Here is a 115,343-nt window from a genome sequence, read left to right on the forward strand (position 1 = left end):
GAGCGGTAGTTCAGTTGGTTAGAATACCTGCCTGTCACGCAGGGGGTCGCGGGTTCGAGTCCCGTCCGTTCCGCCAACATTAAGAAACCTAAGTCTAACGACTTAGGTTTTTTTTTGCTTAAAATTTAGAATAAGAAATAAATTAATCAGATAATTTTAAGTAAATATGACTATTATGTATAAAAATAATTGTTTTTGTTGATTATAGCGTCCTTTTAAAGGGTGAGAGAGAAGCTTGCCTTTGGTATACTTTAGTTATAGCAAGATATCTTGCTGTTTATCTGAGGTTGCTAATGGCGAAAAAACCGACTTATTCAGTGCGTTTTGTGGCAGGTCAACCTGTTGAGAGGATTGAACCCAGCCCGCCTTTAAGTGAAAGAAGGGATACACTACCTATCGGAATGCCTCTCTACACAGAAGGCACTCTAAAAATTGCAGTTTGGAATATCTATAAACAGCAACGACTCAATTGGCGTAATATGTTGGAAACGCTCTCAACAGATACGCATTTGCTTTTGTTGCAAGAAGCACAAACCACACCAGAGCTTGTACGTTTTGCTGGAACTCATCATTTAATTGCAGATCAAGTTCCCGCATTAGCTTTTCAACAACACCCAGCGGGTGTGATGACATTATCCAGTTCCCATCCTATCTATTGTTGTCCTCTCCGAGAGAAAGAGCCGTTTTTACGACTGCCTAAATCAGCGTTAATTACAGTATATCCGTTAATTACGGGTGATCATTTAATGGTCATTAATGTACATGCTATTAATTTTAGTTTTGGTGTCGATGTTTATCAGCGTCAATTGAGCAATTTATCTGTTCATATCATGCATCATAAAGGGCCTGTTATTTTAGCGGGTGATTTTAATGCGTGGAGTCGCCCAAGAGTCAATGTATTAAAACGTTTTGCAAGAACGTTAAGACTTAAAGAAGTTATTTTTGATAACGATTGTCGTACAAAAGCCTTTGGTAAACCTTTGGATTATATTTTTTATCGAGGATTATCGTTGAATAAAGCTGAAGTTTTAATCACTGATGCATCCGATCATCATCCTTTAATTGCGACATTTTATTAGTAAGTGATTATATCATTTATCAATTAGATATATTATTTTATAGGTGATTTATCTATCTATTTAATCTATTTGTTATATTAATGCCTTTTACTATACTTTTTTTGTCTATCTAATATCACTAGATATAGGAAATAAAATGCCAACAAAAAATATAGTTATTATTGGCGGTGGTACCGGCGGAACTATTCTTGCTAATATCCTGGCTAAAAAATTAAATGAAGAAATCTTTTCAAATAAAATTAAAATCACGCTTATTTCAGATAATCCTAATCATTATTACAAACCTGCATTTATGTATATTGCATTTAATCTTTTTTTAAAAGAAGAGCTAATGCGATCAGAAAGAAGTTTATTAAGACCTGAAATTGAATTTGTTATTGATAAAGCAGAACGTTTTGACTTTAATAATAAAGTTATTTATTGCGAATCTAATAAAAAATACAACTATGACTTTTTAGTATTAGCAACAGGTTGTGTTCCTAGTCCTCATAGAATTGAAGGCTTAAAAGAAGCGGGAAATCATTTTTATCAATATGAAGCAGCTAGAACACTTGCTGATAAATTAGCTAAAATTGAAAAAGGTCGTGTATTTATTACGGTTAGTTTCCCTGAAACACCCAATGTACCTCATCAATGCGGGATCGCGCCAATGGAAACCACATTGATGCTGGATGAACTTCTTCGCCAGCGTCGGGTGAGAAGTAATATTGAAATTGTTTATACCTATCCTACGGTTGCTCAACTTCTAAGAAATTGTCTGTTTATGCAACAAGAGGTTTGTGAGGTTCTTCCTGCGGTATTCTCTGAGCGAAATATTAAAGCTAAGCGAGGCTTTACATTGAGCCATGTTGATCCTGATAAGAAAATCGCTTACTCAAAAGAAGGTGAGGCAGAGCCATTTGATATCCTTATGAGTACACCGCCTATTACTGCCGTTGAGGCGATCCGTAATACCGGTTTGAGTGAACATAATAATGGTGAAGGCTGGTTACCGACTGATCCTGAAACATTGCAAGTCTATGGATTAAATCAAGTGTATGTTCTTGGTGATACGGTTGATTTACCGATTAGTAAGGCCGGTGGTAGTTGTCATAACCAAGCTGGTGTGATTGCAAACAATATTTGTGGTGAGCTTCGTTACGGTTATCCTGCTGCAATTTATGATGGACGAGTACAAGCAGTTGCACAGATGGGGCTATCAGCAGGTATGCCATTACAGTATGACTATAAACATGACGTAATTCCTACTCCACCAACAAAACTGGGTGGGTTACTGCGTAATAGTTATAACCGAGGTTTATATTGGGCAACCGTTAGAGGATTATTATAGGGAATACAATAATGAGTGAAAATAATTTAAACCCAGCAGAGATCCAACTGTTGTCACAGGAAGATAAAATACACCTTCAACATTTATTAGAAAAAGCAAGACCATTATTAGCATTAAAGCGCTTTGATAATATCGTCGATTTATTATCTTTAATTTCAGACTCAATTGATATTATGGATAATGCTACCGTTGAAAAACTTTCTGTTGCTTTTGAAGAAACAATGATACCAGTGTGGGAATTAAGTACAGCGTTTAATATGGCAAAGAAAGAATCTATTTATCAAGATAAAAAATATACATTAGGTTCAACTTTTTCATTATTAAAAAATCCTGATACGTTAAAAGGATTAACCATTGTATTAAGAACACTGCAGATTATTGGAGAAAATAATCAAAGAATAGAAAGTGAACAGTGATATAGATAAAGAAAAGGCTGTGAATATTTCACAGCCTTCATTGTTTAACACAGAAACGTGATTTATTTCTGGTTCATTCTTGGTTTGATACCCACATAGTAGCCAACCGTTAAAATAGCCACCCATACCATACCGACAACCAATGCCATTCGTGTTGACTCAAAATAGCCTAAGATTGCAATAACAAACGCCATAAAGACGATAGTCAGTGCTGGTGCAACAGGCCATAGTGGTACTGGGAATTTAAGTGTTTTCACTTCATCTGCGCTCATCTTACGACGCATAGCAACTTGAGAAAGTAAAATCATTAACCACACCCAAACTGTTGCAAATGTCGCAATAGAGGCGATTAAAACGAAGATCTGCTCTGGGATGAGGTAGTTAAGTACCACTCCCAGTAACAGCACAACAGACATCACTAGCACGGTCATCCAAGGCACACCATTACGGGTGAGTTTCATAAAGGATTTTGGTGCTTGTCCTTCTTGCGCCATACCGTACATCATACGACCAGCACCGAAGATATCACTATTGATCGCAGAAATTGCGGCTGTGATAACCACAAGGTTTAAGATGTTTGCCGCTGAATTGATCCCTAGATTTGAGAAAATTTGTACAAATGGGCTGCCGTTATGGCCAATTTGCTGCCAAGGGAAAATGCACATCAGAATGAAAATCGTCAGTACATAGAATAATAAGATACGAAACGGTACGGCATTGATCGCTTTAGGAATGGTTTTTTCAGGATCTTTAGCTTCACTGGCGGTAATACCAATGACTTCAATCCCTCCAAACGCAAACATCACAATGGCAAGCGAGGCGATAACCCCTTCAATACCATTTGGCATAAAACCACCAAATTCCCATAAGTTAGAAATACCAATAGGATGTTCGGTTTGTTGGCCAAAGCCATACATCATAATGACAACACCACCAATTATCATGGCAATAATGGCAGTGACTTTAACGATAGAAAGCCAAAACTCCATTTCACCAAATATCTTCACATGGCAAAGGTTTAAGGCGCCGATAAAACAAACTATTCCTAATACCCATATCCATTGATCAACATCTGGGAACCAAAGTTTCATATAGAAACCAAATGCCGTGACGTCGGCTAAACAGACAATCAGCATTTCAAAAACGTAGTTCCAACCTGTTAAGAAGCCGGCTAAAGGCCCCATATAATGGCTTGCATATTGTGAAAAAGAGCCAGCAACTGGGTGATGAACTGCCATTTCACCTAATGCACGCATCACCATAAATACTGCAGCACCACCAATAAGGTAAGCAAGCAATACAGCTGGGCCCGCTTTCTCAATGGCAGCCGCAGAGCCATAAAATAAACCTGTACCGATTGCAGAGCCTAGCGCCATGAAACGAATGTGCCGCCCTGATAATCCTCGTGAAAGTTGATTCTCTTTTTGCATCTAAAGTATTCCCATCTCTGTCCAACGGAGGAACGCTATCCTCTTTTTCAGTGTCTTCTCGCACGTTAGCTATTCAAAACAAACCATGTACCTTATCATAAAGCCTCTTACGGTGAGATAGTTATCTGTAATAATCATCAGCATTCATTGGATATCAGAGTTTCTTATGCAATACCCCATTAATGAAGTGTTTCAAACCTTACAGGGTGAAGGTGTTTTTACTGGCGTTCCTGCACTTTTTGTTCGATTACAAGGTTGTCCTGTCGGTTGTAGTTGGTGTGATACCAAACATACTTGGGAAAAAGAAGACGAAAAAAAAGTGCCTCTTGGCGATATTCCTATTAAAACGCAAGAAAGCGATGCTTGGGGAGAAGCCAGCGTTGCTCAGATTTTATCACTTTTCCAACAGCAGGGTTATAGTGCAAAACATGTGGTTATCACAGGCGGTGAGCCTTGTTTATATGATTTACGTCCTTTAACAGAAGGACTTGAGCAAGCGGGTTTTGCCTGCCAGATAGAAACCAGTGGTACTCACGATATTTTATGTAGTGAGAAAACATGGGTGACACTTTCTCCAAAAGTAGGCATGAAAGGGGGATTTACAGTATTACCCAGTGCAATAAATCGAGCCAATGAGATAAAACATCCCGTTGGGCGTGAAAAAGATATTGAAGCGTTGGATGCCTTACTGACATTACGCACAGAACACCCAGCACCTGTTGTTGCTTTACAACCCATAAGTTGTAAGGAGCGTGCGACGGCATTATGTATTAAAACTTGTATTGAACGTAATTGGCGTTTCTCGATGCAAACGCATAAGTATTTAAATATTGCGTGATCGCATCTTTAATATAAAAAAATCAGCCAATAAAAGGCTGATTTTCTTTTAGGTGATCACGGTTTTATGTTAAAACCAATTTACTCACCGCGATAAATACATCCTGCTGTACACGTCTCTTTCACCATCACCGCAGATAATAATGGCAATGACGGTTTTACTTGTTGCCAAATCCATTTTGCCAGCACTTCGCTGGTCGGATTTTCTAGCCCTTCAATTTCATTAAGATAATAGTGATCTAGACGCTCAAGAGTAGGTTTAAATGCGGCTTTCACATCAGCAAAATCAATAAGCCAACCTGAATGTGCGTCAACTTCACCGGTTAGTTCTAATCTAACAAGGAAAGAGTGCCCATGAAGACGCCCACATTTGTGGCCTTCAGGAACATGTGGCAAATGGTGGGCGGCTTCAAACTGAAAATCTTTAAAGATGGTGGTTGTCATCAAAACTCTCTTGACTTAATTAGTAAAAAAGAAACAGATAGAACGAACGCTATCAGTGTAGCCGATTTAGCGTTCCACGCCTAATCTCCGTTAATCTTAATCACTTATTATCTTCATTATTGCTTATCTATTATATCGATAAAGGAAACCAATAAATAAATTTAGCATTTAAGGTTATTAGATAGAGCCAACAGGTCTTTAATTCACCTTCTAGTCGTGAGATACCCTCTCAATATTAGAAATATTATCAAAAAACAATAAAGCACAGATAAGTGCTTCGCTTTTTTAAGGCAGGATAAATGAGCAATCAACCTCCATTATTATCAATGCTTCCATTAACACCGGAGCAATTGAGTAAATTACAGGATGCAACAAAAGATCTCTCAACCGCGCAAATTGCATGGTTATCTGGCTATTTATGGGGGCAGCTTAATCCATCTGTCGTATCTACATCGGCAACGGTTACTTCAGTACAGGTACCAGAGCAGGAAACCATTACATTGATCTCAGCTTCTCAAACTGGTAATGCGCGTCACCTTGCAGAACAGTTACGAGACAAGCTCGTTGAAAATAAATTGAATGTAGGGCTGTATTCTGCAAGTGAATATAAATTTAAGCAGATCCATAAAGCCACAACCTTGATCATCATCGCATCAACGCAAGGTGAAGGAGAACCACCTGAAGAAGCGATAGCTTTTTATAAATATCTGAACTCTAAAAAAGCTGCTGAAATGAAAGAAACGGCTTATGCAGTATTTAGCTTAGGTGATGCTTCATATGAGCATTTCTGTAAGGCAGGAAAAGACTTTGATGAGCGAATAGCACAACTGGGTGCAACACGTTTATTACCAAGAGTTGATGCCGATGTTGAATATCAAGCCGTTGCAGATAAATGGATAAAACAGCTTACTGATATTTTAAAAAATAGAATACCCGAGCAATCCACTCAGGTATTACAACAAACACAATCAGGCACGACGGATACGATTGAGACCTCTATTTATCATCGCGATGCGCCTTTTACTGCCACATTACTGACTAATCAAAAAATCACAGGCAGGAATTCAGATAGAGATATTCGCCATCTTGAAATCAGCCTTGAAGGTTCTGATTTGCAATACCAACCGGGTGATGCGCTGGGCGTTTGGTTTAATAACTCACCCGAAAAGGTTGATGAACTTATTGCTTTATTGTGGCTAAAGGGGGATGAATCTGTCACGTTAAAATCTCAAACATTCACCTTAAAAGAAGCGTTACTGCACCATTGTGAACTCACTCAAAATAGCGCTCCTATCGTAAAAGCCTATGCTCAATTGACTCGCCATGAAGAGCTATTGTCATTGGTGGCTGATAAAACCCAGCTTCAGCAATATGCAGAAAAACACCCTATTAATGAGATGGTGCGCCAATATTGTGCTCAACCCAATGCACAAGATTTTGTTGATATTTTACGTCCACTTACTCCTCGTCTTTACTCTATTGCATCGTCACAACAAGAAGTTGAGGACGAAGTACACCTCACTTTAGGTGTCGTACGCTATGACGTTAACTCCCGTGCTTATACTGGTGGTGCCTCTGGTTTTTTAGCGGATAGCTTGAAAGAAGGCGATAGCGTTAATGTTTTTATCGAAAAGAATGTGCATTTTCGTCTCCCTGAAGATGACAGCGCACCTGTCATTATGATTGGCCCTGGTACAGGTATTGCTCCTTTCAGAGGTTTTATGCAACAGCGTGAAAATGACGCTGCAACAGGTAAAAACTGGTTATTTTTTGGTAATCCTCATTTTGTAGAAGATTTTCTCTATCAAGTGGAATGGCAACGTTATGTTAAAAGCGGTTTGTTAACTTATATCGATTTAGCATGGTCTCGGGATCAAGCACATAAAGTTTATGTACAAGATAAATTGCGTGAACGTGGTAATGAGGTTTGGCAATGGTTACAGCAAGGGGCTTATCTTTATGTTTGTGGTGATGCATCACGGATGGCAAAAGATGTTGAACAGGCGTTGTTAGATATTGTGATGGAGTATGGCAATAAAAATATTGAAGAAGCAGATGAATACTTAAGTGAGCTACGCCTAGCACGGCGTTATCAGAGGGATGTTTATTAAATGAAATCACACACTCAAGCGCCCTTAGTGGTTGAAGGGAAACTGGCTGATAGTGAACGCATGAAAAAAGAGAGTCACTTTTTACGCGGCACTATTACAGAAGACTTACAAAATGGTTTAACGGGTGGTTTTGAAGGCGATAACTTTCTATTGATCCGCTTTCATGGCATGTATCAACAAGATGACAGAGATATTCGTACCGAACGCGCAGAGCAAATGCTAGAACCTCGCCATGCCATGATGCTACGTTGCCGCTTGCCCGGTGGCATTATTTCGCCTAATCAGTGGCTTAGCATTGATAAGTTTGCGACTGAAAATACGCTTTATGGCAGTATTCGTATTACTAATCGTCAAACATTTCAATTTCATGGCATTTTAAAAGGCAATGTAAAACCTGCCCATCAAATGCTTGCAGCAACAGGATTGGATTCTCTAGCTACTGCGAATGATGTTAACCGTAATGTGTTATGTACTTCAAACCCAGTGCAATCTTCATTACACCAAGAAGCGTATGAGTGGGCGAAAAAAATATCAGAACACTTATTACCTCGTACTCATGCTTATGCGGAAATTTGGTTAGATAAAGAAAAAGTTGCAACCACAGACGAAGAACCTATTTTGGGGGAAACCTATTTACCGAGGAAATTTAAAACCGCAGTAGTGATCCCGCCTCATAATGATGTTGATCTTCATGCGAATGACATGAACTTTATTGCAATTGCTGAAAACGGGCGTCTAGTTGGCTTTAACGTGCTTGTGGGGGGCGGTCTTGCAATGACGCATGGTGATAAAAATACCTTTCCTCGCTTAGCCAGTGAGTTTGGTTATATCCCGATTGAAAATACATTGGCAATTGCAGAAGCGATTGTGACAACACAGCGTGACTGGGGAAATCGAACAGAACGCAAAAATGCAAAAACAAAATACACATTAGAACGCGTTGGCGTAGAGACGTTTAAACAAGAGGTTGAACGCCGCTCAGGTGTCACTTTTGAGGCTATTCGACCTTATGAATTTACCCATCGAGGCGATCAAATTGGTTGGTTAAAAGGTGTTGATGATAAATGGCACCTGACTTTGTTTATTGAAAGTGGACGGCTGATTGATACACCTGATGCCCCATTAAAAACAGGTGTTGCTGAAATCGCTAAAATTCATCAAGGTGATTTTCGCCTTACCGCAAATCAAAACTTAATTGTCGCAGGTGTACCCGAAAGCGAAAAAGCCAAGATTGAAGCTATTGCTCGTCGATATGGTTTGATAAATAGTCAAGTTACCCCACTGCGTGAACATGCGATGGCGTGTGTTTCTTTCCCAACGTGCCCATTAGCGATGGCAGAAGCTGAGCGCTTTTTACCCTCATTCACCGACACACTTGATAGCTTAATGACAAAACATGGCGTCAGTGATGAGCATATTGTTGTGCGCGTAACTGGGTGCCCAAATGGCTGTGGTCGAGCGATGTTGGCAGAAGTGGGGCTGGTGGGTAAAGCACCTGATCGCTACAACTTGCATTTAGGGGGGAATCGCATCGGGACACGTATCCCTAGAATGTATCGTGAAAATATTACCTCACAAGAAATCATAGTCATACTCGATTCATTGATTGGTGAATGGGCGGTTTCTCGTCATAACAATGAAGGTTTTGGTGATTTTCTTATTCGCACTGATGTGGTTAAACCTGTACTGAATTCAGCCATCGATTTTTATGAAGTACAGGAGGCGATATGAGTTTATTTCAGCTTGCTTCGCTAAAACAGCTACCTGTTGAAGAGCAGACACACGCTTTGTGCCAGATAAATCAACAGTTAGAGCAATTAAGCGCCATTGAACGAGTTACTTGGGCTTTAGATAATTTACCTAAAGCCTTTGTATTAAGCTCTAGTTTTGGTATTCAAGCGGCAGTATGTCTGCATTTAATGACAAGACAATACCCTGATATCCCTGTGATTTTGACCGATACAGGTTACTTATTTCCTGAAACTTACCAATTTATTGATACGCTGACTCAACAATTACAACTTAACTTGAAGGTCTATCGAGCTGAAATATCTTCATCTTGGCAAGAAGCGCGCTATGGTAAACTTTGGTTAGAAGGCATTGAGGGTATTGAGCGTTATAACCAAATAAACAAAGTAGAGCCGATGGAAAGGGCATTAAAAACGTTACAGGCTCAAACATGGTTTGCAGGTCTTCGCCGACAACAAGCTAAAAGCCGTGAACATTTACCTGTGCTTTCAATCGCAAAAGGGATCTTTAAGTTTTTACCTATAGTAGATTGGGATAATAAGGAAGTTTATCAATATCTTAAAGAAAACGACTTACCTTATCACCCTTTATGGGAGCAGGGTTATCTCTCTGTGGGAGATACGCATACAACCCGAAAATGGGAAGAGGGGATGAGTGAAGAAGAAACACGATTTTTTGGCTTAAAACGTGAGTGTGGATTACACGAATAACGTCATTATCGACCAATAAATAATTGGGGTAATAGAGCTTATCTATTGCCCTTTTTGTCATTTTTAAAACTATAACCATTTGAAAATATTTTATTTTTCCTTATTCCTTTCTGTTCCATCACATAGCTTTTTGTCATTTCATAACCCCTAAAGCACCTTTTATAGTCGTTAGTTATAAAGTGAACAACGAAGGTGGAATGCGCGTATGGATTACCTACCCTTATTTGTAGAATTAAAAGAACGCCCAGTGTTATTGGTTGGTGGTGGTCATATTGCTGCGCGTAAAGCTCTGCTGTTGTTAAGGGCTGGCGCTCGCTTAAGAGTGATTGCACCTCAGTTGTGTGATGAGTTATCTCTTGCTTATCAGCAAGAGAAAATTGAATGGGTATCAGCCAAATATCAATCTGAACATCTATTAGGAATGATGCTGGTGATTGTCGCAACGAATGACAGTGTGCTGAATCAGCAAGTTTATCTTGATGCACAAGCACGACATATTTTTGTCAATGTAGTGGATTCTCAGCCTCAATGCTCATTTATCTTTCCAGCCATTATCGATAGAAACCCTATTTTGATTGCGATTTCATCGGCAGGGAAAGCACCTGTTTTAGTGCGAATGATCCGCGAGAAATTAGAAGCATTATTGCCAACTTCATTAGGCACAATGGCGACACTCGCTGGAAAGTGGCGCAACAAAGTGAAACAGCATTTAGCAACTTTTCAAGCTCGTTGCCGTTTTTGGGAACAAGCCTTCAGTGGTCAATTTGCCTCTTTAGTGGCAAGCGATCAATTAGCGCAAGCTGAAGCCTTGCTTGAACAACAATTGAAACAAAAAGAGATCCAACAAGGCGAACTTGCATTAGTTGGGGCAGGTCCCGGTGATGCTGGATTATTAACACTACGCGGTTTGCAGGTTATTCAACAAGCCGAAGTTGTGCTCTATGACAGTTTAGTCAGCCCTGAAGTGCTAGAGCTTGTACGACGTGATGCTGACACTATTTGTGTGGGTAAAAGAGCGGGACACCATAGTGTTTCTCAAGAGGAAACCAATGCACTGATCGTGAAATATGCACAACTTGGTAAACGCGTTGTTCGATTAAAGGGCGGCGATCCCTTTATTTTTGGGCGTGGTGGCGAAGAAATTGAAATTGCCATTGAGCATGGGATCTCTTTTCAAGTTGTACCGGGGATCACGGCGGCAAGTGGCGCGAGTGCTTATGCGGGGATCCCTTTAACCCACCGACAATATGCCCAAAGTGTCACCTTTATGACTGGGCATTGTAAAGCCGATGGAATTGAGCCGGATTGGGGATCATTAGCGCAAGCTAATCACACACTCGCTATTTATATGGGGACAGCAAAAGCAGAGCTTATTAGCCAGCGTTTAATCAAGCTTGGGCGTTCTCCATTAACACCTATCGCGGTGATCAGTTGTGGTACACGTCGTGATCAGCAAGTTTTCACAGGAAATCTAACTCAATTAGCGCAGTTAGCCGAAAAAGCACCGACTCCTGCTTTATTAATAGTCGGAGAAGTCGCGGCACTACATCACCAACTTGCGTGGTTTGGTGACAGACATGTTTATCAATCCTTACCGTCACTCCATTCACCTTTGGTTCATTTTGCCTAAACGAGGTTGTTATGAATGAAACACAATTAACCCATCTTCAGCAATTAGAAGCAGAAAGCATTTATATTCTGCGCGAAGTTGTCGCTGAATTTGAAAATCCCGTCATGCTTTATTCAATAGGCAAAGATTCCTCGGTGATGTTGCATTTAGCTCGCAAAGCGTTTTATCCCGCAAAATTACCTTTTCCTTTGTTGCATGTTGATACTGGCTGGAAATTTCGAGAAATGTATGAGTTTCGAGATAAAACGGCTAAAGAATATGGTTTTGATCTTAAAGTGTATCGCAACCCACAAGGGGCTGAACTCGGTATTAATCCCTTTATTCATGGCAGTGCAAAACACACGGATATCATGAAAACCGAAGGGTTAAAGCAAGCCTTAGATAAATATGGTTTTGATGCGGCATTTGGTGGTGCGCGTCGTGATGAAGAAAAATCACGAGCCAAAGAGCGTATTTATTCATTTAGAGATAGAAAGCATCGCTGGGATCCGAAAAATCAACGACCTGAATTATGGAAAAACTATAACGGACAGATTAATAAAGGGGAAAGTATTCGTGTCTTTCCGCTCTCTAACTGGACGGAACTCGATATATGGCAATATATCTATCTAGAAAATATCGACATTGTTCCTCTCTATTTTGCCAAAAATAGACCGGTTATTGAGCGTGATGGCACCTTAATTATGGTAGATGACGACAGAATTGATCTAAAACCAGGGGAAGTGATCGCTCAGCAACAAGTGAGATTTAGAACGCTGGGATGTTGGCCATTAACGGGGGCGATCCCTTCACAAGCAGAAACGCTACCCGCCATTATTGAAGAAATGCTGATTTCCACCAGCAGCGAACGACAAGGGCGTTTAATTGATAGTGATCAGTCGGCCTCGATGGAACTGAAAAAGCGCCAAGGTTATTTTTAATCGGAGGAAATATGGGACTTTTAGCCGTAAAAACGAATCAACTTGTCGCAGGTGAAATCGCACAGCAGGGCGGAGTAGAACGTTATCTTAAGACTCAACAAAATAAAGGATTACTGCGGTTTTTAACTTGTGGGAATGTTGATGATGGAAAAAGTACATTAATAGGACGTTTACTTCATGATACAAGGCAGATCTATGAAGATCAGCTTTCTACATTACAAAATGAAAGTAAAAAGATCGGTACTCAAGGTGAAAAACTCGATCTTGCATTGCTGGTGGATGGATTAGCAGCAGAGAGAGAGCAAGGGATCACGATTGATGTTGCTTACCGTTATTTTTCAACTTCAAAGCGTAAGTTTATTATTGCTGATACCCCTGGACATGCTCAATATACCCGCAATATGGCGACAGGTGCATCAACAAGTTCACTTTCTATTCTGTTGATCGATGCTCGAAAAGGCGTACAAGAACAAACACGGCGACACAGTTTTATCAGCACACTCCTTGGGATACGCCACTTAATCGTTGCAATTAATAAAATGGATCTGGTGGATTATCAGCAAGCGATCTTTGATTCGATCCGACAAGATTATCTTCATTTTGCCGATCAACTCCCAGCGGATCTCACTATTGAATTTGTCCCTATTTCTGCTCTTGATGGTGACAATGTGGTTTCTCCTTCATTGAATATGCCTTGGTATCAAGGAAAAACGTTACTTTCATTATTAGAAGATGCGCCAGTTAAATTGGGCTCAGATGCGCAAGTATTGCGTTTCCCTGTGCAATATGTGAACCGTCCAGATTTAGATTTTAGAGGATACAGTGGTACTGTGTCTTCAGGCGAGCTTTATCAAGGGCAACAAATCAAAATATTACCTTCGGGAAAACAGACAACGATCAAACGTATTGTCACTTTTGATGGTGATTTAACGCGAGCTAAAGCAGGACAAGCAATCACACTGGTTCTGGCAGATGAAATTGATATTAGTCGTGGGGATATTATCGTTGATGATAACGACACAACCGCCAATATCAGCACTCATGCGTTAATTGACGTGGTGTGGATGTCAGAGCAACCTTTAGTGCAAGGCCATACTCTAGATATCAAAATTGCAGGTAAAAAAAGCCGCGCCAAAATAGAGAATATTCACTATCAAGTGGATGTAAATAAACTCACTCAACAAGTCACAGATAACTTAAGTTTAAATGCGATTGGTCGTGTCGATATCTCATTTGAAGAACCACTAGTGCTGGATAATTATCAAGTTAATGCTGATACTGGAGGATTCATTCTTATTGATCGACTAAGCAATGTCACTGTAGGTGCTGGTCTTATTCGAGAAACTAAAGATGGCTCGATACAAACTATGACGCAATATGATGCTTTTGAAGTCGAGTTAAATCAGCTTATCCGTCGTCACTTTCCCCATTGGGGCGCGAGAGATCTTCTTGGAGGAAAATAGTGGTGATAAGCAACGATATTGTTTGGCATCCTCATAAGATTGGATTAAATGAACGCGAATCACAACAAGCACACAAAGGATGTGTGCTTTGGTTTACGGGATTATCTGGCTCAGGCAAATCCACACTTGCTGATGCGCTAGAACAAGCGTTTTATCAGTATGCACAAAAGCATTCACCTATTCATAGCTATTTATTAGATGGGGATAACTTACGCTATGGATTGTGCAGTGATCTTGGATTTAGTGCCGAAGATAGGCACGAGAATATTCGCCGAGTGGGAGAAGTCGCTAAATTGATGGTCGATGCAGGGCTTATTGTCTTAACGGCGTTTATCTCGCCTTATCAAAAAGACAGACAACAAGTTAGAGGGAGCTTTGAGCAAGGAAGATTTATTGAAATCTTTGTTGATACTCCACTTTCTATTTGTGAGTCCCGTGATCCGAAAGGGCTTTATCAAAAAGCAAGACGTGGTGAGATAAAGCAATTTTCAGGTATCGATTCGCCTTATGAGCCGCCCATCGATCCTGAATTACATTTAGACGGCACACTTTCTATAAGTGAACTAACCCAACAAATCCTCACATATCTACGGCAAAACCAAATTTACCGTTAATTTGATGATGACATTAAATTATCTCTGCACGAACCGTCTATAAAAAGGGCGAATGTGGAGAGATAATGTATTCAATTAAAGTAAGAAATGCTTATTTCGGCATATCATTTAAAATACAACTCACGCTTTAATTGCGCATTCATTTATTTATAAATTAACCCCATAGCACCTCATCTAAATAAGAAAAAATCAAACCTTAGTCTGAATTTTGCAGAAGTTACCCATGTTTATAGTGAGGAGAATAGGAATAATAATGTAATATATTCCAGCACTTTTGTGGCGTCTGTGGTTGAGTTGTGGGATGATTAGCCCATTAATCTTGGGGGTGGTAATGGGGAAATTAACAGTCTTACTTCTAATTTTACTTGGTTGGCTACAATATTCATTGTGGTTAGGTAAAAATGGTATCCATGATTACAACAAAGTAACTCAAGAAGTTGAATCTGCATTGGCGCAAAATACGCAGTTAAAAGAGCGTAATGATCGTCTATTTGCAGAGATTGATGACCTCAATGGCGGGCAAGAAGCGTTAGAAGAACGTGCTCGTAGTGAATTAGGAATGATAAAGCCTAATGAGACATTTTTCCGTATTGTGAGCGATAAATCTCAACCACGTCGTTAATTTATTGAATTAATAGTGTGTCCTGATACAAATATCATAATGAATATAACAAACTCTACTCTTCCTATTGTTGCTGTTATTCCAGCAGCCGGTATTGGAAGTCGAATGCAATCAGTCTGCCCAAAACAATATTTGAAGATTGGCGGATTGACTATTCTTGAACATACCATTAATGCCTTATTAAAACACCCACGTATAATGCAAATTATCGTGGCGATCAGTCCTAATGACAGCTATTTTCACACTTTACCTTTAGCGCAAGATGAAAGAATAATTACAGTTAATGGTGGTGGTGAACGTGCTGACTCGGTATTGTCAGGTTTAGAGTATGTTACTCAACACTTTTCTGAAAATACATGGGCGTTAGTGCATGATGCAGCAAGACCTTGCCTGCATTTTGGCGATCTTGATCATCTTATAAAATTAATTGATGAAAATGTTATGGATCCACAATTTTGTGGAGGCATTCTTGCGACGCCTGTTCGCGATACAATGAAACGTAGTCATCAACAAGATAATCATATTGAACAAACAGTAGAAAGAACCACCCTATGGCATGCATTAACGCCACAATTCTTTCCTGCATTGTTATTAAAACAAAATATAGAAAATGCACTCTCACAAAAAGCGACTATCACTGATGAAGCCTCAGCGATGGAGTTTGCGGGATATGAACCTTTATTAGTTAAAGGGCGTGCAGATAATATCAAAGTTACTCAGCCAGAAGATTTAGCGCTTGCAGAGTTTTTCCTCTCACGCCAAATCACCAGTATAAGGAACACATAATAAAATGAGAATTGGACACGGTTACGACGTACATCAATTTGGCGGTGAAGGTCCTATTATTATTGGCGGCGTCAGAGTTCCTTATGAACAAGGGTTGTTAGCTCACTCTGACGGAGATGTCGTATTACATGCGGTTACAGATGCTATTTTAGGCGCGGTGGCGATGGGAGACATTGGCACATTATTTCCTGATACTGATCCGGCATATAAAGGCGCAGATAGCCGAGTGCTCCTTCGTGAAGCATTCTCACGCGTAAGAGCAAAAGGTTACCGAATTGGTAATTTAGATGTCACGATTATTGCTCAGGCACCCAAAATGCTACCTCATACACCGCAAATGCGCGTCAATATCGCTGAAGATCTTCATTGTCATGTTGATGATATCAATGTAAAAGCGACTACAACAGAAAAGCTTGGGTTTGTTGGTAGAAAAGAAGGTATTGCTTGTGAAGCCGTTGTTTTATTAATGAAAGAGTCATTACCTGAATGAGTGATTTACCCGAACTCCATTGGTTACATGGAAAACCACAAGCAACAGGCTTACTAAAGTCGATCCCTGAAGATTTTATTGTCTGTGAAGATCTTGGCTTCACCCTTGATGGTGAAGGCGAGCATGTCATGGTGAAAATCAGAAAAACAGGTTGTAACACGGCTTTTGTTGCTGAAAAATTGGCAAAATTTGTTGGGATCCATCCTCGTGATGCCAGTTATGCTGGACTAAAAGACAGAAATGCGGTTACTGAACAATGGTTTTGCCTGCGAATGCCGGGTAAAGAGATGCCTGATTTTAGTCAGCTTGTTTTAGAGGGTTGCGAAATTCTAGAAACGACTCGTCAACAACGTAAATTACGTATAGGAACGCTAAAAGGTAATCACTTTACATTGGTGTTACGAGACATTTCTGATCGCGATTTTGTTGATACTCGATTAGTGCAAATAAAAGCGAAAGGTATTCCTAACTACTTTGGTGCTCAACGATTTGGTCGTAATGGTGATAATTTACGACAAGCCCTACGTTGGGCAACAGACGAAATTCGCGTCAAAGAACGAGGAAAACGTAGTTTTTATCTTTCAGCTGCCCGTAGTGCGATGTTTAATCATATCGTCAGCAAAAGATTGGAATGTGATTTATATTCAAAAGTGATCCTCGGTGATGCAATGCAACTTCATGGAAGAGGTAGCTGGTTTGTTGTTGATGAAGCAGAACTGGCTCAAACACAAACTCGTTATGAAGAACATGATGTTCATATCACTGCTCCTTTGCCGGGTAAAGGTGATTTAGGTACACAATCACAAGCATTGGATTTTGAGACTAAAAATCTGGCAGAATATGAAGCCTTCTGGTCACTGGCTCGACAAGAACGCGTTGATAATACAAGACGTGCTATCAATGTATTACCCGAAGATATGTCATGGAATTGGGTAGACGACACCACTGTTTCTCTGTCATTCTTTTTACCCGCAGGAAGCTTTGCAACGAGTGTTGTACGTGAATTAATTTTATTAGGGAATGATGATGCTGAAAATATTGGTGAGTAATGACGATGGTGTGATGGCGAAGGGGATACAGACCCTCGCTAAAGCATTGCGCCAGCGTTATGATGTACAAATTGTTGCACCTGATCGTAATCGAAGTGCGGCATCTAATTCTTTAACAATTGACAGACCTCTACGTAAGCAAGAGCTTGAGAATGGGGATATTGCGATTGTTGAGGGAACACCAACAGATTGTGTTTATCTCGGTGTAAACCATTTAGTGCGTCCTCGTCCTGATATTGTGGTCTCGGGGATTAATCATGGCCCTAACTTGGGTGATGATGTTATTTATTCAGGAACTGTTGCGGCGGCAACAGAAGGGCGTTTTTTAGGTTTACCTGCTATTGCTGTTTCACTTGATGGTGAAACGCACTTTGAGACTGCGGCTCAAGTGACTTGTGAAGTTTTGGCAATGTTACAACAAGTCCCTTTAAGAGCAGGAAATATTCTCAATATTAACGTACCTGATATTCCTCTTGATGAAGTAAAAGGTTTTCGTATTACACGTTGTGGTAGCCGTCATGCTTCACAACATGTTTATACTCATACCGACCCTAGAGGAAATAGTCTTTATTGGATTGGGCCTCCAGGTGAAAAAAATGATGTAGGTCCTGATACAGATTTTGCTGCTGTTGACGAAGGGTATGTTTCGATAACCCCATTACATGTTGATTTAACAGCCTATAAAGCACTCGATTTACTACAAACTTGGTTAAATAAAGCAGAGGTCAAAAAAACATGTTAAGTCGGTCAATGAAAGACTTACTGACAATGTTAAAACAGCATGGCATCAAGGATGAGAGCCTGTTGGAAGCAATGAGTAAAGTACCAAGAGAGCTTTTTATTGATGAAGCGCTTTCGCATAAGGCTTATGAAAATACAGCTTTGCCTATTGGTAATGGGCAAACTATTTCACAGCCATATATTGTTGCCAAAATGACAACACTGCTGGAATTACAAAGTACAGATTCTGTATTAGAAATTGGTACAGGTTCGGGATATCAAACTGCAGTATTAGCAAATTTAGTCCATCATGTGAGTTCCGTTGAGCGTATAAAGATATTGCAATGGCAAGCTAAACGACGTTTTAAACATCTTGATTTACATAATATCTCGACACGTCATGGTGATGGTTGGGAAGGTTGGTCATCAAAAGCCCCTTTTAATGCCATAATAGTGACAGCATGTGCAACAGAAGTACCACAACAGTTATTAATGCAGTTAGCCGATGGTGGCAGGATGATAATACCCGTTGGAGAACAACAACAAATACTGAAGTTTATCCGACGTTTAGGTAATGATTTTCACTATCAATCAATAGAAACTGTTAGATTTGTTCCTTTAATTGCAGGCGAGTTAGCATAACTTCCAGATAAATCTGACCGTTTTTTATTACTGCTTTTTAATAGCTTGTCGTAATCTGCACTAATAAATGAAACATTTTCAAAAAATTGCAGTCTTTTTGTTTAACTCGACAAATTGCTAGATGCTAATGCCTTTTTAAAGGGAGAAGGAAGTATGAATTCAGAAAGCCCAATTAAGCATGTCCGCTGGGCAATCATGTGTTCGGTAATTGGATTTGCATTAACAGGTTGTGCAGATACACCTTATCGTCCTGCGCCAATTACCTCTGTAAATGATAGCTCTTCAAATAGTACGGTATCAACCGCGCCTGTGATGACTAACAGTAATGCGACACCTATTGAAAGAACTACCCCCTTACAATCATCACCTCCTCCTTCTATTAAGGTGAACTCCGCTTCGTCTGATGGTGGCATGGTTCAGCCTCAAAGCCAGCCTCGCCCTCAAACGTCAGTTGCAGCTCAAAATGTAAGCACTGATGGCTCTGGACGCATTGTGTATAACCGTAATTACGACAGTATTCCAAAAGGAAACTACAACGGTAATACGTACACGGTAAAACGCGGTGATACTATGTTCTATATCGCTTGGATAACAGATAGTGATGTAAAAGAACTGGCATCAATGAACAACATCCCAGAACCTTATAGCTTAAACGTAGGGCAGGTGTTGAATATTGGTAACCGTCAGGTCAACACGGGGACTAATACGAATGTCAATACATCGGTTATTAATCAATCAAGTAGCGCTGGTGTTCAAACGGCACAGACTAAACCAACAAACAATGGTGCTATGGGACCATTGATTACTAAACCGGCAACAACACAACCAAAGACAACGACTCCGCCACCAACAACAAATACAAACACGACAACGGCAGCAACTCCGGCACCAACGGCTGCTTCTGGTAAGTGGATTTGGCCTGCGCAAGGTAACATCATCGAAAGTTACTCAAGTGCACCTGGTGGTAATAAAGGGATCGACATTGGTGGTACAAAAGGTTCACCAATTGTTGCAACTGCTGCGGGTAAAGTGGTTTATGCAGGTAGCGCATTACGCGGTTATGGTAACCTCGTTATCATTAAGCATAATGACGAATACCTCAGTGCATATGCACATAACGACACCATTTTGGTACGTGAACAGCAAAATGTGAATGCAGGTCAGCAAATTGCCACAATGGGTAGTTCTGGAACCAGTTCTGTCCGACTACACTTTGAGATCCGCTATAAAGAAAAGTCACTCAACCCAATGAGTTATTTACCAAAGAAATAGATACGTAATTTTTTACACGTATAGTGAATAATCCTAAAGTTAAGCCCTCTCCTTTACAAAAAGGAGAGGGCTTTTTCTTATCGATTATTAATTAAAATATTGAAACAAAATAAATTTCACCTAAGTATAAATGCTTATTTTTAGATTATTAAAAATGAGAGGTCAATATAAAATTATAGATAACGTTTAATTAGACGGTTGATTCTCAACCAATGAATGCGTATGCTAAAAATTGTTATATAAAAAATGAATAAAGATTCGTTGTTATTAAAAGATGGACTATAAATCAACCCCTTGTTTAGGTGGGTGTTTTCTTTATTAGATTATCTTTTTAATAATAGTACGTAATATAAATTATTGGATATTATTTTATTATTATGGGTTTTTATTTGTTTTTTAGATGTAAATAGTCACAAATAGCGCATCAAATAGAGTGATTTTACGTATAGATAAATATACGTAAAATATAATAAAAAAACTGTTAATGACCTGCACTCAATAGTTAAGTTATATATTGAATAAAGAAAGAATAAAATTAACAGTAAAATAGATTATGTTATCTTTTATTTTGTAATTCGTTACAAGGGAAAATCAGTAAACCCGTTGTGTCGTGACACAGCGATAAACTGGTAAACAGACTTTAATCATGAGTCGTTTACCTAAATTATCAAGGGTAGGAGCAGCTGATGAGCCAAAGTACGCTAAGAGTAGACGAGTTATATACAGATGAAATTGAAGAGAACATGGAAGAGTTCGATGAAGTTGCTGCAAAAGAGGCAGAAAATGAGTCTGATGCTCAAGATGAAATTGAACTTATTGAAGGAGTCAACCAGCGTGCGCTCGATGCAACTCAGCTTTATTTAGGAGAAATTGGTTATTCTCCGTTGCTGACCGCTGAAGAAGAAGTTTTCTTTGCCCGCAGAGCATTGCGAGGCGATATTCCTTCAAGACAACGAATGATAGAAAGTAACCTACGTTTAGTTGTTAAGATCTCTCGTCGTTATACAAACCGAGGTCTTGCCCTGCTTGATTTAATTGAAGAAGGGAACTTAGGACTTATTCGTGCTGTTGAAAAATTCGATCCTGAAAAAGGTTTCCGTTTTTCAACTTATGCGACATGGTGGATACGTCAAACTATTGAACGTGCCATTATGAACCAGACTCGTACTATCCGTCTTCCCATTCATATCGTTAAAGAGCTGAATGTTTATTTAAGAACGGCAAGAGAATTAGCACATAAACTCGATCATGAGCCGAGTGTTGAGGAAATTGCACAAACACTTGATAAACCCGTTGAAGATGTGAGTAAGATGCTGCGTTTAAACGAACGAATTACTTCTGTTGATACCCCAATTGGTGGTGATTCAGATAAAGCATTACTCGATATTATCTCTGACGAAAATGAGGAAGGGCCGGAAGCAACAATTCAAAATAATAACCTCAAGGAAAACATCATAAAGTGGTTATTTGAATTGAATCCTAAGCAACGTGAAGTATTAGCACGTCGTTTTGGGTTATTAGGCTATGAAGCAGAAACTTTAGAAGATGTTGGTAGAGAGATTGGTCTAACAAGAGAAAGAGTTCGTCAAATTCAAGTTGAAGGACTACGTCGCTTAAAGGACATTCTACAAAGTCAGGGATTATGTATTGAAGCACTTTTCAAAGCATAGTTAGCCATTCATTTTCTATTTATAGCTCTAATTGACATATTGTTATTACTAAAGCCGATTAGTGGGTTTGCTAATCGGCTTTTCTTTATCTTGTATTATGCGATCCAACACGATAAAACAAGAGCGCAGTCTTGCACCTTGTTAGCCTGATGAAAGTGATAAAGGAAGATATGAAAGATTATTTTTTAAACGTTAAATTAGAGCGTTGTGATTTTAACCAAAGTAAAATCTCTCCGAAGGGAATGGTGAGACTAATCGCATCAGGTAAAAATTTTTATTTTAATGAAGAGGATTTTGCTAATTCTCAAGATTTTCTCAAACGATTAAAACAAGGTGATGAGCTTAAAATCTGTGCCGAGTCATTAAAAGATGGCAGTTTCTGGGTGCAATGGATTTATCATGATACAAAAGGAAGGCTTGAGCCTGAAAGAAAATTCACGCTAACAGCAAAACAACAAAAATGGCTATTGCTTGCATTTATTCTGACGTTTGTTGGCGGTTATTGGAGTTATTTTTCAATTCTCCATCTTGAAGTGAATTTCCTTATCGTTGTTTCCATGGTTATTGCATGTGGTGCCGTGATGATGGGTGTCAGTTATATTGGAGAAAAGACTTATCGCTATTTTCAGCGCACCAGACCCAAACATAGAAAGAGAATAAAGGCGTTGGATAACGTTATCACGAAGCAAGCGTTGATAGCTCCAGATGGCGAGCAACTCATTATTGCTGGAATAAGATCAGCACCATTACCTTCATTTATCTTGAGTAAAAAGTCGTTTCCTCAAATAAAGCAAAGTAAAGTACAACGAGTGAGAGGAATCATACAAATTCATAGCATTAATAGAGTTAAAATACATTCCCGCAATGCAGAAAGTGTGGTGATGCAAATATCCTGTCTGATTGATAAACATCCTTTTGTATTCAGTTATAGAGAGCGTTTATTTTATTCTGATCATAATTTGTTTCTTGCTGATGGTGATGATGTTGAAGTGTTCTTTTGGCAAGCTGAAGATAAGAATTCAGGGCCTGTAGTCTTGGGGATTTATAATCATACAGATAATGGCGCTTATTCAATTTCAGGACAAATGTATCTTGGACATCAACGAACTAAACGATTATCGCTGTTAATTACAGGATTAATCAGCGCCTTTATTTTCTCGTTGTTCGCCATTTTTTCTATTTCAGATGTTTACGATAATGGTAATTATTGGGATAAATGGGACTGGTTTTTTATTGGTGATACCTTTTTAGGAATGGGTATTATCTATGGTTTAATCATCAGTGGTTTTGCCTTTTTAATTGCCTTACTTTCAAATCTTTATATTTTATTTTCAGAAAAAGGTGACAGTAGTTATCAAACCTATTTTTTACTTCAACAACAATGCGTTGAAAATAAAAAGACGGTTTATGTTACGGAGTTAAGTCAATGAATCCTTTTTTCCGTAAGCCTTTTATCATCATCACAAGCTTATTTATTTTAAGTTTACTGCTTTTTTATGGTGTGCTTTTTCATGGTTTTGCCTCAAAGTGGCAATGGAAAAATGAAAATTCCGCTGAGTTATCATCATATCCTTATTCTCGTTATGATTGGCGTAAGGTTTTTTATGCTGCTAGTGGGATCTTAATTAAAACTGAATCTGATAGTGGGCGATATGACGTAGATATTTATGGCTGGCTTCAGCGCCAAGATAATCAAAGAAAATATACGCTGTACTTTTCTGATAAAGAAGGCACGCGCTTTGTATCACAAGGCCAAGGTAGCTTTTATAACGCTTATTGCGTTCTTGATAAATGTGTTTTATTTACAGAGCAGGGGCGGCAAGTGGTGAACTTAGCCAAGTTTATACTTGATGATTTAATTCCTTGGCAAGAGGCTAACTATGGTTATTATCGTTTCCCTTTAGCGCTTATCGGTGGAAAATTACTCTTTTCACAGACAACATCACAATTAGTATTAGTTGATAATAAGACGATACAGACAAGTTTAGACGAAGGCGAAAGCTGGGAATATTCAATAAATACAGAAGATCTGGTCAAGCAGTATTACGCCGAAGATTTCGGTGAGTTTACACAATTTCATTATGCCCTTTCAGGTGATTCTCTTGTTATTTTTTACAATCACCATTACACAACAAATACGTTAGAAATTACGCTAAATTTAGTGAATAAAGAAGTAACAAAAACACGTTGGTTGCCATTGCGTGTTAAAGAGGTTGTTCAAAATGATAAAGGTGATACCTATTTTATTGCTCAACATGCTTCTCGTGATCTCTATTCTATTGTTCAACGTCAATCGGATGGGAATTTAGTGACTTTCTATGAAAGTGGCTATAAATATTTGAATGATTTGATGATAAGTAATGATGATTTAATTTTAAATAAAGGCCGTAACGATGATCGGGTTACGCTGGTTTTTTCATTAAAAACAAAAGATTATACTTCATATGAGACAGTGAGTGACGATATGATGTTTAATCCTGCTTTATCTTCATTTATTCGCTTGTTTGATAATTACCGCGACGAAGATACTTTACTGCTATTGGGTGAACGACTGAAATATAGCCATGCTTTAATTAATTAAAGCAGTATTATCTTTTAATTAAAACGTTATAAAAATGGCGCTGTGGAATAAACATAGCGCCATTTTTCATATTTATCATTATGACTTATTTTGTCATCTCTTTTAAACGATAAAGTTGTTCTAATGCTTGTCGTGGTGTTAGGGCATCAGGATCGATTTTATCCAACGCTAATTCAATCTCTGAAGGCTCCGCTTCTGTTAATAACATCAATTGTGATGTTTCAACATGACCAGAGCCTGAGTTGCCTGACAGCATTTCAAGCTCTTTTAATTTTTGCTTAGCTCGGCGGATAACCTCTTTTGGGACACCTGCCAATGCCGCAACAGCTAAACCATAGCTTTTACTTGCCGCACCTTCTTGCACACTATGCATAAAGGCGATTGTGTCACCGTGCTCAACCGCATCTAAGTGAATATTTGCCGTACCTTCTAATTTTTCAGGTAGTGTGGTCAATTCAAAATAGTGGGTTGCAAAGAGTGTCATTGCTTTAATACGATTAGCTAAGTTTTCAGCACACGCCCAAGCCAGAGATAATCCATCATAAGTGGATGTACCTCGACCAATTTCATCCATTAAGACCAAGCTGTTTTCAGTCGCATTATGCAAAATATTGGCTGTTTCAGTCATTTCGACCATAAAGGTAGAGCGACCTGAAGCAAGATCATCAGAGGCACCTACACGCGTAAAGATACGATCAACAGGGCCAATTAAGGCTTTTTCTGCGGGCACAAAGCTGCCTATATAGGCAAGTAAAGTAATTAATGCCGCTTGGCGCATATAAGTACTTTTCCCGCCCATATTTGGGCCTGTAATTATCAGTAAACGTCGTTGAGGTGCTAATTGTAATGGATTAGAAATAAAGGGTTCGCTAAGAACTTGTTCAACAACAGGGTGACGTCCCCCAGTAATTTGAATTCCTGTTTTTTCACTTAACTCTGGACGAGTGTAATTTAATGATTCTGCACGCTCTGCGAGGTTCGAGAGAACATCGGTTTCAGCTAAAGCCTCAGCACTAATTTGTAATGCGGTAAGATGAGGTAATAGCTTTTCAAAAATCTCTTCATAGAGCATTTTTTCGATAGCTAATGCCTTACCTTTAGACGTTAATACCTTGTCTTCATACTCTTTTAATTCAGGAATGATGTAACGTTCAGCATTTTTTAATGTTTGACGGCGAACATAGTGCATAGGCACTAAATTGCTTTGTCCACGACTGACTTGAATGTAATAGCCATGTACGCCATTAAAACCCACTTTAAGTGTATCAATACCCCATTTTTCACGTTCACGAATTTCAAGTTTATCAAGGTAATCACTTGCGCCATCGGCTAAGGCTCGCCATTCGTCTAATTCGGCATTATAGCCAGTAGCGATAACACCTCCATCACGAACTAATACAGGCGGTGTTTCAACAATAGCATGTTCAAGTAATTCACATAATTCATCAAACTGACTAATACGCTTTTGTAATTCTTTAATGTAAGGCATATCGGCTTGTTCAAGCACTTGATGAATATCGTGATATTGCTGAAATGCATGGCGCATACGAGAGAGGTCACGAGGACGTGCTGATCGTAACGCTAAACGGGCTAATACGCGTTCTAAATCGCCGATTTGGCGTAAAAAAGGTTGCAATTCAAAATAGAGTGGTTGTAATGCACTAATTGCATCTTGGCGTTTAATGAGTTGTTCACGTTGGCGTAATGGCGAGTGTATCCAACGTTTTAGCATACGGCTTCCCATTGGGGTTACACAAAGGTCAAGTACAGATGCCAGTGTGTTATCAGTCCCTCCAGCAAGATTTTGTGTTAATTCGAGATTACGACGAGTGGCCGCATCTAAAATAATTGAATCTTGAGGGCGTTCCATCGTGATGCTACGGATATGAGGTAATGCAGTGCGTTGTGTATCTTTCACATATTGTAATAAGCACCCAGCAGCACAGAGTGCTAAATGTGCATTTTCAACACCAAAGCCTGTTAAATCACGGGTACCAAATTGCAGATTCAGTTGTTGCCTTGCTGTTTCTGGTTCAAATTCCCAAATAGGGCGACGACGTAGACCTTGTTGGCGCTCAATCAGTGCCATTGACTCAAAGGTTTCTGGGTAGAGTAATTCTGCTGGATGGGTGCGTTGTAATTCGGCAATCATGCTTTCACTATCTGGCATTTCAGTAACACGAAAACGTCCTGATGTGATATCTAATGTGGCATAGCCAAATGCGCCATTTTTATCTTGCCAAATAGCCGCTAAAAGGTTGTCTTGGCGTTCTTCAAGTAAAGCCTCATCAGTAACTGTCCCCGGCGTGACTATACGAATAACTTTGCGCTCAACAGGACCTTTACTGGTTGCAGGATCGCCAATTTGTTCACAAATAGCGACGGATTCCCCTAGTTGGACTAATTTAGCGAGATAGTTTTCAACAGCATGATGTGGAACACCTGCCATAGGAATAGGTTGACCTGCGGACTGACCTCGTTTTGTTAATGAAATATCTAATAAGCGGGAGGCTTTTTTAGCATCATCAAAAAACAGTTCATAAAAGTCACCCATACGATAAAACAGTAAGATTTCAGGATGCTCTGCTTTTATCTTAAGATATTGCTGCATCATTGGTGTGTGGGAGTCTAAGTGTTGAATGTCAGTCATGTTGTTGTCTGTCTTAACGTATTGAATTTTAAAGTTATTTATGAAAATTTGTTGTGACACTGCATTTCGTTCTATTTCACAAGCATCATTCGATCATATCACAAGGTTTCCGTCAGTTGTTTTAATGATCCAAATATCTTTTTAGTCTCAAAACTAAATACTTTTACACATTATAATATTGTTGATTAACCATTAATGATAATCTGCATTTTTTCTGAAAATTCTTTAGTTATCTGATACTCAGTGCTAAATAAGGTCATACTTATGAGCCAAAAATAGCCAGCGAAACCCTTATCAACGAAAGCTATTGAGGCGATGAAACCTAACAGCAAAGATAGGTCTGATATGGGGGAAATACCGGTTTATATATTTTGTGGCGCAACAGGCATTAAGACATTTTTCTGACGTTATACTCGCCAGTTACATAGAAACTTGTACAGCTAAAGATCGGTAATTTTCCTCAAATTTCACTGAGTAGAAGAAAATGCGTTGTGATGTTAAGCGACGTAAGTTACTTACTCACATGATCCAAGGATCCTGAGCCAAGAGCAGACGCTACTAGCTTCCTTTGTTGGAAAATTTCTCAAATGTAGGACATCGCGAAAGAACTTCGATGATCCGTGAGACACATTCGTCACTGGATAAACGGTATGAGTCTAAAACAAGGTGTTCTCTGTTCCATGGTTCATAAGTCAAATCTGTGACATATTTCCAGTCAGGCAAGGTTAATCCCTCAACTTCAGACACTCTGGTTTCAACTCGTTTACGATGCTCAATTATATCGGAACATATGATCTCAATTTCTAAAAAACCAGTTTTTGTGGATAAAGCGATTTCTCGATAGGCATCACGGGTTAATGCCAATGGATTCACTGAGTCTGCAATTACTGTTGCCCCTAATTGCAGATTCTCTCTGGCGAGTGAGTAAGCGACAAAATAACCAGCAGGCCCCATTTCACGATCATCTTCATCAGCTTTGCGTATGGCTTGCTCAATCGTGTCGATTCGTAAGTAAAGCGCGTTTAACTGCTTTGCCAAAGCCTGAGCGATAGTACTTTTCCCGCTCCCAGGCAAACCACTGAAGATGATTAGCATAACTTGTCCTTTAAATGATGAAATCTAATGGTATTGAAATACGTTGGATTCTGAATTGTTGGGTATCCTGAACCTATTATGACAAGCGATATGACAAGAGTCGAAGAGTATTACTGTTCGTGTTAATACTTAGCGTGTCCACGCTTCACTCAAATAAGACGGAGTTGAAACACTTATCCAGCAACATCAAGGTGATTATTATCGAGTATTGGGTGAAGCTGATAAACTGAGTAATAGTACCTGCTTTATTGATTTTATATTAAAGCTTATTGCTCTAGCGTTAAAAGAAGGAATTGAAAATAGCTAATATAGAATATCTATACATTCTTTAAAAAATAAATATAAATATATAACGTTATATTTAAGTAAATATACTTTATTAATCAATGCTCAATACTCTTATAAAGAGTATTGTTGCGACGCTTCAAATTAATTTAATAAATAATAGTCATTAATTATTAAACTCATTATAGTTTATAGCGAGTCGGTTACTTAATAATATAATGAGGGATTATGAAAAAGAGCATATTGGCATCGATAATAAGTTTTTTATTAATATCAGCAGTGGGTTGTGATAATTCAAATGAAAACTCGAATATAGGAACACCTTCGCAAGATAAAAACAAAACAGAGCAAACAACACAATCTAAGCCTGATTCAAAAAATACGCAATCTGATGAAGCTCAGTTTAGTCAGAAAATTGAAAAAGGTAATCTGTGGTTAGCGACGTTTAATGAAGATTTTGGCACTATTATACAGAAAAAAACGGGCAGAATTTCAGGCACAATTAACATTAATCTTTTAGATAACACCAAGAATATTCTAGAAAATTTAAGTTCTGACAAAGGTAAAACAATTGATATAACCCCTTTTAAAGTACTTGAGACTGAAACTGATCAAATAAAAAGAATGAAAGCAAGTAGCTCTGTTATGTCAGTAAGAAGTGCTTTCTCTATGCATTTGAGTGAATCAGGTGCGGAACGTGCCCAAGAATCTTTTCAATTTATGAAAACATTTTCTCCTACACTCCCAGAATTAGATGCCGTGGGTAATGCTTATGGTGAAAGCTATGTTGATTTATATAAGAAACTGCTGAAGCTGGGTGATTATCTGGTTGTAAAAGAAACTTATCGTTTAGATGATTTTGCACAAGCAAATACTTTGTATGAAGATGTGAAAAATGCTTATGCCAAACTCATCGATGAGAAAGAAAAAGCTGCTGAGGCATATGAAAATTATTATCAAGCAATGCATATTGAAGAGCTTGAATTAGTGAAAAAAGAAGGCTTGGTTGTTCGTTATCAAATTATGCAATCATTGGATACAGTAACTAATACACTTGACTCAATGAATCCAGATAAAGTTGATGTGTCTGTACTCTCTGCTGCAATTACCAAAATTGAAGCACAATCAATTGAATTAGAAAAAATATTTGGTGATGAAGCATTGCTGAATAAAGAAAATATGAAAGGTACTGATTATTCAGTTAAACAGTATTTAAAATTATACCAACAGCTTGTTATTGAGTTAAAAGTATTAGAGAAAAAACTCAATGAGAATAAAGATATATCAGGCAGTATTAATACGATTTCAAATGAATATAAATACTTAATAGAGAATTATAACGCTTTAATAGCGAAGTAATATTTACGCTATAAAAATGCAAATCGCACTTTAATAGTGCGATTTTTCTCGCAAAAATTATCTTTTTTACTGTGTTTTATTAAGCATTGAATGATTGTTTGAAAAAGATGATCCAAATTCATACGCAGAAGAGTCTTGAAATAGAGAGGCATGCTAGGAAAAAAGGTTAAGAATGTAACCTATCTTTATATAATAAAATTATAAATTAATGGTAAGTATTCATTCTTACTTTAGATCCCTGCTTTATTATAGTTGTGCTCTTTGGATTAATTTTACTGATAAAAAAATGTATTTTTATCAGTGCAATATAGGACTATCTATATGGACGTACTACGTTTTTTACTTTCCCTCCCTTTTAAATTGATCCCGCATAAATCGATTATGCAAATGATAATCCTCAATCACAGAAAATCATTTTATCTTTTTCACGGTCTGCAGCACCTATTACGCTGATTGATAAAGGAGTAACTGATGGCGTGACATTAACCCCTGCGATTGAAGGTTATTGGCAGTGGCAAGATGGACAGCAATATTATTTATTGGTTTGTTGATGATGCTTATTTAGGGAATAGTACAAAGCAGCGTTCAATAGAGTGGTATCCCAAAGAAAGCGGTCGCTATTGTATTCGTGCAGTAGACGATAAAGGAAGAGCAGATGCACGAAATATTCGTGTTGATATTATTGGTGTGATTAACAAACAAAAAATCGACGTACATTAATATTGGCGTTAAAGTTTGTAAGTTTTACTTAATGGTTATCTTAACGCCAAAATATTAACTTCTATCGTTATCTTATTCTGACTATTAACTTACTATATTGTTGCGAGATAATTATTAGGTAAAATATTGAAAAATTTATTTTATCTTGTGAGCAAGGAAGAAATAATCAACATGAAAACGAGAATTCTAAAATTAGCCTTATTAGGTGCCTTAGCATTACCTTTAGTGGGATGTGGTGGTGGAACACCGACTTGTGACAGTTCAGAAGCAAAAGGCTTAGTCATTGATATTACAAAAGATGAACTTCGTGATCAAAAAATGGCGGCCGTGATCGATCAAATCAAGATCAAAGTAGAAAGCGTGCGTACTCGAGAACATGATGAGAAAAGAGACACTTACTCGTGTGCTGCGGATCTTTCTTTTGAAGGGGCTGGCGGTAAAAACTCTATTCCTATTACTTATACCATCGAAAGTACAGATGATGGTAAACAGTTCTACGTTAACGTATTTGGTTTGTAATAAGCTCAATAAGAAATAGATATATAGGTTATATGCCTATATATCTATTTATGGTAAATATTAAGCTAAATCATCTAAAAACTCTGGTGATGGAACAAAGAATAATGTGCCCGTTATAGGGGTACTGAATTTAAGTAATTTATCCGTATGACCTTCAGGTGTACCTGCAAACATATTTTCTAACATACGGTTAGTGGTTGAAAAATAACGTGCATAACCAATAAAGTAAGTACCATATTCATTTTTGGATGGATTGGAAAAAGGCATATTGGCTCTGACAATTTTTAAATCTTCGCCGTTCTCATCTTGAATATTGGTGACAACATTATGTGAGCCAGGTTCTTTTTCTTCATCAGTTAATTCAACATCATTGAATTTATGTCTACCAATGACTTTTTCTTGTTCAATAAGAGGCTGTTTTTCCCATGCTTCCATATCGTGAATATATTTTTGTACAAAAGCGTAACTGCCACCTGTAAATTCAGGATCTTCATCGCCAATAACGGCATAAGAAGCACGCTCATCTTCATACTCAGGGTTTTCAGTTCCATCGACAAAACCAATAATAGAACGTCCGTCAAAATATCTAAACCCATGCACTTCATCAACGGGTGTAACAATATTCTTTAGCTTTTGGCTGATGATAGACGCTAATTCGTAACAGGCTGAAACTTTGAGAGCTCGAATATGGAAAAAAAGATCGCCCGGAGTAGAAACCGCAGTATAAGTGTCACCTTTAATTTCTTTAAAGGTATTTAGCTCTTTGGGCTTTGGCTGATTGGGAAATAATGTAGTCCATGCATTTGCACCGAATCCCATGACACAACTCGTTTCCAGTTCAGGAAAACGTGTTCTCATACTACGTATTAGGCCAGAAAAATTATTACAAAAATCGATCAGAATATCACGGTTTTCAGGTGAGTAAGTGAGGTTAAAAACTAAAAAATAAGCATTCTCACAGGGTGATTTCGTAACATCTTGGTATTTCATAGTGATCCCTAAATGACGAATAATAGATGAATAGCAATTAAGTCATATTTACAAAATATTGTTTTTTTAGTTTTACACCAAAACCTTCTCTATTACAAAGAGATGATTTGAGCTTCATTCGAATTTTTATGAATAAACAGTATCAAAAACACTATTATTTTCTCTATTTTTATAATGTTAATGCTCTGTATTAATTAATATTTTCATGGCTTTGATAAACTAATGAGAGGTGTGGATGTTGCCATAAACTTGCAGGTGTGACAGTGGTTCTCTCCCACGGTATTTGCCCAATAAACCATAATTTCCAAAATTGTAATTTGGCATTAGGATTTTTGCTTAATAATTCTTGGAATGTTTCTATTTCACCAACTCGAATAGAAAGTGCTGATTTATAAATATCAAAAACAAACTTAGAGCAAAACTGGCGGGAAGAGTCGTATTTAAAACCAGTGTGGTAGAACTTATTTAATCTTGCTGGAACTTGTGCAACAAGTGCATTTTTTTGCTCATCAGAGAGTTGTGTTGACAGGCGGCGTATTGCATAACGCTTACCCGCAGAGCGGTTAATAAAGCGCGTTAATGTGGTTGTGGTTGAGAGTGGGACTCGACTTTCGGCAACTAAATAATCTTCACCATTATGACCAATAATAATGCCAACATGATTACTCCAGCATAAAGAAGCGGAGGAGATTTGACGAAATAAAGAGGTACCAATACACGTAAATACGATATCACCAACTTCTAATTTTTGTGGATAATCAATTTTTATCATCATTATATGACCTATTAAATAGAAACATAATCACCATTCTTTGACCATAGTAATTAGATAAGGTTTCTATTTAATAACTCAATGATCTTAATACAAAAAGAACACTACAATTTAAGGTGTTCTTAATTTTAAGAGAAAAATTGTTCTTTATTCACAATAAGAAGATAAATTTAGAATATTAAATTTATCTTCTTATCAAGTTATAAAAATATATTTAAGTGAATTAACTTAGTTGTTCATCTGAAATATCGTATTTCACAACTACACTATTTTCATAAAGCAAATCTGATGTAATTAATTGAGGAAAAGCGCCCACATTGTTTTTAGTGTAAATATCTCGCCAAATTTCATTACAACGATATACATGCTCTCCCTTTTTGATAAAAGAAGAAGATTTTTCATAAATATGATAACGATATTCCCTTGCTTCGCTACAAAGGAGTTCACCTTCTAACTGGTGCTCAGCGACATGTAATCTAATTTGGTAATCATAAGGTGTTGGATTATATAAGACTAAATCTACATAGTTATAAAAAATAGCGGCTCCTGAGCCAAAAGGAAGTACTCGTCCTTCATCAGGAAAGGGATCAAAACTATGATTAGCTTTTTCGATCACTTTTAATTCAGAGTGTAGTGCTAACCAATGTATTAAATTGCTGGCCTGACAAATTCCACCACCTACACCTTTTCTTGCTTCACCATAGGAGAGCTGCATACCATCAATAAAACCTCTTTTATAGCTAGGTTTACCGATTAAATAGCAAAAAGAGAAATACTCTCCTGGCTTAATCACGATACCATCTAATGCTTGTTCAACTAATTTAAGATTCGTTATTTTATTGTATTGTAATTGGATATCACTTTCGCCACGGCGACTAATTAATTTAGATGTATGTTTTAGATAACGGTGTGAAAGTCGTTGTTCTGGTTGAACGTCTCTGCTGTATTTTCGACCTGAAAATCGCCAACTAAGAGAGCGAAATAAACGTCGTTGTGCCACTCTCAAAGTATAAAGAATAGGGTGATAAGATGAGAGTGTTCTACGCATAAAATCCTTTTAAACAATAGCAAATAGAAAGAGATAAGCGTGCGTATGATAACGATTTAATGAAAATATTGATACGTTGATATCCTTAAAATAATGGGGCTAAGAAATTAGCCAATAAATTTATTTATTGATATCTTTTGTTAAAATTTGAGCTTGAGATTGTAAGACAGATAAAAAATTCTTAGTAGCTGGAGAGATATATTTTTCTTTATGGTAAAAGTAACGAATACCTCGGCTAAATTGAATATCATCGAATGCAATTTCACATAAAAGACCTGATTTTAATTCTTGCATAATAGATAAACGGGATAAAATTGAGATCCCTAAACCGTGAATAACGCCCTGTTTTATGCCTTCTAAACTATTTATTTCCATCACATTTTTGAGTTCTTTATTATTTTCTTGGATCCTATCTAATAAAAAATCACGGGTAGCAGAGTGTTCGGGTTTGATCAGAAAAACTTCTGATGCAATATCAGAGAATCTGCAATGTTTCTTTTCTGTCAACCAATGTTCAGGTGAACAAATAAGTACTAAGGGATCGATAAGAAAGGTATCAAAATGATATTCCGTCGGATCTAAATAAATATGATCTGACATGATCAAAAACTCTAATTCTTGGGTATCACCAAAAGGCATTAATCAAGCAATGGCGATAAAAGAGAGTATTAAATTGTTATCACCCGCTAGGATTATTACGTCAGATTTAGGACGAACAGTACAAACCGCAGAAATTGTCGGCCATCCCGAAGCGGTTAAAGAACCATTACTGCGCGAATTAAATATGGGGGAATGGACAGGACAGCGAAAACCAGAACTCATAAGACATCATGCAGATAAATACAAAAATTGGCGAGCAGGAACCTATACGCCACCTAAAGGTGAAAATTGGTTTGATTTTTGTGATCGCATTGGTGCGGCATTACAAGGATGGGTACATAAAGAAGACAGTGATTTATTAGCGGTTGTGCATAGTGGGGTTATTCGTGCAGCCTGTAAAGTATTTTTAAATCTGTCACCTGAATTTTTATTACCCGCAACACCGGGCACAATAACGATATTCAATTTTGATCTTAATTCTGATAAAGCACCAAAATTAGAAGCCTATAATATTGGCTCTTATATACCAGATAAGAATGTCGCTGATTAAGATTAATAATAAGTGGTTTTCAAACTAATTAAATTCTTTTAATGTTATAAAAATAGCTAAAAAAACACTCCGATATTAAATCAGAGCAAGGGAAACCTTGCTCTTTTTCATTGAAATTAAATTGATATCTTACCAATATCCCAGTACCTTCCACCATACGCTACCGAGCGTTATCCAAACGATAAGGTTAACGATGCTCATCACAAATCCCGTTTTCCACCATTCACCCAATGTGGCATAGCCTGAACCGAAAATAATTGGCGCAGTACCTGTACCATAATGCGTTAATGACATCATTAATGAAGATGAGAATGCCAAAATCAGCCCTAATAACATTGGTGGTGCGCCAAGGGCTAAACCAGCGGCATAGAAAGCGGCAAACATCGCGGTAATATGGGCTGTGGTACTGGCAAAGAAATAGTGAGAATAAACATAAATTAGGACCAGTAAGATCATCCCACTAACCCAACTTATTCCCATGCTATCAATACTTGCTCCTACACTGAGTGACAACCATTTAATTAATCCTAATTTTCCTAAGAAGGATGCCATCATTACTAATGCGGAGAACCAAACTACTGTATCCCATGCGCCTTTGTTTTTTAAAATATCATCCCAATTTAAAACGCCTGTGCATAATAAAATCGACAAACCAATAAATGCTGCGGTTGTTGCATTAACACTAAATCCATCACCAAATAATAATGCTGGAACACCAGCCCACATAATTAGTAATAAGGCAAAGACGGCTAGCGTTATTTTTTCAGGTAATGAAATTGGCCCTAATTGTGCTAAACGCTCTTTAGCAAAATGAGGCGCATTTGGCGTGCTAGTTATTTCAGGTTTATAAAGTAGATAAATGACAATAGGCATTAATATTAATGAAACGATAGCTGGCACGAAAGCCGCCATTGCCCACATAGACCAACTAAGTTCATGTGTAGGATCTGTTTCACTAATAATTAAACTGACAATGAGCGGGTTTGGAGCGGTTGCCGTAATAAACATGGCAGACGTAATAGGGTTTATATTGTAGTTAACTAAAGACAGGTAACGGCCTATTTTACCGCTTGTACCATCTTCCGCTTTAGAGTTAAAACTGTCTGAAATTGATCGCATAATCGGGTGAATAATTCCACCACCACGAGCCGTATTACTTGGTGTTACAGGAGCTAATATTGTTTCGGCAATCGCTAATGAATAGGCTATTCCAATGGTTTTTTTACCAAATAGTGAAATAAAATAATAACCAATTCTAGCGCCGAGTCCGGTTTTATTTAAACTCATTGATACCATAATGGAAATACCAATTAACCAGATAAGATCATTGGAAAATCCACTTAATGCATCACCGATAGCTGCTTTGGTTGAATTAGGATTAGTGACACCTGTAACAGCAACTAATGCGATAGCAATAATAGAAACAGCACCGATAGGAAGTGCTTTACCAATAATGGCGGCGATAGTACCCACAAAGAGCGCTAATAAATGCCAAGCATTAGGGTCAACACCTTGTGGTACGGGAATAAGAAACCAGATAATAAGGGTAATAGAAACGGCGATTAATGTCGGTATAGGTCGTAATGGAGTTAATTTATTCATCAGGTTATTCCATTAGGTTGCAGGTTAAATAAATAATCGGAAGTAAAAAGTAAAGCTAATAAGTATTTTTATTGAAGCTAATTTTATTAACATATTATTAAATATTCATTGATTGGTGTCATAAAAATAAAATTATTTATTAACTCAATTTTAAAATAAGAGATTTTATGTAACTTAATGTTATTGAAATATAGGGTGATTATTTATCTTTATGTTTTTATTGTTGTTTTTGTTATTGTTTTTATTATAACTAAACTTTAATAATAAAAACTAAATTCAATGATAGGTGGAAATAAAATATAATTATGATATGAGATTTTATCTCGTATCACATTTATAATATTAAATTAATAAGATTATAACGGAATATGTTATTATTTTCGGTCACCTTTATTTTATAAACCTATGTGATTATAATGTTATTAACAATAACTGAATAATGGTAAATAATATTTACAATTATTCTCGCCATAATATCGGTACCTGAAACAATTCAGCTAAATATTGAAAATAACCTAATAGGTGATACGCAATGAAGTACGATTTAAATGATCTCTACTATTTTGTGAAAGTCGTTGAGTTTGGCGGTTTTTCACAAGCGGCAGAAATATTAGGTATACCCAAATCTAAACTAAGCCGTCGTATCGCTGATTTAGAACAGAAACTCAATGTCTCTTTGATTTATCGCTCTACACGTCAATTTCATGTCACTAAAATCGGACAGACATTTTATCAACAGTGTAAAAATGTGGTTGCAGAAGCTGAAATTGCGGAAGAAGTTATTTGTTCAGCACAAGGGCATCCACATGGAACCATTAAACTCTCGTGCCCTGTTGCATTATTACAAATTTATATTCAAGATATTTTGGTCGATTTTATGGAAAAATATCCAGATATTAATATTCAGATATTAGCCATTAATCGACCTGTTGATGTAATTAGTGAAGGCCTTGACTTAGCTTTACGAGTAAGAGCATTACCGCTAGATGATTCAGGTTTAACAATGAAAATTCTAGGTTATTCTCGGCGTGTTCTAGTCGCGAGCCCCCTGTTATTTGAAGGAAAAGAGATCCTAGGCTCACCAGAACAACTTGCTGATTATCCTATTTTGGCAAATAGCGAACACTCACAACAATACACAGTTACGTTGACTCATGAAAATGGTACGGTTTCCACGCAACATGTAACGCCGAAATTAGCGACAACCGATGTTATTACGCTTTATAAAGCGACGTTAAAAGGATTAGGAATATCGCGATTACCACTGAGTGTGGTTGAACAAAAATTACAAGATGGCTCTTTAATTGAAGTCTTGCCAAATTGGCGTTTTCCTAAAGATGTTATTCATGCAGTTTATCCGTCAAGAAAAGGGTTATTACCTGCTATTCAGGTGTTGTTGGAATACCTTGCTGATAATATGTCGCCATTGAAAGAGTAGAACAATATAAAAACGGCTCCGAATATTAAAGGGAGCCGTTTGAACGTTTATTGCTTTATGTTGTATTTAAAAAGGTTACTCGTTAGGAATACGACCAAATTTACCTTGGTTAAAATCATCAATGGCTTGTTTGATTTGCGCTTCGCTATTCATCACAAAAGGGCCATAACCGATAACAGGCTCGTTAATAGGTTCACCACTGAGATATAAGATGATCGCATCTTCAATCGCTTCAAGATTAACAGTGCCACCTTCATTATCTAAAATAACCAAATCACCTGTTTGCAATTGGGTTTGATTATCAAGATAAACACTACCGTGTAAAACCAATAAGCCAACATAGCGATCTTTCTTGGTCGGTAGCGTCACTGATTTTGTACTTTTTAATTGGAGATCCCACACATCTACAGGCGAAAAGGTTTTTGCTGCGCCATGTTTATTGTGATAATCCCCAGCAATAACGCGCAGTTGACCAGCGTTATCTGCCAAAGGAAGTACAGGGATCGCGCTTTCTTTTAGTAACTGATAGCCAGCAGGTGCTGATTTAGCCTCAGGGGGAAGATTAACCCACAACTGCACCATATCTAACACACCGCCTTTTTTGGTAAATGCATCAGAATGATATTCTTGATGTAAAATACCTGACGCAGCTGTCATCCACTGCACATCACCAGGGCCGATTACGCCACCTTCTCCGGTAGAATCATGGTGTGCAACTTCACCTTTATAAACGATAGTGACCGTTTCAAATCCGCGGTGAGGGTGTTCGCCGACACCACGATTATGTCCCTGTGATGCGGGAAAATCAGTAGGGCCAGCTCTATCTAAAAGTAAAAATGGGTTTAAATATTTACCATGATTACCATAGCTAAAGAGTGAGCGAACATGAAAGCCATCACCAACCCAATGTTGACGAGGCGCTTTATAAATACCGATGATCTTTTTCATAAAATGTTCCTATAAAATGTCTATAGGTTCTATTTTAGAGCGACTAATATATTTATGTAGTGCTAAAAATAGATTTCATTATTCTGAAAATAGAACAATGACAAAATGTTTCCATTTTCTATTTTTAGAATGACATTGATTATAATCAGCACTACTGAGATTTAAATTATTTCCTCACTTAAATAGTGTTATTAAATATAAGGTTTTTGGTGTTGTAGATAATTTAATATAATTTAAGTTAAAGGCTAATTTAAATATTTCGCTAAGGAAATGTCTTTATTTTTATTTCTTGATAATATTGCTTCATTATTGTATGTTATAAAAATGTTACTAGTATCTTATTTGTTGTTGTTTTGTTTGGTTTTTATGGATTTTTGTATTGTTTCATGTTTGTTGGATATCTCTTTTTAATTCGTCATTTCATTCCTAAATTAATAAACTTTCCTCATCATAATTTATTTAATAAATATCGTTCGATTAAATAAAAATTTTTTACAATAAATAAGTGTGACTTCTGTCACTCTACATTTTGATATTTCTTCAGTATGTTTATACGCAGAGATTAGAAATTAATAAATCAAACATTTATTTATATTGCTTAATAACTTAAGCAAATAGGCTTCTTATTATCAAAAAAACGAAATGCAAATAGATATGTGCTGTTACATATATTAAATGCGTTAAGGATATCATAATGATCCATGCTTTTATTAAAAAAGGGAGCTTTCAGGATTCAGTAAGCCTGATGATTATTTCCCGAAAATTAAGTGAAGCCCCAGAGGTGGAAGAAATTTCCGTCATGATGGGAACACCAGCGAATAAATCTCTTCTCGATGTCACCGGTTTCTGGCATGACATGTTTAATGAAGCAACACCGAATGACATTTGTGTTTCGATTAAAGCAGAATCAGATGATCCAGCCATTATCGACATGATTTCTACGGCATTAGAAGAAGCACTTGCAGAAATTGCAAGCGGTCAAAAAGGCGGTAACAAATTAACGACAGTACGTAGCTGGCGTACCGCTAAACAAAAAAGTACTAATGCCAATATGCTACTTATCTCTATTGCCGGTGAATATGCTGCTGAGTTGGCAGATATCGGTTTAGAAGATGGCTGTAACGTTATGCTGTTCTCTGACAACGTTTCTATCGCAGATGAAAAAGCATTAAAAGAAAAAGCAGCAGCAAAAGGTCTGATTGTTATGGGGCCTGACTGCGGTACAGCAAATATTGCAGGTGCTCCTCTTGCTTTCGCTAACATTGCACCGAAAGGTTCAATTGGTATTGTTGGCGCATCAGGAACAGGTATTCAAGAAATTACCTCTCAAATCGTTTTACAGCGCCAAGGTATTTCTCACGCAATTGGTTTAGGTGGTCGTGACTTAACAGAGCAAATTGGTGGTATCAGTGCAATCACTGCTATCAACATGCTGGCAGCTGATCCTAATACTCGTGTTATTGCCTTTGTTTCTAAGCCACCAGCACCCGCTGTTCGTCAAAAAATTATTACGGAAATGAAACGCCATAACAAACCGATTGTGGCTCAGTTCTTAGGAACAACACCTGAGAAATTCCAAGACGACAACATCTATTTCACTCGTACTTTAGATGAAACCGCACGTATTGCGGCTGAATTAGCGCGTGTTGAAGATATTGCTGCGGAATTACCAAAAGTAGCAGGTAAGAAAATCATTGGTCTTTATGCTGGTGGTACATTAGCGGCTGAGTGCGCCATGTTGTTATCTGAGAAACTCAATGTTGACGTTGATAACGAACATAAACAAGGCACGATGCTAGATGCTGATGGTCACAAAATTATCGATATGGGTGATGACTTCTATACACAGGGTAAACCACACCCAATGATTGACCCATCTACACGTAACAAATTTATCAGTGAGCTAAGCAATAAAACAGAAGCTGGCGTGTTACTGGTTGATTTTGTTATTGGTTATGGCGCAACTCAAGATCCAGCTGGCGCGTTAATTCAGGAAATCAAAAAACTGAATGAGAAACGTGGCGAAGCAAATCCACTGATCACTATCGCAACTATCACGGGTACTGAAGACGATCCACAAAACCGCAGCGAACAGCAAAAACAGCTAAAAGAAGCGGGCATTATTGTAATGGATACGTTGCCAGAAGCCGTTTTATTAGCAAAAGAATTAATCCAGCCACATCCAGCAGAAGTACATGCTGAAGTATCGCCACTACTTAACGGGATCTCTGTGATCAACGCAGGATTACGTAGCTTTGCAGACGATCTGCAATCAAGTGGCACTCCTGTTGTTCATTATCAGTGGGCACCTGTCGCAGGTGGCAATAAAAAACTGGCTGAAATATTAAAGAAATTGAAATAAGGAATTGCAGATATGTACTCAACTATCGAACAAGCGAATGAAGCAGTTATCGAACGTATCCGTGAAGCCCGTCCTCACTGGTGTGATGTTAGCTTAGCAAAAGAAGTTGTGCCTGCTTTAGAGACAGGTAAAAAATTACTTCACGCAGGTCCACCAGTAACTTGGGGTGAAATGAGTGGTCCTGTTCGTGGTGCATGTATCGGTGCTTCTTTATTTGAAGGCTGGGCAGAAACTGAAGAACAAGCATTAGCAATGTTAGAAGCGGATGAAATTGAGTTTATTCCTTGCCATAACGTGAATGCAGTAGGCCCAATGGGCGGGATTACTTCTGCTCATATGCCAATGCTGGTTATTAAAAACCATATTCATGGCAACTACGCTTACTGCAACATGAACGAAGGTATCGGCAAAGTGATGCGTTTTGGTGCTTACGGCCCAGATGTGCAAGAGCGTTTGCATTGGATGCAAAATAGCTTAGCACCAGTATTAAAAGCAGCAATTGCAACGTTTGAAAACGGCATCGATCTGACGGCAATTATGGGGCAAGCCATTACGATGGGTGATGAATTCCATCAACGTAACATCGCTGCATCTGCACTGTTACTGCGTCAGCTTGCACCAGTACTAGGCACTTTAGATTTTGAAGAAGCTGAAATCACAAAAGTGACTAAATTCTTGAGCATTACAGACCAATTCTTCCTGAATTTAGCAATGGCTTACTGTAAAGCAGCGATGGATGCGGGGGCTCAAATCAAGCAAGGTACGATCGTCACTGTGATGACACGCAATGGTAGCAACTTTGGTATCAAAATTAGCGGAATGGGCGACCAATGGTTTACCGCTCCAGTAAATACACCGCAAGGTCTGTTCTTCTCTGGCTTTAGCCAAGCAGATGCAAACCCAGATATCGGTGACAGTGCAATCACTGAAACCTTTGGTATTGGTGGCGCAGCAATGGTTGCAGCACCGGGTGTAACACGCTTTGTAGGTGCATCTGGCGGGATGGATGCGGCGCGTGAAGTGACTGAAGAAATGGCTGAGATCTATCTTGCTCATAATATGATGTTGCAAATTCCAACTTGGGATTTCCAAGGTGCATGTTTAGGCTTAGATGCTCGTCGCGTTGTTGAAACTGGGATCACGCCACTGATTAACACGGGGATTGCACATAAAGAGCCGGGGGTTGGTCAGATTGGTGCTGGTACTGTACGCGCACCTTTAGGTTGCTTTGAAAAAGCGATTGTTGCACTTGCTGAAGAGCTAGGTATCGACGCTTAATCTCGTTTTTTAACGACAAAGTACAGCAATAAAGGGGGCATTATGCAAATTCAAGCACTTCAAACCAGCCAGCATATCACTGACTTTGAAGGTGAGATTAAATGTGTGGGCATTTATGACCATGCTTTGAATTTCATTTGCCCTCAACAACGCTTAATGACTTTTCATCGTGAAGGAAGAGGATTAAGCCCGATGGGATGGTTACTGAAACAAGATGATTTTGATTATTTTGCAAAACAGTGCCATCCCTCAGTTGTGATGGATCTTAAAAATCATCAAGCGACACTCACAAATAAGCTCACATTGATCGCAGGTCCAAGTGAGAATTTACGCTTACAAGATAAAGCGAATTTAGATTTGCGTTGGTTAGAAAGTTTTTTTTCTCTGTTATCACCCGCGATTGCAACGGGATTATACGGTTCATTGAAAAATTACCGTCAAATTGCGCAACGTAGTGAAATTAAGTTATTAACTAAGCTGTTTCATAATCAGTTATTAGGCAATGCCGTTAACTGGGCTATTTTTACAGGGAAAGGTCCCGGATTAACGCCAAGTTCAGATGATATGCTGGTAGGTATGTTATTTGCACATTATTTAGCAGAGCCAGAAAATAAACTTAATAATTTTTTTAATAACACACCGCCTTTATCTGAATTGACCACCATTGTTAGTAAGCATTATTTGGAATATGCCACACAGGGAATATTTTCTACCTATCTCATTCACCTAGGTAAAAAAATAAAAAATAAAGAGATTATTTTTAAAGATATGTTGGAAATACTCTCTATTGGTCATCATTCCGGCGCAGATACATTACTGGGATTATGGATTGGTTACCAAGCTAAAAAACAACAACAGCATATTGATTAAAGTTTTTTTAATAAAAGAATTTATATAAACATTCGGATACGGATAATTATGAAAACAATTGTTATTGCTTTAGGCGGAAATGCATTATTGCAACGCGGAGAGATTTTGTCTGCTGAAAATCAATATAAAAATATTGAATTGATGTCAGAAACAATTAATAAATTAGCTAAAGAGTACCGTGTTGTATTAGTACACGGCAATGGGCCTCAAGTTGGATTGCTTGCACTACAAAACCTTGCGTATCAAGATGTTCCTGCATATCCGTTAGATATCTTAGTCGCTGAAAGCCAAGGTATGATTGGTTATATGATGATGCAGAAAATTAATCAAAATCATCCTGAACAAGCTATTACAACAGTAATGACTCGAGTTTCTGTTGATATTAATGATGAAGCATTTAGCGAACCAAGTAAATTTATCGGTCCTATTTATGATGAAGCTGATAAAGAAGAATTAATTGTGAAGTATCAATGGACATTTAAAAAAGACGGTAAATATTATCGTCGTGTTGTGCCATCACCAACACCGAAAAAGATTATTGATATCGAAGCGGTAAGATTTTTATTAGATAAAGGTCATATTGTTATTTGTGGTGGCGGTGGTGGTATTCCAGTCAACAATTCAAATAATGAATTTATGGGTAGTGAAGCTGTTATTGATAAAGATTTAACTGCGGCTTTAATTTCTCGTGAATTAAATGCAGAGCACTTTGTTATTTTAACAGAGGCAGATGCTATTTATAAAAATTGGGGTACACCAGAACAAGCTGCAATTCGTGAAGCAACACCAGAAGAACTTGCACCAATGGCTGTCGCTGATGGCGCAATGGGACCAAAAATTATGGCAGTGAGTGATTTTGTGAATGCAACAGGGCAACAAGCTCATATTGGTGCATTACAAAACATTCAACAAGTTATTGAAGGTCAGTCTGGCACTTTAATTTATCAGTCTTAATAAAAATGCTTTCAGGAGCGTCATTATGAACGATGCACAAGTGAATGAGAAAGGCAAAGTCCCTTATTGGGTCAAACTGACCATTATCTTCTTCTTTGGTTGGATTGCGCTGTATGGTAGCCGTGCTATTGTTGGTCCTTTAATGGTAAATATTGGTGCTGAGTTTGATCTGTCTAAAGCTCAACTTGGCTCCATCATGAGTATTTTCTTTATCGGATATACTGCACTAAATATTCCATCAGGCATGATTGGTGACTATTTAGGTAAGAAAAAAGTATTAGTAACAGGGGTTGTTCTCTTTGGTGGATTCACCATTATTGCAGGTATGATGCCAACTTACGTGACCTTTATGTTTGCATGGGTCATGGTGGGGATATTCCAAGGTTTCTATTACGGCCCTCAGTATGGTCTATCTTCAGAAGCGATACCAAAACATCGTATTACATTAGGTAGTGCGATTATCAATAGTGGTATGGCATTTGGTTTGTCTATTGGTTACTACATCTCGAGTATTTCTGTTGGTGAGATGGGAATGAGCTGGCGAGCTCCGTTCTATATCATTGGTGTGCCAATTATTATTATTGGTTTGGTTATGTTATGGATCATCAAAGATAAGCCAAAAGCACAACCTGCGACAGAAAATGGCGCACCAAAACAGAAAGTGAAACTGACATTTAAAGATTTATTTGGTAATCGCAATATTAACCTGGCGTATATCACCATCTTCTGTTCAATCTATGGCTTCTTTGTATTAGTTACTTGGTTACCGTACTACTTAGAAACTGAGCGTGGAATTACTGGGACACAAATTTCAACTATCGCATCATTAATGCCATGGTTTGCTATTCCAGGTTCACTTATTTTTAGCTGGGTTTCAGATAAAATTGGTCGCCGTAAACCTGTATTACTGATCATGTTACCGCTGTCATTAGTCGCTATTCTTGCTGTGCCAATGTCAGAATCAATGCCTGTGTTAATTGGTGCTCTGATCCTTTACGGTATTGTCGGTAAAATCAGTACAAACCCAGTACTTGTTGCCGTGGTTGCTGATAACTCACCGCGACATGCACTAGGTACATCATTTGGTGTTTATAACTGTATCGGTATGCTGGGTTCTGTTTTTGCACCAACATTAACCGGTTTCCTATCAGATAAAACAGGTAGCATGGACTCAGGTTTCTACTTTGCCGCTATTCTGATTTGTATCGGTATTGTGGCAAGCCTCTTTATTAAAGAAAGCAACAACAATAATGAAGAAGCAAAAGTGTAGTACGCTATTCAGATAGTCACTGAATACATAGTAAAAGGGCAAACTTCGGTTTGCCCTTTTAATTTAAAGGATCGTAAAACGATTGCACGCTCGGATGATTTTGCTTAAACAACTCCACTAAATAACTGACTACTGCACCCTTTTTATCTTCACACCATGCTAGTGAAAGAGGCGAGTTATGACGACGATTTTTCACTTCTTTCGCAATTAACTGTCCACTATCAATAAGTGGTTTGCATAAACTTAATGGTAAAAATCCTATTCCCACGCCTTTTAAATGACAGGCTAATTTGGTGTGTAAATCAGGCACACGGATCTCATGTTGGCCCGATAAGCGCCATGCTGTACGTTTAGAAAGATGGCGAGATGTATCCTCGACGTTTACAGCAGAATACATACGCATTTGATCATCACTTAATACACCACTGATATTGGCTAAAGGATGATTAGGGGCGACAACAAATTGCCATTGAATTTCGCCCATCGCACAAATGTTAATATTATTCTTAAGGGATTCATTACCCGTAACGCCGATAGCGAAATGATAATCTTCGTTAATCAACGCATCCCAAACTCCCATATAAACTTGGCGGGTAATATGAAATTGAGTAGAAGGAAAGCGTTGATGAAGACAAGCCAACATACTGGCAACTGCAGTGCGATCATAGAGAAGATTATTAATCACAATGTTGACTTGATGTTCGACACCAGCGTTCATTTGCTGAAGTTCCACAGGCATTGACTCTAACCATACAATCCATTGCCGGCATTTTTCTAATAGATATTCGCCTGCCGGCGTGAGTGTAACGGTTCTTGTGGTGCGATTAAAAAGTTGAGTGCCGATATTTTCTTCTAATGTTTTTATACGGTAACTAATTGCCGCTGATGTTTTATGAAGTACATCAGCTGCTTTGGTAAAACTTTGGCAATCGGCGACCTGTATAAAGGTACGGATCATTTCTTGGTCTAACATATCTTTTGTCCTGGTAATAAGAGAGGCAAAATATCAGCAGATAATGCTGAATTAAAAAAGCAAACAGAGTAAAGCTTACCTATTTTTTCTGAGGTCTATACCGCAAAGTAAGACAACTTCTTATCGTGTTAATGAATGTTATTATTTGGGGCTTATTGTTGTTCGCCGTATGAAGTTTTGATTATTTATAGATAAGCGTTAAAGCATACTAACAAAAAATGTCATCGGGTGATGGGCGCAAATAAGAATATCTGTATTCTATTTGTGTGATTGCTTTCACGTTTCACTCATCCTTTTACTGACGACGTTAAGATATCAGTAAAAGGCAGTGACGATCAGGATAAAAAATAGGCCATCGTTATGATATGAAAAATGGAGATCACGCTATTTTAAATGGATAGGTAAAAAAGAGCAGGTGAGTCAAATTAAGTGCAAAGTGAAATAGCGTTGAAACCCAAAGTCGACCACTCCACATCCAGGCTAATCCATAAATAATCCCCGCCAGTGAAGCAAATATGATCAGCAGTAATCCGCCTGAGAAATGTGCTAAACCAAAGATAGTGGCTGCTATTAATAGCGCAACATAAGGGGGAAGATAGCGTGATAATGTTTGCTGAATAACACCTCTAAATAATGCTTCTTCAGCAAGTGAGACAAAAAAGAGGTTCGCAAGAATAAATGCAGGTAACCACGATGGCAAATGCAATTCAATTGCTAATCCCCCTAGTTTTACGGCGATTAATAGCAATGCAGGAATGGCAATAATTAGCATTGCCCACTGTAATTTAGTTGCTTCTTTTAATGGATCGCAGACAAAAAGCGTCGGAATAAAGATCAGAAAAATAAAAGGTAATAATGCTTTATCGGCATTGAAATAAAAAGAAAAAGGGGCGCTTTTCATGCCTACAATGGCATGTGAAAGATAACGTAAATTGTTAAAGCCAGGAATAAGGTGAAAAGTTAACCCGCTGGCAATAATGACAAGCGCGAGAATGATAATAGCGCTAAGTACAGGCTGTTTTTTATAACGAGAATAGAAGAACGCGAGTAAGAGAATACTAAAAATAACTGGCAAGGTATGCCATGTAATAACACCTGTTATAAATGCACTAAGTGCTGTAAATATCAGTGTAATAAATGCAAGAGTGCGATTGAAACCCAAAAATAACAAAGAAAAAGCAAGAAGTAGCCAAGTGATCATAATTGTAAAGGATCTAAAATGAAAAGGAGCGCTAGGGTAAAAGATAGCGCTCTTCTAGGCTATCACTATAAATAAAAAAATAGAGAAATCAGACCTCTTTATTTGTAATGTTTTTATTTAATTATTTGATTTATATATAAAACACTTAAAATTGATTTTTAATCTAAAATTAAAACAAATGTTTAATTTATATAATGATAGTAAATTCGTGATATTAAATTAGTATGAGAAAAACAAGAAGTATAAAAATGCCGATAGTTTTAATATCGGCATTTTAGTCCATTAGGCTAGTTTACTTTTGATTAAACAAAGTAAAATTAAACGTAAAAATAGCGAATAACATGGAAGAAAATAGGTGCTGCAAAACAGAGGGAATCCATTCTATCCATCATGCCACCATGACCTTCGATCATCGTGCCAAAATCTTTTACACCACTGTCCCTTTTGATTGCAGACATACATAAACCACCGGCAAAACCCGCCAATGTAATCACTAAAGAGAGTAAAAATGCTGCCCACCATGAGAATGGCGTTGCCCACCACAACATCATGCCAATAAGGCTGGCGGAGATAATGCCACCAAAAAAACCTTCCACTGTTTTATTTGGACTTAATTTAGGCACGATAGGATGTTTGCCAAATAATTTACCAAATACATATTGAAGTACGTCAGAAACTTGCACCACTATCATTAAAAAGAGCAGTAAATTGATATTACGACCTTCGAAACCTTCAATTGGTAACATTAAAAGTGCTGGTGCATAACTTAGGCAATAAATTGCTATCATTACGCTCCATTGTACTTTCGCCATACGTTCTAAGAAGTGGCGAGTGTCACCTGAAAGTGCCATTCGTGTTGGTATTAATAAGAAGGCATAAACTGGAATAAATACCGCCATTAAGTTGTACCATTGCACACCGACAAGAATGTATTGGATTGGCAATATAACGAAGAAACACCAGAAGAGCGCTTCATGGTCGCCACGATGTGTGGGTGTTAAGGTAATCAGTTCGCGTAATGCAAGCCATGAGATAATGGAAAATAGGACGACAGATCCGATTGCCCCAATCCCTATTGCAACACCTGCAATAATACACATTACCCACCACGCGTTGATCCTTGAATTAAGATTCGAGATAGTGGAAGTAGGGCCTTTTATTGCCGCTAAAATAGCACCAATAATGCTGGCGATAATCAAGAAAGAGAAGAGCCCGATAAAGATCCAGAGGACTTCGTTATTAATACGTTCCATTGTGTAACCCCTCTAACGCACTTTTTGCTCTTACCAGAAACTCTTGTTTACTTTCATTTTCATGAGTGGATCCAATAGGGGCACCAAAAATTGCACTGCAAATAACAGGAACAACTAAGCGAGAACCTTTAGGAAGGACTCTATTTAAGTTTTCCAGATAAATAGGGACTAATTGTACATTCGGATTTTTACGAGAGAGATGCCAAAGGCCGGCTTTAAAATCTTGAATAGATTCACCGTTACCTCGAGTACCTTCAGGGAAAATAATTAAAGAATCCCCTTGGTCTAAAATTTCTTGCATCAGAGCAAGTGCATTGGTTTTATTGGGTGCAGATGATGCAGAGTCATTAGCTGGTTGCTCTACGATCTCTTCGCAAGAATTTTCTTCTTGTGGAAAATTCATTTTGGCAGCATGACGAGGAATAAGAATAGCTCTAAAGATTCGACGAGATAAATAACGGCGTAAGCGATTTTTATTCCAATAATCTTCAGCGGCAACGGGATGAACATAAGGGCGAATATTGGGCGCAAGACAAGACCAAATAACTAAGCCATCAAGATGACTAGAGTGGTTAGCGTAATAAATACAAGGCGTATCTTTTGCAATAGGAGAGGTTTGTTTAGCGCGAATACCTGTTAAGAATCGACAAGTAGAAACTAAGACGGATGATACCACTTTTGCATCTAAAGCAAGTTTTCCATTTTTCATTAATCAGACACCTTGTGCTAAATCCCGTAAAATTCGACGGGTTCTGAAAATTGTGGTCAGCGTTGAACCTAAAATAATAATCCATAATGAAATAAAAAAGAGCCATATACCCCAAAGACTAGGAATAAAGGCAGTAATAACAGCAACAGAGGTTAATAACGCCATTCTGTGTTGTTTTGCCATTGGGCCTGTAAATTGTTGATCTAATCCACAAGCCCCTCCTAATACGCGAACATAAGCGGTCATTACCGAAAAAAAAGCGCCCACCCAGCTCAACGTAATGGCCATAGAAAAATCAGAAGATAATCCATAACCGACACCCAAAATAATTAAAGTATCGGCAATCCTGTCTGGTAATTCATTATAAACAGCGCCTACAGGACTTTTCATGCCTCCTTCAACGGCAACCATACCATCTAATAAATTACAAATGAGGCGACCTTGGATCATCATAGCGCCAAAGATCAGTAACATTGAGCGTAATAACCCAGATGCGTAGAAGAGAGCCCAGAAAAGTGATAAGCCTGCAAATAATGCAAATACGACGCTAAACACGGAAATACCGTTAGGCGTTGCCCCTTTTTGTTGTAAGTAGCGACTGCACTTTGTGGCCCAGTTTGTTTGCCTTGCTTTTATAGGACGGCGGTTTTTATCTTGAGTATTCATTTTTCTTTGTAACAAGCGAGTTAGGAGGGTATAGCATAAGGGCATTTAGACAAAGTGAGAATAAGAATAAACGTATAAGTTTATCTTATATTTTTCTTATTCGGACTCATTCTTTTTTGTTATGTTCTTATTAAGACTATAAATCAATCATCAATAATCATTTATTTTTCTAGGTGTTAATACCTATTCGGATGTAGTGCATTATACTTACATTACACGATCATTTAATGATGCTCTTTATTTGATACTTATTAAGTAGAAATAATAAATGATCTATTACATTAATTAAACTATAAAGAGAATAAATTTCTTAAGTGAAAGGGAGTATAAAGGGAAATACTTATTATTATTTCTTATTTTACTGTTTAAATAATAGCAATTAAAACACTTCGATTAGAATTTTCTTATAAGGGATTTTTTGTTTAAATCGAAAATCAAAACGCATAAACAGTCTTTAAATGGGCATAAAAAAAAGAGACAGGAATTCCTTTTTTATTATTTTTTAATCATTAATAATTTTCTTCGTGAAATAAGAATAAAGAAAATGAGAAATTAAAAATGAGAATGCTCATCTTTGTAATAAGTAAAAAATGATTTATGTCAAATGAAGAGCTTCATCTATTCTTATATTGCTATTATTAATAAAAAACAATCATAATAGTTATTAATAATAGCGATTATGAAAATAATATATACAAGTGTTTTAAATTGAAATTAAACGAACACTAATGAAAGGGTGGCATCAAAATAAGTTGCCGCCCTTTCTATCGTAGAATGGTGTCTAACGTATTAATTATTCCCATATTAGGTGTAATTCATCCAAAATAGAATATTTTTAGAAGTACAGCTTTCTCTCATTAATAAAATATAATGAAAATTAAATAGGTCATATTGTTATATCGCTAGATAATACAACCCATTGATAAATAGAAATCACATGGTAAATCAGCTGACTCTTAAGTCATATTTCTTAAAGAAATCATACTCTTGAACTAATTGTGGCAGTGATCTTATTTTCAATTTTGTATACATATTTGAACGATGCACTTCAACTGTACGAGGTGATAGCGAGAGTTTTTCTGCCGCTTCTTTGCTCGTATTTCCATCGAGGATCATCTCCATAACCTCTTTTTCTCTATTAGATAATTTACCAAATTTATCTTTTAAAGATATATATGTTCGGAATTGCTCAACTTCACTTTCATAATGTAGGAAAGATTCCGAGACAATATTAAGAAGTTCATTCACATTTAGAGGGCGTGTTAAATATTCAAAAGCCCCTGACTTAAATGCGTTACGACAACTCTCAATGGAACTATCCCCAGAAATAATAATAACAGGGATAATGTTTCTCAATTTGTTGAGTTCTTTAATCAGTGCAATTGATGGTGCTGCACTGCTTTTGGTATTAATTATGATGCACTCTTTATGAGCTCCTTTTGTTGATGAAAAATAGTATTTCAAGAAAGCCTGCTCATTTGAATAGGTTTTCACATTCGCCGCTAAAGAAGAAAGAACAGCTTTAAGTTGAACTTTTGTACTGTCATCTTCAAAAGTGATTAAGTGGATTATTGATTCCATATGTTGCTCCTGGTTTTACTCTGCTCTTACACTAAAAGTGAATGAGTAACGAAATTTGACTAATTTATAAGTTTTTTATGTAGGGTAACATTCACGCAACGGAGCTATATTCAGAATATATCAAATTAAAAATGATTAATACTTCTGTATTATATTATAGATAAAATATCAGAACTTTGTTTTGTTTCAATATTTGTATTTTATAGATAAGAGTAATTTATTTCTATAATGAAGGAAGAAGATAACTATTATTAATTGTAACTAAGTTTTTTCTCGTAAGTGATTTTAACTATATTAAACTCATTTAATAAGTAAAAAAATAATATATTTAGGTGCCTTTTTATGAAGTAATTAATAGTCGCATTTAGTTACAATATAATTCCCTTTGTGGCTTTTTGACTTTACTTCTTGTAAAATAGCGCTTTATTTCTATTGATCCTTTTTAATAAACCAATCGAGCCAATGCTATGGCGTCACTGAAAGATGTAGCTCGACTTGCATCCGTTTCTTTGATGACAGTCTCAAGAGCGATTAATAACCCTGAGTTATTAAAACCAGAAACACTGAAACAAGTCCAAAATGCAATTGATCAACTTAACTATGTTCCAGATTATTCTGCACGAAAAATTCGTGGTCAAGGAACAAAAGTATCATCAATTGGTGTTCTGGCAATTGATACCGCAACGACACCATTTTCTGTGGAAATGATTTTATCGATAGAACAAACCGCAAGAGAATTTGGTTGGAGTTCATTTGTTGTCAATTTGACCGCACAAGATTGTTATGAAAATGCCATTTGGCAACTTTTGGCTCAACGTCCAGATGGTATTATTTATACCACGATGGGGTTGCGTGAAATCACCGTACATGAAAAGTTACTTGATAAGAATTTGGTGTTAGCAAACTGCTTGGATAAAACGCACGCTTTTCCAACTTATATTCCTGATGATTATCATGGGCAATATTTTGCGATGAAAAAAATCATCGAAAAAGGATATCGCCGTCCTTTGTGTTTTTATATACCGGAAGAATCTGTTGCCGGCCCTATTCGTCGTAAAGCTGTTGAAGATGCTTGGCAAGAGGCTGGCTTACCATTGGCAGATCTTCAACAATATACGATGATGTTTGGAGATGAACACTACCGTGATGTCATTGAAATATTGAAAAAGCATTGTGTTCATCAAAAAGCTGACTTTGATATTCTCATTTGTGGTAATGACCGTATTGCGTTTTTAGCTTACCAAGTTTTACTTTCTATGGGGTTACGCATTCCAGAGCAAGTGGCTGTTTTGGGATACGACAATATGATTGGTACAGGAGAATTGTTTTATCCACCATTAACAACGGTACAACTGCCTCATTATGAATTAGGCAAAGAAGCGACGTTGCATATCATTCAAGCGCGAAACCATAGAAATACCGTACACGTACCTTGTCAATTAGTTGAACGTGAGTCTATTTAAAGACTCACGTCTTACTTATCTTCTCAATATCAGCAAATACTATTTAGCTGCCAATATTCGCCATTAATCAGTGTTGCATCACCGTTCATGGCAAAAAGGCGTAAAGCTTGAGTATCTTGTTGAGCATAATATCGACTGCTAAAGGTAAATTCGCCTTTGTTTACAAAGATTTCAATTGATGAACGATCAATAAAAATACGTAAATTCAATTCACAACCTTCAGGTAATGGAATACTTCGAGCTCCACTTATATTGTGTTGAGGATAATGACGGTTAAGCACTAAACGATGTGATTGATTATCAACAAAGAGCTCAAGCCCTTCACCTAGCCATAAGCCAAATTTCTCAGCTTGGCTGTCTAAAGACCATGTTAAATCGAGTTCGATAGCTGGAGTATTATTTATTAGCTTAATAGATTGATTGTTGAGTGTTAATGGCTGGATAGTCTGTTTTTCTTGGCGCAATGATTCGACTTCTTTAACAGGGATCATGCGTAAGCGATTTTGGGCTTTATCAAAAGTGATTTCACGAGGGAGTGTAAAACAGCCAGACCAAAATTCAGATTTTGAAGGCATTGGCGAATTCCACATATCCATCCATCCCATAGAAACGCGACGACCATCAGGTGTCGTAAATGATTGTGGCGCATAATAGTCATGGCCATTATCAAGTTCAATAAAGTGTCCTTGTGGTTTAAAGGGGTGATTTGGCGACCACTGGCCAATTAATGCACCTGATTGAAAGAGGTTGCGATATTGATAGCCTTCGGCTCGTTTTCCTTGTGGTGAAAAGACGATTGCAAATTCGTTTTCTTGGCTAATAGGGAAGAAATCAGGGCATTCCCACATATAGACATTCTTATCATCCGTTTTTCCTAAAACAGTGTAATCGTTACTCCACTGCTGACCTTCCTCAAATAAGGTTTCGCTAGAGAAAAGTAGGACTTGTCCTTGATCTTTTTCATCACGAGCACCAACAACCATCCACCATTTACCTTCTTGATACCAGACTTTAGGATCACGAAAATGCATATAACCTTTAGGTGGTTCTAAAACGATCCCTTTTTTCTCAAAATGAATACCATCTTCACTGATAGCAACACATTGTGCTTCATAGATTTGGCTATCATCACCTTCGGCTGCTAACCAGTTGTGTCCGGTATAGAAAAGATAGAGTTTGCCTTCATGGCTAATGGCTGATCCTGAGAAACAACCGCTTTTGTCGTAATCATCTCCTGGCGCTAATGCAATAGGTTGGTGTTGCCAATGGATCATATCGGTGCTTGTGGCATGTCCCCAATGCATTGGACCCCAATCTTGAGAATAAGGATGGTGCTGATAAAAGGCATGATATAAACCATCATGATAAATAAGGCCATTAGGATCATTTAACCACCCCGCTGGTGCTGCTAAATGAAACTGGGGATAAAATTTATTGCCTCGTTTTTCAATCAAAGTATTTAAGGCTTTTGTTGATTGTTCTAAGCGGTGTTTCATATCATTATCCTTATTGTATTTCAGAGTTATTAGTGTGTTTTTAAGATCAGAAAAAGGGTAAAGAACAGACGTAATCACACTATTACTCTTGTTGTTAACGATAACATTTAGAGTGAAAAAAACACAATGTATGAGATTGACTTTATCATCTTATCTTATTATGTTAACGTTATCAGTGTGAATTTACGAGCAATATCTTTACTTATTCGTTATGAATAGTCATAAAAACAGAATATAGTTAAGAAAAATAATTGCTTATCTTCAGGAGAGATTATGAAAGTCTGGTCTTTAGGTGACGCTGTTGTTGACTTGATCCCATTACAAAACATGCAATATGAAGCATGTGCTGGTGGTGCGCCAGTCAATGTTGCTGCGGGTGTTGCTAAGCTTGGTCAACAAAGTGGTTTTATTGGACGTGTAGGCGAAGATGCGTTCGGCCACTTTATGCAAAAAACATTGTTTGATCTGGGTGTTGATACTCGCGCAATGGAATTTGATGAGTTTCACCGTACCAGTACTGTTCTTGTTTCTTTACAAGAGAATGGTGAGCGTGATTTTACTTTCTTAGTTGCTGAGTCTGCGGATCAATTTTTAACAGAAAAATCTTTACCTGCGTTTGAAAAAGATATTTTGCATTTTTGCTCTTTAGCATTAGTGAATCCCATTTGTCGCTCGACCTTAGATTGTGCAATCAAAAATATTAAAGAAAGCGGTTCACTACTGAGTTTTGATATTAATTTACGTCCTCAAATGTGGCGTGATCACGAGGAGATGCGCGAAGTTATCGATAATTATGCGCGTAAAGCTGACATATTAAAATTATCAGAAGATGAGCTTACGTGGATGACACAAGAAGTGACATTGAATAATGCACTTAAAAAATTGGAAGATTATCCCGCTCGTTTAAAAGTGATCACTCAAGGCTCTAAAGGGTGTTTAGTTTTAACAGCCAATACTCAAGTCGCATTTAGTGCCTTTATCGTTGAATGTATTGATACAACAGGTGCTGGTGATGCCTTTATGTCAGGTTTGCTAGCCGCGCTTGCTGAATATGGTTTTGCGGAAGATGAACAATATCTATCAAAAATAGTGACACAAGCGGCTGCTTGTGGTGCTTTAGCTACCACCCAAAAAGGCGCGATAGCAGCGGCACCAAGTCGTAAAAAATTACGTGATTTTGTTCAGCAACAACCACCTTTACATGTTAGGGAGATTTTCTAACAACTTACCCATTTTTTCTGGTTGTGGTTTTTACCACGGTTTTCCCTTAATGGTATTTTCCTATTCTCCATTTATAACGACTTTTCTCGGAGTGGTTATTTGTGGAGATTTTTTTATTTTTTCGATGAAGCGATTGTATTTTTTTATCAATCAATCAGCGATGCCGATCATATTGTTCTATCTGTTTTAAGTGTATGATATTAAATCTTATTAACTTTTATTGATGGAACATCAAATGTGGGCTCAATCGGGCGCGGTATTAGCCATTTTTTCTTATATTCTTTGGGGAATAACCCCTCTGTTTTATCGGCTGTTACCCGGAGCGCAACCGTTAGAAATGTTGGCTCAACGTTTGATTTGGTCTATCCCTCTTTTATTACTAGTACGACTCTTTATTAAAAATAGGACACGATGGTGCGCTGTTTTACAAGATAAGCGTTCTGTTTTTATGTGCCTATTTAGCTCAATGGCTATGGCTGTTTCTTGGTGTACATTTACCTATGCATTAACACATCAACAAGTATTAGAAGCGAGCTTGGGGTATTTTATTAATCCACTTTTCTCAATTTTATTAGGCGTCATATTTCTTAAAGAAAAGCTTAATTCAGCAGAAAAATGGGCTGTCGCCTTAATTTGTGCAGGTGTGGGCTATCAATTGTGGATGTACGGTGAATTACCTGTTCTTGCTATCATGATGGGGGGGGCATTTGCTGTATATGGCTTGATCCGTAAGTTTATTCGTTTTGATGTGATCACCTCTCTATTTATGGAAACCCTTTGGTTAATACCATTAGCAATAGGTGCGACGATTTGGTTGGTTGTTACCGATAAAAGCGCGCTACCTTCTGCCGATAATCTGACTCGTTTTTATTATATTTTAACAGCACCTGTCACTATATTGCCGTTATTGTTCTTTACCGCAGCAGTCAAACGAACCACATTAACTGTCATCGGATTAGCGCAATATATTGAACCTACTATTCAATTTTTATTGGCTGTTTTCTTATTCCATGAAGCTTTTGATGAAGTAAAAGGCGTGAGTTTCTCGCTGATTTGGTTAGGACTTTTATGCTGTATCTTAGCACTTATCCGAAAACGGCTTAATTACCTAAAAATTCAAAAAGGAAAACGTAGCCAAACGGTGTAATTGTTTTATTTTTCTATCTGATTATTTTTTTGTCTGGCTATTTTTCTATCAAGCTAAATCCGTTATGCTATATGAAAGGCAATCGTTTGCGTGGTTGCGGTTTTTATTAATGGTGAGGATAAAAAATGACAGTGCTGGGTACGGCTCTTACAGCAAGTGCAACAAAAGTGATGTTATTAGGTGCCGGTGAATTAGGCAAAGAAGTCGCGATAGAATGTCAACGCTTAGGCATTGAAGTGATTGCCGTTGATCGCTATCTCAATGCTCCTGCTATGCATGTTGCTCATCGCCATTATGTTGTAAATATGCTTGATAGCAATGCATTAAAGCAAGTTATTGAACAAGAGCGGCCTGATTTTATCGTTCCTGAAATTGAGGCTATTGCAACAACGTTACTGGTTGAATTAGAACAAGCGGGGCAAAAAGTGGTTCCTTGTGCCCGTGCTGTAAAGCTGACAATGGATAGAGAAGGCATTCGTCGTTTAGCCTCGGAAACACTGCATTTACCTACATCGAACTATCAATTTGTTGATGATGAAGTGAGTTTTAAAAAAGCGGCTCTCGCAATAGGCTTCCCTTGTATTGTAAAACCTGTCATGAGTTCATCCGGAAAAGGGCAAAGTGTTATTCGTAATGAAAACGATTTAGCTCAAGCTTGGACTTACTCGCAAGAGGGCGGGAGAGCAGGAAAAGGACGCGTAATCGTTGAAAAAATGATCCCGTTTGATTTTGAGATCACGTTACTGACTATTCATGCTGTTGATGGTACCCATTTTTGTGCCCCTATTGGTCATCGACAAGAAAAAGGGGATTACCGTGAATCATGGCAACCGCAAAAGATGAGTGACATCGCGCTTGCTAAAGCACAGCATATTGCAAGTAAAGTGGTTGAGAACTTAGGGGGCTATGGTTTATTTGGTGTTGAGCTGTTTGTTCAAGGTGATGAGGTATTCTTTAATGAAGTCTCACCGCGTCCTCATGATACAGGATTGGTGACACTCATTTCTCAAGACTTATCAGAGTTTGCGCTTCATGTTCGTGCTTTTTTAGGCTATCCCATTGGTGGAATTCGCCAATTAGGCCCTTGTGCATCAGCGGTGATTTTACCGGCGCTTTATAGTACGAATATGGTGTATTCTGGTATTGAAAAAGCGTTGAAGGCGGATCGTCAAATTCGCCTTTTCGCTAAGCCTGAAATTGCGGGCTCTCGTCGTTTAGGTGTTGTACTTACTCACGCTGATACGATAAAACATGCATTAGATGAAGCAAAAGCAGGCGCAAAAGCAATCGTTGTAAGTGATGCTAAATAATTAGAAATGTAACTTAAGTTAGCCTATTTTACCGCTAAGTGAATATTATCAACTTAGCGGTAAAAATCCGGCTTTAATAAAATACGCTTTAGCATAAGGCGATAATATCTCCTGATATAAACTATAAGCCTGAGAATGAATAAGCGTTGCACAATAGTGTGCGGTAACATTAAATGGCTTTGGGATATCGAATATCTTTAATTCGGGAAATTGGCTTAATTGTGCTTGGTAGTGCTGGTAACCAATAAATGCGTCCGCTTGGTGTGTAGCAATTAAATAGTGTGCAGCCATTCTACCTTGAGGAATGGTAAGTGAATGCTTACCTCCAACTAAGGAGAGTGCTCGCATTTTTAATGCCTGACTTAATTTGGGGTCAATCTGCGCAATATTATCAAACAGTTGCCAACTATAATCCCCAGAAGGGTCTGCTTTTGGTGTGGATATCGCTAATTTTAATGCGGTATTTGATAATACACTAAGCCAGTTATCTTCTTTATTTACATCACTACGACGAGCGGTAATGCAAAGCTGATTGGCAATAAAAGGAGCATATTGTAGTGCGAAACCTTTATCGATTAATTGCTTTGCATTACTTTCATCAGCAGAAAGAAACAAATGACAAGTTTCCCCTTCTTCAATACGTTGACGCAAAAGTCCTGCGGGCCCAAATGTAAGTGCCCACTTTTCACCCGTTTTTTGTTGATAATGCTCTATAAAAGCAGGTAGCGTTGCTTTTAAGCTACCTGCAGCAAAAAGGGAAAATGTCATGGTGTTATATCCTACTCTTTTCCTTGATATTGAGTACGATAGAATTTTTGATACCAATCATTAGCGGCTTTTTGCATATCGATATCGCTAAATTTTTCAGGATAGAGTTTTTTTGCCATCCACAATTCACCTATTGCCATGGCTTCAGGCATTGGGTATCCCCATGCTTTCGCATATTCAGGCATTAAATAAATTCGGTTATTTTTAACGGCACTAATCACTTGCCAACGTGCATCTTGTTTGATTTCATCAACAACTTGAGGGTATCTGTCTTGAATAAAAATAACTTCAGGATCCCATGCAATAACTTGTTCTAGCGAGACTTGCTTATAACCTTTAACGGTTGATGCCGCGACATTAAAGGCGCCTGCATGTTCCATCATTAACCCCGTATATTTTCCTGAACCATACGTTGTTAAGTCTGGGTTGGCCATATAAGCCCGTACTCGTTGCTCTTTAGGAATATCTTGTAAGCGCTGACTAACTTGTTCACGTTGTTTAAAGGTATCGTTAACTAATGCTTGAGCATTTTCTGATTTATTGACGATATCACCGATCAGCAAAATACCTTCTTTTAGCCCTTCGTTATAGGCTTGTTCTTCGTTTTGTAATGTTGGATTAAGCTTTGATTTATCATCATTAACTTCTTTGCGTAATGAAATCGCCACAACAGGGATCCCAAGAGCAGAGATCTTATCAATCATCTCTTTAGGCGCGTAATTAGTCACAAAAACGACTTGAGGTTGCAGTTTGACTAAGCTTTCAGCATCAAAACTGGTGAGATCGCCAACTTTAGGTGTTTTTTCTAGCGATGGTGCTAATTGTGCATATCCATCACCAAGTTGTTGCTTCCAGTTGGACATAACACCAACAACTTTATCGGTTGCATCAAGTTGAACCAGTAAGTTCAGTGTTTGATGTTGTAAAACCACCGTTCTTTCTACTTTGTCTGGAAGGGTAACCGTACGACCAATTTGATCTACAATTTGTCTATCTGCATAAGAGAAAGAAGAGAGGGAGAGTATGCCAATACCTAATAAACAGTGCTGTAATAAAGTTTTCATAGTCATAAACCTAAGTTAATATCGCTGTATAATAAAATATACAGCTAAAAATAGACAGCAAGTATTATTTGGGCTCAAACTTTAATCATATAAGGTGCTTAATCACTTTTATTGGCTTAATTTTTTACTTGACCCTTGAAACTCGCTTAACTATCCCCACTTTTTATTCATATTGATTTTTTTCGCCAAATTAGGATTAATTGAGGTAAAAATGAGTATGAAAGGTCAGGAAACAAGAGGATTTCAGTCAGAAGTTAAACAACTTCTTCAATTAATGATCCATTCTCTTTACTCCAATAAAGAAATTTTCCTTCGCGAATTGATTTCGAACGCATCAGATGCGGCTGATAAATTGCGCTTTCGTGCATTATCAGATGCAGCGCTTTATGAAAATAACGGCGAGTTGCATGTGCGAATTTCCACTGATAAAGAAGCGCGTACTCTGACTATCAGTGATAATGGTATTGGTATGACTCGTGATGAAGTCATTGATAATCTCGGTACTATTGCCAAATCAGGTACAAAATCATTCTTAGAATCTATCGGACAAGATCAAGCTAAAGATAGCCAGCTAATTGGTCAGTTTGGTGTCGGATTCTATTCTGCGTTTATTGTTGCAGATAAAGTGACAGTACGCACTCGAGCTGCTGGTGAAAGCGCAGATAAAGGTGTTTTCTGGGAGTCTGAAGGCGAAGGTGATTACACTATTGCTGATATTGAAAAAGCGGATCGTGGTACTGAAATTACCCTTCATTTACGTGAAGGTGAAGATGAGTATTTAGATGATTGGCGTCTGCGTAGCATTATTAGTAAATATTCTGACCATATTTCTCTGCCTGTTGAAATTGAAACGAAAAATGAAGAAGACGGCACAGTGACATGGGAAAAAATTAATAAAGCACAAGCACTTTGGACTCGTAATAAAGCTGAAGTAAGTGATGAAGAGTATAAAGAGTTTTATAAACATATCTCTCATGACTTTGCAGATCCAGTAAGCTGGGTACATAACCGTGTAGAAGGTAAGCAAGAGTACACTAGCTTATTATATGTGCCTTCAAAAGCGCCTTGGGATTTATGGAACCGCGAACAACGTCATGGTTTAAAACTGTATGTACAGCGCGTCTTTATTATGGATGAAGCTGAGCAGTTTATGCCTAATTACCTACGTTTTATCCGCGGGTTAGTGGATTCTAATGATTTACCACTAAACGTTTCTCGTGAGATTTTACAAGATAGCTCTGTTACACGTAATTTACGTAGCGCGTTAACCAAACGTGCATTACAGATGTTACAAAAATTGGCAGAGAATAAGCCAGAAGAGTATCAAGCATTCTGGAAAGAGTTTGGTTTAGTCTTAAAAGAAGGCCCAGCAGAGGACTCATCTAACATTGAAACTATTGCTAAATTACTGCGTTTTGCATCAACACATAACGACAGTGATGCTCAAACAGTTTCACTGGAAGATTACGTTAGCCGTATGGTCGAAGGCCAAGAAAAAATCTATTACATTACTGCTGATAGCTATGCCGCTGCGAAAAATAGCCCTCATTTAGAGCTGTTCCGCAAAAAAGGTATCGAAGTACTACTGTTATCTGATCGTATAGATGAATGGATGATGAATTACCTGACTGAGTTTGATGGCAAATCATTCCAGTCTGTCAGTAAAGCAGATGAATCTCTTGATAAACTTGCTGATGAAGAGAAGCAGGCTGAGCAAGAAGAAACAGATAAGCAATTAGCACCTTTTGTTGAACGTATTAAAACCCTATTAGGGGATAAAGTTAAAGAGGTGAAATTAACACATCGCTTAACAGATACGCCTGCAATTGTGACAACCAGTGCGGATGAAATGACAACACAAATGGCCAAATTGTTTGCAGCAGCAGGACAAGAAGTGCCAGAAGTGAAATACAACTTTGAACTGAATCCTAATCACCCATTAGTGAAGCAAACAGCAGAGCTAACGGATGAAGCACTCTTTGCGGATTGGGTCAATTTATTACTGGATCAGGCTTTATTTGCTGAAAGAGGCTCTTTAGAGGATCCAAACCAGTTTATTCGCTTAGTGAATCAACTTTTAGTTCAAAAAGCGTAACTGTTTTCGTTTTCAAACATTTAAACCACGTTTATCTGAAAAGAGAGCGTGGTTTTTTCTTTTTCGATAAAAAATAAAATGCAATCGCTACCGTGATTTCTTGAGCGATGACCTCACAAAATGGTATGGTAATGCGTTTTCGAGTTTAAATATAAAAAATTAAATGCAAGGGGATTTACGCGATGCGTATCATTCTGCTAGGCGCTCCAGGCGCTGGTAAAGGCACTCAGGCTCAATTCATTAAAGAAAACTATGGTATCCCACAGATTTCAACTGGTGATATGTTACGTGCGGCAGTAAGTGCAGGTACAGAACTAGGACTGAAAGCAAAAGCACTGATGGACAATGGTCAGTTAGTGACTGATGAATTAGTTATTGCGTTAGTTAAAGAGCGCATCAAACAAGACGATTGCCGTAATGGTTTCTTGTTGGATGGGTTCCCAAGAACAATTCCACAAGCTGATGCAATGAAAGAAGCGGGTATCAACGTGGATTTCGTACTGGAATTCGCTGTACCGGATGAAATCATTGTTGATCGTATTATTGGTCGTCGTGTTCACGCACCATCAGGTCGTGTTTATCATGTGAAATTTAATCCACCTAAAGTGGAAAATCGTGATGACGTGACTGGTGAAGAATTAACAACACGTAAAGATGACCAAGAAGAAACGGTTCGTAAACGTTTAGTTGAGTACCATACTCAAACTGCACCGTTAGTTTCTTATTACCAAAATGAAGCGAAAGCAAGCAATGCGAAATACTTCAAAGTTGATGGTACACAAAAAGTAAGCGAAATTAACGCTGAACTGAAAAGTATCCTTGGCTAATTCGTCATTGTGATGACTAATCCCGGTTGAGCCGGGATTTTTTTTATCTTAAAAATAAGAAGATGAGATAAAAAGCGCAATCCAATAAATTGACAAGCACAATTCATTATTTTCCTTTATTCTTCTACTCTTTGGTTATCCTAATAAAATAACTCTAAGGAGTCACATAGTATGAATGATGCTAAGTATGGTGTTCTTTTGGTTAATCTTGGCACACCTGATGCGCCGACAACGGGTGCTGTTCGACGTTATTTGGCTCAATTTCTCAGTGATCCTCGTGTTGTTGATGTTTCTCCTTTGATTTGGAAACCAATATTACAAGGGGCGATATTACCGTTTCGCTCACCTAAAGTAGCTAAGTTATATCAACAGATTTGGATGGATGAGGGTTCACCACTTTTAGTTTATAGCCGAGCGCAACAACGCGCTGTTGCTCAGCGGTTACCTAATATACCCGTGGAGTTAGGGATGTGTTATGGCAATCCTTCACTAAATGAAGGGGTTGAAAAGCTATTACAACAAGGTGTTGAGAATATTATTTTGTTACCACTTTATCCTCAATACTCTTGCTCTACTTCTGCGGCGGTATTTGATGGTGTCAGTCAAATTTTTAAAGACATGCGTACCATACCCTCTCTTCATTTTATTCGCAGTTATCCTACACATCCGCTTTATATCAAAGCACTTGTCTCTTCTATTGAGAAAAGCTTTCAGCAATATGGCAAACCGGATCGTTTAATTCTCTCTTTCCATGGTATTCCTGAGCGCTTTATCAAAACAGGTGATATTTATTATGATGAGTGTTGCCTTACAACAGAAAAACTAAAAGAGCAATTAGAGGAACGGTTAGGTTACTCTAAAGAACAAGTCATGTTGACATTCCAGTCACGCTTTGGCCGCGAACCTTGGCTATCGCCTTATACAGATAAAACGATGGAAAAGTTGGGAAGTGAGGGGGTTGAACATGTGCAGGTTGTATGCCCAGGATTTTCATCTGATTGTTTGGAAACATTAGAAGAAATTAATGAACAGAATCGAGAGTTCTTTATTCATGGTGGTGGCAAACAGTACGAATACATCCCAGCATTAAATGATGATCCTGAGCATATTGACTTGCTAGAAGCGATGATCCGAGAGGTATGCAAAAAATAATTACTGAATTCGATAAATAAAATTATCGGATTTGATGATATATTAATTTGATCATATTTCAGTTATATATAAACTTATCTTTTCTCATTTTTTAAGTCTTTTAGTGGAAATCACTAAAAGTGCTGACAAACGGACACTGCATTACATAAATTTAGGCAGGAAAATGAATAGTAAGCTTTCAAAACCACAATCTTCAGAAATTGATAAAGGACATTTTGACGATTTCTATCTAAAACAGAATGATGAAATCGATCTTTTTGAATTATTTTCTGTTATTTATAAATCAAAATTTGTCATTATTGGTATCACGTTATTATTTGCTATCGTTGGCTTTACTGTTGCAAGCTTTTTACCACAAAAATGGACGAGCCAAGCTGCAATTACCAAGCCAATGCTTGATGAGATGAAGCAATTAAGAGCAACATTGACTGAGCTTAGCTTAGTGGATGTTGATACAGGTGTGAATGGTTCATCCGTTTATCAAAAATTTATCAATAACTATAACTCTCGTGTTTTACGTGAAGAATATTTGATAAGTACGGATTATTACAAAAATTTGCTGGCTAAAATGGAAGAGCCAACACCACTGGATCAGCGTAAATTAATTGAAGAAATCGTCACTAAAGATATTAATTTAAAAGCGTCAGACAGTAAAAATAGTGAAGAGGAGTTTAGTGGTGAAATCAATTTAAGCTTTACCGCGCCAACCTCTGAAGAAGCTTACGATTTACTTTCTGGTTATATTCGTTTTATTTCTACTAAAGTACGTATCGAAGTAAAAGACGAAATTGATGATCAAATTGAGCGTAAATTAAGTTTTGCGCAAAAAGCGTATGAAATGGATTTAGAACGTATCGCTAATGCACGTAATGTTAATGTACAACGCCTAAAATATGCGTTAGAAATTGCAAATGCAGCCGGCGTTAAAAAACCTATTTCCAGTGAGGGTGCGCAAATTAAAGATGACCCAGATTACTCTATTGCCATGGGTTCTGATGCATTAAGTAGTAAATTGGCTATCACAGAAGCTATCACAGATCCAACAACAGTGAGCGCTGATCTGAAAAACCGTTTATACAATATGAAGCAATTAGAAAAAGTAAAATTAGATGATCTTCAATTTGTACCATTCAAATATATGCTGAAGCCTTACGAACCGACTAAAAAAGATGCGCCTAAGCGTGCTCTGATTTTAGTTGGTGCCGCTTTTGTTGGTTTTATTCTGTCTGTTATGGGTGTTTTACTGAGCTATATGGCAAGAAACCGTCGTAAAACCGCATAAAAATATCTGTAAATAAGTAGGTGTACTGACGTACACCTACTGCCTCTCCCATAATATTGTGTTAACATTGCGCATCTTTTTTAGCTGTGTAGCATCGTTCACAATGAAATTCCCTGGCAAACGAAAATCCAAACACTATTTTCCCGTTAGTTTACGAGATCCTCTATTACAACCCATCATCAATATGACGGAGAGCGAATCCTCTCGCGCTTATATCGTGGGTATTGACCAAACATTGGTTGATATTGAAGCGAAAGTTGATGAAGAGTTTATTAACCGTTATAACTTGAGTCAGGGACACTCTCTTGTTATTGAAGATGATGTTGCAGAAGCACTTTATCGTGAATTAACAGACAATAATCTGATAACACACGAATTTGCTGGTGGCACTATTGGTAATACGCTACATAACTACTCAGTATTGGCTGACGACCGCTCTGTGTTATTAGGTACTATGTGTAATAACATTCAGATTGGTAGCTATGCTTATCGTTATTTATGTAATACATCTAGCCGAACTGATCTTAATTATCTCCAAGGTGTTGATGGTGCCATTGGGCGCTGTTTTACGCTGATCACGGAAAATGGCGAACGTACATTTGCTATTAGCCCAGGTCAAATGAATCAACTTAGACCTGAAAGCATTCCTGAAGAGGTCATTGCAGAAGCTTCCGCATTGGTATTAACGGCTTATTTAGTTCGCTGTAAACCGGGTGAACCGATGCCGTTAGCAACCATGAAAGCGATTGAGTATGCGAAAAAATATGATGTGCCTGTCGTTCTCACACTGGGCACAAAATATGTTATTGCAGATGATCCACAATGGTGGCGTGATTTCTTAAAAGAGCACGTTTCTGTTGTTGCAATGAATGAAGATGAAGCTTTTGAATTAACAGGACATGCTGATCCTCTATTGGCTTCCGATGTTGCTTTAGAATGGGTTGATTTAGTACTTTGTACGGCTGGGCCTGCTGGGCTTTATATGGGCGGTTACACCGAGCACAGTTTTAAGCGCCAAACCACACATCCTTTATTACCAGGTGCTATTGCTGAATTTAATCGCTATGAATTTAGTCGTGCAATGCGTCGTAAAGATTGTGACGAGCCAGAGAAAGTCTATTCTCATATTGAACCTTATATGGGTGGCCCAGAGAAAATCATGAATACAAATGGTGCGGGTGATGCAGCATTATCAGCATTACTGCATGATATTACAGCGAACAGCTATCATCGCATTAATGTGCCAAATTCAAGTAAGCATCCTCGGACTTATTTAACTTATTCATCATTAGCGCAAGTCTGTAAATATGCTAACCGAGTCAGTTATCAAGTGCTAAGTCAGCATTCTCCACGTTTGACGCGCGGTTTACCTGAAAAAGAAGACAGCTTGGAAGAAGCTTATTGGGAGCGCTAAGTTTGTATTGTTTCTAGCTCTTGTTTTATCAGTGTGAAACAAAAAAAACCTATCAATAAATTATTGATAGGTTTTTTATTGACTAAAATTCTATGGATTTAAATCGTTACCTGTGTTTGATTATTGTGCTGTACTTGGTGCAATGATTTGTTGACCATTCTCTGGTGTATCATCAATAGCACAACCAAACTCAACTTCTTTAATTAGCATATCTGCCATTGCAGATGCTGTTTGATCTTCATCGATAATGACGTGATTTGCGCCTTTCTCAAGGATAAAAGAAGCTTCTTCATCATAGTTAGCACGCACGATAATATCGTCAAAATGAGCACGAACAATGATATTTAAATCAGGATTCATATTTCTTGCTGTTTCTGCGATATCTGCTGCTTCATAACCATTAGGTATCGTCAGTAATAAAGATTTAGCACAATCAATACGGGCTAAAGCAAGTGACTCTTTGGTTGATGCATTACCCAGCACTGTATTTAAACTTTTCTCTTTTAATTCAGCGAATTTATTACGGCTATTTTCGATAATAACTAATGGAATAGATTGAGCTAATAATTTTTCAGTAAGCATGCTTCCTGCACGCCCATAACCGACGACAATAGCATGACCACAAATATCGACAGGGACTGGCATCTCTTCTTCCAGCTCTTCTTGTTGCAGCTGTTCCACTTCTTCTTTGGTTTCTGTTTTTGCCAAATAACGGTCTAATAAAGAGAACAAAATAGGGTTTAGCATAATAGAGACTAAAGCACCGGCTAAAACAAGATTACGTGCATCTGGTTCTAAAACGTTTAGTGCTACACCGAGGCCTGCAAGAATAAAGGCAAACTCACCAATTTGAGCAAGGCTGACTGAAATCGTTAAGGCGGTGCGTCTGGAATGTCCAAACATTCGCACAAGGACTAATGCTGCGGCTGATTTACCAATAATAATGATAGCCAATGTTGCTAAGATCCCGAGCGGATGCTCAATTAATACCATAGGATCAAATAACATACCGACAGAGACAAAGAATAGAACCGCAAAGGCATCTCGCAACGGTAAAGTATCTTGAGCCGCTCGGTGGCTTAACTCAGATTCATTAAGCACCATACCTGCAAAGAACGCCCCTAATGCGAAGGAAGCATCAAATAAAGTTACAGCGCCATAAGCAATACCTAAAGCAAGGGCGAGTACACTCAGTGTAAAGAGTTCACGAGAGCCCGTTGCCGCGGTTTTAGCTAAAATCCAAGGAATAAGCTTACGACCAACAATCATCATGATTAGGATAAAGGCAACAACCTTACCGATTGTGATACCTAAATTGATCATGAGTTGAGAAATATTGGTTTGATCGCTACTTTCGAGCATATTGGCAATCGCAGGGAGTAGTACAAGAGCTAACACCATTGCTAAGTCTTCAACAATCAACCAACCAATAGCAATTTGACCGCGTTGGCTATCAATTAGGCCTCTTTCTTCAAGTGCGCGTAAAAGGACAACGGTACTTGCAGTTGAAAGGCATAAACCAAACACAATGCCACTAAATAAACCCCAGCCAAAAAATGCTGATAATCCCAATCCTAATAGTGTTGCTACTGCAATTTGAGCAATAGCACCCGGAATAGCGATAGCTTTTACTGCCATCAGATCTTTTAACGAGAAGTGTAAACCTACACCAAACATTAACAGAATGACGCCAATTTCAGCGAGTTCAGGGGCGAGAGAGGTATCAGCAACAAAGCCGGGAGTAAATGGACCAGCGAGTACACCCGCAGCAAGATATCCTACTAAAGGTGAGATTTTTAGCCGTTGAGCGATCATGCCTAAAATATAAGCAAGTGCTAATCCACCAACAATGGTGGTAATGAGGGGGGTTGAATGCGGCATCAATTCTCCTTCTTTTTATAAAACTACATGTATCGGGGGGCGAGTAATATAGCAGGCTGATAGTTTAACGTATTCATGCAATAAATTCGCTAAAAATTATCGATTATTTATAAAAATAGCAAGTTGATTGAGTTTTTTGATGCAAATACACTTTTTTATGTTATTTTAATTAGTCTTACCTTTTAAAGTAAGAGATACCCTGTTACCCGTTCATTTAGATAACAAGGGAAATTACAAGTTATTCAGTTTTATTTACCCCAATATTAGGAAGAAAAAGGGTTAAAACACCTGATAGTGGGAGATAAACATAAATATGATAGACATATTCAATACTCTTCTGATCTGCAATATATCCTAAGACTGTAGCACCCATGCCACCCATCCCAAAAACAAGTCCGAAGAAAAGCCCTTAAACTGTGCCAGTTTTACCCAGAATTAACGCTTGAGCATAAACTAAGATAGCAGAAAATGCTGGCGATAAAATCACACCAATGTGTATGGTTAATATATCTACCCAATCTAAGCCAGTATAAGGTGATAGGGTGTAGCAAAAGAGACAACGTCAGCGTTATGTATTAATAGAGAGTATAGTCGTTATTGATGGAGATAAGATAAAAAATACGGGAAGAAAATCACTGTGGTATTGCTCAGTTTGATTTTCTGCCACAGCGTTATTGTTAATTAATTGTTTCTATTTTATTGGTTTAGTTTACATCTATTTGGAGTTGGGTGCTTTTGTGAGAAATAGAGTTTGATTCATGTCTCAAAAAAACCATTGGATCAATGAAATAATAAAAAAATTATATAACCTACGTCATAAAATACAGCAAAAGTATTTAATTTCTGTCTGCTTTTTCTACAGTAGAACCATGGCAGAACCTTCTCAATAAATAATATACATGGGGATATACCATGAGCTTATCTTTTAAATTATCTGCATGCGCACTGACGGTATCTTTAGCTATGGTGCCTGCGATGTCTCAGGCATGGGAAAAGGATAAAACCTACGAAATTACTATTTTACATACCAATGATCACCATGGCCATTTCTGGCATAACGATCGTGGTGAATATGGTTTAGCTGCACAAAAAACGGTTGTTGATAACATTCGTGATGAAGTGGCTAAAAAAGGCGGTAGCGTACTGCTGTTATCGGGTGGTGATATCAATACGGGTGTTCCAGAATCTGATTTACAAGATGCAGAGCCTGATTTTAAAGGTATGAATCTTGTGGGTTACGATGCAATGGCGTTGGGTAATCATGAATTCGACAATCCATTAGATGTTTTACGCCAACAAGAAAAATGGGCAACATTCCCATTCTTATCTGCAAATATTTATCAAAAAAGCACGGGTGAGCGTTTATTCAAGCCTTACACCATTTTTGATAAGCAAGGTGTAAAAATTGCAGTCTTAGGCTTAACGACTGATGATACTGTACGTATCGGTAACCCTGCAAACTTCCCTGATACTGAATTCCGCAAACCTTCGGATGAAGCTAAAAAAGTTGTAGAAGAACTGCGTACAACGGAAAAACCAGACATTATTATCGCAGCAACTCATATGGGTCACTACGATGATGGTAATCACGGCTCTAACGCACCCGGTGATGTGGAAATGGCGCGTGCATTACCAAAAGGTTACCTTGATATGATTGTGGGTGGTCACTCGCAAGATCCTGTTTGTATGTCTCAAGAGAATAAGAACTACAAGCAAGCTGACTATGTACCAGGAACACCATGCGCACCAGATAACCAAAATGGTACATGGATTGTTCAGGCTCATGAATGGGGTAAATATGTTGGTCGTGCAGACTTTGAATTCCGTAATGGTGAGTTTACGTTAAAACATTACCAATTAATCCCAATCAACTTAAATCAGAAAGTGAAGAAAGACGACGGTACAACGGAACTAGTTTACTATACAAAAGAAATTCCTCATAACCCTGAAATGATGAAATTGCTGACACCTTACCAAGAAAAAGGTGGCGAGCAACTGAATGTTAAAGTGGGTGAGGTTGTTGGTAAATTAGAAGGTGATCGTAGTAAAGTTCGTTTTGTTCAAACCAATATGGCACGTCTATTATTATCAGCTCAAGCTGAGCGTGCGAATGCCGATTTTGCCATTATGAGTGGTGGTGGTGTTCGTGATTCTATTGAATCTGGTGATATTACTTATAAAGATGTTCTGAAAGTTCAACCATTCGCGAACGAACTCGTTTATGTTGATTTTAAAGGCGAAGAAGTCGAGCCTTATCTATCCGCTGTTGCATGTATGAAAGTCGACTCTGGTGCTTATGCTCAATTCTACAATGTTAGCTTAACAGTAGATGCAGACTGCAAAGTGAGTGATGTTAAAATTGCGGGCAAACCATTAGATAAAACTAAGTCTTATCGTATGGCAACACTTAATTTTAACGGTATTGGCGGTGATGGTTATCCTAAGATTGATACACATCCAGGCTATGTCAATACAGGGTTTGTTGATGCTGAAGTATTAAAAGGTTACATCGAAGCACACTCCCCATTGAAAGCTGATGATTTTGAACCTAAAGGTGAAATTGTTTATAAAAAATAACTTTCACTAATAAATCATATTTTTCATAGGGTTAGATATCGAAAAGGCGACTATACAGTCGCCTTTTTTACATCAAAATTAAGATTAAATTTTTATTTTGAGGATGAACCTTAAAATAAAAAATCAGCCATAACTAAGATTCTTTGCGGATCAGTGCAAATTGAGCACCTAATACAGCACCTAAATCTTTTGCCGATAATTCAATATCTAAGCCACGTTTACCACCAGAAACAAAGACTGTGTCAAATTCAAGTGCTTGTTCATCAATCACTGTTGGTAGGCGTTTTTTCTGGCCTAATGGGCTTATTCCACCCACTAAATAACCAGTGACCTTTTGTGCAATTTGTGGGTCTGCCATATCTGCTTTTTTTGCCTTAAAGCATTTAGCAACGAGTTTTAAATCTAACTGACCAGAAACGGGGGTTACTGCAACTGCAAGGTTTTTAGCATCGCCATTTAAAGCAACTAAAAGTGTTTTAAATACTTGTCGGTTATCTAAACCTAATTTTTCAACAGCCTCATCACCAAAATTATGAACATTTACATCATGCTCATAAGGATGAAGGGTAAATTTAATTTTTTGTTTTTCCAGTAAATTAACAGCGGGTGTCATAGTTATTCCTAATCACAATGTTTTTATGATTGATAAGTTAGTAAATCAATCAGATTCTCTTCACCAAACAAATGAAGAGCACCTACAGTTACCACATAACGGCCAGCGGGTAATTTTGATAATAGGCTAGCCCATTTTTGGTTACGGCTTTCCATTAAAATATCAAATACGGCTTTGCTAAAGGTATTTGGTAAAGGAGGCTGTTTTTCTCGACTATTATAATTTAACCACCAATTGATCATGATTTGCAATGTACGTGCATTATCGTGCCAATTCTTCAGTGTATCTTCGAGCAATTGTTGACCATCGTGAGGAAAGTTCAATAATAATGCGACCTGATCCCCAATACCTTCAAGCTCTATAATGTTTCTTTTGTACTCATTAGCATATTGAATGACTTGATAATCAATGCCGTATTGAGGTTGTAAGCCAAGTTGCATCGCCTGGGTAGATTGTAAAATCAAGGCAATTTGCCAAAGAGGTTTATTCTCAAGTTGATAAAGTGGGAGTGAGAGAGCTTCACAATGATGGGTAATTTGAGAAAAAAGAGCGCTATTTAAACGTGTTTCTAGTGACGCTCTAAAAAGAGAGGCTTGATCAAAAGGCTGAACATCTGTTGAGATATCCGCTTCAACTATGATCGCATCTGCATTTTTTATTTCGTTGATAAGCACATTGGAAAGTGGAGACATTGTGGGAACGCCCATATGTATACTGCCCACGAGGTGTAAAGAAATCTTATTAGGTAGCATAATATCAATAGCAGGGTAAGGGTAATGTGTGGTCTGATTTATCTTGATCCACTTTTTAAGTTTCTGAAAAATACCCATCATTTGATATGCTCCTTGAAGTGTCGATCACTAAGTCCCAGCATAACGGATTTTTAATTGAATGAAACAGTGAAAACTAAGTATTTACTTAGCTTTCACTTTGTTTACTTTTTTGAGTAAAGTATTACCAACTGATCCCAACACCACCGGCTGAAACAAAATTATTTGAATCATTCCACGCCGTAGAAGCTCTGACTTTTACATTTTCATTAATACGATATTGCATCCCCCAAGCAAGAGCCGTTGCATTGCGATAATTACCAATACCGATAGCTGTGCTAAATGTTGCTGAGTCAGTAAAAGGCAAATTACTCATTGCTGCAACAGAGGCAATACCTTGATTAGCGCGCTTTTCAACTTTAGAGAAACGAGTATTAGTTTCATGTTTAAAATGTTGAAATTGACTATCAAGTTTGTTTATATTTTCTTGAGCAATTGAGTTTTCTATATACAACTTACCAAAATGATCTTTAATGTTTTTTTCACCAAATTCTTTTATATTTAAATATTCTAGATATTCATTTTCCAAATGATTAATATGATCTTTGTTTTTTGTTATGTTTTCTATGTTGTTTCTAATTTTTTCATTATTTTCAGTAATGTTTGTTTGGTTTTTTTCTATCTTATCACTATTGGAATTTATTGATTGTTTATTTTCTGCTATCGCTAAATCTTGAATAACATTTTCGCCTAATGCTTGATCTGCTTTTAATGTGTTATTAGCAATGTTTGATTTGTTGATGGAAATAGATAATTCATTTTCTGTAATATTATGTGTATTATTTTTTATGTTTTTTTTACCTGCTTCTAAGGTATCAATTATTTCATCTATTTTTATTTCGACATTATTATTTATGATGGAGTTATCTAGAGTAATTAAGTTAGCATTGGCAATTTCATTTTTTAAGTGTTTTTCATATATAATCATGTCTTTGGGTTGTAAATGAATTTCACTTAATTCTTCATTGGATAATTTTGCTTCAGATAAAGGTGTGTCATTATTTTTTATTTTAATATATAAGTTATTTGTATTGTTATTGTTGATGGCTTCTATAGTCTCATTATTTAATGCTAGTTGATTGTTCTTAGATGTGTTTGACAGGTATTTTATAATGGATTTTTTTATTGCGTTATCTTGACTATCTATTATGTGTGAATAAAAATTAGAGGATCCTACATTATAACCAGGGTGTGTTAATTTTAAGTGTTCATCTATGCGGTTTGTTATTTCTTCAGTTAAGTGGAGTGTCAGGTTATTATTTTTGTCAATATCAAATGAAATATATCTATTGGAAATAACTTTACGAATGATATTTTCTTTTTTATTATCAATCTCCTTTTTAATAATTTTAATGAAAGCATCATTTTCTTTATTATTATGTATTTTTTGTGGGATGGTTATTGCATTGTCAGATTTTATAACGCTAGATTGCGATTTGTTGGTTTCAGTTATATCTGTGGAAGAGTGTGTAATATAATTGCCAGCAATTGCCCCTTGAGAGTATATTGATGAAAGTAATAAAATGGTGATTGTTTTTATTTTGATATCCTTCATTTAAAGCTCCTTTATGTAATGAATTTAATTCCATTTTGATTTTGAAATATATTTTTTATTTTGTTTTTTTTCAATCTTTTTTTATTTTAAGTGAGTTTAAATAGAATAAATTTATGATATATTCTTATTTGAAAAAATAACTTATAAGATAGCAAATAAATCTTAATGAAATATTTATAATATATTGCTATTCTAGCGCTAAGAGAGCGGAGTTATGACTCTCTTGTATAATGAGAAATTCCTCTTTGACTGGCCGATAGAGATATCGGCTTTTTTTTAACCTTTTGAATATGTTCATAATCATGAATGAGCATTAACAGTTAGATAATAAAAAACCTCTTTTCGCCTAAGAAAAAAGAGGTTTGTACATTGTTATCGGTTATTTGGTATTATTGCTTAGGTTTGAAACGCAATAAACGGTTTGCGTTGCTCACGACCGTGATTGAAGACAATGCCATTGCTGCACCTGCGACGACAGGGTTTAGCAATGTGCCCGTGAAGGGATAAAGAATACCCGCTGCAATAGGAATACCTAAACTATTGTAAACAAAGGCACCAAATAGGTTTTGTTTCATATTACGTAGCGTACCTTTTGAGATCTCAACCGCATCGGCAACACCATGCAAACTATGGCGCATTAACGTAATAGACGCAGTTTCAATAGCAATATCGCTGCCACCACCCATTGCAATCCCCACATCCGCTTTGGCTAATGCAGGTGCATCATTGATACCATCACCAATCATTGCTACACGACGGCCTTGTGCTTGAAGTTCTGCAATGGCTTGTGCTTTACCTTCAGGCATGACTCCGGCAATGACTTGATCAATGCCAGCTTCTTTTGCAATCGCATTAGCGGTAATCGGATTATCACCTGTTAACATCACCAAAAGATAGCCTTGATTGTGTAGGCGTTGTAAGGCGCTTACAGTATCTTCTCTCAAAGGATCACGAATAGAAAGAAGAGCACTCATCTTACCATCTTGAGCTAATAAAACAGGTGTTACCCCTTTTGCTGCTTGAGAATCAATCAGTGACGTTATTTCACTAATATCAATACCCGACTCCTGCATCAATTTAGGATTGCCTAAAAGTACGTTTTTACCGTTAATTTCACCACTTAGCCCCATTCCTGCTAGTGTACGAAATTGGCTTATTTCCGGTAAATTAATGCCTTCAGCACGTGTTAAAATAGCTTTAGCTAATGGGTGATTAGAGCCGTTTTCCAAAGATGCAGCCAATGCAATTGCTTGATTTTCATCTACTTGATTGAAAGTATGAATTTCAGTGACCTGAGGCAGACCTTCTGTCAGTGTTCCCGTTTTATCAAAGACTAAAGTATCTAGCTTACTTGCTTGCTGTAGTGCATCTGCATCACGGACTAACACGCCATATTCAGCCGCACGACCTACACCTGAAATAATCGACATAGGAGTAGCCAAACCTAAAGCACAAGGGCAAGCAATGATAAGAACGGTTGTGATAATCACCAGTGCATAGGTAATTTGTGGAGACGGACCAAAGAAATACCAAATAGCACCAGCAATAAGCGCGATAGCAACGACAACAGGTACAAACACACCAGAAATTTTATCCGCTAACTGACCTATTTCAGGTTTACTACTCTGCGCTTGGCGAACTAATTTAATAATACGAGCAAGTGTTGTTTTACTTCCCACGGCTGCCGCTTTAAATAGAACGGAGCCATCTTGAACCGTTGTTCCAGCATGAATAGTGTCACCCACTGTTTTTTGTTGTGGAATTGGCTCGCCTGTCAGCATGGCCTCATCCATCCACACTTCACCTTGGATTATTTCACCATCAACGGGCACTTTATCACCTGTTGCTAAACGTAGAGTCATTCCTTGTTTAACATCAGCTAATGGCATTTCAACTTCACCGTTTTCAGTGATGACTCTTGCTGTTGGTGGCGTTAAATCTAATAGCCGTTCCAGTGCTTTGGATGAACGTTGACGCGCTCTTTGCTCAAGCATATGACCCAGATTGATTAAACCGATAATCATCGCACTGGCTTCATAATAGAGATGTCGTGCTTGAGTTGGGAACACTTCTGGCCATAAGTTCACAGTTATGGAATAGAGCCACGCGGTTCCTGTTCCTAATGCAACGAGGGTATCCATTGTTGCACTGCGGTTTTTTAAACTCTGCCATGCACTACGATAGAAATGACCACCCGCAACAATCATCACAAACAGCGTTGCAATACCAATGCCTAACCAGATACTGTGGTTGGCCTCTGTAAGCATCATATTGTCGCCGATCATTCCCCAAATCATGACAGGGATACCAACAACTAAGGCCAATGCCGCTTGCCAGCGAAAACGTTTCATATTGGCAACAGCAACTTCTTGCTGACGTTCTCTGCGTTTTACATCATCTTGAATAATTTCAGCGCCATAACCCGCTTTTTCTATGGCAGTCACAAGTGCATCCTGATCGATTTCACCGGTCACTAATGCGCTACGTTCAGCAAGATTTACACGCACATTTTCAACGCCATCAACGGATTGTAATGCTTTGTGAACCTTGTTTACGCAACTGGCACAGGTCATGCCATCAATTAAAAGCTGAACACTGCTGTCATCGTCAGTATCGATTTCAGCACTATTATCAATATCAGTATTCTCAACTGGAATATCACAAACAGCCGCTGACGATGCTTCCAGTTGTGCATGCGTTTGCGCCAGCGGCTCAGTTTTTGGGGAATCAGTACCTGCTAGTTGTGCTTCAAAACCCGCTTCTGTAATGGCGCTAATTAAGGTTTCAGCAGTTGCAGAACCAGTCACTTTTGCGTGTGTTAATTCAACTTCAGCTGTTTCAACACCTGCAGTATTTTCTAGTGCTTTTTTAACGGAACCGACACAGTGACCGCAATTTAAGCCAGATAACGTTAAGTGAATTGTGTTGTCAGTGGGTGCTAAGCTTGCTTGAAAGCCTTCAGCCGTGATCGCGGCAATTAACGTATCTGCAGTAGCATCACCAAAAATTTCAGCTGACTCTTTTGTCACATTAACGGCTGCAACACCTTCAACAGCTAATAAGGCTTTTTCAGTTTTACCAACACACTTCATGCAGTTAAGCCCACTTAGGCTTAATTTTACATCGGGTTGTGTTGCAACACTTGCTTCATAGCCTGCATCTTCAATTGTTTTGATCAAGCTTCCGGCAGTTGCATCACTGTCAATTTTAGCGTATTGAATAGTCACAATTGCCTGCTCTATGTCATGGCGAGCATCAAGTGCTTTTTTTACACTGTTAACACAGTGGGAGCATGAAAGTCCTTTCAATGCGAGTATTATCGTTTTTGCCATGTTAATTATCTCCATCATAAAAGCGTTACCTCTATTATTGCGCAATATTCGGTAACTTGCTTTCTTTAAAGGTTTTTTCTTATCAGAGATAAAGGCTAAACCTTTCCGCAAGGGGAAGGTCAAGGGGGAATTTTGAATATTAGTGAAATCGCAAGTAAAACAGGATTAACGGCTAAAGCTATTCGGTTTTATGAAGAAAAAGACTTGATAACACCACCGGGAAGAGGTGAAAACGGCTATCGTTATTATCAGGCTCAACATATTGAGGAGTTAACTTTATTACGACAAGCACGAGAGGTGGGATTTAATTTAGAAGAGTGCAGGGCTTTGTTGATGTTGTTAAGAAATCCTTCTCGTCATAGTGCTGATGTGAAAGAAGCCACCTTAAAAAAAGTGGCTGAAATTGAGAAAACAATTAATGAGCTTAATGCCATTCGCCAGCGATTACTTTTATTAGCCAGCGAATGCCCTGGTGATGATGGTGCAGATTGCCCAATCATTAATCATTTGTCAGGGTGTTGTCATCAGAAACAGTCGGTTTAAGCGTAATCACTTGTAAGGTAATACCATCAATTGCAGTTACTATTACCTTATCGCCAGCAAGTAATGGCGTGTCTGAATAAACACGCCAACTGCCATCAGCTAATTTTACGCGACTAAAGCCATTTTCAGTATCTGATAACAAAACTGCATGAATACCAATCAGTTGATGCGTTTTCTGATTTAAGTTTTCAGCTTCTTTTGATAGTTTTCTGCGTTTAAGCCAAAGGTGCCAAAGTACAGCACTAATAACCGTTAATATCGCAAATAAAATACCTTGAATAGGCCAGTTAATAGGCAATATCCATGTGATCAACGATACACACAGAGCCGCCATTCCTGACCATAAAAGGTATCCTGCCGTTCCTAACATTTCTGTAATTAACAGCAAGCCACCAAGACAAAGCCAGAAAAGTGCAGGTTGAGCACTAATCCATTCAATCATAATTAATTGCTCTTGTTGCCAGCGTCACTTTTTTTGGTATTGAGTAATTCAGAAATACCGCCAATCGCACCCATGAGATTACTTGCCTCTAATGGCATCATAATAACTTTACTGTTATTCGCTGAACCAATTTGAGACAGCGCATCAGTATATTTTTGCGCAACAAAGTAGTTAATGGCTTGCATATCACCTTTTGCAATAGCCTCAGATACCATTTGTGTTGCTCTGGCTTCTGCTTCTGCCGCACGTTCACGGGCTTCTGCTTGTAAGAATGCAGATTGACGCTCACCTTCAGCCTTCAGTATTTGTCCTTGTTTTTCACCTTCAGCTTTTAAGATAGCGGCTTGACGAATACCTTCAGCTTCAAGAATGTCAGCACGTTTAGTACGTTCAGCTTTCATCTGCGCATTCATTGCAGAAATCAATTCTTTTGGTGGGCGGACATCACGAATTTCAATACGGGTAATTTTGATACCCCAAGGGTTTGTTGCATCATCAACAATAAGTAAAAGGCGACTGTTGATTTGGTCGCGTTGAGAAAGGATTTCATCAAGTTCCATTGAGCCTAATACTGTACGGATATTCGTCAATGTTAAGTTAATAATAGCAAGTTCAAGATTATTAACTTCATACGCGGCTTTTACAGGGTCGATGACTTGAATAAAGCAGACTGCATCGATGCTGACGTTGGCGTTATCACGAGAAATGACTTCCTGAGAAGGGATATCAAGCACTTGTTCCATCATATTGATACGGCGACCAATACGATCAACAAATGGTACGAGAATTTGGAGTCCCGGAGACAGAGTACGAGTGTAACGACCAAAACGTTCGACAGTCCACTGATAACCTTGTGGAACGGTTTTAACACCGCATAAAACTAAAATAATAGCGAATAAGATGATAATACCAATGACTATTTCCATATGCCTGTCCTAAGTCTGCTTTAATAAGAAAGTGAAATTAATAAAGTAAAGAATACACCATACGACGATATTTAGACGCTAAATTATCATTAGTGCCTAAGGCGGATAGAATATCCATCAGGGTTTTCTTAACTTGCCCATCACCTGCATTTAGATCTTTTTTGATAAAACGAAATAGCAACTCTAACGCCTCTTCATTACGAGCAACTTCATGTAATTTTAGTGCAAGTTGAATGGCAAGATCGGTATTTTCAGGATGTTGATTAAAATCGTTTTGTAATTGTTGAATTTCAGGTGTATCAGCAGCCTGTTTTTGTAATTCAATTTGCGCTAACAAACTATGATAGTAACTGTCTTGATCTTGTAATGGGATAGTAATTAACAGAGTTTGAGCTTCTTCATTTTTATTTAAAGAAATTAAAGCGCCCGCTAGCGCAAGCGTAATTTCACTGTTTTTAGGGGCAAGTTGATGAGCTTCTTTAAGCAGAGGTAAAGCTTCCTCCGTTTTTCCTTCAGAAAGTAATTGTGCTGCTTGTGCCGCTTTTAACGCTTCTGGTTTTGGTAATACATTGGCTAATACTTGGCGAATTGCTTCTTCAGGTTGAGGGCCTTGGAAACCATCAACTGGGCGACCTTCTTGCAAAATATAAACAGTTGGGATCGCACGTAAACCAAATTGTGAGGCAATCATTTGTTCAACATCACAATCCAATTTAGCCAAAATAAATTGATCAGCAAATTCGGCTGCCAATTTATCTAATGTTGCACCAAGCTCTGCACAATGAGGGCTACGTTCTGAATAGAAATACATCATGACCGGTTTAGTCATGGATTGTTCTATAACTTGTTGAATATTTGATTCATTTACATCAACAATATGTGCAGTTGCTAACATTAAATTTTCCCTTTTTGAGAGTGTTAAATATAGATGCGATTTATAAAGCTATTTCATTAATAAGTAAGGGTGAAACCGCAAAAATCAAGCCTTGTCACTCTGGCGACTAAGAATAGCATCCATTAAAGCATCAGGTAGAAAACGTTTTAGTATTCTGACAGCGTAAGTTAATAAGGTTACGGGATAACGTATCTTAGGTTTTGGGCTTTCTAAAGCATGAATAAGCTTTTTCACGACATCTTCAGGCGTTAATGTGAAACGACTCGCAATCCCCGGATTTTTTACAGGTTTATCTTTTTCGGCTTGAGCGACATTCTCAGTGAAACAAGTTCGAATTGGGCCCGGCTCTATTAAACTCACTTTAACACCTGTATGCGCTATTTCCATTCTTAGTGCATCAGACCACGCTTCTACTGCATATTTACTGGCAGCATAAGCACCTCGACCGGGTGTTGAGATAATCCCCATTACAGAGCTAGTTTGAATAATTCTGCCTTCACCATGCGGTAACATTGCGGGTAGAAGTAATGTAGTAAGCTGATGTAAACCAAAAAAGTTAGTAGAAAACTGTTTTTCCATTTGTTGGCGAGTAATGGCATCTAAGGAACCATAAACACCAAACCCACCATTATTAAATAATCCATATAAACGACCGCTTGTTAGGCGAATAACCTCTAGTGCCGCATTTTCAACACTCTTTGGGTCATCAAGATCAAGATGAATAGGTTCTAATCCCAGAGTTTCCATGTGTTCAAGGTCTTCACCTTTACGGCAAGCAGCAAGGACTCGATAACCTCTTTTCTTTAGTGCTTTTGCCGCACAAAGCCCTATTCCACTGGAACTTCCTGTAATCAATACCGTTTTTTGCATAATTTTACAATTAATCTCGTTTAATCTACGTCAACTACTGTCAGAATAGTCTAACGTGTTAAGTAAGGGGATAATGTTTCATCCATCCACTGCGCAATAAAAGGCTGAGCATCTTCATTGGGGTGTATGCTGTCATTTTGCATCCACTCAGGCTTATCCGCGATTTGCTCCATATAAAAAGGAAGCAGAGAAAGCGCATTATCTTCAGCAAGTTTTGGATAGATCGCTGAAAATGATTGTGTATAACGTTTACCGTAATTAGGTGAAATCATTATTTGCATAAAAAGTGGCGTTGCACCGGCATCTTTTACTTGTGTAATGATGTTTTGTAATGCCTCCTTTGTTTGTGCAACAGGGTATCCCTGTAAGCCATCATTTGCACCTAATTCAATTAAAACCCAACGAGGTTGATGCTGTTTTAATAAATCAGGAAGCCTATTTTGTCCCTGAAAGGCAGTTTCACCACTAATGCTTGCATTAACAACATTAATTTCAGGGTAGGTTGTTTTCCATTTATCAGCAAGGCGTTGTGGCCATGCAGTTTCAATCGGAAGACGATATCCAGCACTCAAGCTGTCACCAAAGATTAAAAAGGTATCAGCAGCAATTGCCTTAAAGCTAAACATCATCATAACGATAAGGAAAAATGTATGTCGACGGAAAAGGTTCTTGAAGTTCATCAGTTAACCAAACAAGTAGGACAGGGTGATAGTCAGATCTCTATATTGCAGGGTGTTGAGTTAGTTGTCGAGCCTGCACAAACAATTGCGTTAATTGGTGAGTCAGGATCGGGTAAATCGACTTTGCTAGGGATCATTGCTGGATTAGATGATGGCAGCTCTGGCAGTGTGCATTTAATGGGAGAAGATCTCACAAAAATGAATGAAGAAGAACGTGCCAAGTTGCGAGCTCAGCATGTTGGATTTGTTTTTCAATCATTTATGTTGATCCCAACATTGAATGCGCTCGAAAATGTGCAGTTGCCCGCATTATTAAAAGGCGAGTCAGAAAAGCAGAGTCATGCGCGTGCAGTTGATTTACTTAAGCTGTTAGGATTAGGCGAACGTTTATACCATATGCCAGCACAACTTTCTGGCGGTGAGCAACAACGTGTTGCATTAGCAAGAGCATTTTGTACTCAGCCAGCCATTCTTTTTGCTGATGAGCCAACAGGGAATCTAGACCGTAAAACAGGCGATAAAATTGCTGACTTGTTGTTCTCTCTTAACCGAGATAATGCAACAACCTTGATTTTAGTGACTCATGACAACGAGTTGGCTGCTCGTTGCCAAAGACGATTACGATTAGTAGATGGACAGCTTAAGGAGGAGTCATGATTTGGCGTTGGTTTTGGCGTGAATGGCGCTCTCCCTCACTATTAATTGTTTGGCTTTCTTTAGCGCTTGCGGTTGCTTGTGTGCTGGCTTTAGGGCGTATAGGTGATCGCATTGATAAAAGCATTTATGCTCAAAGTCGTGATTTAATTGCTGGCGATTTAGTCTTACGTGCATCTTATCCCGTTGATGAAAACTGGCTTACAGAGGCGAAGAAAGATGGGTTAACTCTCAGTCGCCAAATGCAATTTACCACGATGTCTTATGCTCCAGAAGGCGATATACCTCAGCTTGCATTGGTGAAAGCGGCAGATAAATTATATCCACTGTATGGCGAGTTAGAAACAGAGCCTGCAGGGCTAAAACCTGAAAAAGGCACTGCGCTTGTTGGTGCCAGATTACTTGAATTACTTGATATAAAAGTCGGTGATAAAATTGATGTAGGCGATGCCTCATTTACGATTAGTGGTGTATTAATTCAAGAGCCAGACAGCGGGTTTAATCCTTTTCAAATCGCCCCCCGTATTTTAATTAGTCTTGATGATGTTGAAGCAACTGGAGCAGTGCAACCCGGAAGTCGCCTGACTTATCGCTATATGTTTGCAGGTAGTGAATCCGTCATTGATAGCTATCAGCAACGCTTCGACCCACTCTTAAAACCCGATCAACGTTGGAATAGTTTAAAACAAGATAGTGGCGCGCTTTCACAATCCATGGAGCGTGCGAAAAACTTTCTTTTGCTTTCCGCACTATTAACGCTATTGCTTGCTATATCGGCAGTTGCCGTTTCCATGGCTCATTATTGTCGTAGTCGTCATACCTTAATTGCAGTATTAAAAACGCTAGGTGCAGATAAACGTGCATTAAGAAAGTGGATCGTTGGGCAATGGGGAGTGATCCTCATTGGTGCTATTGTTGTTGGTTCATTAGTAGGGCTTGTTTTTGAGGCAATACTGCTACAAATTTTAGCGCCAGTCTTACCTAAAAGTTTGCCTGAAGCGAGCTTTTTGCCATGGATATGGTCTGTGGGCTCTTTACTGTTAATTGCTTTATTAACAGGATTAAGGCCTTACTATCAATTAATGGCAACACAACCTTCGCGAGTATTAAGAAGTGATACTACGGCACCTATATGGCCTCTTCGTTATTATTTACCGATAGTGGGTTTAATTATTGTCGGTGCTTTAACGCTTTTTGCAGGAACAGGCGTCTTACTCTGGTCAATTTTATTTGGTGTTGTTGTTATTGCTTTTTTACTTGGAATAATTGGCTGGTTAGGATTATGGGTATTAAAGCAGTTTAAATTTCGCCAACTCAGTGCGCGTTTAGCCGTAACTCGCTTATTGCGACAACCTTTTCAAACGATGACTCAGCTTGCCGCATTTGCACTTTCATTTATGTTGTTAACGCTTTTAGTCCTTATTCAAGGTGATTTACTTGAAAAATGGCAAAAGCAGTTACCAGAAGAGAGTCCTAACTATTTTCTAATCAATATGTCTGCACCTCAAGTTCAAGAAATTAATACTTTATTGGCACAATATAAGGTTGAACCTACGGATGCATTCCCAGTGGTATTAGCGCGCTTAACACAGATTAATGAGCATAATGCCAAAGAGTGGGCAGATAAACGTGATGCAGGCAATAACACGGTTCGCCGAGAGCTTAACTTAACGTGGCACAGTGAATTACCTAAAGATAACGTCATTGTTGAAGGAACTTGGCCACCTGTCGGTAATGGTGTTTCTCTTGATCAAGGCGTTGCAAAACAACTCGAAATAAAATTGGGTGATGAATTAACCTTTGTCGGTGATACTCGTGAATTTAAGTCCATTGTGACGAGTATTCGTCATGTTGATTGGGAAAATATGCGTCCTAATTTCTTCTTTATCTTCTCTGAAGAAGGATTAAGTAATCAGCCAGAAAAATGGATGAGTAGCTTTTATTACAATGGCGAGGGCGCGTTAATTACGGCACTTAATCGACAATTTCCAACTGTGAGTGTGCTAGATACAGGTGCATTAATTCAGCAAGTTCAACAAATCTTACAGCAAGTCAGTCGAGCATTAGAGATTATGGTTGGATTAGTCATGATCTGTGGTGCGTTATTGTTAGTTGCTCAAATTCAGGTAGGAATGACACAACGACGTATTGAGCTGGTGGTGTATCGAACATTAGGCGCAGGTAAATCATTATTAAGACGGACTCTTTGGGCTGAATTTGCATTATTAGGTTTAATGGCGGGATTTGCTGCGGCGATTGGTGCTGAAGTCGCATTAAGCCTATTACAAATATCGGTGTTTAATTTCCCTTGGCAACCACAATGGGGAATGTGGATCACTGTACCTATTGTTGCGGCATTATTACTTTCATTATGTGGCAGTATTTTGGGTGTTAGGCTGTTGCAAGATAAAGGGCAATATCGACGAATTCAAGGCGAATAGTTGAAATAAAATAAGGCTTATAAACGAAGTTAAATAAAATGCTGATGTCAGTTCAATTAAACATCAGCATTTTTTTATGGGGAAAGATGAGACTATTATTCTTTTATAACATAAGCATAAATTTGCTTACTGCCATCATGTTCATCACAAATATAAACCCCTTGAAGTTCAGTTGAAAAGCCTGGAAGTTGATTAATAGTGACTTCAAGCGCCTGAAAATAACGTAAAACAGCACCACCCCAAACTTCACCGGGTACAGCACATAAAACACCCGGCGGATAAGGTAAAGCACCTTCAGCTGCAATTCGGCCAGCTAATTTATTTAAAGGTAAAAATTCAACATTACCACGAACAAACTCAATATTAGCTTGTTGCGGACTTAGTGCTCGCTTAGGAAAATGACTTTTTCTAAACATTTGTTTTTGCAGTAACTTGATATTGTATGTGACACAAATATCATGCATTTCCTGACAGAGTTGACGCAATGTGTAACTCTGATAACGAGATGGATAGCGACGATAAATAGAAGGTAATATTTGTTCTAATGGCACATCTTCAACTAAGTACTTTTCAAATTGAACAATCAAAGAGATTAAGCGATCAAACTTTGCTTGATGCTCGGCGGGAGTTAGCAAAAATAAGATTGAATTGAGATCACTTTTTTCAGGGATAACACCATGTTCACGTAGATAATTTGCCAAAATAGATGCAGGCACACCAAAAGATCCATATTCCCCTGTATGAGGATCGATCCCCGGCGTTGTAAGCATTAATTTGCAAGGATCAACAAAGTATTGATTGGTGGCGTAACCTTCAAATGAGTGCCAATTATCATTAGGAATAAAATTGAAAAAACGCTGATCGTGAGCGATTTCATCCGTGTCGTGATCTTGCCAAGCAAGTCCATCAACGACTTCAGGGATAAATGGCTTAATAAACTGGCATTGCGTTAGTAATGATTTACGGGCTTCAATACCTTGCTTTACGCAACTCATCCACATTGCTTCACCACTTTTGCCAGAATGCATTTTGGCATTGACATCAAGAGCCGCAAAAAGGGGATAAAATGGGCTGGTGGATGCATGCATCATAAAAGCATTATTCATACGTTTATGATTAACATAACGTGATTGCCCTTTAAGGTGAGCATCTTTTTTATGTATCTGTGAGGTTTGTGAAAATCCCGCTAATTGCTTATGAACGGATTGAGTAACGAGAATACCAGGATCATCTTCATTAAGCGTTAGTAACAAAGGCGAACACTGTTTCATCATTGGAATGAATTGTTCATAACCCACCCATGCAGAATCAAATAAAATGTAATCACAAAGATGACCAATTTTATCGACCACTTGCCTTGCGTTGTAAATTGTACCGTCATAAGTGCCTAGCTGAATAACAGCTAAACGAAAAGGGCGTTTATCAAATTGGCGTTCTGGTGTAATTTCTGCAATTTGTTGGCGTAAATAGCGCTCTTCAAAGCAATGAGCATCAATACCACCAATAAAACCAAAGGGATTGCGAGCTGTTTCTAAATAAATAGGTGTTGCTCCTGCTTGAATTAGCGCACCATGATGATTGGATTTATGGTTATTTCTATCAAATAACACTAAATCATTTGGCGCTAATAAGGCATTTAAGGCAACTTTATTAGAAGAGGATGTTCCATTTAAAACAAAATAGGTTTTATCGGCATTAAACACTTGCGCTGCAAAAGTTTGGGCATCATAAGGCGCACCTTCATGAATAAGCAAATCACCCATTTCCACATCAGCATTACAGAGATCCGCTCGAAATAGATTCGCACCAAAATATTGATAAAATTGTTCGCCGGCAGGATGACGACGGAAAAACTCCCCACCTTGATGTCCAGGGCAATCAAAAGCGACGTTCTTTTCGGCAACATAATTCACTAAGCGTGAAAAAAAGGGTGTGGTCAGACTCTCTTCATATTGCTGTGCCGCTTTATTAATTAACGTACTATTTTTTTGATGTGCATTTTTGTCTGTAATTACAATCCCTGAAACCTGATTAAGCAATTCAGCACTGATTGCATCATTGAGATCAACAGCAATAAATACGGGTAGTTGAAAGCCTGTTTGATGAATGCGATCTAATTCGCCAGACTCAATATCTGATAATGACAACACGACTGCTGATACTTGCGTTAAATTTGCATCAACAATATCAACAATCGGACGTTCACAATAAAAATAGTGTGAAAGAGTCGGGTGACACGCCAACTTCATTTTTTTCATTATACTCGCGTTTTTATCAATAAAAGAATTGGCGAACAATATACTTGGTTGTGAATGCGATTGAAATAAATTAAAAGACAATCAAGGTTATTTATGCGTTTTAAATGCATAAAACACCATTTTAATGCGTGGGTTAATGGATAAGTCTATGAGGAAATAAACTTATCCATTTTCTATTATTGTGTAATTGGAGAAGGTTTTTCGATATAGATCGTTTGAGATGGAAACGCAAAATCAGCACCATGTTTATGCACAATCTCAATCATCTTTAAATAGACTTCTTGTTGAGCTTCAAGCCACTGTGCCCATACTGTTGTTTTCGTAAAACAATACACCATGATATTGAGTGAAGAGTCTGCAAATTGATTAAAATAGACTAATAATGTTTGTTGTGTATCGATTTTGTCATTTTGCATTAGCATGGTACGAATATCTTCAACGATAACACCAATTTTATCTGAATCTTCATAACGTAAGCCAATTTCAGTTTGGATCCGTCTATTCGTCATTCTTCCCGGATTTTCCACGCTAATTGAGGAAAAAATGGAGTTAGGAATATAAAGTGGTCGATGATCAAACGTAATAATTTTGGTAATACGCCAGCCAATTTCGACAACGGTGCCTTCAATATTACGGTCGGGAGAACGTACCCAATCACCAATATTAAAAGGACGATCGAAATAGAGCATGACACCAGAGAAAAGATTGCTTAATACATCTTTACTTGCCATGCCAATGGCAATACCACCTAATCCTCCAAATGTCATTAAGCCGGATAAGCTCATACCAAAATGCTCACCAAACAATAAAATGATAATGACAAATAAAGTGATTTTGAATATGCGAGAAATAATACGAGCAGAAGTAGGATCACTGCCCTTTTTAATTTGCGCTTTTTCTAGTCGGTTAATCAGTAAGAAAACTTTTCTCATTAAGATTAATGCAATGCCGACATAGGTGAAGAAATTAATCATCCTAAATGAGATAAAATGGAGATTAAAATCGACCACAGCCATTTCACAATATTGGCTTAAAATAAACACTAAACTACAAAGCAAGATAGCTTGGCTGATATGAATAATAATATTTCTGCGCCGTTTTTTCTTTTTGTCATGAAAAAGAGATACGATGACAAAACCCACAAAACAGGCTAAAGCAATGCCAACACCTATTGAGTATTTTATTATTAATGCATCATTCATCAGCTTAACGTCTCCTTAGAAAATGCGTTTTTATAATACGAAGCTCGCTATCTTGCTTATAAAATGGTTATTTTTCCTGTTCACTTGCGTGCTGGAATTTAGGATAAACCGGTGGTTTCATAAATAGAGTGACTGCTAAAATCAGTAAAACAGGTAGGGTTAAAATCAAGAATGCAGGTGTAAAACTACCTGAAATATCTTTGATTGCCCCAGCAAAGAATGGTGCTAAACAAGCCAGTGTTGAAATTAAATTCATCACTGAAAATAGCTCAAGGTAAGGGGAGCGACCAAAATAGTTAGCAAGCAATATACTAGATGCTAAGAACGTCATGCCATAACCGATACCGACACAAACCGTAAATAAGATCAGATAAACCCAAGAATTAGCCATACTTAGCGCGAGCAACCCAATGATAATAATACTTAAGCTTGCGATAAGTAATTTTTTAGGTTCTAACCATTCACCAATCGCTCCACCAGCTAAGCGCGAGAAAGCATTGATAAATGCCATACTACTTAATAGTGTTGCGGCGATAGTTTCACCAAAACCATTTTCAATAATATGGGCAACAGCAAAGCTATTAACCGTGATCCCACACCATAAAAAGGCCGTATAAGTCGCAGCAATAACATAAAATTGCCATGTTCTTAAAGCATGACGAGCTGTCCAAATTTCTTTTGTTTGATAAATACGTTTTGTGGTTTGAAGTTGGCTAATTTTTTTTGCGTGTTCTTGCTCTTTACTACCTTCACGTAAAAATAAAATGGTGAGAAGAGTAACGACTGTGAGTGTGATCGCTGAAATAAGCCAGTGCATTCGCCATGTATGCCATAAATGGGTTGCTAAAAAGTAGATCCAAGGCCCAGCAACGCCCCCTAATCCACCAATGGTAAAATAGACACCAAAGGCAAAGGACTGTTTTTCAAATAAGCGGGAAATAACATAAGTACCGGGTACGGTAGCCAATAGCGTAAAGCCTATACCTAACAGTGCAGTACCCAGAAAATAACGTGCAATGGTGTATGTCTCATAAAGAAAATAGAAACCACTGACAAAAATGATCAATCCAATCAGTAGTGTAAGACGAACACTTAATTTACGGATCAGTAATGTAGGTAAAAAACTCGCAAGACCGCAGGTTAATCCTAATAACGTAAAGCCTAGACCTGCTTGAGTCCAGTTCCACTCTAGCTCGTTTATCATACTAGGAAGAACAACACCTAAAGAAGTAAATGTGGTTGCGGTAGCTAAAAAATACACAAAGCCCAATAATATCAGCATACTCCACTGATAAACGGGCCCAAAAACCTGTTGCGTGACTTGCATCCTGACTCCAGAAAATGGGTGCAGTAACCTGAATAATCAGGAGAAAATAGCGAATAACAGACCTCTTTATCTGAGGTCTGTTCGTTTAAAGGCTATTATTCTCTAACTTTATGAGTCGGACTGCTAGCTTAATTTTTCTAAAGCCCATTTGATAGGGGTCTGATAGGCGTCATCAAGCATTAAGCTTAATGATTTGAGTGTCTCTTTCAGGGGGTGATTATCGCGATGAACAATATTGAGATGACCCACTTTGCGAACAGGGCGAACTTCTTTTTCATACCAATGTAAATGAACTAATGGCAATGAAAGCCATTGAGGATTGACAGCAGTACCAATCAAATTAACCATTACTGCCGGTTGGCAAACCTCAGGTTTTGGCATAGGTAAATCTAAAATTGCACGTAGGTGTAATTCAAACTGGCTAATTGAGGCACCATTTTGTGTCCAATGGCCACTGTTATGAACACGAGGGGCTAATTCATTGATAAGTAATTTATTACCAACAATAAAACACTCCATCGCCATTACACCAACATAATTGAGCTGATTAAGGATGGCGGTCAGCATTTTTTCTGCTGATTGTTGTAATTCTGACTCTGGGGTTGGCAATGCAACACTCATGCGTAAAATGCCATCTTGATGAAGATTGTGAGTTAAAGGGTAGAAAACACAGTTTCCGCCACTATCTCGTGCACCCACTAATGACACTTCACCTGAAAAAGGAATACCTTGCTCAACAATACATTCACCATAAATTTCGGCAGGCAATTGTTGTTCTTCACCGGGATGAATGCGCCATTGACCACGACCGTCATAACCCCCAACACGTCGCTTTACAATAATAAAATCACCCAGTTGAGCGAAGATATTAGGCCATTGTGTTGGTGACGTTAATGGTTGCCAAGGTGCTGTTGCTAATCCCAGTTCATCGAGAAGTTGTTTTTGAGGCAATCTATCAGCAAGCAATGGAAAAATATCACGGTTGACAAAGTTAGTATGACGTTCTAACTCTTTGGTGAGTGCAGTTTCAGGCCAGCGTTCAATTTCAGCTGTGATGATACTTTTTTGATAGGGGACAGCTTCTGGTTCGGCATCTAATCCTACTGGATAAACCGCAATGCCTAAAGGCTCACCAGCTTGTCTTAGCATTCGCCCTAATTGACCATTTCCAAGAACACAAACTGGCTTCATAGTGCCTCCCTTGGATCCGGATGATTTAATACATCGTCAGTTTGTGCTGTGCGCCATGCTGTTAGTGCTTCAAAAATAGCAGGAGAGTGTAATGCTAAAATTTGGGCAGCTAATAAAGCAGCATTAGCGGCGCCTGCTTTACCAATCGCTAATGTTCCCACAGGAATACCTTTTGGCATTTGTACAATAGAGTAAAGGCTATCGACACCGCTTAATGCTGCACTTTGAACAGGAACACCTAATACAGGAACGAGTGTTTTTGCTGCAAGCATACCCGGTAAATGGGCAGCACCGCCTGCTCCTGCAATAATGACATCAAAGCCATTACTTTTTGCCTGTTCTGCAAAGCTAAATAGCTTATCAGGGGTACGGTGTGCAGAGACAATCTCAACATGATAAGGAAGTTGTAGTGCGTCTAGTACATCAGCAGCATGAGACATTGTTGCCCAGTCACTTTTAGAACCCATTACAATGGCGATACGAGCGAAGGCGGTATTTAGACCAACTTGAGAAGACATTACTTAACTGCTCCTGTAAGCATAAACGGATATAGCCTAATAAACTGAGCATGATAGTATCACGCTAATACGTATAGGAAAACGTTTGCGTAAAGAAAAAAATGGCTTTTATAGGGGAAATAAGCGGATCAACTTAAAAGGGGAAATGGATCAGTTCTATTTTTTCAGCCGTCACTTTAAACATAGAACCTTCAGTATGCCAAGCACCTAATACACCACGATAATGTATTTTTCCTTCAATATCGACAGTATGAACTGCCGGACGGTGTGTATGGCCATGGATCATCCACTGTGTATTGAATTTCTTAAAAGTATCAATCACAGCTTGTGGATTAACATCCATTATCTCATCAGATTTATATTGATTTTCGTGCTGGCTGCGTGAGCGCATTTTGTCGGCGATACGCAGTCGAATAAAGAGAGGCAGTAGTAAAAATAAGCGCTGAATAAATTTATTATGTACTTTTTTACGGTAACGTTGATACGCTTCATCATCCGTACAAAGTGTATCACCATGCAAAATTAAGATGCGGTTGTTTTCAATTTCAAGCACTTTTTCTTGTGAAAGTAAGGTGATCCCACTCTCTTTTGCAAAACGAGAGCCAATTAAAAAATCACGATTTCCATGAATAAAATAGCAAGGTACCCCTGCATTTTTTAGCGTCATCAGAGCTTGAGCAATCTGTTGATGTAAAGGATTGGGATCATCGTCACCTATCCAAAAATCAAAAAAATCACCTAAGATATAAAGTGCTTTTGCATGAATAGCTTGTTCTTTTAAAAAGCGAAGAAAACCGGCAGTGATTGCCGGTTCATGTTCACTTAAATGCAGGTCTGCAATAAAAAGCGTACACATAAAAAGTGATGCTTATTCGCTAACCGTTACACTTTTAATGACGATATCTTCACGAGGAACATCTTGGTGGAAACCGCTACGACCTGTAGAAACCGCTTTAATTTTATCAACAACATCCATGCCTTCAACAACTTCAGCAAAGACACAATATCCCCAACCATTTGCGTTTTCAGCACGGAAGTTTAAGAAATCGTTGTCTGCAACGTTGATAAAGAATTGAGCAGTAGCTGAATGTGGATCGTTCGTACGAGCCATTGCTAATGTACCGCGGTTGTTTGCTAGGCCATTGTTAGCTTCGTTTCTTACCGGTGCTTTAGTCGCTTTTTGGTTCATACCTGGTTCAAAACCACCACCTTGGATCATAAAACCATTGATGACACGGTGGAAAATAGTGTTATCGTAGAATCCTTCTTTACAGTAGTCTAAAAAATTTTCTACGGTTGCAGGTGCTTTGTCTGCAAATGTATTAATCACGATATCGCCGTAATTGGTATGAAAAGTAACCATATTCAGATCCTAATATAATTTTAGCTTTACCCAGATTTGGGCATAAACAATAGTCCCGTTTTTATATCACAGTTGCCTAATTTAGTCAGTATGCATCTTTTTCTCGCTCTACTTTTTCTTACTAAATAGATCAGTAATAAAAGGAAAAAACACTTTTCGCTAAAATTTAGCCAAATAGTAGAAGTTTGATTGTTCACTATCAATGATTGAACAGTGAAAATAAGCGCTAAGCAGAGTAAAATAAAAACCCTAATCTTGAGTTTGCTTTACCTTCAAGATCCAATATCCTAATTAATATCATGCTATAGTAGTTGTTATTTTCTTTTATATAAAAACGTAATAAACACGTACAGTTGAAAACGGGAACGTCCACTGATGCTAAAGATTTTTAATACTCTCACTCGCCAAAAAGAAGAATTTAAACCTATCCATGCAGGAAAAATAGGTATGTACGTGTGTGGCATCACTATTTATGACTTATGCCATATTGGTCATGGACGTACATTTGTGGCTTTTGATGCCATAACCCGTTATTTGCGTTACTTAGGATATGATGTTAACTATGTTCGTAATGTAACGGATGTAGATGATAAAATCATCAAACGTGCGATTGAAAACAATGAAACATGTGAGCAATTAACCACTCGAATGTTAGCTGAAATGCACAAAGATTTTGATGCATTAAATATTGCTCGTCCTGATTCAGAGCCACGCGCAACACACCATATTGCTGAAATTATTGAATTAACAGAAGCACTAATTAAACGTGGACATGCTTACGTTGCCGATAATGGCGATGTGATGTTTGCGATTGATACTGATCCTGATTATGGCGTACTTTCTCGCCAAGATTTAGAGCAACTACAAGCGGGTGCTCGAGTTGAAGTGGCTAACGTAAAACGCAACCCAATGGATTTCGTTTTATGGAAAATGTCTAAACCGGGTGAACCAAGTTGGAAATCTCCATGGGGAGAAGGTCGTCCTGGTTGGCATATCGAATGTTCTGCGATGAATGGCAAAGAGTTAGGACATCATTTTGATATCCATGGTGGTGGTTCAGATTTAATGTTCCCTCATCATGAAAATGAGATAGCACAATCAACTTGTGCCCATGATGGCCCTTACGTTAATTACTGGATGCACTCTGGTATGGTGATGGTAGACAAAGAAAAAATGTCTAAATCACTGAATAACTTTTTTACTATTCGTGATGTATTGGCTTATTACGATGCTGAAACAGTGCGTTACTTCTTATTATCAGGTCATTATCGTAGTCAACTTAACTACACTGAAGAAAACTTAAAACAGGCTCGTACTGCATTAGAGCGCCTCTATACTTCATTACGTGGCACTGATGCCAATGCACAGCCTGTGGGTGGCGAAGCGTTTGAAGCGCAATTTATTGATGCAATGAACGATGATTTCAATACACCAGAAGCCTATTCAGTCTTGTTTGATTTAGCGCGTGAAGTCAATCGTCTAAAATCAGTTGATATGGATGCAGCGAATGGCTTAGCCGCAGTATTACGTAATCTTGCTAAAGTATTAGGTTTATTAGAACAAGAGCCTGAGTACTTCTTACAAAGTGGCGCTAAAGCGGATGATGCTGGTGAAGTTGAAAAAATTGAGTCATTAATCCAACAGCGTAACGATGCGCGTAAAAATAAAGATTGGGCAGCGGCTGATGTTGCTCGTGATGCATTAACAGAGATGGGAATTGTTTTAGAAGATGGTCCTCAAGGAACAGTTTGGCGTCGTAATAATTAATTCAATAGTTAAGTAATTACACTTAATGTGTGTTTAATATAAAAATATCGGATATGTAATATCCGATATTTTTTGTCTGATGATTAATTTATTGACTAATAATACTGGTTTCTCTTTCGCTATCTTTTTGTTTATCTTCAAAATAAGCAATTACATTTTCAGAGAAAAAGAGTCGATGCGTTAAGATAACGATAATAGAAAAAATAATAAAGCCAACTTCAGACATACTCGTTAATGACATCGAGATACTAAGTATAAAAAAGAGCGAAATAGATAAACATATCCATGAAACTTTTAAAAAAGAGTAAGCATTTCTACTGTTTTTAGCGAGTTTTATCCATGCTGTCACTTGCATTATCAGCGTTATAATTAGACACAGCATGATGAGCAATCCCACTAGGATTGTTTGGCCGCCTCCCATTGCCATTGCTAATAAATAAATCGGTGCCCCAGCAACTAATATAAATAGACTCACACCTAAAAATAATACTGAAATAACTTGGATCCATAAAAGCACTATGGGCCTTTCCATAACTTCTCCTAAAAACAGAAATAAGTTTTTATTGGCTTTAGAATATCTTTATTAATTTTTATTAAAGTGAAGTTTATCGGATAAATAGAAAAAATAAAGTTTGATTTAATAATAAAAAATATTTCTCTATTAAAGGGATTCTATTTTTTATTTTTTATAACATAGCGTTAATATATTTAATGGAGGCAGTGGTAATTCTACTTAATATTATTCAATTTACCACTGAGTGTTATTACTTATAATTTTAGAGGCGTTAATTCTACTTCTGCCATCATTTTTGCTAATTGCTCGCGATCATGAATACCCACATTGGTTTGACTCACAGCAAGTGCAGAAACGGCAGTAGCAAGACGTAAGGTGTGTTCACTGGTTTGGCGCATCATTAAACCATAAATTAAGCCACCAACCATTGAATCTCCAGCTCCGACAGTACTGACGACATCACATTTAGGGGGTTTTGCCATCCATGCGCCCGATGCATTAACCCACATCGCACCTTGTTCACCTAATGAAATCACAACATGAGCAATACCTTGCTGACGTAATGCTTGTGCTGCTTGCACAACATCAGAAAGCTCAGGTAAAGGTCTACCTGCCCAAATCTCTAATTCATGATGGTTAGGTTTAACAAGCCAAGGGGAGGCTTTTAACCCTGCAACAAAAGCATCTCGGCTACTGTCGAAGATCAAACACATACATTCGCTACGTAAGCGTGTCATCCATGCAGTGAAATCATTGAGATCAACGCTAGGAGGAACACTGCCACTGACACAAATCATATCAAATTGACCCGCCCAACTTAGCGTGTCGTTAACAAAGCGAGTCCAGTCTTGTTTTGTGATTTCAAAACCAGAAAAATTGAAGTCAGTTACTTTGCCATTAGGCTCTGTGAGTTTGACATTAATACGAGTACGGCCTTCAACCATTTGAAAGCGGTTAGCGATACCGGAGTCACTAAACTCTTTTTGGAATCCATCTTGGTTTTCTTTGCCTAAAAAACCCCCAACAGTCACATCAACGCCAAGGCTTTTTAAAACCTTAGCCACATTGATGCCTTTACCCGCAGCATGGAAGCCAGCCGTTTTAACACGATTAACTTCACCAAGTTCAATAGGATTACTTAAACCAACAAGATCATATGCAGGGTTGAGTGTGATGGTTGCTACTCTGCGTTTCATGCTAGTTCCTTACCTTAAATAAAAGAACAGGTATCGATTTTTGCTGTAATTTAGCAAGAACAGAGACACCTTGAGTGGGTAGGCCGAGCATAAAATCTCCTGTTAGATAAAGGGCAAAAAAGAGTTAAATATCACAAAATAACAACTAAAATAGTATCACCAAGCTGAATCGTTTCAAATTATAACCTGTAATTTAGTACAAGCAATGTTCTTTTGCCTAACGAAAGTAGAAATAAATTAGATCTAAATCACACTTTAGTGCATTTAAACATGAATAAACGGATAAAAGTATCAATAAAAAGGTTTGTTGCTGAAGTTTTACAGTAATGGTTAAAAAGTGTTATCCATATATAAAATAATGACTTACGGCACTTCTTTTTATCTATTTTTTTATAAATTGTACAATCTGCTGAACTACAAGAGGAGATTATAACCACAGATAAGCTTAAAAATGATGATCTAAATTTAAATATATTAAAATAAATTTTATGATTTTGTTTTAATTCAAATGGTTATCTTGTTTTCTTTTTTTTTAACATGATTAAATAAGAAGAAAGAGGGAGAAAAAGCGTATTGAAGGTAAAAAAGGATTAAAAAGAAAAAAAGCGAGGCTAAGATAGCGACGCTTTTTCAATATTAATTAACTTGCTGATTATTTGCTGACGTTAACGGAAAACTCACCAAAGGTGACAACTTTTCCAGCAACAATTTTACAGCGTTTGCGGGTTTCAACTTCACCGTCAACACTCACTAAACCTTCAGCAATGACACTTTTAGCAGCTGCTCCGCTTTCAGTCCAACCTTGAAGTTTTAATAAATCACAAAGCTCGACATAGTCGTGCCCATCTAATTGAAATGTTTCCATCGATTAATTATTTCCTGTTTCAGGGTCGTGATATTCTTCGCATGCTTGCAAAGTATTTTGAATAAGTGTGGCGACTGTCATTGGACCTACACCACCAGGGACGGGAGAAATCCAGCCTGCACGTTGAGATGCGGCTTCAAAATCAACATCCCCGACAACTTTACCACTTTCAAGACGGTTTATACCGACATCAATCACGATTGCACCGGGTTTAATCCATTCACCAGGAATAAAGTTAGGTTTTCCTACTGCCACAACGACTAAATCCGCGTGCTCAACATGAAAACGCAGATCTTTAGTAAAACGGTGGGTAACTGTTGTTGTACAACCCGCAAGTAATAGCTCTAAGCTCATTGGGCGACCAACAATATTTGATGCACCAATAATAACGGCATTTAAGCCATTCATAGGAATATTACAACGCTCTAGTAGCGTGACAATACCGCGAGGTGTGCAAGGGCGTAATTTAGGTGCACGTTGACATAGGCGGCCGATATTGTAAGGGTGAAAGCCATCGACATCTTTATCAGGATGAATGCGTTCTAAAACCTTAACATTATCAATTCCGGCAGGTAAGGGGAGCTGAACGAGGATACCATCAATGGTGTTGTCTTCGTTAAGCTGGTCGATCAGATTTAATAAATCAGCTTCACTGGTAGTATCTGGTAAATCATAAGAGCGAGAAATAAAGCCGACTTCTTCACAAGCGCGGCGTTTACTTCCAACATAAATCTGCGATGCCGGGTTATCACCCACTAAAATAACAGCTAAACCCGGCGCTCGTTTTCCTGCATTAATACGTTGTTTTACTTTTTCTGCAACTTCGCTTCTGATGGTCTGCGCAATCGATTTCCCATCTATAATTCTTGCTGACATCTATACATCCAAATTATTCAATTACGGTATTGGTCTATTTTGTCAGATCAAGAGCAATCTGTCAGTCGAATACTTGCCATATTTTGACCATATAGTTTGATATCGTTGAAAAAGCGTTGACTCTCAGAATGTTGAACGTATAATTCACACCCGTTATCAGCAGTCTTGCTGACGTCTAAAGTTATTCTAGGCGCCCTTAGCTCAGTTGGATAGAGCAACGGCCTTCTAAGCCGTAGGTCACAGGTTCGAATCCTGTAGGGCGTACCATTCTCAAGTATTTCAACGTCTACAATAGTCCATAAAACCCCTATAAAATCAGCTATTACAAGAATTTCTAGTATTTCAAGGTCTAGTTACGTCTATTGAAATCTACAACTATGTGGGGGCATAATTGGGGGCATTATCCCGTTCAATGAAAATTGGCGCCCCCAGATGAAGCTAACAGCCAGACAAGTAGAGACTTCCAAGCCAAAAGAGAAAGCTTATAAACTTTCTGACGTAGGGGGGCATGTATTTAGAAGTTGCTCCGAATGGTTCTAAGTATTGGCGTATGAAATATAGATATGCTGGTAAAGAGAAAAGGCTGGCTTTAGGTGTATACCCATCAATATCACTCGCACAAGCTAGGGCGAAGAGAGAAGAAGCCAAGCGCATATTTGCGTTAGGTGATGATCCATCTTTAGTGAAGAAAGCAGAAAAGAGAGAGAAAGAATCTCAAGTAAATAATAGCTTTGAAAAAATCACGCTTGAATGGCATGACTATAAAAAGCCGAATTGGTCAAAAGGTTATGCGGATGATTTACTAGAAGCCTTCCAGAAAGATATCTTTCCTTATATTGGTAAAGTTAGCGGGGGGGGATTTATTTTGTTTTTTATATGTGATGTTTTTCTTGATGAAAAATAGCGATCTTCTATAAGAAAAAATAATGTAACGTAGCGTTATTGTTATAATTTTAAATTATATTTAATATAATAAAATGATATATTGATTATCTCTAGTTTATAGTTCATGTGATATATAACTTAAATAAAGATGATTTACTCGCTATTATTACTCTTTATTTTATTTATGGAATATTTTTCACTCGATATCACGATTGAAACTTGAACGATAGTGGTAGACGATAGTGCCTGAACAATTCCACAGATCGTAAATGGCGCCGATATGTGATAATTTCAGTCAGTGGGTTGGCTATCCATTTTCCCAAGAGGAAAGGGACGTTATGATATCTTTCAAAGTACCAGTAGGTATTAAGTAAACATAGCTATTTATGATGATAGTATTGTTTTCTGCGTATTTAATTATAGAGTATCATAAGGTGTTTTTGTTATTTACTAGCACTAATAATTTGATCAATAGAATAAAAAATATGGTAATAACTTTGGTTGTAATGTTCTACATGATCCGCAAGTGTACGTAATTTTCTATTTTTTATCCTTTTTCTAACCAAGTTTGAATAATTAACTAGTTCCATTCTTAATCGGCCTAATGTATATATTTTACATGATTTATCATAGATAAGTTCTTTAATACTATTTAGTAAATAAAGAATATTAAATAGTTCAGTGTGAGTCAGATACCCTTTTTTAAAGGTTTTCATACCTAAATAAGAAAAGATATTATTATGTTTTTTATTTTCGAATTTTTCTAATTCAATTATTAACTTATCAGTTAATGATTTTTCTTGCAAGAATACAGTTGCATTTTCCCATTTATCACATAATCCCCTAGCAATAGACAAGTCAGTTTGTCGAAAATAGGCATAGAGTGTAGTTAATAAATTATCATTATAGTAATATAAAATATTCATAACTTTTAATTCCTAAGAAGCATGTTTTTATTATTTTCCAAATTTTTTATTTTATTATTTTATTGGGAGTGACTATATTACAGTTGTTTTTTAATAATATATCTATAAAATTATTGTAATAATTACAACCGTAAGGACTTATTCTTTCTAAAAATAATTTTAGCTTTTTCTCATCTTTGATATAAATATTCGCTTGAGATTTTAATTCACTTAGTTGATCATCAAATCCGTGAAAATCTCTGCCAATATAACCTTTTCTTCCCCAAAATGCTTCTCCTAGCATACAGAAAAAATCAAGATAATTATTAACACTATCTAAATTTAAGTTAACATCAATAGATGAGGGCTTGTTGTTAGGGAAAATCTGTTGCCAATATAGACATGAAGTTAACCATAAATTCTTAGCTTCTTTACATTTATTCTCTTTCCAGTAAAGAATTTCATTTCCATCTGCCCACTCTTTTAAAATGGTAGAAATAGTTAATGGTGGAAAATCTGTTGTTTTCATCCTCAATGAAAAAGGAGTTCCTTTTTTTAAATTTACTTTATGCTCTAATAAATTTCCATTTAACTCATAAATACAGAGTTCATTTATATAAAAAGAGATATTAATAATGTCTTCTTTTTTTATTATTATGTCTTTATCTATTTTTAAGTTAGATTGTTTAATTAATAATATCTGAGAAGAGTTGTTGTTTTCTTCACTTAAATTTAAAAAATAGAGATTATCACTAGAGATTATTTTTTTGTCACTAACAAATATATGGTAGATGCTGTTAATTTTTTTCATTGTTTTTTATTTTTCAAAAATAGTATTGTCATTTTCAATAAAAATATCATTATTAATTAAATCTAATACAATATAAAAATTTGAAGTTGACCTAAAATAAACCAAGCTTTCTTTTTGTTCCATATTTATAAATGGATTTGATGTTGTTGAATATAAAAACCATAATATATTATTATTTATATCTGTTTTAATAATAAATCCATCACTGCCCATTTCGCCTTCACCACATAATAGGATGTATTTATCATCAATCAATATTTTGTTATTAATTTGAATTTCAGACCAAAGTTCACCGTTACTTTGAAGCAAGTTATTAAGGGTTGTTTCACCCTCATATGAAAGGAAATATTCTTTTTGATAGGAATGTATCAATTGAGAATTTTTAATAAAATCAATGTCGATAAATCTTATCAATCCGGAGCAATCATAAATAAGATCCAATCCGATTAGCTGATTTTTTATCCATTTTTTTTGGAGAATGCGAGTAGCGTCTTTCATCATTTATAGAGTGTTAAAAATAACCTTTGGGGAATATTTTGGATAAGTGTTTTTTGTAATATTCGATTTTTTTAGGGTTATGGATAATTTGGCATACCCTATTAAAATATAGGCTTAACCAGTAAATATGAACATAATTAAAATATTTGTGTGGACTGTTTTCTATCAAGTTTATGATTAACTCTAATGTTTCTATAATTTGTTTTTCACTAAAACTCTCATCCGAAGATTGTATAATAATATTTTTTAATTGCATATAAATTTTATTAAAATTATATGCGATTAGAGGATCTTTTAACTCTTCATAATTAATGAATAAAGCTGATTCTATATCATGAATTAAAATATCATCAATTAAGCTCTGTTCACTTTTTTGATTTTTAATGTATCTAACAAAGCTCTCACCTTGAGTAGATTCTATAACAGGGATGATAACAGTATTATGATATAAAATTTCAAGATATTTGTCTTCAACTGTATTATATAAATTTATAAGAAGATCGCTATCAATATCTATTAATTCCATAAGAGGCCAAAAAAAAGATTCATTTAAATTAAACCACATGTCAAATGAAAGAATTTCATCACATTTTTCTTTAATCTTATAAATTCTATTTTCCATATTAACCTAATGATTATTTATTAAGAACAAGTTGTATTATAACTAGATAATAGCTCGATGGATTAAAACTATTAAAATTAGTTACTTTCGATGTATGCGGAGTCGTTATCAGCATAGTCATCACTGGATCTGAGGGTAAGAACAAACCACCTATTTTACAAGTGGTTTACGGATTAAAATAATGGTCACTAATTTATTTATAATTCTTCATTGATCCACTTGAAAAATTCTTTTCGAATACTTTGTGTATTTAAATTTTTATTCCAATTTAATAAGTTTTCTTTATGATAATTATCACTTAACATAAATAAGTATATAGTTGATTCCGGTTTTTGGAATATATCATTTTTAATGCAATTTATCATCGCATTTATACATGTTTCACTAATATTATTCCTATCTTTATTATCTTCAAAATAATCACTTATAGAAAACTCCATCATCATTGATGATACAGAAGAAAAAGCGATATTTTTGTATAAATATTCATCATAATTTTCAGTTATTGTTTCACTAAACCATTCTGCGGGACTATATTTATTCGTTAATGGGTGATTGTTATCTCTTGTTTTTTCAAAATATAATTTTGTGTTAAATAATAAAGAAAGAGACATAAAGCTTTCATCTGTATATAAACAAAATGAACTAATATCTTCCCAATAAATTTGTTTTTTTATATGCGTTATAGTATCGGTAATACTATTAATAATATCTTTTTCTAATTTTTCTAAGTCCATAAATATTCTCCAATATTGTAATGTTTTATCCTTTTCGAACAGTCTACCTAGTCCCACAAAGGCACTTTTTATTGATCTAACTGAAGCTACAGTTTTTAAATGTATCATTAACTTTTTTCGCTGTGGCCACACTATGATTTTTATCTGGTGCTAAAAATATTTTCAATATCATATTTAGGATTAATGCCGGTGTCTTTTAATGCTATTTTTATTTCTTTTGAATAATAATTTAAATAATTATTTTTATCATTGCCCATAAATTGTTAATTTTTTTAATGTCATAATCTCTATTAAAGATAATTGCATAAATAAAAGATTCTTCATATTCTTTCCGTTGTTTTAGCATGTTTTTATTAATATGGAGAAACGATATTTTGCCAAATTAAACCATCATATAAATTTACGTTATGTAAGTCGGCTACTATCAGGATATTATCACGTACATCTATATGACCTGAGCAAATAACATTTTTTCCATTATACGCAGGGCGGATCATTTTTTCTCCATCCCAACATTGTAAGCGATAAGTGTCACATGCCCATAATCTATTATCAAACCAACGTAATTGATGAATCAAAATAGTTGAATTATCACTATGAATTTTTTCCCAGTGAGATTCTCGGCCACGCCATAAGTTTCCACCTTCACCCGCTATATAGACGTAACCATCAGGGGCACAAAGTACAGCACTTAATTGTTCATTAGATGGAAATCCACAAGAAATCCATTTTTTGTTGATATAATGCCATACATCGCCTTCACCACCAACCGCATACATGTCATATTCAGAAAATCCATCTAAATCACAAAAACCCATATTAGTATTCATTTTTCCATTAGGAAAACCATCATGGAGTAGCGTCCATTGACCGATATTTGTACGTTTATATATTTTTCTTCCAAGTCCAATGTGATAAGAATATTCATTAATACATTTAATATTAGTAACACCTGAAAAAATATTAGGAGTTACCTTTTCTAATGGATAATTAGCCCCACTACCAACGCAAAAAACATCACCATGATAACCTCTAGAGGCTAGTAACCCTTGAGCTTTGGGTTTTAAGCTAACACCAACTATGGGGCTATCAAATCCTTCTAAATATGTAGAGCCAATAGGCGTTTCTGGAGTATCTAAATAAATTGATATTAATTTTGAGGGAATTTCATTATCCCATAATTTAGATGCTACATCATAAGGAATACTTTTTCGTAAACAAAGATAAATAATATTTTTATCTCTTATCGAACATCCCGTAATTAGCCAATTTTTAAATTCTTTTTTCCAATAATCTTCATTTATATATATCATATCGTTTACCTTATTTGTTCTATACTTGGTTTAATTATTTTTCCATTGACATTATTAAGAGAGACTTTTGCTTGTGCACATATTTCTAAATAATATTTTGTTAACTGTTTCTTGATGCAATCTTTACATTAATGAATCAGCCCATTCATAATAATATTTATGCAGTTCATTTGGTTAAAAATTAACATCTTTATTCTCAAAATCGAAAATATTAACTGGATTTTTTCTGATAGATTGTTTTCCAATTTTATGATCATAAGTTGCTATAATTAAAGATATGTCTCGCGACATTCCAGATGGATATGCACCAAATGTTGCTCCTTTACATAAAAAAGTAATACCCATATAGATTAAAGCCAGCTAATAACCCGATAGGGGCAGGTGAAATATATTGCACAGTGTCCTTATCATGGCAGCGAAAGCGATTGTAATGCAAGCCACTTTATTTATCTTCATATTCCCCCACAAAACGAAAAAGGTATTCGGTATATTCAGGGTCGTTATCGGCATAATGCAGTTTTCCGCTTTGATAACGGATTGTGGTGGAGTTGGTAAAGCCACTGAATCTGAGAATCATAAGCGGTAGAGGAAATTGGTATAAATCGGTGTTTCTTGCATCATTTTATTGCCCCGACTAAAGGTAATCGACACGCTGAATTCGTTTATCTTTAGGAGGGAGATTTTAAAGAGGATGTAGGAAAATATATATCTAATCCACATAGAATTAGATATATTTTAAAAGTTATAACATATTTACTTTTATAGATGAAATTACTAAATCTATTTTTGATCTTTCATTTAGTGAAAAAAAGCGTATTTTTAATAGCCTCATTAGATTTTCAATTGAGATATCTATATCTTCGATTTTATTTTGGTTGTATTCAAATGAGCTTGATTTTATTCTTTCTATTACATTTTGTCTAACATGAACTTCTAATTCACTTCCGCTATTAATGGCGTAATTTATTTTTTCAATATAGATACTATTGTCATCCCCTTTTATTTCGCTATCATATATTTTTAATAGCAGTGCATACTCAATCCAAGTCCAATAGTTGTAGTCATTTTCAAAATCAACATCACATAATAAATTTAATAAGTTTTTATATTTTTCATTGTCTTTGAAATATAGTTTATAAGTCATTTTTACAATATTTTCTAAATAACTTTTCTTCGTTTTTTTTTCACTCTGTGATAATAATTTTACATAATTATTATCTTCATTTAGTTTCTTTATTAAACTATTTAAATTCATATTATTCTCTCTTTATTCAACAACAATTTTTACCTTTGTTCCATCAGGATAAGGAGATAATGCATGAGATATAGGTGAATCAACTTCTCTATTATCACTAATACTAATATACCTTACACTGACTATTTTTCTTTTTTCGCGTTTCTCTGAATCTAAAATTTCTGATGCATATTTTTGCGATTTTATCGAATGAGTACTGCTCTGTCGGATAATTTATTTGTGTTTAGTGAAATAAATAAAGTCACATCACTACTTGTGATACCTTTAACAAGGCAGTGGTTAAAAGCAGTGAGATATTAGACGGGTTTTACGTCTTAAACAACTGCTTGGTATTGATACCCGATAGAGAAGATATCCGAGCGATTAAGCAACAAAACCAGCAAGTCCTGCTCGTTAATGTAAAGGTATTGATCAGGGAGTCGATTTCGGTGATTTATCTGCTTTGGTGTGCTGTTGTAGCCAAAGCTGAGAAATATATAGTTTAAATTTTAAGGATGACTATTAGGATTTTTATGCAGTTTGTACGAAGAAAAGACCTTCGATCTTATTTTCTTCATTTTTAATAAATAAGTATCCGATGGCATCAGATAATCCCAACACATCTTTAAAAGGAGAAGGATAATCAGCAGAATATACCTGGCAGACAAAATGATAATTATTAAAAACTTCATCCACACAGGTTAAACCATTTGGAATGTTTTAATTGCTAATTTTTATAAAGGCACTGTTAATACAATGCCTATTTTACAAATAAAAATAAACTATTTGTCTGAAAGCCAATCATTTTTAAATGAAATACTTTTCCATGATGCTGTTCTTGTTCTTTTTAGCCATTTTTCTAATTTTACCCCAAGAGGTAAAGCGAGCTTGCTATTGAACATCACGGTTATCATCAACTAACGCATCAGGTGAACCATTAGGCTGACAATTAAAATACAAAACAGTTTGTTTATTTTTTAATGTATCAACGCGCGCTAGGAGGAATAACTGCCCACATCTTCATAGATATAGAGCATATCAATGCTGTGTCGATATTCGCTTAATCATCGCAAGCTTTCCAATAAAAAGGTTGTTGTATCACAAGTGTTTGTTTTTAAAGGTAAACACTGTTGTGCGTGTGGAAGTTGAGTAATGCTTCCAGCCATAAGACGTTGCTTAAATATTGATGGCATCAACCTTCAACATGTGTAATCGAAAGTGGATGACCAACAATATTATATTCAATATAAGGAGGTTCGTGTTGTTTCATCTTTTATTTTGATGAGTTTATTGCAAAAGTATTATATTGATTTTTAATTTTTTAATTCTCGTTGAGCTGATTTACCAAATATTTTGTGAGAAATCATGGAAGATAAAATATTTTTTGCTAAAGGTAATTTTTTATGTGAAGAAATTAAAGAGAATGCAGCTTCTTTTACTAAGATATAATCATTACCTATAATTATTTTTTGGGAAAGACTGAGAGTATCATCGTCCATGTCCAGTATTGATAACGTATTTATAGAATAAATTTTAATTTCTTCATCTTCATCTGTTGATAAGATAAGTAAGGTTAATTGTTTTTTTATTTTTGTATCATCATACTTTCCTTTGTATAGACCCACTATTTTTATAGCTTCAATTCTTACATCTATATCTTCAGACTTATCCATCGCTATACTTATAAAAAAAAGTGCTAAATCTAAATCTAAATCTAAAGTCGAACTAAAATCAAGGGAAAATTTTAACTTATCATTTTTATTCAATAGGTTAAATGATTTAATAATTTCATTTCTTTTCATTAAATAGCCTAATTAATTGATAATTTTGATGTTAATTTTCTAATGTCATTAGACATATATCATTTATTTGGCGAGCAACACTAGGTGCATTTCCTCTAATAATTGAGTTTTCACGACTTAATTCCACTCGTGTTACCTCTTTAGGCAAAACGCCTATTCGCATGCCCAGTTCATGTAACCAAACTTTTCCATCCTGCATGTTGATGTGTTAATAATCCGGTGGCGGTGTCGCGGCTAGAGTTGGCAAAACCCGCGTGGATCTGGCGTAAAAACGCTTGTCCTAAGGCATTATATAGATAATCCAATTTTTTCCCTTTATCATATGTTCTGAAGTGTGATACTTAATCTAAATAACGCAAATTGTATCATGATTAGACAGAGATTTATGATTTTATATACTTCGAGTTAATAACAAAGATGAGTGTTTTACCTATTGGATAATCTATAAAAATCCTTTAATTGTATATTATTTATTTTCTGTGTTTTTTCTAATACTAAAAACTCTTTATTTCTAAATTGTATTAAATTGTTTTTTATTATTTCATCTAGGTTTTTATTTTCATTAATATATAAATGAATCTCATCTTCTGAAAATATAATAAACACAGATGATTCAAAATTCTTTGAAGCTAAGTAAATTGCAATGATTTCATTATAATTTGGGTTAAAAAATAATTTTATATTTTTCACTATAATTGGAGGCATAATTTTTTTCTTTATTTCATATAATTCTTTATAGATTGAATATAAGTTAAAGCTATCAATTTCATTTATTTTTTCTCTGGTGATAAAGGGGTTACTATCGTTTTTATAAAATCCAACAACATTTTTCAAATTAATTTCAAAAAATAATACGTTATCTATATTTTTGCTTTCATCATCATTAATAAAAATAACATTTGTTATTTTCTTAAGAAAAAAAAGGGCAGATATTTTTTTTAAAAACGAGTGATGGAATTTTTCTTGTCTCATTTTATAGCCTCCTGTAAGTAAGAAAATATTCTGTTTTTATGAAGAAATGTCAAAATTTCATTTATGGAATTATTTATCAATACAATAGTATCACCTTTAACATAAAGTCTTGTTGATTAAATTCTATTCCATTTTAAATTATGATTAACTAAATTTTGATCATCATTAACGATTGATAGAATGAAGTTTTTCATACTATCCTTATCACCTTTTACAACAGAAACTCTTAACCTTCTTTAAATTTCATATATATCTTGAGTGTGTTTTTTCAATTTTTTATCAAAATTATCACTAAACTTAGGTGGCAAGGAGTCAACCTAAACGGATCTACCTACCCCGTTGGACAATGCACATACCCATACGGATTAAAGCCACTTAATAATTCGATAAGGTCAGGCGAAATATATTGCCCAGTGTCCTTATCATAGTAGCGAAAGCGATTGTAATACAAGCCACTTTCTTTATCTTCATATTGACTGGTAAACCGAAAATGGCATTGGGTATATTCGGGTCGTTATCGGCATAAACTGGGGGTTCTTGCACCATTTGGTCATAAGACTCACAGTGAATGGCAAAAGAATAGGTTTGATATAATTTATTTGTGGTTTTTGGAAATATACAACAGGGTATAAACGAGGACGCAGGAAGATTTCAGAGATCTTCCTAACTTTTTATTAAGATAAAGATGAAAGCTTTTCTAAATAGTCAATATTATTAATTACCCAATATTTTTTATTTTTAGGCAGCGTATTTTCATCTAGTTTACGCATAAAATCAATAAATTCACCACTCCAATCGTCTGGAATATACCTCTCAAGTGGTATATTCCCAGGATATGGATAACATGCACTTAATTTTTTTGAGTCAAAATCAATAAATGCAATTGGAAATAGGTCATGAACGTCCCACCAAGAAGATGATTTTTTTATTTTATTCTTTATTACTTCTAATTTTTTATCACCAAGCATGAAAGGGCAAAGATGTTCAATGAATTTTTTTTTATTTTTATCATTAATAACTAGAATACCAAATCTGTCATCTGCGTTATCTTCAGAATAAGCTATGTTTTTATCGATAAAATCTTTATTCCATTTATATCTATCCATTATCCATATTTCTCTATCTGCTTGATACCAAGTAATTATATTCTTATATTTTATTGCTACAATAATATTATCATCTACTAATAAATCGTTATTTTCTTTTGACATATAATAGCCTTAATTTATTTTTTGGGGAGCTAACAGAAATTGGAATTGTATTTTTTTTCTAATTATTTCGTCCATAAATTAGGAAATTCGCATGAATCACCAGAAGTTGTTGGATCTATTATTTTAGGTGCAAGTCTTTTGGGGTTTTATGGATTTTTTCTGTAGGTTCTTTGTTGAATAGCATTTCCCTTAATAAATGCATTGAGTCACTTAGATATTTCAAAAGAAACAATTTCGGCATCACCGCCTCTAATATTTTTAAAATGTTCGGCATACTTTGTATCTCCAATACTGATATTTAAAGTGGCATTTTGAATATGAGGGTTTCCTAATTCCTAGCATTAGGAAGTATTCCTCCTTGAACTCTAAATGCTGTTACTGTATCTCCTTTATTCCCCTGACTACCCGCCAACCCAAACGGATTAAAGCCACCTAATAATCCGATAGGGGTCTGGTGAAATATATTGTCCTGTGTCCTTATCATAGTAGCGAAAGCGATTGTAATACAAGCCACTTTCTTTATCTTCATATTGACCCGCAAACCGAAAATGGCATTCGGTATATTCTTGGTCGTTATTGGCATAATTATCATGGAATTGCCAAAACGTCATTTGCCTCTAGGTATTTAACCGTCCGGTCCAACTGACAATCCCTTTTTCACTAAAGATTTCTCGCGGGGGTGCCTTGATGGTCAGTGACGAGATAATGCAGTTTTCTGCGTTGATAACGGGCTGTGGGAATGATTTCATTGGGTTGGTAGAACCACTGAATTTGCGGATCATAATCGGGTGTACCATCGGCATAAATCGGGTTTTTTTGCACCATTTGATTGCCCGGTCACAGGTAATCGACACGTTGAATTCGTTTATCTTTAAAGGGCGAATTTAAAGGTGGTGTAGGGCGATGATCGATCACTTTATTTTTACTAAGCCTTCAGCCAAAGGCATCATAGGTATAACGCCAATATTCCCCCTCAGGATTAAAACAGGCAATAAGTTGGTTCAGTGTATTCCATTGGTGATATTGAGGTTGTTATCGTACTGAAACTTCTCGTTTTGACGTTCAAACTGGCATCGTCGATATTTTATGAAGAGAAAAGAGACATAACTAAAATAAGCAAATTTAGATATGAGCTATATTGTTGTAATGAAGATATCCAAACTATTAGGGAATAAAACCACCAATAGCAAACGCAATTGAGTGAAGTAAAAAATTCTATGCGTGAGCTGATGGTTGAGTATGTAAGTGGCTAAAGACTAAATTGAGTAAGCGAGGAAATAAGAGGAATCACTCGCTTACTAAAAAGAGTCTTCCCATTTGAAAATGATATTAAGAGGATCAATCTCTAATGATCTTTTAATGCCATTAAAGTCAGTTTCTCCATATATTTTATCCTTATCAATTCTGAGTAGTTTTAGCCCATATCCAAAACAAAAAACAGTCAACGTATTGTTTACATACAATGAAGTAGATATTGTCTTATCCATGGAGTAAACCAAGTCTAGTTTTATACTTTCTTTGATGAAGGTATAAGTCCATTGCAAAAAATCGGCATCGAAGTTTTCGGGTTTCAAACCAAACACCTCTAACATTTGTGTATCAAATTGTTCAATCATAGCTTAGGTATCATTGTTGTTAATCTTAAGGTTCCATCAGCTGAAACTGCCCTCGTTGACACAAAATGAGCAAATTTTCCGCTAGGTCCCGCAAAAAGAGAATCGTTGGCTACAAAAATTAAATTCTCACCTTTAACTATTTTAGTAAATTTATTTGCACCACGGGAGGGGGTATTCGCTGATTGAGTTAAATGATCTAACAATAGTTTGTGAGCAACACGATTATAGTTTAGTCACACCAAGTTGCTTCATAACCATTGCCATAGTTTCTGTGCGTATTTTATTATAAGGATTCGAATTCATTCGACCAAAGAAGTAGTCGAACTTACTAATTAGTTATATCATTAATCTCTCTCAATTCACTTGTTCCTAATTTCATAAATAAAACTTCTAAAGATTCCCATGGATATGGATGCTCATAAACGATAATTTTTATTTCTAAATAATTGCTATTTATTTCATTTATACTCCATAAAAACCAAAATCTATTTTCAGGTTTTAGCCAATATAGCCAATCATCGAGAGTCCAATCATCTTCTTTAGTGTGATCTAAAAATGAATCAATAAATTCTTTAGGTAGAATAGATCTCCATTCAGCATCTTTTGGCCATTCTAAAAAACTATATTTTTGTATTGATAAAAGTATTTTTTTTGCCATATTAGCTATATCATTATTTTTTCTTTTATTACAGTGAACTATATATTTAATAATAATTCCATTATTTTCTTTACAGTGAAAAGGTGATCTTATCCTTTTTTTTTCTTCATATAATTCATTTTTTATGCTTTCAGATATTGTCATAATTTTTTTCCTGAGCCTTGTATGATATTGCCATCTAATAATTCATTAATTTGTTCTGTTCTAAACCCGTATTGATTTGGTGCTTTTCTTATATCGACTCTAAGTAGCAGTCCTTTATTTTCGCCAATACAACGGGTGGTGATTAAGTACCTCTTAGAATAAATGATAATTAAATATGAGTTATTAACGCAGTAAAAACGGGAGGCACCCGTCATTACTGCTCATCAAGCAACTAAAACGAAGAGGATAGTTACTATGGCTAAGGCGCATTCTAAGTCAGGCTTAGGTATAAATAAAGCCCTGAAAACCAAGCGATACTACACTGTAGGGTATGTGCTGAACGGGAATAAAACCGCCTAACCGCCACACTTAAAGGGGCAATGGATAAAGGCTGCGGGATTTGAGACGGAGCTTACCTTTACGGTAAAGATTTTAAATGGCTGTTTGATTTTAATTCCGTACAGCGAAAAAGGCCGAAAGCAACAAAACCAACAGAAAAAAGCTTTACTCGATGAGTTTAGGCTTAACGCTAGGGCGCTGATTGGGGAGTGATCGGATATTTCCCAGCTCTAAATATAGAAATTTTTAATTTCGGAATAGGCAAAAATTTTATATTAGATATTTATAAAAAAATTATTCAAGCGTTAAATTACAATGCTCTCTTAGAATTGAGACTAAGTCATAAGCTGATCTACCTATATATCCATTAGGTATAGTATTATCAATACTCTTCAATGATAACTCACTATCTTTCCATATTACATTTATTTGGTTTAGCTGAGAAAGGTAGCCCTCAAGTTCATAGAAATTATCCCCCATATAACCAAATTGACCAATAAATGAATAACCTAATTCACAGTAAAAAGAATAATAATCATTTATATATTTACCTTCTATGATTATGTTATTTTTTTTCACGGGGAGATTATCTCCGTTTATGAGGTAACTGGCAGAAAGATATATTTTTTTCTTATCACCTTTCATATCTAACCAAATTCTGCCAATATCATTTTTTCTAGTCTTTAAGAAAGACATTGTTCCAATTTTGTATACACCAGAACTTAAATCATCGATATACAAATATAAATTATTATTATATGAAATCACTTTTTTTACTGAGAATGATATATCTAATCTTCCATTAAATAAATTACTTCTTAATGTAAATGTTTTATTATCATATAAATAGTTTTTATTTTTAATTGAGACCTCAGTGAATAAAAATAAATATGAATAACCAATATCTGAGACATCGTAGCATTCAATAAAATCGTGACTAGTAAAAATAGTATTTCCTAGACCATCATATAGATAGTACAAATTATTCATTATTTTATTACCACATCAAAAATTCTAGTCCAGTGAGGATAACCAAGCCCAATCATAATTCTACCATCACCTAAATCCTTTGTTACTAATCTTAATCTATTATTGCCTGGAGTTATTTCCTACTCTAGAACTTCTTTCTATTTATCTACTTTTTATCCGTTTTCTAACATTTCACCAAAAACTTTTTGTTTTCCAGTTTTAGGATCAACGCGAGGAATACCTTTGCCACCAAAAATATCATTAATGGCATTATTTAAAGCTCCAAGTTCATTTTTTTTAAAATGGTGAAGATTCACAACTGAATATTTCCCATCCTTTTCTACCATAAGACTTCGACCCTCTTCGAGGGTTTTTTGAAGATTAGTTTTTACACCATCTTGTGTATAACTTTTAAGTTCTAGCCTATTGACTGTTGATAATTTGATACCTGACAGTGAAGACATAAGAGCGATTAAACAACAAAACCAACAACAGTAAGCGCAACTGAGTGCAATAAAACACACGATGCACGAGGTGATGCCTGAGTATATTGATAGATCTCTCTATTTCGACCTAAAAATGTTGGACAATCTTCAACATGCAAGTAAAACGGTACAAAGTCAGAGTCAATATCAATATTAATACTTAACAAAGCATCGTGATATTCACTTGAGGGTGTATCAATCCACCAACCTTTGCTTTTAAAATAACTAATTAACTTAGATGTCAGCATTTAATTTCCTTTCTTACTATTAAGAGATTCTCTGCGTTTTATGTTATCCTCAGCTCTTTGTCTCCAATAAGCCTGTCTATCTGCATCAAAAAGTTCACGATTTACGAGATTGTAAGGATGTGGATTAGGTAAATATGGATGCAGTGCGTTAGTATAACGATATTTAATATGTGTTGAAGTCGATAATTAAAATAATGATAAACATCTTGATTCCATCTATATTATCCCTTTATTTTTATTGTGCTAGATAAATTCATATGATGTTTCATCGCAATTTCAAATTTGGCTATACCTACCTTATTAGCATTTCCTGTAACACCAAAATCAATAGCATGTTTAAATTTCTTTTGTAATTGTTTTGAATCAAAAATATAAGGACGTCCCCGCCAACCCAAACGGATCTATCCACCCCGTTGGACAATGCATATACGCATACGTATTAAAGCCACCTAATAATCCGATAGGATCAGGTGAAATATATTGTCCTGTGTCCTTATCATAGTAGCGAAAGTTTTAGATTTCATGTTTGATAAATAATTAAATACTATAGTAATTATTTACTATAAAATCGCATTGTTTATATAATGATCTTAACTGAATGTGTTGTGTATTCATTTCAATAATATTATTTTTAATTTCATTTATCTTACTCAGCATAAGTAAATCACCGTCATTTATTTTGTCCCATCCTTCTTCATCAACTAAATCAAAATAGGTAATAAAAATATTTTTTTTACTTGAAGATAAAGGTACTTTATCTTTATTCTCATAGTTTATATCATCAAAGAAAACCAGTTTCTCAAGTGGTCTAATTAGTAAAAAACCAATCATTTTTTGATTTAAAAAGATAAATTCAAAATCATTTTGAATTTTTATTCTTTCAATATATCCATTTAAACTTGTATTAGATAGGCATAGTAAATAATCCCCATCACGACTTAAATATCTAAAATCGCAAGGTGATACTGAAGTAAATTTAATAGGATTTATTATTTCAATAGATGCATATGTAGAATCAAAAGACAGGATAGTATTTAACACTTCAGGGTTAACATAATTATTATCGGGAATGTACAGAAAC

At 36.8% G+C, this 115,343-nt stretch carries 107 protein-coding genes, 1 tRNA gene and 6 pseudogenes (1 of these 114 running past the window's edge); 48 read left to right on the forward strand and 66 right to left on the reverse strand.

Annotated elements, in window-relative coordinates; translation table 11 throughout:
- The first annotated feature begins 293 nt into the window (after positions 1-293).
- The 3 genes from B6258_RS06915 (at position 294) to B6258_RS06925 (ending at position 2,825) form a co-directional block, all read left to right on the forward strand.
- Positions 294-1,079 carry an endonuclease/exonuclease/phosphatase family protein gene (locus tag B6258_RS06915; RefSeq protein ID WP_099074635.1) on the forward strand — a complete coding sequence of 262 codons (786 nt, stop codon included), beginning with the start codon at positions 294-296 and terminating at the stop codon, positions 1,077-1,079.
- Positions 1,080-1,215: 136 nt separating this feature from the next.
- On the forward strand, positions 1,216-2,409 hold the full coding sequence (locus tag B6258_RS06920; protein WP_099074636.1) for an NAD(P)/FAD-dependent oxidoreductase: 1,194 nt from the start codon (positions 1,216-1,218) through the stop codon (positions 2,407-2,409).
- An 11-nt stretch (positions 2,410-2,420) separates the two neighbouring features.
- Positions 2,421-2,825 (forward strand): helical membrane plugin domain-containing protein, encoded by a 405-nt coding sequence (locus tag B6258_RS06925; RefSeq protein ID WP_099074637.1) that lies wholly within the window; start codon positions 2,421-2,423, stop codon positions 2,823-2,825.
- A 62-nt stretch (positions 2,826-2,887) separates the two neighbouring features.
- Here the strand turns inward: B6258_RS06925 and B6258_RS06930 are convergent, their stop codons facing one another.
- A complete protein-coding gene (locus B6258_RS06930; RefSeq protein ID WP_098942033.1) occupies positions 2,888-4,255 on the reverse strand; it encodes an amino acid permease in 1,368 nt (455 codons plus the stop codon).
- 166 nt (positions 4,256-4,421) lie between these two features.
- On the opposite strand from B6258_RS06930, the gene queE reads away from it, so the two are divergent.
- The gene (gene queE / locus B6258_RS06935; RefSeq protein WP_099074638.1) at positions 4,422-5,093 is read left to right on the forward strand and encodes a 7-carboxy-7-deazaguanine synthase QueE; all 672 of its coding nucleotides are present in this window, start codon (positions 4,422-4,424) and stop codon (positions 5,091-5,093) included.
- Between the two features lie 80 nt (positions 5,094-5,173).
- Here the strand turns inward: queE and queD are convergent, their stop codons facing one another.
- Positions 5,174-5,539, reverse strand: a complete 366-nt coding sequence (gene queD, locus B6258_RS06940) for a 6-carboxytetrahydropterin synthase QueD (RefSeq protein ID WP_088494721.1) — start codon at positions 5,537-5,539, stop codon at positions 5,174-5,176.
- A 296-nt stretch (positions 5,540-5,835) separates the two neighbouring features.
- On the opposite strand from queD, the gene cysJ reads away from it, so the two are divergent.
- The 17 genes from cysJ (at position 5,836) to B6258_RS07025 (ending at position 24,565) form a co-directional block, all read left to right on the forward strand.
- Positions 5,836-7,647, forward strand: coding sequence for an NADPH-dependent assimilatory sulfite reductase flavoprotein subunit (cysJ, locus tag B6258_RS06945; RefSeq protein WP_099074639.1), 1,812 nt, complete (start codon positions 5,836-5,838; stop codon positions 7,645-7,647).
- Positions 7,648-9,378 (forward strand): assimilatory sulfite reductase (NADPH) hemoprotein subunit, encoded by a 1,731-nt coding sequence (gene cysI / locus B6258_RS06950; protein WP_099074640.1) that lies wholly within the window; start codon positions 7,648-7,650, stop codon positions 9,376-9,378.
- Positions 9,375-10,106: a phosphoadenylyl-sulfate reductase gene (locus tag B6258_RS06955; protein ID WP_099074641.1), complete on the forward strand. Its 732-nt coding sequence runs from the start codon at positions 9,375-9,377 to the stop codon at positions 10,104-10,106. Before cysI ends, B6258_RS06955 begins: the two co-directional genes overlap by 4 nt.
- A gap of 205 nt (positions 10,107-10,311) precedes the next feature.
- Entirely contained in the window at positions 10,312-11,736 is a 1,425-nt protein-coding gene (gene cysG, locus B6258_RS06960; protein ID WP_099074642.1) for a siroheme synthase CysG, read from the forward strand.
- 11 nt (positions 11,737-11,747) lie between these two features.
- Complete coding sequence (gene cysD / locus B6258_RS06965; RefSeq protein WP_099074643.1) at positions 11,748-12,656, forward strand: sulfate adenylyltransferase subunit CysD; 909 nt, start codon at positions 11,748-11,750, stop codon at positions 12,654-12,656.
- Between the two features lie 11 nt (positions 12,657-12,667).
- A complete protein-coding gene (gene cysN / locus B6258_RS06970; RefSeq protein ID WP_099074644.1) occupies positions 12,668-14,119 on the forward strand; it encodes a sulfate adenylyltransferase subunit CysN in 1,452 nt (483 codons plus the stop codon).
- Entirely contained in the window at positions 14,119-14,733 is a 615-nt protein-coding gene (cysC, locus tag B6258_RS06975) for an adenylyl-sulfate kinase (protein ID WP_099074645.1), read from the forward strand. Before cysN ends, cysC begins: the two co-directional genes overlap by 1 nt.
- A gap of 331 nt (positions 14,734-15,064) precedes the next feature.
- Positions 15,065-15,355: a cell division protein FtsB gene (ftsB, locus tag B6258_RS06980; protein ID WP_036913758.1), complete on the forward strand. Its 291-nt coding sequence runs from the start codon at positions 15,065-15,067 to the stop codon at positions 15,353-15,355.
- 39 nt (positions 15,356-15,394) lie between these two features.
- Positions 15,395-16,141 (forward strand): 2-C-methyl-D-erythritol 4-phosphate cytidylyltransferase, encoded by a 747-nt coding sequence (gene ispD / locus B6258_RS06985; RefSeq protein WP_099074646.1) that lies wholly within the window; start codon positions 15,395-15,397, stop codon positions 16,139-16,141.
- Between the two features lie 4 nt (positions 16,142-16,145).
- Positions 16,146-16,631, forward strand: coding sequence for a 2-C-methyl-D-erythritol 2,4-cyclodiphosphate synthase (ispF, locus tag B6258_RS06990; RefSeq protein WP_099074647.1), 486 nt, complete (start codon positions 16,146-16,148; stop codon positions 16,629-16,631).
- Positions 16,628-17,680, forward strand: coding sequence for a tRNA pseudouridine(13) synthase TruD (gene truD, locus B6258_RS06995; protein WP_099074648.1), 1,053 nt, complete (start codon positions 16,628-16,630; stop codon positions 17,678-17,680). Before ispF ends, truD begins: the two co-directional genes overlap by 4 nt.
- Positions 17,658-18,422 carry a 5'/3'-nucleotidase SurE gene (surE, locus tag B6258_RS07000; protein ID WP_099074649.1) on the forward strand — a complete coding sequence of 255 codons (765 nt, stop codon included), beginning with the start codon at positions 17,658-17,660 and terminating at the stop codon, positions 18,420-18,422. The genes truD and surE overlap by 23 nt, the downstream gene beginning before the upstream one ends.
- Positions 18,416-19,042 carry a protein-L-isoaspartate(D-aspartate) O-methyltransferase gene (locus tag B6258_RS07005; RefSeq protein WP_075673789.1) on the forward strand — a complete coding sequence of 209 codons (627 nt, stop codon included), beginning with the start codon at positions 18,416-18,418 and terminating at the stop codon, positions 19,040-19,042. Before surE ends, B6258_RS07005 begins: the two co-directional genes overlap by 7 nt.
- Before the next feature lie 153 nt (positions 19,043-19,195).
- Positions 19,196-20,314 (forward strand): murein hydrolase activator NlpD, encoded by a 1,119-nt coding sequence (nlpD, locus tag B6258_RS07010; protein WP_099074650.1) that lies wholly within the window; start codon positions 19,196-19,198, stop codon positions 20,312-20,314.
- Positions 20,315-21,000: 686 nt separating this feature from the next.
- Positions 21,001-21,984 (forward strand): RNA polymerase sigma factor RpoS, encoded by a 984-nt coding sequence (gene rpoS / locus B6258_RS07015; protein ID WP_023582671.1) that lies wholly within the window; start codon positions 21,001-21,003, stop codon positions 21,982-21,984.
- 170 nt (positions 21,985-22,154) lie between these two features.
- On the forward strand, positions 22,155-23,414 hold the full coding sequence (locus B6258_RS07020) for a hypothetical protein (RefSeq protein ID WP_099074651.1): 1,260 nt from the start codon (positions 22,155-22,157) through the stop codon (positions 23,412-23,414).
- Positions 23,411-24,565 (forward strand): hypothetical protein, encoded by a 1,155-nt coding sequence (locus B6258_RS07025; protein ID WP_099074652.1) that lies wholly within the window; start codon positions 23,411-23,413, stop codon positions 24,563-24,565. The genes B6258_RS07020 and B6258_RS07025 overlap by 4 nt, the downstream gene beginning before the upstream one ends.
- Before the next feature lie 85 nt (positions 24,566-24,650).
- Here B6258_RS07025 and mutS read toward each other — a convergent pair whose 3' ends face one another.
- Positions 24,651-27,215: a DNA mismatch repair protein MutS gene (gene mutS, locus B6258_RS07030; protein WP_099074653.1), complete on the reverse strand. Its 2,565-nt coding sequence runs from the start codon at positions 27,213-27,215 to the stop codon at positions 24,651-24,653.
- A 558-nt stretch (positions 27,216-27,773) separates the two neighbouring features.
- Positions 27,774-28,310 (reverse strand): P-loop nucleotide/nucleoside kinase family protein, encoded by a 537-nt coding sequence (locus B6258_RS07035; protein ID WP_099074654.1) that lies wholly within the window; start codon positions 28,308-28,310, stop codon positions 27,774-27,776.
- 513 nt (positions 28,311-28,823) lie between these two features.
- Between B6258_RS07035 and B6258_RS07040 the strand changes: the two genes are divergently transcribed.
- The 3 genes from B6258_RS07040 (at position 28,824) to B6258_RS07050 (ending at position 31,193) form a co-directional block, all read left to right on the forward strand.
- Complete coding sequence (locus tag B6258_RS07040) at positions 28,824-29,954, forward strand: YiiG family protein (protein ID WP_099074655.1); 1,131 nt, start codon at positions 28,824-28,826, stop codon at positions 29,952-29,954.
- Between the two features lie 495 nt (positions 29,955-30,449).
- Complete coding sequence (locus tag B6258_RS07045; RefSeq protein ID WP_276307761.1) at positions 30,450-30,674, forward strand: hypothetical protein; 225 nt, start codon at positions 30,450-30,452, stop codon at positions 30,672-30,674.
- Positions 30,675-30,845: 171 nt separating this feature from the next.
- Positions 30,846-31,193: a hypothetical protein gene (locus B6258_RS07050; protein ID WP_099074657.1), complete on the forward strand. Its 348-nt coding sequence runs from the start codon at positions 30,846-30,848 to the stop codon at positions 31,191-31,193.
- Positions 31,194-31,253: 60 nt separating this feature from the next.
- Here B6258_RS07050 and B6258_RS07055 read toward each other — a convergent pair whose 3' ends face one another.
- From B6258_RS07055 to B6258_RS07070, 4 genes are all read right to left on the reverse strand, one after another.
- Positions 31,254-32,183, reverse strand: a complete 930-nt coding sequence (locus B6258_RS07055) for a Dyp-type peroxidase (RefSeq protein ID WP_099074658.1) — start codon at positions 32,181-32,183, stop codon at positions 31,254-31,256.
- Between the two features lie 190 nt (positions 32,184-32,373).
- Complete coding sequence (locus tag B6258_RS07060; RefSeq protein ID WP_129586852.1) at positions 32,374-32,952, reverse strand: YebB family permuted papain-like enzyme; 579 nt, start codon at positions 32,950-32,952, stop codon at positions 32,374-32,376.
- Positions 32,953-33,178: 226 nt separating this feature from the next.
- Entirely contained in the window at positions 33,179-34,003 is an 825-nt protein-coding gene (locus B6258_RS07065) for a VanW family protein (protein WP_164996146.1), read from the reverse strand.
- Positions 34,004-34,123: 120 nt separating this feature from the next.
- The gene (locus B6258_RS07070; protein ID WP_240531532.1) at positions 34,124-34,603 is read right to left on the reverse strand and encodes a LysR substrate-binding domain-containing protein; all 480 of its coding nucleotides are present in this window, start codon (positions 34,601-34,603) and stop codon (positions 34,124-34,126) included.
- Here B6258_RS07070 and B6258_RS07075 point away from each other — a divergent pair.
- Positions 34,602-35,153, forward strand: a complete 552-nt coding sequence (locus tag B6258_RS07075; RefSeq protein ID WP_099074660.1) for a histidine phosphatase family protein — start codon at positions 34,602-34,604, stop codon at positions 35,151-35,153. The genes B6258_RS07070 and B6258_RS07075 overlap by 2 nt on opposite strands.
- A 129-nt stretch (positions 35,154-35,282) precedes the next feature.
- Here B6258_RS07075 and B6258_RS07080 read toward each other — a convergent pair whose 3' ends face one another.
- Complete coding sequence (locus B6258_RS07080) at positions 35,283-36,755, reverse strand: anion permease (protein WP_099074661.1); 1,473 nt, start codon at positions 36,753-36,755, stop codon at positions 35,283-35,285.
- A gap of 532 nt (positions 36,756-37,287) precedes the next feature.
- Between B6258_RS07080 and B6258_RS07085 the strand changes: the two genes are divergently transcribed.
- Positions 37,288-38,193: a LysR substrate-binding domain-containing protein gene (locus tag B6258_RS07085; protein WP_099074662.1), complete on the forward strand. Its 906-nt coding sequence runs from the start codon at positions 37,288-37,290 to the stop codon at positions 38,191-38,193.
- 75 nt (positions 38,194-38,268) lie between these two features.
- On the opposite strand, the gene B6258_RS07090 is transcribed toward B6258_RS07085, so the two are convergent.
- Positions 38,269-39,141: a pirin family protein gene (locus tag B6258_RS07090; RefSeq protein WP_099074663.1), complete on the reverse strand. Its 873-nt coding sequence runs from the start codon at positions 39,139-39,141 to the stop codon at positions 38,269-38,271.
- A 694-nt stretch (positions 39,142-39,835) separates the two neighbouring features.
- On the opposite strand from B6258_RS07090, the gene B6258_RS07095 reads away from it, so the two are divergent.
- Genes B6258_RS07095 through B6258_RS07115 form a run of 5 tightly spaced genes read left to right on the forward strand, consistent with a single transcriptional unit; the run spans position 39,836 to position 45,875 of the window.
- The gene (locus tag B6258_RS07095; protein ID WP_099074664.1) at positions 39,836-41,503 is read left to right on the forward strand and encodes an acyl-CoA synthetase FdrA; all 1,668 of its coding nucleotides are present in this window, start codon (positions 39,836-39,838) and stop codon (positions 41,501-41,503) included.
- Positions 41,504-41,515: 12 nt separating this feature from the next.
- Positions 41,516-42,781, forward strand: coding sequence for a YlbE family protein (locus tag B6258_RS07100; protein ID WP_099074665.1), 1,266 nt, complete (start codon positions 41,516-41,518; stop codon positions 42,779-42,781).
- A gap of 42 nt (positions 42,782-42,823) precedes the next feature.
- The gene (locus tag B6258_RS07105) at positions 42,824-43,651 is read left to right on the forward strand and encodes an oxamate carbamoyltransferase subunit AllH family protein (protein WP_099074666.1); all 828 of its coding nucleotides are present in this window, start codon (positions 42,824-42,826) and stop codon (positions 43,649-43,651) included.
- 48 nt (positions 43,652-43,699) lie between these two features.
- Positions 43,700-44,605: a carbamate kinase gene (locus B6258_RS07110; RefSeq protein WP_099074667.1), complete on the forward strand. Its 906-nt coding sequence runs from the start codon at positions 43,700-43,702 to the stop codon at positions 44,603-44,605.
- 25 nt (positions 44,606-44,630) lie between these two features.
- Entirely contained in the window at positions 44,631-45,875 is a 1,245-nt protein-coding gene (locus tag B6258_RS07115) for an MFS transporter (RefSeq protein WP_099074668.1), read from the forward strand.
- A 58-nt stretch (positions 45,876-45,933) separates the two neighbouring features.
- Here B6258_RS07115 and allS read toward each other — a convergent pair whose 3' ends face one another.
- The 6 genes from allS to B6258_RS07145 form a co-directional block, all read right to left on the reverse strand.
- Positions 45,934-46,848 (reverse strand): HTH-type transcriptional activator AllS, encoded by a 915-nt coding sequence (allS, locus tag B6258_RS07120; RefSeq protein WP_036934748.1) that lies wholly within the window; start codon positions 46,846-46,848, stop codon positions 45,934-45,936.
- Between the two features lie 379 nt (positions 46,849-47,227).
- Complete coding sequence (locus tag B6258_RS07125; protein WP_099074669.1) at positions 47,228-48,049, reverse strand: CPBP family intramembrane glutamic endopeptidase; 822 nt, start codon at positions 48,047-48,049, stop codon at positions 47,228-47,230.
- 317 nt (positions 48,050-48,366) lie between these two features.
- Positions 48,367-49,302: a phosphatidate cytidylyltransferase gene (locus B6258_RS07130; protein WP_099074670.1), complete on the reverse strand. Its 936-nt coding sequence runs from the start codon at positions 49,300-49,302 to the stop codon at positions 48,367-48,369.
- Positions 49,289-50,011, reverse strand: a complete 723-nt coding sequence (locus tag B6258_RS07135) for a lysophospholipid acyltransferase family protein (RefSeq protein WP_099074671.1) — start codon at positions 50,009-50,011, stop codon at positions 49,289-49,291. Before B6258_RS07135 ends, B6258_RS07130 begins: the two co-directional genes overlap by 14 nt.
- A gap of 3 nt (positions 50,012-50,014) precedes the next feature.
- Positions 50,015-50,677: a CDP-alcohol phosphatidyltransferase family protein gene (locus B6258_RS07140; protein ID WP_099074672.1), complete on the reverse strand. Its 663-nt coding sequence runs from the start codon at positions 50,675-50,677 to the stop codon at positions 50,015-50,017.
- Between the two features lie 945 nt (positions 50,678-51,622).
- Positions 51,623-52,258, reverse strand: coding sequence for a response regulator transcription factor (locus tag B6258_RS07145; RefSeq protein WP_099074673.1), 636 nt, complete (start codon positions 52,256-52,258; stop codon positions 51,623-51,625).
- A 467-nt stretch (positions 52,259-52,725) separates the two neighbouring features.
- Here B6258_RS07145 and B6258_RS07150 point away from each other — a divergent pair, with 467 nt between their 5' ends.
- Complete coding sequence (locus B6258_RS07150) at positions 52,726-53,721, forward strand: LacI family DNA-binding transcriptional regulator (RefSeq protein WP_099074674.1); 996 nt, start codon at positions 52,726-52,728, stop codon at positions 53,719-53,721.
- A 29-nt stretch (positions 53,722-53,750) separates the two neighbouring features.
- Here B6258_RS07150 and B6258_RS07155 read toward each other — a convergent pair whose 3' ends face one another.
- Entirely contained in the window at positions 53,751-55,217 is a 1,467-nt protein-coding gene (locus B6258_RS07155; protein WP_099074675.1) for a glycoside hydrolase family 32 protein, read from the reverse strand.
- Positions 55,218-55,490: 273 nt separating this feature from the next.
- On the opposite strand from B6258_RS07155, the gene B6258_RS07160 reads away from it, so the two are divergent.
- The 3 genes from B6258_RS07160 to purT all read left to right on the forward strand — a co-directional run bounded on the left by B6258_RS07160 (position 55,491) and on the right by purT (position 58,895).
- On the forward strand, positions 55,491-56,438 hold the full coding sequence (locus B6258_RS07160) for an aminoimidazole riboside kinase (RefSeq protein WP_099074676.1): 948 nt from the start codon (positions 55,491-55,493) through the stop codon (positions 56,436-56,438).
- Between the two features lie 235 nt (positions 56,439-56,673).
- A complete protein-coding gene (gene rarD / locus B6258_RS07165; RefSeq protein ID WP_099074677.1) occupies positions 56,674-57,585 on the forward strand; it encodes an EamA family transporter RarD in 912 nt (303 codons plus the stop codon).
- A gap of 125 nt (positions 57,586-57,710) precedes the next feature.
- Positions 57,711-58,895 (forward strand): formate-dependent phosphoribosylglycinamide formyltransferase, encoded by a 1,185-nt coding sequence (gene purT / locus B6258_RS07170; RefSeq protein ID WP_099074678.1) that lies wholly within the window; start codon positions 57,711-57,713, stop codon positions 58,893-58,895.
- 48 nt (positions 58,896-58,943) lie between these two features.
- Here purT and B6258_RS07175 read toward each other — a convergent pair whose 3' ends face one another.
- Together B6258_RS07175 and B6258_RS07180 are read right to left on the reverse strand one after the other, a co-directional pair.
- The gene (locus B6258_RS07175; RefSeq protein WP_099074679.1) at positions 58,944-59,663 is read right to left on the reverse strand and encodes a substrate-binding domain-containing protein; all 720 of its coding nucleotides are present in this window, start codon (positions 59,661-59,663) and stop codon (positions 58,944-58,946) included.
- Between the two features lie 11 nt (positions 59,664-59,674).
- Positions 59,675-60,727 carry an ABC transporter substrate-binding protein gene (locus tag B6258_RS07180; RefSeq protein ID WP_099074680.1) on the reverse strand — a complete coding sequence of 351 codons (1,053 nt, stop codon included), beginning with the start codon at positions 60,725-60,727 and terminating at the stop codon, positions 59,675-59,677.
- Between the two features lie 211 nt (positions 60,728-60,938).
- Between B6258_RS07180 and htpG the strand changes: the two genes are divergently transcribed.
- The 5 genes from htpG to B6258_RS07205 all read left to right on the forward strand — a co-directional run bounded on the left by htpG (position 60,939) and on the right by B6258_RS07205 (position 67,497).
- Complete coding sequence (htpG, locus tag B6258_RS07185) at positions 60,939-62,822, forward strand: molecular chaperone HtpG (RefSeq protein WP_099074681.1); 1,884 nt, start codon at positions 60,939-60,941, stop codon at positions 62,820-62,822.
- Between the two features lie 182 nt (positions 62,823-63,004).
- The gene (adk, locus tag B6258_RS07190) at positions 63,005-63,649 is read left to right on the forward strand and encodes an adenylate kinase (RefSeq protein WP_088494772.1); all 645 of its coding nucleotides are present in this window, start codon (positions 63,005-63,007) and stop codon (positions 63,647-63,649) included.
- A gap of 171 nt (positions 63,650-63,820) precedes the next feature.
- A complete protein-coding gene (gene hemH, locus B6258_RS07195; protein WP_099074682.1) occupies positions 63,821-64,801 on the forward strand; it encodes a ferrochelatase in 981 nt (326 codons plus the stop codon).
- Between the two features lie 163 nt (positions 64,802-64,964).
- Positions 64,965-66,083 carry an LPS O-antigen length regulator Wzz(fepE) gene (gene wzz(fepE) / locus B6258_RS07200; RefSeq protein ID WP_099074683.1) on the forward strand — a complete coding sequence of 373 codons (1,119 nt, stop codon included), beginning with the start codon at positions 64,965-64,967 and terminating at the stop codon, positions 66,081-66,083.
- Positions 66,084-66,186: 103 nt separating this feature from the next.
- Complete coding sequence (locus tag B6258_RS07205; RefSeq protein WP_099074684.1) at positions 66,187-67,497, forward strand: inosine/guanosine kinase; 1,311 nt, start codon at positions 66,187-66,189, stop codon at positions 67,495-67,497.
- A 120-nt stretch (positions 67,498-67,617) separates the two neighbouring features.
- Here the strand turns inward: B6258_RS07205 and ybaL are convergent, their stop codons facing one another.
- Positions 67,618-69,378, reverse strand: a complete 1,761-nt coding sequence (gene ybaL, locus B6258_RS07210) for a YbaL family putative K(+) efflux transporter (protein ID WP_099074685.1) — start codon at positions 69,376-69,378, stop codon at positions 67,618-67,620.
- A gap of 238 nt (positions 69,379-69,616) precedes the next feature.
- Positions 69,617-69,925 (reverse strand): annotated as a pseudogene (locus B6258_RS18285) (MFS transporter); the annotation flags it as partial.
- A 365-nt stretch (positions 69,926-70,290) separates the two neighbouring features.
- On the opposite strand from B6258_RS18285, the gene ushA reads away from it, so the two are divergent.
- On the forward strand, positions 70,291-71,955 hold the full coding sequence (ushA, locus tag B6258_RS07220; protein WP_099074686.1) for a bifunctional UDP-sugar hydrolase/5'-nucleotidase UshA: 1,665 nt from the start codon (positions 70,291-70,293) through the stop codon (positions 71,953-71,955).
- Positions 71,956-72,088: 133 nt separating this feature from the next.
- Here ushA and ybaK read toward each other — a convergent pair whose 3' ends face one another.
- The 4 genes from ybaK to copA all read right to left on the reverse strand — a co-directional run bounded on the left by ybaK (position 72,089) and on the right by copA (position 78,285).
- Positions 72,089-72,568: a Cys-tRNA(Pro)/Cys-tRNA(Cys) deacylase YbaK gene (ybaK, locus tag B6258_RS07225; protein WP_099074687.1), complete on the reverse strand. Its 480-nt coding sequence runs from the start codon at positions 72,566-72,568 to the stop codon at positions 72,089-72,091.
- Between the two features lie 23 nt (positions 72,569-72,591).
- On the reverse strand, positions 72,592-73,401 hold the full coding sequence (locus B6258_RS07230; RefSeq protein ID WP_099074688.1) for a TraB/GumN family protein: 810 nt from the start codon (positions 73,399-73,401) through the stop codon (positions 72,592-72,594).
- A gap of 121 nt (positions 73,402-73,522) precedes the next feature.
- Positions 73,523-74,953: a YadA C-terminal domain-containing protein gene (locus tag B6258_RS07235; RefSeq protein ID WP_099074689.1), complete on the reverse strand. Its 1,431-nt coding sequence runs from the start codon at positions 74,951-74,953 to the stop codon at positions 73,523-73,525.
- A 389-nt stretch (positions 74,954-75,342) separates the two neighbouring features.
- On the reverse strand, positions 75,343-78,285 hold the full coding sequence (gene copA / locus B6258_RS07240; RefSeq protein WP_099074690.1) for a copper-exporting P-type ATPase CopA: 2,943 nt from the start codon (positions 78,283-78,285) through the stop codon (positions 75,343-75,345).
- Positions 78,286-78,417: 132 nt separating this feature from the next.
- On the opposite strand from copA, the gene cueR reads away from it, so the two are divergent.
- Positions 78,418-78,828, forward strand: a complete 411-nt coding sequence (cueR, locus tag B6258_RS07245) for a Cu(I)-responsive transcriptional regulator (protein ID WP_099074691.1) — start codon at positions 78,418-78,420, stop codon at positions 78,826-78,828.
- Here cueR and B6258_RS07250 read toward each other — a convergent pair.
- The 5 genes from B6258_RS07250 to tesA all read right to left on the reverse strand — a co-directional run bounded on the left by B6258_RS07250 (position 78,785) and on the right by tesA (position 82,641).
- Positions 78,785-79,270 carry an NfeD family protein gene (locus B6258_RS07250; protein ID WP_099074692.1) on the reverse strand — a complete coding sequence of 162 codons (486 nt, stop codon included), beginning with the start codon at positions 79,268-79,270 and terminating at the stop codon, positions 78,785-78,787. The genes cueR and B6258_RS07250 overlap by 44 nt on opposite strands.
- A gap of 2 nt (positions 79,271-79,272) precedes the next feature.
- Entirely contained in the window at positions 79,273-80,196 is a 924-nt protein-coding gene (locus B6258_RS07255; RefSeq protein WP_099074693.1) for an SPFH domain-containing protein, read from the reverse strand.
- A gap of 37 nt (positions 80,197-80,233) precedes the next feature.
- A complete protein-coding gene (locus B6258_RS07260) occupies positions 80,234-81,091 on the reverse strand; it encodes a co-chaperone YbbN (protein WP_099074694.1) in 858 nt (285 codons plus the stop codon).
- A gap of 84 nt (positions 81,092-81,175) precedes the next feature.
- Positions 81,176-81,961, reverse strand: a complete 786-nt coding sequence (locus B6258_RS07265) for an SDR family oxidoreductase (RefSeq protein WP_099074695.1) — start codon at positions 81,959-81,961, stop codon at positions 81,176-81,178.
- Positions 81,962-82,011: 50 nt separating this feature from the next.
- Entirely contained in the window at positions 82,012-82,641 is a 630-nt protein-coding gene (gene tesA, locus B6258_RS07270; RefSeq protein WP_099074696.1) for a multifunctional acyl-CoA thioesterase I/protease I/lysophospholipase L1, read from the reverse strand.
- Between tesA and ybbA the strand changes: the two genes are divergently transcribed.
- A complete protein-coding gene (gene ybbA, locus B6258_RS07275; protein WP_099074697.1) occupies positions 82,612-83,298 on the forward strand; it encodes a putative ABC transporter ATP-binding protein YbbA in 687 nt (228 codons plus the stop codon). The genes tesA and ybbA overlap by 30 nt on opposite strands.
- Positions 83,295-85,736 (forward strand): putative ABC transporter permease subunit YbbP, encoded by a 2,442-nt coding sequence (gene ybbP / locus B6258_RS07280; RefSeq protein ID WP_099074698.1) that lies wholly within the window; start codon positions 83,295-83,297, stop codon positions 85,734-85,736. Before ybbA ends, ybbP begins: the two co-directional genes overlap by 4 nt.
- A gap of 95 nt (positions 85,737-85,831) precedes the next feature.
- Here the strand turns inward: ybbP and B6258_RS07285 are convergent, their stop codons facing one another.
- The 7 genes from B6258_RS07285 to ppiB form a co-directional block, all read right to left on the reverse strand.
- A complete protein-coding gene (locus B6258_RS07285; protein WP_099074699.1) occupies positions 85,832-87,994 on the reverse strand; it encodes an ornithine decarboxylase in 2,163 nt (720 codons plus the stop codon).
- Between the two features lie 176 nt (positions 87,995-88,170).
- Complete coding sequence (locus B6258_RS07290) at positions 88,171-89,196, reverse strand: mechanosensitive ion channel family protein (protein WP_099074700.1); 1,026 nt, start codon at positions 89,194-89,196, stop codon at positions 88,171-88,173.
- Between the two features lie 67 nt (positions 89,197-89,263).
- Positions 89,264-90,523, reverse strand: coding sequence for an MFS transporter (locus B6258_RS07295; RefSeq protein WP_099074701.1), 1,260 nt, complete (start codon positions 90,521-90,523; stop codon positions 89,264-89,266).
- A gap of 123 nt (positions 90,524-90,646) precedes the next feature.
- Complete coding sequence (purK, locus tag B6258_RS07300; protein ID WP_099074702.1) at positions 90,647-91,714, reverse strand: 5-(carboxyamino)imidazole ribonucleotide synthase; 1,068 nt, start codon at positions 91,712-91,714, stop codon at positions 90,647-90,649.
- Positions 91,711-92,232, reverse strand: coding sequence for a 5-(carboxyamino)imidazole ribonucleotide mutase (purE, locus tag B6258_RS07305; protein WP_099074703.1), 522 nt, complete (start codon positions 92,230-92,232; stop codon positions 91,711-91,713). Before purE ends, purK begins: the two co-directional genes overlap by 4 nt.
- A 133-nt stretch (positions 92,233-92,365) precedes the next feature.
- Positions 92,366-93,088 carry a UDP-2,3-diacylglucosamine diphosphatase gene (locus tag B6258_RS07310; RefSeq protein WP_099074704.1) on the reverse strand — a complete coding sequence of 241 codons (723 nt, stop codon included), beginning with the start codon at positions 93,086-93,088 and terminating at the stop codon, positions 92,366-92,368.
- Positions 93,089-93,100: 12 nt separating this feature from the next.
- On the reverse strand, positions 93,101-93,595 hold the full coding sequence (gene ppiB, locus B6258_RS07315) for a peptidylprolyl isomerase B (RefSeq protein ID WP_006533972.1): 495 nt from the start codon (positions 93,593-93,595) through the stop codon (positions 93,101-93,103).
- A gap of 375 nt (positions 93,596-93,970) precedes the next feature.
- On the opposite strand from ppiB, the gene cysS reads away from it, so the two are divergent.
- Positions 93,971-95,362 (forward strand): cysteine--tRNA ligase, encoded by a 1,392-nt coding sequence (cysS, locus tag B6258_RS07320; protein ID WP_099074705.1) that lies wholly within the window; start codon positions 93,971-93,973, stop codon positions 95,360-95,362.
- An 88-nt stretch (positions 95,363-95,450) separates the two neighbouring features.
- Here cysS and B6258_RS07325 read toward each other — a convergent pair whose 3' ends face one another.
- From B6258_RS07325 to folD, 4 genes are all read right to left on the reverse strand, one after another.
- Positions 95,451-95,894 carry a hypothetical protein gene (locus tag B6258_RS07325; RefSeq protein WP_099074706.1) on the reverse strand — a complete coding sequence of 148 codons (444 nt, stop codon included), beginning with the start codon at positions 95,892-95,894 and terminating at the stop codon, positions 95,451-95,453.
- A 236-nt stretch (positions 95,895-96,130) separates the two neighbouring features.
- The gene (gene fruK, locus B6258_RS07330; RefSeq protein ID WP_099074707.1) at positions 96,131-97,072 is read right to left on the reverse strand and encodes a 1-phosphofructokinase; all 942 of its coding nucleotides are present in this window, start codon (positions 97,070-97,072) and stop codon (positions 96,131-96,133) included.
- Positions 97,073-97,724: 652 nt separating this feature from the next.
- On the reverse strand, positions 97,725-97,937 hold the full coding sequence (ybcJ, locus tag B6258_RS07335) for a ribosome-associated protein YbcJ (protein WP_099074708.1): 213 nt from the start codon (positions 97,935-97,937) through the stop codon (positions 97,725-97,727).
- Between the two features lie 3 nt (positions 97,938-97,940).
- Entirely contained in the window at positions 97,941-98,813 is an 873-nt protein-coding gene (gene folD, locus B6258_RS07340) for a bifunctional methylenetetrahydrofolate dehydrogenase/methenyltetrahydrofolate cyclohydrolase FolD (protein WP_099074709.1), read from the reverse strand.
- A 190-nt stretch (positions 98,814-99,003) separates the two neighbouring features.
- Between folD and B6258_RS07345 the strand changes: the two genes are divergently transcribed.
- Both B6258_RS07345 and B6258_RS07350 read left to right on the forward strand, forming a co-directional pair.
- Positions 99,004-99,080, forward strand: a tRNA-Arg gene (locus B6258_RS07345).
- Positions 99,081-99,245: 165 nt separating this feature from the next.
- A pseudogene (locus B6258_RS07350) lies at positions 99,246-99,657 on the forward strand (tyrosine-type recombinase/integrase); the annotation flags it as partial.
- Between the two features lie 484 nt (positions 99,658-100,141).
- On the opposite strand, the gene B6258_RS07355 reads toward B6258_RS07350, so the two are convergent.
- The 19 genes and pseudogenes from B6258_RS07355 to B6258_RS07425 all read right to left on the reverse strand — a co-directional run bounded on the left by B6258_RS07355 (position 100,142) and on the right by B6258_RS07425 (position 112,221).
- Complete coding sequence (locus B6258_RS07355; protein ID WP_099074710.1) at positions 100,142-100,624, reverse strand: hypothetical protein; 483 nt, start codon at positions 100,622-100,624, stop codon at positions 100,142-100,144.
- A gap of 46 nt (positions 100,625-100,670) precedes the next feature.
- Positions 100,671-101,414: a barstar family protein gene (locus tag B6258_RS07360; RefSeq protein ID WP_099074711.1), complete on the reverse strand. Its 744-nt coding sequence runs from the start codon at positions 101,412-101,414 to the stop codon at positions 100,671-100,673.
- A 6-nt stretch (positions 101,415-101,420) separates the two neighbouring features.
- Positions 101,421-101,915, reverse strand: a complete 495-nt coding sequence (locus tag B6258_RS07365) for a hypothetical protein (protein WP_240531533.1) — start codon at positions 101,913-101,915, stop codon at positions 101,421-101,423.
- Positions 101,916-101,925: 10 nt separating this feature from the next.
- A complete protein-coding gene (locus B6258_RS07370) occupies positions 101,926-102,534 on the reverse strand; it encodes a hypothetical protein (RefSeq protein WP_099074712.1) in 609 nt (202 codons plus the stop codon).
- A 197-nt stretch (positions 102,535-102,731) separates the two neighbouring features.
- A complete protein-coding gene (locus B6258_RS07375) occupies positions 102,732-103,271 on the reverse strand; it encodes a DUF4303 domain-containing protein (protein ID WP_164996147.1) in 540 nt (179 codons plus the stop codon).
- A 353-nt stretch (positions 103,272-103,624) separates the two neighbouring features.
- Positions 103,625-104,584 carry a hypothetical protein gene (locus tag B6258_RS07380; RefSeq protein ID WP_099074714.1) on the reverse strand — a complete coding sequence of 320 codons (960 nt, stop codon included), beginning with the start codon at positions 104,582-104,584 and terminating at the stop codon, positions 103,625-103,627.
- Between the two features lie 337 nt (positions 104,585-104,921).
- Positions 104,922-105,056 (reverse strand): annotated as a pseudogene (locus tag B6258_RS18605) (RHS repeat-associated core domain-containing protein); the annotation flags it as partial.
- Positions 105,057-105,326: 270 nt separating this feature from the next.
- A complete protein-coding gene (locus B6258_RS07385) occupies positions 105,327-105,839 on the reverse strand; it encodes a DUF6707 family protein (RefSeq protein ID WP_099074715.1) in 513 nt (170 codons plus the stop codon).
- A 510-nt stretch (positions 105,840-106,349) separates the two neighbouring features.
- Positions 106,350-106,514, reverse strand: a complete 165-nt coding sequence (locus tag B6258_RS07390) for a hypothetical protein (protein ID WP_240531534.1) — start codon at positions 106,512-106,514, stop codon at positions 106,350-106,352.
- 617 nt (positions 106,515-107,131) lie between these two features.
- On the reverse strand, positions 107,132-107,620 hold the full coding sequence (locus B6258_RS07395) for a HEAT repeat domain-containing protein (RefSeq protein WP_099074716.1): 489 nt from the start codon (positions 107,618-107,620) through the stop codon (positions 107,132-107,134).
- Positions 107,621-107,651: 31 nt separating this feature from the next.
- A complete protein-coding gene (locus tag B6258_RS18450) occupies positions 107,652-107,783 on the reverse strand; it encodes a hypothetical protein (protein WP_276307762.1) in 132 nt (43 codons plus the stop codon).
- Between the two features lie 7 nt (positions 107,784-107,790).
- On the reverse strand, positions 107,791-107,925 hold the full coding sequence (locus tag B6258_RS18455) for a hypothetical protein (RefSeq protein WP_276307763.1): 135 nt from the start codon (positions 107,923-107,925) through the stop codon (positions 107,791-107,793).
- A 121-nt stretch (positions 107,926-108,046) separates the two neighbouring features.
- Positions 108,047-108,592, reverse strand: a complete 546-nt coding sequence (locus tag B6258_RS07400) for a hypothetical protein (RefSeq protein ID WP_099074717.1) — start codon at positions 108,590-108,592, stop codon at positions 108,047-108,049.
- 334 nt (positions 108,593-108,926) lie between these two features.
- A pseudogene (locus B6258_RS18290) lies at positions 108,927-109,088 on the reverse strand (RHS repeat-associated core domain-containing protein); the annotation flags it as partial.
- A gap of 178 nt (positions 109,089-109,266) precedes the next feature.
- Positions 109,267-109,803, reverse strand: a complete 537-nt coding sequence (locus tag B6258_RS07410) for a hypothetical protein (RefSeq protein ID WP_099074718.1) — start codon at positions 109,801-109,803, stop codon at positions 109,267-109,269.
- Between the two features lie 422 nt (positions 109,804-110,225).
- Positions 110,226-110,414, reverse strand: coding sequence for an RHS repeat-associated core domain-containing protein (locus tag B6258_RS18295; RefSeq protein WP_240531536.1), 189 nt, complete (start codon positions 110,412-110,414; stop codon positions 110,226-110,228).
- Between the two features lie 49 nt (positions 110,415-110,463).
- Complete coding sequence (locus B6258_RS18300; RefSeq protein WP_240531537.1) at positions 110,464-110,628, reverse strand: hypothetical protein; 165 nt, start codon at positions 110,626-110,628, stop codon at positions 110,464-110,466.
- 473 nt (positions 110,629-111,101) lie between these two features.
- Positions 111,102-111,419 carry a hypothetical protein gene (locus B6258_RS07420; RefSeq protein ID WP_099074719.1) on the reverse strand — a complete coding sequence of 106 codons (318 nt, stop codon included), beginning with the start codon at positions 111,417-111,419 and terminating at the stop codon, positions 111,102-111,104.
- Positions 111,420-111,747: 328 nt separating this feature from the next.
- Positions 111,748-112,221, reverse strand: coding sequence for a hypothetical protein (locus tag B6258_RS07425; protein ID WP_099074720.1), 474 nt, complete (start codon positions 112,219-112,221; stop codon positions 111,748-111,750).
- A gap of 378 nt (positions 112,222-112,599) precedes the next feature.
- On the opposite strand from B6258_RS07425, the pseudogene B6258_RS18310 reads away from it, so the two are divergent.
- Positions 112,600-112,773 (forward strand): annotated as a pseudogene (locus B6258_RS18310) (SymE family type I addiction module toxin); the annotation flags it as partial.
- A gap of 81 nt (positions 112,774-112,854) precedes the next feature.
- Here B6258_RS18310 and B6258_RS07440 read toward each other — a convergent pair.
- The 6 genes and pseudogenes from B6258_RS07440 to B6258_RS07465 form a co-directional block, all read right to left on the reverse strand.
- Positions 112,855-113,550, reverse strand: a complete 696-nt coding sequence (locus tag B6258_RS07440; protein WP_099074722.1) for a barstar family protein — start codon at positions 113,548-113,550, stop codon at positions 112,855-112,857.
- 152 nt (positions 113,551-113,702) lie between these two features.
- Entirely contained in the window at positions 113,703-113,993 is a 291-nt protein-coding gene (locus B6258_RS07445) for a hypothetical protein (protein ID WP_099074723.1), read from the reverse strand.
- An 8-nt stretch (positions 113,994-114,001) separates the two neighbouring features.
- Positions 114,002-114,262: a hypothetical protein gene (locus B6258_RS07450; protein ID WP_206073610.1), complete on the reverse strand. Its 261-nt coding sequence runs from the start codon at positions 114,260-114,262 to the stop codon at positions 114,002-114,004.
- A gap of 221 nt (positions 114,263-114,483) precedes the next feature.
- Entirely contained in the window at positions 114,484-114,657 is a 174-nt protein-coding gene (locus tag B6258_RS07455) for a colicin D domain-containing protein (protein ID WP_164996149.1), read from the reverse strand.
- Positions 114,647-114,772: pseudogene (locus B6258_RS18315) on the reverse strand (RHS repeat-associated core domain-containing protein); the annotation flags it as partial. The gene B6258_RS07455 and the pseudogene B6258_RS18315, both read right to left, overlap by 11 nt.
- A gap of 27 nt (positions 114,773-114,799) precedes the next feature.
- Positions 114,800-115,343: the 3' portion of a hypothetical protein gene (locus tag B6258_RS07465; RefSeq protein WP_099074725.1), read on the reverse strand. 224 nt of this gene lie beyond the right edge of the window; the window shows 544 of its 768 coding nt (coding positions 225-768); its start codon lies beyond the right edge, outside the window — the gene reads right to left on this strand; its stop codon occupies positions 114,800-114,802.

The sequence above is a fragment of the Proteus alimentorum genome (assembly GCF_002607735.1).
In the GTDB taxonomy this organism is placed as follows: Bacteria; Pseudomonadota; Gammaproteobacteria; order Enterobacterales; family Enterobacteriaceae; genus Proteus; species Proteus alimentorum.

What these genes read in the sequence shown, in the direction of transcription:
- adk (WP_088494772.1), top strand. Translation starts at nt 63,005, where the DNA reads ATGCGTATCATTCTGCTAGGCGCTCCAGGCGCTGGTAAAGGCACTCAG.
- B6258_RS06915 (WP_099074635.1), top strand. Translation starts at nt 294, where the DNA reads ATGGCGAAAAAACCGACTTATTCAGTGCGTTTTGTGGCAGGTCAACCT.
- B6258_RS07260 (WP_099074694.1), bottom strand. Translation starts at nt 81,091, where the DNA reads ATGTTAGCAACTGCACATATTGTTGATGTAAATGAATCAAATATTCAA.
- tesA (WP_099074696.1), bottom strand. Translation starts at nt 82,641, where the DNA reads ATGAACTTCAAGAACCTTTTCCGTCGACATACATTTTTCCTTATCGTT.
- B6258_RS18450 (WP_276307762.1), bottom strand. Translation starts at nt 107,783, where the DNA reads ATGCGAATAGGCGTTTTGCCTAAAGAGGTAACACGAGTGGAATTAAGT.
- B6258_RS07450 (WP_206073610.1), bottom strand. Translation starts at nt 114,262, where the DNA reads ATGCTGACATCTAAGTTAATTAGTTATTTTAAAAGCAAAGGTTGGTGG.
- B6258_RS07070 (WP_240531532.1), bottom strand. Translation starts at nt 34,603, where the DNA reads ATGTCAGATCATATTTATTTAGATCCGACGGAATATCATTTTGATACC.
- B6258_RS07025 (WP_099074652.1), top strand. Translation starts at nt 23,411, where the DNA reads ATGAATCCTTTTTTCCGTAAGCCTTTTATCATCATCACAAGCTTATTT.
- B6258_RS07150 (WP_099074674.1), top strand. Translation starts at nt 52,726, where the DNA reads ATGGCGTCACTGAAAGATGTAGCTCGACTTGCATCCGTTTCTTTGATG.
- B6258_RS07355 (WP_099074710.1), bottom strand. Translation starts at nt 100,624, where the DNA reads ATGAATATTTTATATTACTATAATGATAATTTATTAACTACACTCTAT.
- B6258_RS07365 (WP_240531533.1), bottom strand. Translation starts at nt 101,915, where the DNA reads ATGATGAAAGACGCTACTCGCATTCTCCAAAAAAAATGGATAAAAAAT.
- ybaL (WP_099074685.1), bottom strand. Translation starts at nt 69,378, where the DNA reads ATGCCGCATTCAACCCCCCTCATTACCACCATTGTTGGTGGATTAGCA.
- B6258_RS06955 (WP_099074641.1), top strand. Translation starts at nt 9,375, where the DNA reads ATGAGTTTATTTCAGCTTGCTTCGCTAAAACAGCTACCTGTTGAAGAG.
- B6258_RS07250 (WP_099074692.1), bottom strand. Translation starts at nt 79,270, where the DNA reads ATGATTGAATGGATTAGTGCTCAACCTGCACTTTTCTGGCTTTGTCTT.
- queE (WP_099074638.1), top strand. Translation starts at nt 4,422, where the DNA reads ATGCAATACCCCATTAATGAAGTGTTTCAAACCTTACAGGGTGAAGGT.
- rpoS (WP_023582671.1), top strand. Translation starts at nt 21,001, where the DNA reads ATGAGCCAAAGTACGCTAAGAGTAGACGAGTTATATACAGATGAAATT.
- B6258_RS07130 (WP_099074670.1), bottom strand. Translation starts at nt 49,302, where the DNA reads ATGGAACGTATTAATAACGAAGTCCTCTGGATCTTTATCGGGCTCTTC.
- cysG (WP_099074642.1), top strand. Translation starts at nt 10,312, where the DNA reads ATGGATTACCTACCCTTATTTGTAGAATTAAAAGAACGCCCAGTGTTA.
- B6258_RS07145 (WP_099074673.1), bottom strand. Translation starts at nt 52,258, where the DNA reads ATGGAATCAATAATCCACTTAATCACTTTTGAAGATGACAGTACAAAA.
- ftsB (WP_036913758.1), top strand. Translation starts at nt 15,065, where the DNA reads ATGGGGAAATTAACAGTCTTACTTCTAATTTTACTTGGTTGGCTACAA.
- B6258_RS07410 (WP_099074718.1), bottom strand. Translation starts at nt 109,803, where the DNA reads ATGTCAAAAGAAAATAACGATTTATTAGTAGATGATAATATTATTGTA.
- B6258_RS07420 (WP_099074719.1), bottom strand. Translation starts at nt 111,419, where the DNA reads ATGATTGAACAATTTGATACACAAATGTTAGAGGTGTTTGGTTTGAAA.
- nlpD (WP_099074650.1), top strand. Translation starts at nt 19,196, where the DNA reads ATGAATTCAGAAAGCCCAATTAAGCATGTCCGCTGGGCAATCATGTGT.
- ushA (WP_099074686.1), top strand. Translation starts at nt 70,291, where the DNA reads ATGAGCTTATCTTTTAAATTATCTGCATGCGCACTGACGGTATCTTTA.
- ybbP (WP_099074698.1), top strand. Translation starts at nt 83,295, where the DNA reads ATGATTTGGCGTTGGTTTTGGCGTGAATGGCGCTCTCCCTCACTATTA.
- B6258_RS07035 (WP_099074654.1), bottom strand. Translation starts at nt 28,310, where the DNA reads ATGCTAATCATCTTCAGTGGTTTGCCTGGGAGCGGGAAAAGTACTATC.
- B6258_RS07425 (WP_099074720.1), bottom strand. Translation starts at nt 112,221, where the DNA reads ATGACAATATCTGAAAGCATAAAAAATGAATTATATGAAGAAAAAAAA.
- B6258_RS18295 (WP_240531536.1), bottom strand. Translation starts at nt 110,414, where the DNA reads ATGACGTTTTGGCAATTCCATGATAATTATGCCAATAACGACCAAGAA.
- B6258_RS18300 (WP_240531537.1), bottom strand. Translation starts at nt 110,628, where the DNA reads ATGGTGCAAAAAAACCCGATTTATGCCGATGGTACACCCGATTATGAT.
- B6258_RS07160 (WP_099074676.1), top strand. Translation starts at nt 55,491, where the DNA reads ATGAAAGTCTGGTCTTTAGGTGACGCTGTTGTTGACTTGATCCCATTA.
- ispD (WP_099074646.1), top strand. Translation starts at nt 15,395, where the DNA reads ATGAATATAACAAACTCTACTCTTCCTATTGTTGCTGTTATTCCAGCA.
- B6258_RS07055 (WP_099074658.1), bottom strand. Translation starts at nt 32,183, where the DNA reads ATGAAATACCAAGATGTTACGAAATCACCCTGTGAGAATGCTTATTTT.
- B6258_RS07375 (WP_164996147.1), bottom strand. Translation starts at nt 103,271, where the DNA reads ATGGACTTAGAAAAATTAGAAAAAGATATTATTAATAGTATTACCGAT.
- allS (WP_036934748.1), bottom strand. Translation starts at nt 46,848, where the DNA reads ATGTTAGACCAAGAAATGATCCGTACCTTTATACAGGTCGCCGATTGC.
- B6258_RS07100 (WP_099074665.1), top strand. Translation starts at nt 41,516, where the DNA reads ATGTACTCAACTATCGAACAAGCGAATGAAGCAGTTATCGAACGTATC.
- B6258_RS07095 (WP_099074664.1), top strand. Translation starts at nt 39,836, where the DNA reads ATGATCCATGCTTTTATTAAAAAAGGGAGCTTTCAGGATTCAGTAAGC.
- B6258_RS07380 (WP_099074714.1), bottom strand. Translation starts at nt 104,584, where the DNA reads ATGATATATATAAATGAAGATTATTGGAAAAAAGAATTTAAAAATTGG.
- purT (WP_099074678.1), top strand. Translation starts at nt 57,711, where the DNA reads ATGACAGTGCTGGGTACGGCTCTTACAGCAAGTGCAACAAAAGTGATG.
- B6258_RS07180 (WP_099074680.1), bottom strand. Translation starts at nt 60,727, where the DNA reads ATGAAAACTTTATTACAGCACTGTTTATTAGGTATTGGCATACTCTCC.
- cysJ (WP_099074639.1), top strand. Translation starts at nt 5,836, where the DNA reads ATGAGCAATCAACCTCCATTATTATCAATGCTTCCATTAACACCGGAG.
- hemH (WP_099074682.1), top strand. Translation starts at nt 63,821, where the DNA reads ATGAATGATGCTAAGTATGGTGTTCTTTTGGTTAATCTTGGCACACCT.
- B6258_RS07050 (WP_099074657.1), top strand. Translation starts at nt 30,846, where the DNA reads ATGAAAACGAGAATTCTAAAATTAGCCTTATTAGGTGCCTTAGCATTA.
- cysN (WP_099074644.1), top strand. Translation starts at nt 12,668, where the DNA reads ATGGGACTTTTAGCCGTAAAAACGAATCAACTTGTCGCAGGTGAAATC.
- B6258_RS07325 (WP_099074706.1), bottom strand. Translation starts at nt 95,894, where the DNA reads ATGGAAAGGCCCATAGTGCTTTTATGGATCCAAGTTATTTCAGTATTA.
- B6258_RS07065 (WP_164996146.1), bottom strand. Translation starts at nt 34,003, where the DNA reads ATGCGTAGAACACTCTCATCTTATCACCCTATTCTTTATACTTTGAGA.
- B6258_RS07105 (WP_099074666.1), top strand. Translation starts at nt 42,824, where the DNA reads ATGCAAATTCAAGCACTTCAAACCAGCCAGCATATCACTGACTTTGAA.
- B6258_RS07080 (WP_099074661.1), bottom strand. Translation starts at nt 36,755, where the DNA reads ATGAATAAATTAACTCCATTACGACCTATACCGACATTAATCGCCGTT.
- rarD (WP_099074677.1), top strand. Translation starts at nt 56,674, where the DNA reads ATGTGGGCTCAATCGGGCGCGGTATTAGCCATTTTTTCTTATATTCTT.
- B6258_RS07255 (WP_099074693.1), bottom strand. Translation starts at nt 80,196, where the DNA reads ATGGAAATAGTCATTGGTATTATCATCTTATTCGCTATTATTTTAGTT.
- B6258_RS07440 (WP_099074722.1), bottom strand. Translation starts at nt 113,550, where the DNA reads ATGAATAATTTGTACTATCTATATGATGGTCTAGGAAATACTATTTTT.
- B6258_RS07125 (WP_099074669.1), bottom strand. Translation starts at nt 48,049, where the DNA reads ATGATCACTTGGCTACTTCTTGCTTTTTCTTTGTTATTTTTGGGTTTC.
- B6258_RS07285 (WP_099074699.1), bottom strand. Translation starts at nt 87,994, where the DNA reads ATGAAAAAAATGAAGTTGGCGTGTCACCCGACTCTTTCACACTATTTT.
- folD (WP_099074709.1), bottom strand. Translation starts at nt 98,813, where the DNA reads ATGTCAGCAAGAATTATAGATGGGAAATCGATTGCGCAGACCATCAGA.
- B6258_RS07090 (WP_099074663.1), bottom strand. Translation starts at nt 39,141, where the DNA reads ATGAAAAAGATCATCGGTATTTATAAAGCGCCTCGTCAACATTGGGTT.
- B6258_RS06925 (WP_099074637.1), top strand. Translation starts at nt 2,421, where the DNA reads ATGAGTGAAAATAATTTAAACCCAGCAGAGATCCAACTGTTGTCACAG.
- B6258_RS07290 (WP_099074700.1), bottom strand. Translation starts at nt 89,196, where the DNA reads ATGAATGATGCATTAATAATAAAATACTCAATAGGTGTTGGCATTGCT.
- B6258_RS07075 (WP_099074660.1), top strand. Translation starts at nt 34,602, where the DNA reads ATGATCAAAAACTCTAATTCTTGGGTATCACCAAAAGGCATTAATCAA.
- B6258_RS07295 (WP_099074701.1), bottom strand. Translation starts at nt 90,523, where the DNA reads ATGCAAGTCACGCAACAGGTTTTTGGGCCCGTTTATCAGTGGAGTATG.
- copA (WP_099074690.1), bottom strand. Translation starts at nt 78,285, where the DNA reads ATGGCAAAAACGATAATACTCGCATTGAAAGGACTTTCATGCTCCCAC.
- B6258_RS07005 (WP_075673789.1), top strand. Translation starts at nt 18,416, where the DNA reads ATGTTAAGTCGGTCAATGAAAGACTTACTGACAATGTTAAAACAGCAT.
- B6258_RS07400 (WP_099074717.1), bottom strand. Translation starts at nt 108,592, where the DNA reads ATGAGACAAGAAAAATTCCATCACTCGTTTTTAAAAAAAATATCTGCC.
- B6258_RS06930 (WP_098942033.1), bottom strand. Translation starts at nt 4,255, where the DNA reads ATGCAAAAAGAGAATCAACTTTCACGAGGATTATCAGGGCGGCACATT.
- B6258_RS07235 (WP_099074689.1), bottom strand. Translation starts at nt 74,953, where the DNA reads ATGAAGGATATCAAAATAAAAACAATCACCATTTTATTACTTTCATCA.
- B6258_RS07110 (WP_099074667.1), top strand. Translation starts at nt 43,700, where the DNA reads ATGAAAACAATTGTTATTGCTTTAGGCGGAAATGCATTATTGCAACGC.
- B6258_RS07115 (WP_099074668.1), top strand. Translation starts at nt 44,631, where the DNA reads ATGAACGATGCACAAGTGAATGAGAAAGGCAAAGTCCCTTATTGGGTC.
- ppiB (WP_006533972.1), bottom strand. Translation starts at nt 93,595, where the DNA reads ATGGTTACTTTTCATACCAATTACGGCGATATCGTGATTAATACATTT.
- B6258_RS07155 (WP_099074675.1), bottom strand. Translation starts at nt 55,217, where the DNA reads ATGAAACACCGCTTAGAACAATCAACAAAAGCCTTAAATACTTTGATT.
- B6258_RS06920 (WP_099074636.1), top strand. Translation starts at nt 1,216, where the DNA reads ATGCCAACAAAAAATATAGTTATTATTGGCGGTGGTACCGGCGGAACT.
- B6258_RS07265 (WP_099074695.1), bottom strand. Translation starts at nt 81,961, where the DNA reads ATGCAAAAAACGGTATTGATTACAGGAAGTTCCAGTGGAATAGGGCTT.
- ybcJ (WP_099074708.1), bottom strand. Translation starts at nt 97,937, where the DNA reads ATGGAAACATTTCAATTAGATGGGCACGACTATGTCGAGCTTTGTGAT.
- B6258_RS07230 (WP_099074688.1), bottom strand. Translation starts at nt 73,401, where the DNA reads ATGATGGGTATTTTTCAGAAACTTAAAAAGTGGATCAAGATAAATCAG.
- B6258_RS07135 (WP_099074671.1), bottom strand. Translation starts at nt 50,011, where the DNA reads ATGAAAAATGGAAAACTTGCTTTAGATGCAAAAGTGGTATCATCCGTC.
- B6258_RS07205 (WP_099074684.1), top strand. Translation starts at nt 66,187, where the DNA reads ATGAAATTCCCTGGCAAACGAAAATCCAAACACTATTTTCCCGTTAGT.
- truD (WP_099074648.1), top strand. Translation starts at nt 16,628, where the DNA reads ATGAGTGATTTACCCGAACTCCATTGGTTACATGGAAAACCACAAGCA.
- purE (WP_099074703.1), bottom strand. Translation starts at nt 92,232, where the DNA reads ATGTCTTCTCAAGTTGGTCTAAATACCGCCTTCGCTCGTATCGCCATT.
- B6258_RS07445 (WP_099074723.1), bottom strand. Translation starts at nt 113,993, where the DNA reads ATGTCTTCACTGTCAGGTATCAAATTATCAACAGTCAATAGGCTAGAA.
- ispF (WP_099074647.1), top strand. Translation starts at nt 16,146, where the DNA reads ATGAGAATTGGACACGGTTACGACGTACATCAATTTGGCGGTGAAGGT.
- ybbA (WP_099074697.1), top strand. Translation starts at nt 82,612, where the DNA reads ATGTCGACGGAAAAGGTTCTTGAAGTTCATCAGTTAACCAAACAAGTA.
- B6258_RS07040 (WP_099074655.1), top strand. Translation starts at nt 28,824, where the DNA reads ATGAAAAAGAGCATATTGGCATCGATAATAAGTTTTTTATTAATATCA.
- fruK (WP_099074707.1), bottom strand. Translation starts at nt 97,072, where the DNA reads ATGAAACGCAGAGTAGCAACCATCACACTCAACCCTGCATATGATCTT.
- surE (WP_099074649.1), top strand. Translation starts at nt 17,658, where the DNA reads ATGCTGAAAATATTGGTGAGTAATGACGATGGTGTGATGGCGAAGGGG.
- B6258_RS07395 (WP_099074716.1), bottom strand. Translation starts at nt 107,620, where the DNA reads ATGAAAAGAAATGAAATTATTAAATCATTTAACCTATTGAATAAAAAT.
- B6258_RS07085 (WP_099074662.1), top strand. Translation starts at nt 37,288, where the DNA reads ATGAAGTACGATTTAAATGATCTCTACTATTTTGTGAAAGTCGTTGAG.
- B6258_RS07175 (WP_099074679.1), bottom strand. Translation starts at nt 59,663, where the DNA reads ATGACATTTTCCCTTTTTGCTGCAGGTAGCTTAAAAGCAACGCTACCT.
- B6258_RS07020 (WP_099074651.1), top strand. Translation starts at nt 22,155, where the DNA reads ATGAAAGATTATTTTTTAAACGTTAAATTAGAGCGTTGTGATTTTAAC.
- B6258_RS07310 (WP_099074704.1), bottom strand. Translation starts at nt 93,088, where the DNA reads ATGTGTACGCTTTTTATTGCAGACCTGCATTTAAGTGAACATGAACCG.
- htpG (WP_099074681.1), top strand. Translation starts at nt 60,939, where the DNA reads ATGAGTATGAAAGGTCAGGAAACAAGAGGATTTCAGTCAGAAGTTAAA.
- mutS (WP_099074653.1), bottom strand. Translation starts at nt 27,215, where the DNA reads ATGACTGACATTCAACACTTAGACTCCCACACACCAATGATGCAGCAA.
- cysS (WP_099074705.1), top strand. Translation starts at nt 93,971, where the DNA reads ATGCTAAAGATTTTTAATACTCTCACTCGCCAAAAAGAAGAATTTAAA.
- cysI (WP_099074640.1), top strand. Translation starts at nt 7,648, where the DNA reads ATGAAATCACACACTCAAGCGCCCTTAGTGGTTGAAGGGAAACTGGCT.
- purK (WP_099074702.1), bottom strand. Translation starts at nt 91,714, where the DNA reads ATGAAGCCAGTTTGTGTTCTTGGAAATGGTCAATTAGGGCGAATGCTA.
- B6258_RS07140 (WP_099074672.1), bottom strand. Translation starts at nt 50,677, where the DNA reads ATGAATACTCAAGATAAAAACCGCCGTCCTATAAAAGCAAGGCAAACA.
- B6258_RS07385 (WP_099074715.1), bottom strand. Translation starts at nt 105,839, where the DNA reads ATGAATTTAAATAGTTTAATAAAGAAACTAAATGAAGATAATAATTAT.
- ybaK (WP_099074687.1), bottom strand. Translation starts at nt 72,568, where the DNA reads ATGACACCCGCTGTTAATTTACTGGAAAAACAAAAAATTAAATTTACC.
- B6258_RS07360 (WP_099074711.1), bottom strand. Translation starts at nt 101,414, where the DNA reads ATGAAAAAAATTAACAGCATCTACCATATATTTGTTAGTGACAAAAAA.
- B6258_RS07370 (WP_099074712.1), bottom strand. Translation starts at nt 102,534, where the DNA reads ATGGAAAATAGAATTTATAAGATTAAAGAAAAATGTGATGAAATTCTT.
- cysD (WP_099074643.1), top strand. Translation starts at nt 11,748, where the DNA reads ATGAATGAAACACAATTAACCCATCTTCAGCAATTAGAAGCAGAAAGC.